This is a genomic window from Sphingomonas radiodurans (assembly GCF_020866845.1).
Classification (GTDB): Bacteria; Pseudomonadota; Alphaproteobacteria; order Sphingomonadales; family Sphingomonadaceae; genus Sphingomonas; species Sphingomonas radiodurans.
Window position 1 is genome coordinate 399,852 of the sequence record NZ_CP086594.1, and the last position, 113,104, is coordinate 512,955.

109 protein-coding genes and 1 tRNA gene (1 of these 110 running past the window's edge) are annotated in these 113,104 nt (G+C 66.1%); 45 read left to right on the plus strand and 65 right to left on the minus strand.

What is annotated here, in order from left to right; genetic code table 11:
• Positions 1-9: 9 nt before the first annotated feature.
• A complete protein-coding gene (locus LLW23_RS01865; protein WP_228947097.1) occupies positions 10-222 on the minus strand; it encodes a hypothetical protein in 213 nt (70 codons plus the stop codon).
• Between the two features lie 193 nt (positions 223-415).
• Here LLW23_RS01865 and LLW23_RS01870 point away from each other — a divergent pair, with 193 nt between their 5' ends.
• Together LLW23_RS01870 and LLW23_RS01875 are read left to right on the plus strand one after the other, a co-directional pair.
• Positions 416-628, plus strand: a complete 213-nt coding sequence (locus tag LLW23_RS01870) for a hypothetical protein (RefSeq protein ID WP_228947098.1) — start codon at positions 416-418, stop codon at positions 626-628.
• Positions 625-1,308 carry an ATP12 family chaperone protein gene (locus tag LLW23_RS01875; RefSeq protein ID WP_228947099.1) on the plus strand — a complete coding sequence of 228 codons (684 nt, stop codon included), beginning with the start codon at positions 625-627 and terminating at the stop codon, positions 1,306-1,308. The genes LLW23_RS01870 and LLW23_RS01875 overlap by 4 nt, the downstream gene beginning before the upstream one ends.
• Before the next feature lie 21 nt (positions 1,309-1,329).
• On the opposite strand, the gene gmk is transcribed toward LLW23_RS01875, so the two are convergent.
• The 4 genes from gmk to LLW23_RS01895 form a co-directional block, all read right to left on the minus strand.
• Positions 1,330-1,983 (minus strand): guanylate kinase, encoded by a 654-nt coding sequence (gmk, locus tag LLW23_RS01880; protein WP_228947100.1) that lies wholly within the window; start codon positions 1,981-1,983, stop codon positions 1,330-1,332.
• 54 nt (positions 1,984-2,037) lie between these two features.
• On the minus strand, positions 2,038-2,241 hold the full coding sequence (locus LLW23_RS01885) for a hypothetical protein (RefSeq protein ID WP_228947101.1): 204 nt from the start codon (positions 2,239-2,241) through the stop codon (positions 2,038-2,040).
• 44 nt (positions 2,242-2,285) lie between these two features.
• A complete protein-coding gene (gene fumC / locus LLW23_RS01890; protein WP_228947102.1) occupies positions 2,286-3,668 on the minus strand; it encodes a class II fumarate hydratase in 1,383 nt (460 codons plus the stop codon).
• 126 nt (positions 3,669-3,794) lie between these two features.
• Complete coding sequence (locus tag LLW23_RS01895; RefSeq protein ID WP_228947103.1) at positions 3,795-4,283, minus strand: SspB family protein; 489 nt, start codon at positions 4,281-4,283, stop codon at positions 3,795-3,797.
• Between the two features lie 97 nt (positions 4,284-4,380).
• Between LLW23_RS01895 and hisB the strand changes: the two genes are divergently transcribed.
• From hisB to LLW23_RS01955, 12 genes are all read left to right on the plus strand, one after another.
• Complete coding sequence (gene hisB, locus LLW23_RS01900; RefSeq protein ID WP_228947104.1) at positions 4,381-4,968, plus strand: imidazoleglycerol-phosphate dehydratase HisB; 588 nt, start codon at positions 4,381-4,383, stop codon at positions 4,966-4,968.
• Positions 4,965-5,570, plus strand: a complete 606-nt coding sequence (gene hisH / locus LLW23_RS01905) for an imidazole glycerol phosphate synthase subunit HisH (RefSeq protein WP_228947105.1) — start codon at positions 4,965-4,967, stop codon at positions 5,568-5,570. The genes hisB and hisH overlap by 4 nt, the downstream gene beginning before the upstream one ends.
• Positions 5,567-6,301 carry a 1-(5-phosphoribosyl)-5-[(5-phosphoribosylamino)methylideneamino]imidazole-4-carboxamide isomerase gene (gene hisA, locus LLW23_RS01910; protein WP_228947106.1) on the plus strand — a complete coding sequence of 245 codons (735 nt, stop codon included), beginning with the start codon at positions 5,567-5,569 and terminating at the stop codon, positions 6,299-6,301. Before hisH ends, hisA begins: the two co-directional genes overlap by 4 nt.
• On the plus strand, positions 6,298-7,059 hold the full coding sequence (gene hisF, locus LLW23_RS01915; protein WP_228947107.1) for an imidazole glycerol phosphate synthase subunit HisF: 762 nt from the start codon (positions 6,298-6,300) through the stop codon (positions 7,057-7,059). The genes hisA and hisF overlap by 4 nt, the downstream gene beginning before the upstream one ends.
• 44 nt (positions 7,060-7,103) lie before the next feature.
• Entirely contained in the window at positions 7,104-7,274 is a 171-nt protein-coding gene (locus tag LLW23_RS01920) for a hypothetical protein (RefSeq protein ID WP_228948644.1), read from the plus strand.
• Positions 7,275-7,317: 43 nt separating this feature from the next.
• A complete protein-coding gene (locus LLW23_RS01925) occupies positions 7,318-7,656 on the plus strand; it encodes a phosphoribosyl-ATP diphosphatase (protein ID WP_228947108.1) in 339 nt (112 codons plus the stop codon).
• Positions 7,657-7,663: 7 nt separating this feature from the next.
• Positions 7,664-8,056 (plus strand): histidine triad nucleotide-binding protein, encoded by a 393-nt coding sequence (locus LLW23_RS01930; RefSeq protein ID WP_228947109.1) that lies wholly within the window; start codon positions 7,664-7,666, stop codon positions 8,054-8,056.
• A gap of 218 nt (positions 8,057-8,274) precedes the next feature.
• A complete protein-coding gene (locus LLW23_RS01935) occupies positions 8,275-9,840 on the plus strand; it encodes an amino acid permease (RefSeq protein WP_228947110.1) in 1,566 nt (521 codons plus the stop codon).
• Between the two features lie 65 nt (positions 9,841-9,905).
• Positions 9,906-12,035: an NAD-dependent DNA ligase LigA gene (gene ligA / locus LLW23_RS01940; RefSeq protein ID WP_228947111.1), complete on the plus strand. Its 2,130-nt coding sequence runs from the start codon at positions 9,906-9,908 to the stop codon at positions 12,033-12,035.
• Between the two features lie 167 nt (positions 12,036-12,202).
• Positions 12,203-15,511, plus strand: coding sequence for a TonB-dependent receptor (locus LLW23_RS01945; RefSeq protein WP_228947112.1), 3,309 nt, complete (start codon positions 12,203-12,205; stop codon positions 15,509-15,511).
• Between the two features lie 100 nt (positions 15,512-15,611).
• Positions 15,612-16,736: a sensor histidine kinase gene (locus tag LLW23_RS01950; RefSeq protein ID WP_228947113.1), complete on the plus strand. Its 1,125-nt coding sequence runs from the start codon at positions 15,612-15,614 to the stop codon at positions 16,734-16,736.
• Between the two features lie 86 nt (positions 16,737-16,822).
• Complete coding sequence (locus LLW23_RS01955) at positions 16,823-17,626, plus strand: LytR/AlgR family response regulator transcription factor (RefSeq protein WP_228947114.1); 804 nt, start codon at positions 16,823-16,825, stop codon at positions 17,624-17,626.
• Between the two features lie 44 nt (positions 17,627-17,670).
• On the opposite strand, the gene LLW23_RS01960 is transcribed toward LLW23_RS01955, so the two are convergent.
• Complete coding sequence (locus tag LLW23_RS01960) at positions 17,671-19,971, minus strand: TonB-dependent receptor (RefSeq protein WP_228948435.1); 2,301 nt, start codon at positions 19,969-19,971, stop codon at positions 17,671-17,673.
• Between the two features lie 260 nt (positions 19,972-20,231).
• On the opposite strand from LLW23_RS01960, the gene LLW23_RS01965 reads away from it, so the two are divergent.
• On the plus strand, positions 20,232-22,094 hold the full coding sequence (locus LLW23_RS01965; RefSeq protein WP_228947115.1) for an ABC-F family ATP-binding cassette domain-containing protein: 1,863 nt from the start codon (positions 20,232-20,234) through the stop codon (positions 22,092-22,094).
• Between the two features lie 35 nt (positions 22,095-22,129).
• Here the strand turns inward: LLW23_RS01965 and LLW23_RS01970 are convergent, their stop codons facing one another.
• The 3 genes from LLW23_RS01970 to LLW23_RS01980 form a co-directional block, all read right to left on the minus strand.
• Positions 22,130-23,401, minus strand: coding sequence for an SAM-dependent methyltransferase (locus tag LLW23_RS01970; RefSeq protein ID WP_228947116.1), 1,272 nt, complete (start codon positions 23,399-23,401; stop codon positions 22,130-22,132).
• 31 nt (positions 23,402-23,432) lie between these two features.
• On the minus strand, positions 23,433-23,894 hold the full coding sequence (locus LLW23_RS01975) for a DUF1465 family protein (RefSeq protein WP_228947117.1): 462 nt from the start codon (positions 23,892-23,894) through the stop codon (positions 23,433-23,435).
• A gap of 81 nt (positions 23,895-23,975) precedes the next feature.
• Complete coding sequence (locus tag LLW23_RS01980; RefSeq protein WP_228948436.1) at positions 23,976-24,155, minus strand: YdcH family protein; 180 nt, start codon at positions 24,153-24,155, stop codon at positions 23,976-23,978.
• Between the two features lie 207 nt (positions 24,156-24,362).
• Here LLW23_RS01980 and LLW23_RS01985 point away from each other — a divergent pair, with 207 nt between their 5' ends.
• Entirely contained in the window at positions 24,363-24,521 is a 159-nt protein-coding gene (locus LLW23_RS01985; protein ID WP_228947118.1) for a YdcH family protein, read from the plus strand.
• Positions 24,522-24,567: 46 nt separating this feature from the next.
• On the opposite strand, the gene LLW23_RS01990 is transcribed toward LLW23_RS01985, so the two are convergent.
• Genes LLW23_RS01990 through LLW23_RS02005 form a run of 4 tightly spaced genes read right to left on the minus strand, consistent with a single transcriptional unit; the run spans position 24,568 to position 27,430 of the window.
• The gene (locus tag LLW23_RS01990) at positions 24,568-25,977 is read right to left on the minus strand and encodes a coniferyl aldehyde dehydrogenase (RefSeq protein ID WP_228947119.1); all 1,410 of its coding nucleotides are present in this window, start codon (positions 25,975-25,977) and stop codon (positions 24,568-24,570) included.
• Between the two features lie 25 nt (positions 25,978-26,002).
• Entirely contained in the window at positions 26,003-26,440 is a 438-nt protein-coding gene (locus tag LLW23_RS01995; RefSeq protein ID WP_228947120.1) for a hypothetical protein, read from the minus strand.
• Entirely contained in the window at positions 26,437-27,186 is a 750-nt protein-coding gene (locus LLW23_RS02000; RefSeq protein ID WP_228947121.1) for a prepilin peptidase, read from the minus strand. The genes LLW23_RS01995 and LLW23_RS02000 overlap by 4 nt, the downstream gene beginning before the upstream one ends.
• On the minus strand, positions 27,179-27,430 hold the full coding sequence (locus LLW23_RS02005; protein ID WP_228947122.1) for a hypothetical protein: 252 nt from the start codon (positions 27,428-27,430) through the stop codon (positions 27,179-27,181). The genes LLW23_RS02000 and LLW23_RS02005 overlap by 8 nt, the downstream gene beginning before the upstream one ends.
• Positions 27,431-27,518: 88 nt before the next feature.
• On the opposite strand from LLW23_RS02005, the gene LLW23_RS02010 reads away from it, so the two are divergent.
• The 4 genes from LLW23_RS02010 to LLW23_RS02025 all read left to right on the plus strand — a co-directional run bounded on the left by LLW23_RS02010 (position 27,519) and on the right by LLW23_RS02025 (position 32,671).
• Entirely contained in the window at positions 27,519-28,715 is a 1,197-nt protein-coding gene (locus LLW23_RS02010) for an acetyl-CoA C-acyltransferase (protein WP_228947123.1), read from the plus strand.
• 3 nt (positions 28,716-28,718) lie between these two features.
• Positions 28,719-29,474 (plus strand): polyphosphate kinase 2, encoded by a 756-nt coding sequence (ppk2, locus tag LLW23_RS02015; protein ID WP_228947124.1) that lies wholly within the window; start codon positions 28,719-28,721, stop codon positions 29,472-29,474.
• Between the two features lie 86 nt (positions 29,475-29,560).
• On the plus strand, positions 29,561-31,381 hold the full coding sequence (locus LLW23_RS02020) for a flavin-containing monooxygenase (RefSeq protein WP_228947125.1): 1,821 nt from the start codon (positions 29,561-29,563) through the stop codon (positions 31,379-31,381).
• A 162-nt stretch (positions 31,382-31,543) separates the two neighbouring features.
• On the plus strand, positions 31,544-32,671 hold the full coding sequence (locus LLW23_RS02025; RefSeq protein WP_228947126.1) for a zinc-binding dehydrogenase: 1,128 nt from the start codon (positions 31,544-31,546) through the stop codon (positions 32,669-32,671).
• On the opposite strand, the gene LLW23_RS02030 is transcribed toward LLW23_RS02025, so the two are convergent.
• The 15 genes from LLW23_RS02030 to LLW23_RS02100 form a co-directional block, all read right to left on the minus strand.
• On the minus strand, positions 32,634-34,388 hold the full coding sequence (locus LLW23_RS02030) for a glycogen debranching protein (RefSeq protein WP_228947127.1): 1,755 nt from the start codon (positions 34,386-34,388) through the stop codon (positions 32,634-32,636). The genes LLW23_RS02025 and LLW23_RS02030 overlap by 38 nt on opposite strands.
• Before the next feature lie 119 nt (positions 34,389-34,507).
• Complete coding sequence (locus tag LLW23_RS02035) at positions 34,508-36,127, minus strand: alpha-D-glucose phosphate-specific phosphoglucomutase (protein ID WP_228947128.1); 1,620 nt, start codon at positions 36,125-36,127, stop codon at positions 34,508-34,510.
• Positions 36,124-37,554 (minus strand): glycogen synthase GlgA, encoded by a 1,431-nt coding sequence (gene glgA / locus LLW23_RS02040; RefSeq protein WP_228947129.1) that lies wholly within the window; start codon positions 37,552-37,554, stop codon positions 36,124-36,126. The genes LLW23_RS02035 and glgA overlap by 4 nt, the downstream gene beginning before the upstream one ends.
• Before the next feature lie 182 nt (positions 37,555-37,736).
• On the minus strand, positions 37,737-38,996 hold the full coding sequence (glgC, locus tag LLW23_RS02045; protein ID WP_228947130.1) for a glucose-1-phosphate adenylyltransferase: 1,260 nt from the start codon (positions 38,994-38,996) through the stop codon (positions 37,737-37,739).
• Between the two features lie 53 nt (positions 38,997-39,049).
• On the minus strand, positions 39,050-41,203 hold the full coding sequence (glgB, locus tag LLW23_RS02050; protein ID WP_228947131.1) for a 1,4-alpha-glucan branching protein GlgB: 2,154 nt from the start codon (positions 41,201-41,203) through the stop codon (positions 39,050-39,052).
• Positions 41,200-43,641 carry a glycogen/starch/alpha-glucan phosphorylase gene (locus LLW23_RS02055; RefSeq protein WP_228947132.1) on the minus strand — a complete coding sequence of 814 codons (2,442 nt, stop codon included), beginning with the start codon at positions 43,639-43,641 and terminating at the stop codon, positions 41,200-41,202. Before LLW23_RS02055 ends, glgB begins: the two co-directional genes overlap by 4 nt.
• Before the next feature lie 76 nt (positions 43,642-43,717).
• Entirely contained in the window at positions 43,718-44,071 is a 354-nt protein-coding gene (locus tag LLW23_RS02060; RefSeq protein ID WP_228947133.1) for a HesB/IscA family protein, read from the minus strand.
• Complete coding sequence (locus LLW23_RS02065) at positions 44,071-44,553, minus strand: SUF system Fe-S cluster assembly protein (RefSeq protein ID WP_228947134.1); 483 nt, start codon at positions 44,551-44,553, stop codon at positions 44,071-44,073. The genes LLW23_RS02060 and LLW23_RS02065 overlap by 1 nt, the downstream gene beginning before the upstream one ends.
• A complete protein-coding gene (locus LLW23_RS02070) occupies positions 44,550-45,761 on the minus strand; it encodes an aminotransferase class V-fold PLP-dependent enzyme (protein ID WP_228947135.1) in 1,212 nt (403 codons plus the stop codon). The genes LLW23_RS02065 and LLW23_RS02070 overlap by 4 nt, the downstream gene beginning before the upstream one ends.
• 250 nt (positions 45,762-46,011) lie before the next feature.
• The gene (locus LLW23_RS02075; RefSeq protein ID WP_228947136.1) at positions 46,012-47,082 is read right to left on the minus strand and encodes a SufD family Fe-S cluster assembly protein; all 1,071 of its coding nucleotides are present in this window, start codon (positions 47,080-47,082) and stop codon (positions 46,012-46,014) included.
• 154 nt (positions 47,083-47,236) lie between these two features.
• Positions 47,237-47,980: a Fe-S cluster assembly ATPase SufC gene (sufC, locus tag LLW23_RS02080; protein ID WP_228948437.1), complete on the minus strand. Its 744-nt coding sequence runs from the start codon at positions 47,978-47,980 to the stop codon at positions 47,237-47,239.
• 2 nt (positions 47,981-47,982) lie between these two features.
• A complete protein-coding gene (locus tag LLW23_RS02085) occupies positions 47,983-48,465 on the minus strand; it encodes an endonuclease domain-containing protein (protein ID WP_228947137.1) in 483 nt (160 codons plus the stop codon).
• Positions 48,462-49,925 (minus strand): Fe-S cluster assembly protein SufB, encoded by a 1,464-nt coding sequence (gene sufB, locus LLW23_RS02090; RefSeq protein ID WP_228947138.1) that lies wholly within the window; start codon positions 49,923-49,925, stop codon positions 48,462-48,464. Before sufB ends, LLW23_RS02085 begins: the two co-directional genes overlap by 4 nt.
• A 1-nt stretch (position 49,926) precedes the next feature.
• Positions 49,927-50,394: an SUF system Fe-S cluster assembly regulator gene (locus LLW23_RS02095; RefSeq protein WP_228947139.1), complete on the minus strand. Its 468-nt coding sequence runs from the start codon at positions 50,392-50,394 to the stop codon at positions 49,927-49,929.
• 76 nt (positions 50,395-50,470) lie between these two features.
• The gene (locus tag LLW23_RS02100; RefSeq protein WP_228947140.1) at positions 50,471-51,322 is read right to left on the minus strand and encodes a helix-turn-helix domain-containing protein; all 852 of its coding nucleotides are present in this window, start codon (positions 51,320-51,322) and stop codon (positions 50,471-50,473) included.
• A gap of 243 nt (positions 51,323-51,565) precedes the next feature.
• On the opposite strand from LLW23_RS02100, the gene LLW23_RS02105 reads away from it, so the two are divergent.
• The 3 genes from LLW23_RS02105 (at position 51,566) to LLW23_RS02115 (ending at position 56,311) form a co-directional block, all read left to right on the plus strand.
• A complete protein-coding gene (locus LLW23_RS02105) occupies positions 51,566-52,594 on the plus strand; it encodes a quinone-dependent dihydroorotate dehydrogenase (protein ID WP_228947141.1) in 1,029 nt (342 codons plus the stop codon).
• A gap of 31 nt (positions 52,595-52,625) precedes the next feature.
• Entirely contained in the window at positions 52,626-54,350 is a 1,725-nt protein-coding gene (locus LLW23_RS02110) for a gamma-glutamyltransferase family protein (RefSeq protein WP_228947142.1), read from the plus strand.
• A 173-nt stretch (positions 54,351-54,523) separates the two neighbouring features.
• Positions 54,524-56,311 (plus strand): AMP-dependent synthetase/ligase, encoded by a 1,788-nt coding sequence (locus LLW23_RS02115; RefSeq protein ID WP_228947143.1) that lies wholly within the window; start codon positions 54,524-54,526, stop codon positions 56,309-56,311.
• A 39-nt stretch (positions 56,312-56,350) separates the two neighbouring features.
• On the opposite strand, the gene LLW23_RS02120 is transcribed toward LLW23_RS02115, so the two are convergent.
• Complete coding sequence (locus LLW23_RS02120) at positions 56,351-57,196, minus strand: enoyl-CoA hydratase-related protein (RefSeq protein WP_228947144.1); 846 nt, start codon at positions 57,194-57,196, stop codon at positions 56,351-56,353.
• Positions 57,197-57,328: 132 nt separating this feature from the next.
• Between LLW23_RS02120 and LLW23_RS02125 the strand changes: the two genes are divergently transcribed.
• Complete coding sequence (locus LLW23_RS02125; RefSeq protein ID WP_228947145.1) at positions 57,329-58,000, plus strand: glutathione S-transferase family protein; 672 nt, start codon at positions 57,329-57,331, stop codon at positions 57,998-58,000.
• A gap of 2 nt (positions 58,001-58,002) precedes the next feature.
• Positions 58,003-58,374, plus strand: a complete 372-nt coding sequence (locus tag LLW23_RS02130) for a tRNA-binding protein (RefSeq protein ID WP_228947146.1) — start codon at positions 58,003-58,005, stop codon at positions 58,372-58,374.
• A 127-nt stretch (positions 58,375-58,501) separates the two neighbouring features.
• Here LLW23_RS02130 and LLW23_RS02135 read toward each other — a convergent pair whose 3' ends face one another.
• Entirely contained in the window at positions 58,502-61,432 is a 2,931-nt protein-coding gene (locus LLW23_RS02135) for a M16 family metallopeptidase (protein ID WP_228947147.1), read from the minus strand.
• A 164-nt stretch (positions 61,433-61,596) separates the two neighbouring features.
• Between LLW23_RS02135 and LLW23_RS02140 the strand changes: the two genes are divergently transcribed.
• The gene (locus tag LLW23_RS02140; RefSeq protein WP_228947148.1) at positions 61,597-62,442 is read left to right on the plus strand and encodes an aspartyl/asparaginyl beta-hydroxylase domain-containing protein; all 846 of its coding nucleotides are present in this window, start codon (positions 61,597-61,599) and stop codon (positions 62,440-62,442) included.
• Positions 62,443-62,449: 7 nt separating this feature from the next.
• On the opposite strand, the gene LLW23_RS02145 is transcribed toward LLW23_RS02140, so the two are convergent.
• Positions 62,450-63,613, minus strand: a complete 1,164-nt coding sequence (locus LLW23_RS02145; protein WP_228947149.1) for a winged helix-turn-helix domain-containing protein — start codon at positions 63,611-63,613, stop codon at positions 62,450-62,452.
• Positions 63,614-63,713: 100 nt separating this feature from the next.
• On the opposite strand from LLW23_RS02145, the gene LLW23_RS02150 reads away from it, so the two are divergent.
• The 5 genes from LLW23_RS02150 to LLW23_RS02170 all read left to right on the plus strand — a co-directional run bounded on the left by LLW23_RS02150 (position 63,714) and on the right by LLW23_RS02170 (position 66,620).
• Positions 63,714-64,286: a NifU family protein gene (locus LLW23_RS02150; RefSeq protein WP_228948438.1), complete on the plus strand. Its 573-nt coding sequence runs from the start codon at positions 63,714-63,716 to the stop codon at positions 64,284-64,286.
• 129 nt (positions 64,287-64,415) lie between these two features.
• On the plus strand, positions 64,416-65,006 hold the full coding sequence (locus LLW23_RS02155; RefSeq protein WP_228947150.1) for a malonic semialdehyde reductase: 591 nt from the start codon (positions 64,416-64,418) through the stop codon (positions 65,004-65,006).
• A 41-nt stretch (positions 65,007-65,047) separates the two neighbouring features.
• The gene (gene tsaB, locus LLW23_RS02160) at positions 65,048-65,665 is read left to right on the plus strand and encodes a tRNA (adenosine(37)-N6)-threonylcarbamoyltransferase complex dimerization subunit type 1 TsaB (protein ID WP_228947151.1); all 618 of its coding nucleotides are present in this window, start codon (positions 65,048-65,050) and stop codon (positions 65,663-65,665) included.
• Positions 65,662-66,141 carry a ribosomal protein S18-alanine N-acetyltransferase gene (rimI, locus tag LLW23_RS02165; protein WP_228947152.1) on the plus strand — a complete coding sequence of 160 codons (480 nt, stop codon included), beginning with the start codon at positions 65,662-65,664 and terminating at the stop codon, positions 66,139-66,141. Before tsaB ends, rimI begins: the two co-directional genes overlap by 4 nt.
• A 56-nt stretch (positions 66,142-66,197) precedes the next feature.
• A complete protein-coding gene (locus LLW23_RS02170) occupies positions 66,198-66,620 on the plus strand; it encodes a Fur family transcriptional regulator (protein ID WP_228947153.1) in 423 nt (140 codons plus the stop codon).
• Between the two features lie 58 nt (positions 66,621-66,678).
• On the opposite strand, the gene LLW23_RS02175 is transcribed toward LLW23_RS02170, so the two are convergent.
• Genes LLW23_RS02175 through LLW23_RS02185 form a run of 3 tightly spaced genes read right to left on the minus strand, consistent with a single transcriptional unit; the run spans position 66,679 to position 68,589 of the window.
• Positions 66,679-67,218, minus strand: a complete 540-nt coding sequence (locus LLW23_RS02175) for a superoxide dismutase family protein (RefSeq protein ID WP_228947154.1) — start codon at positions 67,216-67,218, stop codon at positions 66,679-66,681.
• A 52-nt stretch (positions 67,219-67,270) separates the two neighbouring features.
• Positions 67,271-67,723: a MaoC family dehydratase gene (locus LLW23_RS02180; protein WP_228947155.1), complete on the minus strand. Its 453-nt coding sequence runs from the start codon at positions 67,721-67,723 to the stop codon at positions 67,271-67,273.
• Positions 67,723-68,589, minus strand: coding sequence for a CDP-alcohol phosphatidyltransferase family protein (locus LLW23_RS02185; RefSeq protein ID WP_228947156.1), 867 nt, complete (start codon positions 68,587-68,589; stop codon positions 67,723-67,725). The genes LLW23_RS02180 and LLW23_RS02185 overlap by 1 nt, the downstream gene beginning before the upstream one ends.
• Before the next feature lie 138 nt (positions 68,590-68,727).
• Here LLW23_RS02185 and LLW23_RS02190 point away from each other — a divergent pair, with 138 nt between their 5' ends.
• The 7 genes from LLW23_RS02190 to LLW23_RS02220 all read left to right on the plus strand — a co-directional run bounded on the left by LLW23_RS02190 (position 68,728) and on the right by LLW23_RS02220 (position 75,614).
• A complete protein-coding gene (locus LLW23_RS02190) occupies positions 68,728-69,831 on the plus strand; it encodes an inositol-3-phosphate synthase (RefSeq protein ID WP_228947157.1) in 1,104 nt (367 codons plus the stop codon).
• On the plus strand, positions 69,832-70,545 hold the full coding sequence (locus tag LLW23_RS02195) for a phosphocholine cytidylyltransferase family protein (RefSeq protein ID WP_228947158.1): 714 nt from the start codon (positions 69,832-69,834) through the stop codon (positions 70,543-70,545).
• A gap of 71 nt (positions 70,546-70,616) precedes the next feature.
• Positions 70,617-71,804 carry a parallel beta-helix domain-containing protein gene (locus LLW23_RS02200; protein WP_228947159.1) on the plus strand — a complete coding sequence of 396 codons (1,188 nt, stop codon included), beginning with the start codon at positions 70,617-70,619 and terminating at the stop codon, positions 71,802-71,804.
• Positions 71,801-72,856 (plus strand): SO2930 family diheme c-type cytochrome, encoded by a 1,056-nt coding sequence (locus tag LLW23_RS02205; protein WP_228947160.1) that lies wholly within the window; start codon positions 71,801-71,803, stop codon positions 72,854-72,856. The genes LLW23_RS02200 and LLW23_RS02205 overlap by 4 nt, the downstream gene beginning before the upstream one ends.
• Before the next feature lie 35 nt (positions 72,857-72,891).
• Positions 72,892-73,377, plus strand: a complete 486-nt coding sequence (locus LLW23_RS02210; protein ID WP_228947161.1) for a hemerythrin domain-containing protein — start codon at positions 72,892-72,894, stop codon at positions 73,375-73,377.
• Positions 73,378-73,394: 17 nt separating this feature from the next.
• A complete protein-coding gene (locus LLW23_RS02215) occupies positions 73,395-74,795 on the plus strand; it encodes a UdgX family uracil-DNA binding protein (RefSeq protein WP_228947162.1) in 1,401 nt (466 codons plus the stop codon).
• 186 nt (positions 74,796-74,981) lie between these two features.
• Positions 74,982-75,614, plus strand: a complete 633-nt coding sequence (locus LLW23_RS02220; RefSeq protein ID WP_228947163.1) for a DedA family protein — start codon at positions 74,982-74,984, stop codon at positions 75,612-75,614.
• Positions 75,615-75,623: 9 nt separating this feature from the next.
• Here LLW23_RS02220 and LLW23_RS02225 read toward each other — a convergent pair whose 3' ends face one another.
• On the minus strand, positions 75,624-76,703 hold the full coding sequence (locus LLW23_RS02225; RefSeq protein ID WP_228947164.1) for a fatty acid desaturase family protein: 1,080 nt from the start codon (positions 76,701-76,703) through the stop codon (positions 75,624-75,626).
• 119 nt (positions 76,704-76,822) lie between these two features.
• Between LLW23_RS02225 and LLW23_RS02230 the strand changes: the two genes are divergently transcribed.
• A complete protein-coding gene (locus tag LLW23_RS02230) occupies positions 76,823-77,974 on the plus strand; it encodes an N-acetyltransferase (protein ID WP_228947165.1) in 1,152 nt (383 codons plus the stop codon).
• Positions 77,975-78,026: 52 nt separating this feature from the next.
• On the opposite strand, the gene LLW23_RS02235 is transcribed toward LLW23_RS02230, so the two are convergent.
• The 6 genes from LLW23_RS02235 to LLW23_RS02260 all read right to left on the minus strand — a co-directional run bounded on the left by LLW23_RS02235 (position 78,027) and on the right by LLW23_RS02260 (position 83,801).
• Positions 78,027-78,269: a hypothetical protein gene (locus tag LLW23_RS02235; RefSeq protein ID WP_228947166.1), complete on the minus strand. Its 243-nt coding sequence runs from the start codon at positions 78,267-78,269 to the stop codon at positions 78,027-78,029.
• A 254-nt stretch (positions 78,270-78,523) separates the two neighbouring features.
• A complete protein-coding gene (xth, locus tag LLW23_RS02240; protein WP_228947167.1) occupies positions 78,524-79,294 on the minus strand; it encodes an exodeoxyribonuclease III in 771 nt (256 codons plus the stop codon).
• Between the two features lie 10 nt (positions 79,295-79,304).
• Entirely contained in the window at positions 79,305-79,643 is a 339-nt protein-coding gene (erpA, locus tag LLW23_RS02245; RefSeq protein WP_228947168.1) for an iron-sulfur cluster insertion protein ErpA, read from the minus strand.
• A gap of 40 nt (positions 79,644-79,683) precedes the next feature.
• The gene (locus LLW23_RS02250) at positions 79,684-80,472 is read right to left on the minus strand and encodes a M23 family metallopeptidase (protein WP_408642006.1); all 789 of its coding nucleotides are present in this window, start codon (positions 80,470-80,472) and stop codon (positions 79,684-79,686) included.
• 241 nt (positions 80,473-80,713) lie between these two features.
• Positions 80,714-81,160: a peroxiredoxin gene (locus LLW23_RS02255; RefSeq protein ID WP_228947169.1), complete on the minus strand. Its 447-nt coding sequence runs from the start codon at positions 81,158-81,160 to the stop codon at positions 80,714-80,716.
• The gene (locus LLW23_RS02260; protein ID WP_228947170.1) at positions 81,123-83,801 is read right to left on the minus strand and encodes a bifunctional [glutamine synthetase] adenylyltransferase/[glutamine synthetase]-adenylyl-L-tyrosine phosphorylase; all 2,679 of its coding nucleotides are present in this window, start codon (positions 83,799-83,801) and stop codon (positions 81,123-81,125) included. The genes LLW23_RS02255 and LLW23_RS02260 overlap by 38 nt, the downstream gene beginning before the upstream one ends.
• A gap of 57 nt (positions 83,802-83,858) precedes the next feature.
• Between LLW23_RS02260 and LLW23_RS02265 the strand changes: the two genes are divergently transcribed.
• Positions 83,859-84,038: a hypothetical protein gene (locus LLW23_RS02265; RefSeq protein ID WP_228947171.1), complete on the plus strand. Its 180-nt coding sequence runs from the start codon at positions 83,859-83,861 to the stop codon at positions 84,036-84,038.
• A gap of 3 nt (positions 84,039-84,041) precedes the next feature.
• Here the strand turns inward: LLW23_RS02265 and LLW23_RS02270 are convergent, their stop codons facing one another.
• The 3 genes from LLW23_RS02270 to LLW23_RS02280 form a co-directional block, all read right to left on the minus strand.
• Entirely contained in the window at positions 84,042-84,683 is a 642-nt protein-coding gene (locus LLW23_RS02270) for a sigma-70 family RNA polymerase sigma factor (RefSeq protein WP_228948439.1), read from the minus strand.
• A gap of 103 nt (positions 84,684-84,786) precedes the next feature.
• Positions 84,787-84,930, minus strand: coding sequence for a hypothetical protein (locus tag LLW23_RS02275; RefSeq protein WP_228947172.1), 144 nt, complete (start codon positions 84,928-84,930; stop codon positions 84,787-84,789).
• Between the two features lie 42 nt (positions 84,931-84,972).
• Positions 84,973-85,770, minus strand: a complete 798-nt coding sequence (locus LLW23_RS02280; RefSeq protein ID WP_228947173.1) for a response regulator — start codon at positions 85,768-85,770, stop codon at positions 84,973-84,975.
• A gap of 258 nt (positions 85,771-86,028) precedes the next feature.
• On the opposite strand from LLW23_RS02280, the gene LLW23_RS02285 reads away from it, so the two are divergent.
• The 3 genes from LLW23_RS02285 (at position 86,029) to LLW23_RS02295 (ending at position 88,194) form a co-directional block, all read left to right on the plus strand.
• Positions 86,029-86,193: a NepR family anti-sigma factor gene (locus tag LLW23_RS02285; RefSeq protein WP_228947174.1), complete on the plus strand. Its 165-nt coding sequence runs from the start codon at positions 86,029-86,031 to the stop codon at positions 86,191-86,193.
• Positions 86,194-86,203: 10 nt separating this feature from the next.
• The gene (locus LLW23_RS02290; RefSeq protein ID WP_228947175.1) at positions 86,204-87,790 is read left to right on the plus strand and encodes a sensor histidine kinase; all 1,587 of its coding nucleotides are present in this window, start codon (positions 86,204-86,206) and stop codon (positions 87,788-87,790) included.
• A 278-nt stretch (positions 87,791-88,068) separates the two neighbouring features.
• Positions 88,069-88,194, plus strand: coding sequence for an entericidin A/B family lipoprotein (locus tag LLW23_RS02295; RefSeq protein WP_228947176.1), 126 nt, complete (start codon positions 88,069-88,071; stop codon positions 88,192-88,194).
• A 69-nt stretch (positions 88,195-88,263) separates the two neighbouring features.
• Here LLW23_RS02295 and tatC read toward each other — a convergent pair whose 3' ends face one another.
• The 8 genes from tatC to argS form a co-directional block, all read right to left on the minus strand.
• Positions 88,264-89,034, minus strand: coding sequence for a twin-arginine translocase subunit TatC (tatC, locus tag LLW23_RS02300; protein ID WP_228947177.1), 771 nt, complete (start codon positions 89,032-89,034; stop codon positions 88,264-88,266).
• Positions 89,034-89,474 carry a Sec-independent protein translocase protein TatB gene (gene tatB / locus LLW23_RS02305; protein ID WP_228947178.1) on the minus strand — a complete coding sequence of 147 codons (441 nt, stop codon included), beginning with the start codon at positions 89,472-89,474 and terminating at the stop codon, positions 89,034-89,036. The genes tatC and tatB overlap by 1 nt, the downstream gene beginning before the upstream one ends.
• 29 nt (positions 89,475-89,503) lie before the next feature.
• Positions 89,504-89,743: a twin-arginine translocase TatA/TatE family subunit gene (locus LLW23_RS02310; protein ID WP_228947179.1), complete on the minus strand. Its 240-nt coding sequence runs from the start codon at positions 89,741-89,743 to the stop codon at positions 89,504-89,506.
• A 26-nt stretch (positions 89,744-89,769) separates the two neighbouring features.
• Positions 89,770-90,345 carry an SMC-Scp complex subunit ScpB gene (gene scpB / locus LLW23_RS02315; protein ID WP_228947180.1) on the minus strand — a complete coding sequence of 192 codons (576 nt, stop codon included), beginning with the start codon at positions 90,343-90,345 and terminating at the stop codon, positions 89,770-89,772.
• Positions 90,342-91,067 (minus strand): segregation and condensation protein A, encoded by a 726-nt coding sequence (locus tag LLW23_RS02320; protein WP_228947181.1) that lies wholly within the window; start codon positions 91,065-91,067, stop codon positions 90,342-90,344. The genes scpB and LLW23_RS02320 overlap by 4 nt, the downstream gene beginning before the upstream one ends.
• Positions 91,068-91,077: 10 nt before the next feature.
• Positions 91,078-92,079, minus strand: coding sequence for a glycoside hydrolase family 3 N-terminal domain-containing protein (locus tag LLW23_RS02325; RefSeq protein ID WP_228947182.1), 1,002 nt, complete (start codon positions 92,077-92,079; stop codon positions 91,078-91,080).
• A 211-nt stretch (positions 92,080-92,290) separates the two neighbouring features.
• Entirely contained in the window at positions 92,291-93,013 is a 723-nt protein-coding gene (locus LLW23_RS02330) for an SPOR domain-containing protein (protein ID WP_228947183.1), read from the minus strand.
• A 3-nt stretch (positions 93,014-93,016) separates the two neighbouring features.
• Entirely contained in the window at positions 93,017-94,753 is a 1,737-nt protein-coding gene (argS, locus tag LLW23_RS02335) for an arginine--tRNA ligase (RefSeq protein ID WP_228947184.1), read from the minus strand.
• 189 nt (positions 94,754-94,942) lie between these two features.
• Here argS and LLW23_RS02340 point away from each other — a divergent pair, with 189 nt between their 5' ends.
• A complete protein-coding gene (locus LLW23_RS02340) occupies positions 94,943-95,221 on the plus strand; it encodes a hypothetical protein (protein ID WP_228947185.1) in 279 nt (92 codons plus the stop codon).
• A 149-nt stretch (positions 95,222-95,370) separates the two neighbouring features.
• On the opposite strand, the gene LLW23_RS02345 is transcribed toward LLW23_RS02340, so the two are convergent.
• The 7 genes from LLW23_RS02345 to LLW23_RS02375 form a co-directional block, all read right to left on the minus strand.
• Positions 95,371-96,525, minus strand: a complete 1,155-nt coding sequence (locus tag LLW23_RS02345; RefSeq protein WP_228947186.1) for a DUF1501 domain-containing protein — start codon at positions 96,523-96,525, stop codon at positions 95,371-95,373.
• Positions 96,526-96,529: 4 nt separating this feature from the next.
• Complete coding sequence (locus LLW23_RS02350) at positions 96,530-97,990, minus strand: DUF1800 domain-containing protein (protein WP_228947187.1); 1,461 nt, start codon at positions 97,988-97,990, stop codon at positions 96,530-96,532.
• A gap of 76 nt (positions 97,991-98,066) precedes the next feature.
• Positions 98,067-98,846, minus strand: coding sequence for a metallophosphoesterase family protein (locus LLW23_RS02355; RefSeq protein WP_228947188.1), 780 nt, complete (start codon positions 98,844-98,846; stop codon positions 98,067-98,069).
• Between the two features lie 67 nt (positions 98,847-98,913).
• Complete coding sequence (locus LLW23_RS02360) at positions 98,914-99,168, minus strand: hypothetical protein (protein WP_228947189.1); 255 nt, start codon at positions 99,166-99,168, stop codon at positions 98,914-98,916.
• 59 nt (positions 99,169-99,227) lie between these two features.
• On the minus strand, positions 99,228-100,673 hold the full coding sequence (locus tag LLW23_RS02365) for an efflux transporter outer membrane subunit (RefSeq protein ID WP_408642007.1): 1,446 nt from the start codon (positions 100,671-100,673) through the stop codon (positions 99,228-99,230).
• A gap of 5 nt (positions 100,674-100,678) precedes the next feature.
• A complete protein-coding gene (locus LLW23_RS02370) occupies positions 100,679-103,858 on the minus strand; it encodes an efflux RND transporter permease subunit (protein WP_228947191.1) in 3,180 nt (1,059 codons plus the stop codon).
• Positions 103,859-103,864: 6 nt separating this feature from the next.
• Complete coding sequence (locus LLW23_RS02375; RefSeq protein WP_228947192.1) at positions 103,865-105,052, minus strand: efflux RND transporter periplasmic adaptor subunit; 1,188 nt, start codon at positions 105,050-105,052, stop codon at positions 103,865-103,867.
• A gap of 163 nt (positions 105,053-105,215) precedes the next feature.
• Between LLW23_RS02375 and LLW23_RS02380 the strand changes: the two genes are divergently transcribed.
• Positions 105,216-105,773, plus strand: coding sequence for a TetR/AcrR family transcriptional regulator (locus tag LLW23_RS02380; RefSeq protein WP_228947193.1), 558 nt, complete (start codon positions 105,216-105,218; stop codon positions 105,771-105,773).
• Positions 105,774-105,776: 3 nt separating this feature from the next.
• Here LLW23_RS02380 and LLW23_RS02385 read toward each other — a convergent pair whose 3' ends face one another.
• The 6 genes from LLW23_RS02385 to LLW23_RS02410 form a co-directional block, all read right to left on the minus strand.
• Positions 105,777-107,849: a TonB-dependent receptor gene (locus LLW23_RS02385; protein WP_408642008.1), complete on the minus strand. Its 2,073-nt coding sequence runs from the start codon at positions 107,847-107,849 to the stop codon at positions 105,777-105,779.
• Positions 107,846-109,234 carry an alpha,alpha-trehalose-phosphate synthase (UDP-forming) gene (locus LLW23_RS02390; RefSeq protein ID WP_228947194.1) on the minus strand — a complete coding sequence of 463 codons (1,389 nt, stop codon included), beginning with the start codon at positions 109,232-109,234 and terminating at the stop codon, positions 107,846-107,848. The genes LLW23_RS02385 and LLW23_RS02390 overlap by 4 nt, the downstream gene beginning before the upstream one ends.
• The gene (locus LLW23_RS02395; RefSeq protein ID WP_228947195.1) at positions 109,231-111,027 is read right to left on the minus strand and encodes a glycoside hydrolase family 15 protein; all 1,797 of its coding nucleotides are present in this window, start codon (positions 111,025-111,027) and stop codon (positions 109,231-109,233) included. The genes LLW23_RS02390 and LLW23_RS02395 overlap by 4 nt, the downstream gene beginning before the upstream one ends.
• Positions 111,024-111,770 carry a trehalose-phosphatase gene (gene otsB / locus LLW23_RS02400; RefSeq protein ID WP_228947196.1) on the minus strand — a complete coding sequence of 249 codons (747 nt, stop codon included), beginning with the start codon at positions 111,768-111,770 and terminating at the stop codon, positions 111,024-111,026. Before otsB ends, LLW23_RS02395 begins: the two co-directional genes overlap by 4 nt.
• 511 nt (positions 111,771-112,281) lie before the next feature.
• A tRNA-Gln gene (locus tag LLW23_RS02405) sits at positions 112,282-112,356 on the minus strand.
• 42 nt (positions 112,357-112,398) lie between these two features.
• Positions 112,399-113,104: the 3' portion of a branched-chain amino acid aminotransferase gene (locus LLW23_RS02410; RefSeq protein WP_228947197.1), read on the minus strand. The gene runs 374 nt beyond the window's last position; only the last 706 of its 1,080 coding nucleotides appear in the window; its start codon lies off the right edge, out of view; the stop codon is at positions 112,399-112,401.

Here is a 113,104-nt window from a genome sequence, read left to right on the forward strand (position 1 = left end):
GCGTTGCGGTCAAATCGTCAGTGGCAGCAGCGGCGTGCCGAGCGTGTCGCCGACGGCATGCGCGATCAGGATGACCGAGACGCCGGCGGTGAGGCCGCAGAGGACGTAGCCGAGATATTGCATCATCGGCGGGTTCGGGCGGTGAAGTTTCGCGTTGCGCGAGGCGCCCGAGAAGATGAAGCTCAACAACAACCCGTAAAAGAACATTGCCGTGCCGACCATCGTCGCCGCGCCTCTCTTTGCCGATCGGTTCCTGAAGCCTGCCCCCCCGGGCTGCTCTCTCTATGTGCTGAATAGATCATATCGAAGATTGGTTACCAAGGGGTTGGCGGCCGGTTGGTCCCGTTTCGGCTTCGATTGGTCGCGGGCCAGTGGTGGGTGGAAAGACGCGAGGTTAGCCGCCATATCGCTGGCGATGGCGACCGATCCTGCCCGTTCGCGCTGGCTCGTGCTGGTGCTCGTCCGCCTCGTGGCGGCATCCGTGGCGGTGCTGGGGGTGATGCTGCTCGCGAATGGCGAGGAGACGGGGCGCAAGGTGCTGGGCGCGGCGATCGTGCTCGTCGCGCTGTGGACGATGGCGACGGTGCCCCCTGCCCTCGCGCGGCGCTGGCGGAGCCCGATCGAATGAAGCGTTTCTGGACGGACGTGAGCGTCGATGCCGATCGCGTGGTGCGGCTGGACGCGCGGCCGGTGCGCACGCCGGGGCGGACGCCGCTCGCTCTGCCGACCGATGCCTTGGCGACGGCGGTAGCCGACGAATGGCGCGCGGTGGGCGAGACGATCGATCCGCGTGCGATGCCGCTGACGGGGCTCGCCAATGCGGCGATCGATCGCGTTGCGCCTGATCCTGGTCTGTTTGCCGCGGGCTTGGCGAGCTACGCCGAGAGCGACCTGCTCTGTTATCGGGCGGAGGCGCCGGCGGAGCTGGTGGCGCGCGAGGCGGCGGCGTGGGATCCGCTGCTCGACTGGGCGCGGGTACGGTACGACGTGCATTTCGCCTGCGTCGGCGGGATCATGCACCGGGCGCAGCCACCGGCCACCGTCGCGCGGCTGAGCGAAGCGGTGGCGAGCCGCCCGCCGTTCGCGCTGGTCGCGCTGCAGCCGATCGTGACGATCACGGGGACGCTGGTGGGGACGCTCGCGCTGGTCGAGGGCGCGATCGACGCCGAGGGCTTGTGGACTGCGGCGACGGTCGACGAGACCTGGCAGGTGGAGCGGTGGGGCGAGGATGCGCTGGCCGCGGCGGCGCGCGATGCCCGGCGCCGCGAATATGACGCCGCCGTCCGGTTTCTTCGGCTACTCGGCTGATACGCTTGCCGGCGCTGGCGGTCAGTTCTTCAACAGGCTGCGGATGAAGCCGATGATCCCGGTCTGCCGAGACCGCTTAAGGCGCTCGGCGGCCAGGATCTTGCGGACGTCCTCGAAACAGCGATCGAGATCGTCGTTGACCAGGACGTAATCGTAGCCGTCCCAATGGCTTACCTCGTTTGCGGCGCGCGCCATGCGCGCGTCGATCACTTCCTGGCTGTCGGTGGCGCGCTTTTCCAGCCGGTCGCGCAGGATCGCCATCGACGGCGGCAGGATGAACACGCGGACCACGTCACCGCCAGCGAGCTGGTGGAGCTGCTGCGCGCCCTGCCAGTCGATGTCGAACAGGATGTCATGGCCTTCGCTCAGCGTGTGAAAGACGTCCGCCTTTGGGGTGCCGTAGCGATTGTCGAAGACGTGCGCCCATTCGAGGAAGCCGTGGTCGGCAACCATCTCGCGGAAGCGATCGAGCGAGACGAAATGATAATCCTTGCCGTCCTCCTCGCCCGGGCGGATCGGGCGGGTGGTGTAGGATACCGACATCGACAGCCCGTCGTCGGCCGCGAGCAGCTTCTTGGCGATGGTCGATTTGCCCGCCCCTGACGGCGACGACAGGACGAACAACAACCCGCGCCGGTGGAAGCCGTGCGGGTCGGTGGGGGGGGATGCGGCCATGCGCGCTAGTGGCGCGCGCATGGCGTGAGCGTCAAGGTCGTGTTTGGCGTAGCGTCAGAGCGGACGGCGCTTGGTCATCTTGCGGCGATCGTACATCTTCTTCGCGAGGTAACCGCCGCCGAGCACCAGGCCGAGCGGACCCGTGCGCGTGACGGCGCGCGCGGCGAGCATGCCGATCGCTGCGCCCTTCAGGCCGCCACGGCCGCCGCGCTGATTGAGTTGCTTGCCAACAAGCCCGCCGATGATGCTCCGGAGCATGATATTCCTTTCGTTCGTTTGCTGTTCAACAAAGCTGTAACAGATCAGGTTCCGAGCATCGCCTCGGGCCGCACGACGCGATCGAATGTTTCGCCATCGACCAGCCCGAGCGCAAGCCCGGCCTCGCGCAAGGTGAGGCCCTGTTCATGCGCGTGCTTGGCGATCTTGGCGGCATTGTCGTAGCCGATTTCGGGCGCGAGCGCGGTGACGAGCATCAGTGAGCGATCGAGCAGTTCGGCGATGCGGCGCTCGTCGGCTTCGAGGCCATCGATGCAGCGCTCGGCGAAGCTCGTCATGCCGACCGCCAGCAGGTCGATCGAGCGCAGCACCGCGGCGCCGATCATCGGCTTGAAGACGTTGAGTTCGAGGTGGCCCTGCATCCCGCCGACGGTGATCGCGGCATGATTGCCGATCACTTGGGCGGCGACCATCGTCAGCATCTCGACTTGAGTCGGGTTGACCTTGCCGGGCATGATCGAGCTGCCGGGCTCGTTGGCGGGCAGGATCAGTTCGCCGATCCCGCAGCGCGGACCCGAGCCGAGCAGGCGGATGTCGTTCGCGATCTTGGTGAGCGCGACGGCGAGCGTGGCGAGCGTGCTGGAAAGGTGGACGAGCGCGTCGTTGCTCGCCAGCGCCTCGAACTTGTTGTCGGCGGGAACGAAGCGCAGGCCGGTCAGCGCGGAAAGCTCGACCGCCATGTCGCGATCGAACTTTGCGGGCGCGTTGAGGCCGGTGCCGACGGCGGTGCCGCCTTGCGCGAGCGCCAGCACTTCCATGTGCGCCTGCCCAATCCTGGAACCGGCGGTTTCGAGCTGACGTGCATAGCCCGAGAATTCCTGCCCGAGCGTCATGGGGGTCGCGTCCTGCAAGTGCGTGCGGCCGATCTTTACGATGTGCTTCCACGCGGTCGCCTTCGCGGCGACCGCGTCCAGCAGCCGCGCGAGTGCCGGCTGGAGGCGATCCGCCACGCCGCGCGCAGCGGCGACGTGAAGCGCGGTGGGGAAGCTATCGTTCGAGGACTGGCTGCGGTTGACGTCGTCGTTGGGGTGGACCGGCGCCTTGCCGCCGCGGGTGCCGGTGAGCAGTTCGTTGGCGCGGCCGGCGATCACTTCGTTGGCGTTCATGTTGCTTTGCGTGCCGCTGCCGGTTTGCCAGATGACCAGCGGGAACTGATCGTCGAGCGCGCCGGCGACGACTTCCGCGGCGGCTGCCTCGATCGCCTGCGCCTTTTCCGCATCGAGCCCGTGCTTGCGGTTCACGCGGGCGGCGGCCTGCTTAACCAGCGCGAGCGCGTGGACAATCGCGAGCGGCATCCGCTCGGTGGACGGGAACGGGAAGTTCTCGATCGAACGCTGCGTTTGGGCGCCCCAATAGGCGTTGGCGGGGACGTCGATCGGGCCGAGCGAGTCGGTTTCGGTGCGTGTCATGCGGCAGACATGGGGATGGCTGTCAGGGGATTAAATCCCATGAAGTCGTGCGCGGCGGAGCCGCGCCGGGCGGCGGTTCGCGCCGCCGACGAGGCCGCTGCGTAACGACGCTACGCCGCCCGCTCCCTATTTCTTGCGCTTGAAATCCACGCTGACCACGTTCGAGCCGTCGTCGGCTGGCGCCGTTACCGGTGAGCCGTCGTTTTCGGCCGGGTCGTGCGGGCCGGGGCCGTCGCCGGGGCCTTCCTGCGCCTGGAAGCGCAGCTCGAAATTCACCGACGGATCGTGGAAACCAGTGATTGCCGAATAGGGAATGACGAGCTTCGAGGGCACCTGATTGAAGCTGAGGCCGACCGAAAAACGCGTGTCGTCCACCGTCAGATCCCAGTAGCGGTTCTGCAGCACGATCGTCATTTCATCGGGGAAGCGCTCGATCAGCCGTTTGGGGATGTCGACGCCGGCGCCTTGCGTCTTGAAGGTGATGTAGAAATGATGCTCGCCGGGCAGCCCGCCGCCTTCGGCGACCGAGCCGAGCACGCGGCCGACGACGGCGCGCAGCGCCTCCTGCACGATCTCGTCGTACGGAATCAGGCTGTCTTGTGATTGATCGTCCATTGGGGCCATGCCTAACGGACCGCCGCGTGCGGTCAAGAACGGACCGCGGCGCTTGGTCAAGATTGCATGGCGTGCTCGCTCCGCTATGTGCGCGGCCATGCGCACTGCCACCATCCGCCGCGACACCAGCGAAACCACGATTGCCGTTACCGTCAACCTCGACGGCACCGGCATCTACCGCGTGTCGACCGGTGTCGGCTTCTTCGATCACATGCTCGAGCAACTGTCGCGGCACTCGCTGATCGACCTCGACGTGGAGACGAAGGGCGATCTGCACATCGACCAGCATCATACCGTCGAGGACACCGGCATCGCGATCGGCGAGGCGATCGCCACGGCGCTCGGCGACAAGCGCGGCATCCGCCGCTATGGCGACGCGCTGTCGCCGATGGACGAGACGCTGACGCGGGTTGCGCTCGACATCTCGGGCCGGCCGTGGCTGGTGTGGGACACCGAGTTCACGCAGAAGAAGCTGGGCGAGATGGACACCGAGCTATTCAAGCACTGGTTCCACAGCTTCGCGCAGGCGGCCGGGATCACGCTGCACGTCGAGACGCTGCACGGCGAGAACAACCATCACATCGCCGAAAGCGCCTTCAAGGGCCTGGCGCGCGCGCTGCGCACCGCGGTGGAGATCGATCCGCGCAAGGCGGACGCGATCCCGTCGACCAAGGGGGTGCTGTGACGCTGGCGCTGGTCGATATCCAGTCGGGCAACCTCCACTCGGTCGAGAATGCCTTGCGCGCGGCAGGCGCGAGCGACGTGGTGATCACCGCGGATCCGGACGTGATCGCGAAGGCCGATCGGATCGTCCTGCCCGGCGTCGGGGCGTTCGGGGCGTGCGCGGCGAATTTGCGTGCGGTGGATGGGCTGGAGGCGGCATTGCGGCGGCGTGTGCTCGACGAGGCGGCGCCGTTTCTCGGCATTTGCGTGGGAATGCAATTGCTTGCCGACCGCGGCGAGGAACTTGGGCAGTATGAGGGGCTTGGCTGGATTGCGGGAATTGTGCGGCGGATCGATCCGGCGGGCACGGATGCCAAGGTGCCGCACATGGGGTGGAACGACGTGACGCCGGTGGGCGAGCATCCGCTCGTCGTGCCGGGCGAGGCGTATTTCCTGCACAGCTATGCCTTCGAAGGTGAAGGCGTAATTGCGCGGACCGATCATGCCGGCCCCGTGACCGCGGCGATCGGGCGCGACACGATCGTCGGCGTGCAATTCCATCCCGAGAAGAGCCAGCGCTATGGCCTCGATCTTCTTGCACGCTTTCTGGAGTGGCGGCCGTGAGCCTCATCGTATTTCCCGCGATCGACCTGAAGGCCGGGCAAGTCGTTCGGCTTGCCGAGGGCGATATGGATCGCGCGACGGTCTATGGCGACGATCCAGCAGCGCAGGCGATGCTATTCGCCGAGGCGGGCGCCGGGCATCTGCATGTGGTCGACCTGGATGGCGCGTTCGCCGGCGAGAGCCGCAACGGCGATGCGGTGCGGGCGATCGTCGACCGCTTTCCGGGGCATGTTCAGCTTGGTGGCGGCATCCGGACGCCGGCGAGCGTGGATGGCTGGTTCGAAGCTGGCGTCTCGCGGGTCGTGATCGGCACCGCGGCGCTCGAGAACCCGCAGTTCGTGCGCGACATGGCGGCGGCGTTTCCGGGCGGGATCGTGGTTGCGGTCGATGCGCGTGACGGGATGGTGGCGACCAAGGGCTGGGCCGATGTGTCGACGACCAGCGCGGTCGATCTCGCGCGGCGGTTCGAGGATGCCGGGGTCGCGGCGCTGCTGTTCACCGACGTGGGGCGCGACGGGATGCTGAAGGGCTGCAACGTCGAGGCGACGGTGGATCTGGCGCGTGCCGTCTCAATCCCGGTGATCGCGAGCGGCGGGGTGAAGGGCATTGCCGAGATCCACGTGCTGGCGCTGCATGCGCGCGACGGGATCGAGGGGGTAATCACGGGCCGCGCGCTGTATGACGGGCGGCTCGATTTGGCAGCGGCGTTGAACGTGGCGGCCGCGGCGTGACGGTTCGGGCGCGTGTGATCCCCTGCCTCGACGTGGCGAACGGGCGCGTCGTGAAGGGGGTCAACTTCGTCGATCTGGTCGATGCGGGCGATCCGGTCGAGCAGGCGCGGGCCTATGATGCCGCGGGGGCGGATGAGCTTTGCTTTCTTGATATCGGCGCTAGCCATGAGGGCCGCGAGACGATCCTCGATGTCGTGCGGCGGACGGCGGCGGTGTGTTTCATGCCGCTGACGGTCGGTGGCGGGGTGCGATCGGCGGAGGATGCGCGCGCGTTGCTGCTGGCGGGGGCGGACAAGGTGGCGGTCAATTCGGCGGCGGTCGCGCGGCCCGAGGTCGTCGCGGATATCGCCGAGCGGTTCGGGAGACAATGCTGCGTCGCGAGCGTCGATGCGCGGCGCGTGGGCGATGGCTGGGAAGTGTTCACGCATGGCGGCCGGCGCGCGACCGGGCTCGACGCCGTCGAGCATGCGCTGCGGCTGGCGGAGCTTGGCGCGGGCGAGATCCTGCTGACGTCGATGGATCGCGACGGGACGCGCGACGGCTATGACCTGGCACTGGTGCGCGCGATCGCGGATCGCACCAGTGTGCCGGTGGTGGCGTCGGGGGGCGTGGGCACGCTCGATCATCTCGTCGCGGGGGTGACGCAGGGGCATGCCTCGGCGGTGCTGGCGGCATCGATCTTCCATTTCGGCGAGGCGACGATTGCGGAGGCGCATGCGGCGCTTGCGGCGGCGGGCGTGCCGGTGCGGGCTCACTGATCCTTTACCAGCCATGCGCTAGGGCTGGCCGCAGCATCATGTGGTTGTTCGCGCTCCTCTTCCTCGCCCTGCCCGCGCTGGCGGACAATGGCCATTCGGGCGTCGCGACGGCGCGCACAGGCCCGGAACTGTCGGACTTTGCGCTGTTCGTCGTCGCCGCGATCGCGGTCTGGCTGACGCGGCGTGCGTTGCGGCGGCGCGCGCGAAAAGGTTGACCGCGAGGTTGACCCCGGGGCCGGCGCGCGGCACCGCGCCACCATGGCCGAAACCGACACGCTGGACCGCCTCGAAGCCACGATCCGCGCGCGCAAGGACACGCCCGCGGTGCGATCGTACACCGCCAGCCTGTTCTTCCAGGGCCGTCACAAGATCGCGCAGAAGCTGGGCGAGGAAGCGGTCGAGACGGTGATCGCGGCGTGCTCGGGCGACGATACGAAGATCGTGCCCGAAGCCGCGGACCTGATGTTTCACTTGCTCGTGCTGCTCGCCGACGCCGGGCTGAGCCTGGACGACGTGCGCCGCGAACTCGATCGCCGCGAGGGGCAGTCCGGCCACGATGAAAAGGCCGGCCGTCCGCTCTCCTTCCGCCCCGAGTGAGATCATCATGCCCGTCGATGCCACCCTGCCCTATGACGATCAGAACATCTTCGCGCGCATCCTGCGCGGCGAGATCCCGTCGAAGACGGTGTACGAGGACGAGCACGCGCTGGCGTTCCACGACATCGCGCCATGGTCTCCGACGCATATCCTGGTGATCCCAAAGGGGCCGTATGTGAGCTGGGACGACTTTTCGGCGAAGGCGAGCGACGCGGAGATCGCGGGGTTCGTTCGTGCGGTGGGGCATGTCGCGCGTGCGGCGGGGCTGGTGACGCCGGGGTATCGGCTGCTCGCCAATGCCGGGCCGCACAGCCATCAGGAAGTGCCGCACCTGCACGTCCATATTCTCGCCGGGCGGCCGCTGGGGCCGATGCTGATCGTGAACGACAGCAGCCGGTAAGCTCGCGCCGATATAGAAAAACCCGTTCGTCCCGAGCGAAGTCGAGGGACATGACGAGGCGAGACGGTGCCTCGACTGCGCTCGGCACGAACGGGCTGAGTCACCGAAATGTCGCACTGCGGCACGCGGCGTCGCAGAGGGATTGCGCGTCGCCGTTCTCCCGCTAGGCTTTAGAGCATAAGCATTTGGGCCGCCGGGGACGCGGCCGAGGGAGATTTATGGCGACACGACCCGCTGGCGGGATTTTTTCGCGCATGATGGCGCGCAAGTCGATCGCGCAGGTTCAGCGCGAGACGGCGACGAGCGAACTCAAGCGCACGCTCGGCAAATGGAACCTGCTGCTGCTTGGTGTCGGGTGCATCATCGGCGCCGGCATCTTCGTGCGGACCGGCAGCGCGGCAGCGCTGCATGCCGGGCCGGCGGTGCTGCTGTCGTTCGTGGTGGCGGGGATCGTCTGCGCGTTTGCGGGGCTCTGCTATGCCGAGCTTTCGTCCACCCTGCCCGTTTCGGGGTCGGCCTATACCTATGGCTATACAACGCTCGGCGAGTTCGTGGCGTGGATCATGGGAGCGTTGCTGCTGCTGGAGTATGGGCTGGCGGCATCGGTGGTTGCGGTTGGCTGGGGCGGCTATGTCGTCAGCCTTCTCGCGGACGTTGGGCTGCAGATCCCGCCGCAGTTCACCGGGCCGGCGGGCTATCCGCTGATGCGCGACGGCGTGCAGGTGGTGGTCGATGGCCAGCCAGTGACGACGATCTTCAACATGCCGGCGTTCCTGATCTGCATCGCGCTTTCCGCACTGCTGGTGCGCGGCGTGGCGGAATCGGCAAAGGTCAACAATATCATCGTCGCGATCAAGGTGAGCGTGCTCGTCGCGTTCATCGCGGTCGGCGGGTTGATCGTGCTGTCGAACCTGGGCGATCTCGTCGCCAAGAATTGGACGCCGTTCATTCCTGAGAACCAGGGCGACGGCAAATACGGCGTCGACGGCATCATGCGCGCCGCCTCGATCGTGTTCTTCGCCTATATCGGCTTCGAGGCCGTTTCGACTGCAGGGCAGGAAGCCAAGGACCCGAAGAAGGACATGCCGTTCGGCATCATCGGGTCGCTGGTCGTCTGTACCGTCATCTACATGCTCGTCGCGGCGATCATGACGCTGCTGGTGCCTTATGGCTCGCTCAACGTTCCCGATCCGGTCGCGGTGGTGGTCGACAGCTTCGGGCCGCAATGGGGCTGGCTCGCCAAGCTCATCAAGGTCGGCGCGATCATCGGCCTCACCTCGGTGGTGCTGGTGCTGATGTACGGCCAGACGCGCATCTTCTATACGATGGCGCGTGACGGCCTGCTGCCGCGCGTGTTCGCGACCGTTCATCCGAAGTTCAAGACGCCGTGGATCAACACGCTGCTGGTCGGCGTGATTACCGCGGTCGCGGCCGGGTTCTTCGACATCAACGTGCTGGGCGACATGACATCGGTGGGCACGCTTGCGGCATTCGCGATCGTCTGCCTGTCCGTGATCTACCTGCGCCGCGCCGCGCCCGAGCTGCCACGTGGCTTCTCGGTGCCACTGTATCCGGTGCTGCCGATCCTCGGCATCCTCTCGTGCGCGTATCTCATCACGACCGTGCCGTGGAACGTGCTGAAGTTTTTCATCTGGTATATGCTCGGCGGCGTGGTGCTGTATTTCGCGTACGGCATCCGCCACTCGAACCTGCAGCTGGGTCGCGAGCAGGATGATCTGCCCGACATGACCGAGCTGCCGGCGCCGGTCGGCACGCAGCCGTAAGCCGACGCCATCGCTAGCCCGTTCGCCCTTCGACAAGATCGGGGCGGACGGGATAGGGATCGGCGATGAAGACCGCCCTGCCCGACACCGATTCTGCCGCTGCCGCCGAACTCGAAGCGCTTGCCGCCGAGATCGCGCACCACAATCGCCGCTATCACACCGACGATGCGCCCGAGATTTCGGACGCCGAGTATGACGCGCTGGTGCGGCGCAACACCGCGATCGAAGCCGCCTTTCCGCATCTGATCCGCACGGACTCGCCCTCGCGGCAGGTCGGCGCGGCGCCGGCGGGGCATCTTGCCAAGGTTGCGCATGCCAAGGCGATGACGAGCCTCGACAATGCATTTTCCGACGAGGAGGTCGAAGAGTTCGTCGCGCGGGTGCGGCGGTTCCTGAAGCTGCCGGACGATGTCGAGGTGGCGCTGACCGCCGAGCCGAAGATCGACGGGCTTTCCTGCTCGTTGCGTTACGAGCAGCGTCGTCTAGTGCAGGCTCTGACCCGCGGCGACGGGACGACAGGTGAGGACGTGACCGCCAACGTGCGGACGATCGGCGACATTCCCGATACCCTCCCCGCCGAGGCACCGGACGTGTTCGAGGTGCGCGGCGAGGTGTATATGGCGAAGGCCGATTTTACCGCGCTCAACGCGCGGCTTGCGACGGAGGCGGCGGGGAGCGGAAAGGAGGCGCGGCAGTTCGCCAATCCGCGCAACGCTGCGGCGGGATCGCTGCGGCAGAAGGATGCGGATGTTACCGCGAGCCGCCCCTTGCGGTTCCTGGCGCATGGGCTCGGCGAGACGAGCGCGGTGCCCGGCGATACGCAGGCGGCGGTGGTCGAGACGATCCGCGGATGGGGATTTCCGGTGGCGGACGGCTTCGCGCGGGTGGCGGACGCGGCCGCGGCGCTGGATTGCTATCGCGCGATCGAGGCGACGCGGGCGGACCTGCCGTTCGATATCGACGGGGTCGTCTACAAGGTCGATCGGCTCGACTGGCAGGAGCGGCTCGGCTTCGTCGCGCGCGCACCGCGTTGGGCGATCGCGCACAAGTTTCCGGCCGAGCGCGCGCAGACGACGCTCAATGCGATCGACATCCAGGTCGGGCGGACGGGCAAGCTCACGCCGGTGGCGAAGCTGGAGCCAGTGACGGTGGGTGGCGTCGTCGTGCGCAATGCGACGCTGCACAATGCCGACGAGATCGGCCGGCTGGGCGTGCGCCCAGGTGATCGCGTGGTGCTGCAGCGCGCGGGCGACGTGATTCCGCAGATCGTCGAGAATTTGACCCGCGAGACGCCGCGTGAGGCGTGGCATTTCCCGACGCATTGCCCCGAGTGCGGATCGGAGGCGGTGCGCGAGCCGGGCGAGGTCGACTGGCGCTGTTCGGGCGGGCTGGTGTGCCCGGCGCAGGCGGTCGAACGGCTGCGGCACTTCGCCTCGCGCCATGCGCTCGACATCGAAGGGCTGGGCATCACCAACATCGAGAACTTCTTCGCGGACAAATTGATCGCGCGGCCGGCGGACATCTTCCGGCTGACCGAGCAGGTGTTGCTGGCGCGCGAGCGCTGGGCGGAAGTTTCGGCGCGCAACCTGATCGCGGCGATCGACGCCAAGCGCGCGCCCCCGCTCGACCGCTTCCTGTTCGCGCTCGGCATCCGCCATGTCGGCGAAGTCACCGCGCGCGATCTGGCGCGGCGGTGGACGAGCTGGGCGGCGTTCCGCGCGATGGTCGCGGCTGGGGTCACGGCGCGCGACGCCATGCTGCAGGCGATCGGCGAGAGTGACGACAAGCTCCTCGCGCGCACCGCCAAGGAGCTGGCGGCGATCGTCGATACCAAGCAAGTCGGCCCCGAAGTCGCGCTCGCACTGATCGACTTCTTCGCCGAGGAGCGCAACGACGCGGCGGTCGAGGATCTGCTGCGCGAGATTGCGCCGGCGGATGTCGTCCACCTCACCCGCACGTCGGAAGTATCGGGGAAGACAGTGGTGTTCACCGGAACGTTAGAGACGATGAGCCGCGACGAGGCGAAGGCGCAGGCCGAGGCGCTCGGCGCGCGAGTCGCGGGATCCGTGTCGGCAAAGACCGACCTGGTCGTCGCGGGGCCGGGCGCGGGATCGAAGGCCAAGAAGGCGACCGATCTGGGCATTCGGGTTGTCGACGAAGCAGGGTGGCAAGCGATCGTAGCGGCGGCGGGCTGACCCAGCCGTCTGATCTGTCGCCTTTTTGCAACGCAACACGATCGAATCCGGTTCCACCCGGAATCCCGCGGCCGATGTCATGGAAGCGAAATATTACAAGCCCACGGGCGCGGTGTGGCGGCGTGAAAGCCGCTGATCAGGGCGACGCGCTCACAAGGGGAATTAGAATGCGGCATAACCTGTTTTTGGGTGCGGCTATGGTCGCGCTCATCGCGCCGGCTGCGGTTTCGGCACAGGAGACCACGACGTCGGTACGCGGCTCCGTGACGAACAATGGCGCTCCCGTCGCCGGGGCGACCGTGGTCGTACTCGACACCGGAACCAATAGCCGCGCGACCGTGACCACTAATGAAAGCGGCGCGTTCAACGTCGCCAACCTGCGTCCCGGTGGCCCCTACTCGGTCGAAGTGACAAGCCCGGTCGGCAACAAGACGGTTACCGACGTTTTCACCGTCGTCAGCCAGCCGTATGACCTGACCGTCGAACTGGCCGCAGCAGATGGCTCCGCAGAGGGCGGCGACATCGTCGTGACTGCCTCGACGCTGGCACGCGCCGGCACGACCTCGGATGGCCCGCAGACTGTCCTCACGCAGCGCGACATCGCGCGCGTCGCCTCGATCAACCGCGACATCCGCGATCTCGCCCGTCGCGATCCATTCGCGCGCTTCGAGGAAACCGCGGGCGGTGGCCGCGCGATTTCGTTCGCCGGCATCAACCCGCGCTTCAACCGCTTCTCGATCGACGGCGTCGTCGTTTCCGACAACTTCGGCCTCAACCCCGACGCCAGCCCGACCCGCCGCGGCCCAGTGCCGCTCGACTCGATCGGCCAGTTCAGCGTCTCGATCGCGCCGTATGACGTTCGCCAGGGCAACTTCCTGGGTGGCGCGATCGATGCCATCCTGCTCGCGGGCACCAACGAGTTCCACGGCAACGGCTTCTACAGCCAGAACACCGACGGGCTCACCGGCGAGCGGATCGGCCGCAACATCGACACGAACCTCGACTTCAAGAGCGAGACCTATGGCGCCACGCTGTCGGGCCCGATCATCAAGGACAAGCTGTTCTTCATGATCTCGGGCGAGCGCAACACCGAGGGCAATCCGGTTTCGCCGACGCCTGACCAGATCCCGGGCCTCACGCAGGGCCTGATCGACACGGTCGGCGGGATCGCCGACACGGTTTACGGTTTTGACGCCGGCGGCCCGCTGACGGTTTCGCAGGAGAAGGACGAGAAGGTGGTCGGCAAGATCACCTGGAACGTCAGCGACAACCATCGCCTGTCGCTGAGCTACATCAGCGCTTACGATGAGGCGAACTTCCTCCAGAACGGCAGCACGAGCCCGTCGCAGCCGTCTTACGGCCTGTCGTCGAACGCCTACAAGGCGACCGAACTGCTTCGTGCCGGCATCGCGCAGTTGAACTCGCAGTGGACCGAATCGTTCTCGACCGAGGGCCGCTTCCTCTACAAGAGCTACGAGCGTGGCGCGCTTTCGCTGAACGGCAACGAGTTCGCCCAGTTCGGTGTTTGCACCGACGCGACCTCGGCTGGCACCGCAAACCAGTGCACGCCCGGCGCCGCCCGCTTGTTCTTCGGGCCTGACAGCTCGCGCCAGTCGAACGAATTCTACACCGATACCTATTCGGGATCGGTGCTGGCACGGCTAAACATGAACGGTCACGACCTGAAGGTCTTCGGCCAGTATGACGAAGTCCGGATCTTCAACCTGTTCCTGCAGAACACCACCGGCAACTATTATTTCGACTCGCTGGCCGACTTCCAGGGCCGGCGCGCGAACTCGCTGACGTTCCAGCGCCCGGCATCGGGCAACGTCAACGATGCCGCGGCGGACTTCCAGTATCGCCAGTACACCTTCGGCATCCAAGACGATTGGCAGATCACCGATCGCCTGAACGTGTCGCTCGGCATGCGGTACGACCTTTATGACGGCGAGAACGACATCCCGTATAACTCGGGCTTCCAGGCGCGGTACGGCTTCCCGAACACGAAGAACTTCAAGGGCCTGGGCCTCTTCCAGCCGCGCATCGGCGTGAACTGGGAGCCGATCGACGACGTCAAGATCCGCGGTGGCTTCGGCGTGTTCGGCGGCGGTACGCCGGATGTGTACCTGTCGAACAGTTATTCGAACGCCGGTGCTGGCGTCGGTGGAGTCGGGATCAACTCGGTTACCATCCAGCGCGTCGGCGTAACGCCGCAGACGCCGACCGGTTACACGATCAACGGCCAGGCGCTTGCCACCGCCACGGGTGATGCGGTGCTCAACAACGTGTCGGGCAGCACGATCCCAGCACAGCTTCAAGCGCTGATCCCGGACACCGGCGCCAACCCGCTGGCCAACATCAACGCGCTCGACCGCGATTTCCAGATCCCGTCGGTGTACAAGGCAACGCTGTCGGCCGACTGGACCCCGCGCAATTTCCTGGGTGGCGGCTGGCGCTTTGGTGCGGATTACTACTTCAGCCGCACGCGTGACTCGATCCAGTTCGTCGATCTCCGCTCCATCCCGGTCGGGACGCTGCCGGATGGCCGCCCGCGCTACGGCCCGCTGGTCGGTACGAACACCAACACGGATATCGTGCTCGCCAATGGCGATCGTGGCCGCAGCCATGTCGGTGTCGTGCGCGTCGACAAGACGTTCGACTTCGGCCTGTTGCTCAACTTCGCCTATTCGCTGCAGGACGTGAAGGACGAGACGCCGGCGACGTCGTCGACCGCCGGTTCGAACTATGCCAACGGCGCCTTCCTCGCGGATCGTGCGGTATACGGCACCGCGAACGACCAGGTTGCTTGGTCGTTCAAGTACGGCATCGGCTTCGACCGTGCGATCTTCCAGGACGCTCGGACGATCGTTCAGCTGTTCGGCGAAACCCAGGCGGGTCGCCCGTATAGCTTCACGATGGAAGATTTGGGCAGCACGCCGCGCAGCGCGGTGTTCGGCCTGACCGGTCGTGACGATCGTCACCTCTTCTACGTGCCGCAGGCCGGCGGCGACGCGCTCGTCAGCTACGACAGCGCAGCGACGCAGGCTGCGGTCGAGGGGATTATCGACAGCACGGTGCTGAAGAACTTCCGCGGCAAGATCGCCCCGCGCAACGTCGCTCGTGCACGCGCTTACACGCGGATCGACCTTCACCTCGAGCAGGAAGTCCCGACGTTCATCGGCCGGTCGCGACTGTCGGTATTTGCCGACATCCAGAACGTGCCGAACCTGCTGAACAAGAACTGGGGCGGCTTCCGCCAGGCAGTGTTCCCGTACCTCGAGGACGTTGTGCGGGTGCAGTGCCTCTCCGCCGCAGTCCCGACGGGAACTGCACCGGGAGCTGGGCAGGTCAACACGGCACCGACCCAGACGTGCGCGCAGTATCGGTATTCGGATGCACGGCCGGCGAACGACGCAGTGCCGGAGATCCGGCCGTCGCTGTACTTCATCCGCCTGGGTGCTCGCTTCAAGTTCTGAAGCAGATCCAAAGCTGATCGCCTTCCAGGGCCGCCGCTTCCTTCGGGCAAGCGGCGGCCTTTCTTTTGCGCCGCGCGCATGCCGCGCTATAGGGCGGCGGATGGCGACGACGCTTCCTGCCCCTGCTGCCGCGACCACGGCCGCGACGATCCGGCCGAGCAATCTGGTCGCGCGGCCGTTCTTCGAGGACAAGTCGCGCGCGTTCTGGATGCTGCAGGCGGCGGGGTGGTCGGGCTATCTGGTGCTGCGCACCGTTTCGTCGATCTCGAACGGCTTCACGCTGCAGGGCGTAGTCAGCAACATCGTCGAGACGATCGTGGGCTATTGCCTGACGCTGCTGCTGTCGACGCTGTACGGCTATTATCGCGGGCTGCCGCGGATCACCGCGATCATCCTCACCGTGCTGACGCTGGGCGCGGCGACCTTCATCTACGCGCTGCTCGACACGTTCTCGTTCAGTTTCATCACGCGCGCTGCGCCCGGCATCGACGTGAAGCTGCTGATCGGCGCGCTCTTCCTCAATTTCACCGTGCTCGCGGGGTGGTCCGCTGCATATTTCGGGATTAATTTCTATCTGATCGTTGAGGAGCAGATCGATCAGCTGCGGGACCTCGAGACGCAGGCGTCGTCCGCGCAGCTCGCGATGCTGCGCTATCAGCTGAACCCGCACTTCCTGTTCAACACGCTCAACTCGATTTCGACGCTGGTACTGCTGAAGCAGACCGAGCGCGCGAATGCGATGCTGAGCCGACTGGCGAGCTTCCTGCGCTATACGCTAGCGAACGAGCCGACCGCGCATGTCACGCTGGCGCAGGAAGTCGAGACGCTGAAACTGTATCTCGAAATCGAAAAGATGCGCTTCGAGGACCGCTTGCGGCCGAAGTTCGATATCGATCCGGCGGCGGAAAAGGCGCAGCTGCCATCGCTGCTGCTGCAGCCGCTGGTCGAGAATGCGATCAAATATGCCGTCACGCCGAAGGAGGATGGCGCGGAAATCCGGGTCACCGCGCGGCTTAACGGCGATCGGGTTCGGATCGGCGTATCGGACACCGGGCCGGGCTTGCAGGCGAACAAGAATCGGCCGAGCCTTTCAACTGGCGTTGGGATCGCCAACATCAGGGAGCGGCTGGCACAATCTTTCGGAACGGATCACCGCTTCGAGATCCGCGCGATGCCTACAGGGGGCTTCGGCGTGGAAATCGAGATCCCGTTCCAGTTCGAGTAGAGGAATACAGGGGGGCAATTGAGTGGAGATGACCGCGCGGCCGACCGTCAGGCCGTGGCGACATTGCATCGGAGAACAGCGTTACCATGACTATCCGCACCATTCTCGTCGATGACGAGCCGCTCGCGATCCAGGGGCTCGAGCTCCGGTTGCAGCCGCACGACGACGTCGAGATCATCGCCAAGTGCCAGAACGGCCGCGAAGCGATCAGCGCGATCAAGACCCACAAGCCCGATCTCGTCTTTCTCGATATCCAGATGCCCGGATTCGACGGCTTTTCCGTCGTGCAGGGGCTGATGGAAGTCGAGCCGCCGCTGTTCGTGTTCGTCACCGCCTATTCGGATCACGCGCTTCGCGCGTTCGAGGCGCAGGCGGTGGATTATCTGATGAAGCCGGTCGAGGAATCGCGGCTCGCTGACACGCTGGAGCGCGTGCGGCAGCGGCTGTCCGAGAAGTCGAGCGTCGGCGAGGCCGAGAAGCTGAAGGAGGCATTGGCCGAACATGCGCCCGAGGCGGCGGCCGATCTGGCGGATGGCGGCGGCGACCATGCTAATGTCGGCCGGTTCGAGAAGCTGATCAACGTGAAGGATCGCGGCCAGATCTTCCGGGTCGATGTCGACACGATCGAGATCGTCGAGGCGGCGGGCGATTACATGTGCATCAAGACCGCAGACAATACGCTGATCCTGCGCGAGACGATGAAGGATCTGGAAAAGCGGCTCGATCCGCGGCGGTTCCAGCGCGTGCATCGCTCGACGATCGTGAACCTCGACCAGGTGCGACAGGTGAAGCCGCATACCAATGGCGAATGCTTCCTGGTGCTCGATTCAGGTGCGCAGGTGAAGGTGAGCCGGAGTTATCGCGACGTGGTGGCGCGGTTCGTTCATTGATCGGGTGACGGCGAGGGCCGGGGTTGCCCCCGGCCCCCTGCCCTTCACCGCGTGCGCGCGGAGAAGGACACGCCGAGGATCCGCGGTTCGTTGTAGACCGCGGCGTTGTAGTTCTCGATGACGCCCTTCAGGTTCTTCTCGCCGGTGATGTTCCGGGCAAAGGCGGCGATCTGGTAGCGATCGTCGGGATCGGTGTAGCCGATCTTCAGGCCGGCCTCGAAATTGCCGTCCGAGTAAAATTCGCGCGTCCGGTACAGCACGAAATTGGTGTAGCCCTGCGCGTTGAAGTCGCCCGCGACGAACAGATTGCCCTGGTTCCACAGCGGGATGTCGTAGCGAACGGCAGCGTTGATCTGCCACTTGGGAGCGTTGGGCAGTGGGTTGCCGTCGATCTGCGCGAGCACCGCGGGGGCGCCGAAGATGGTGCGCGTGATCGTCGGATCCTGCACGGTGCAGGTGACGCGGCCGTTGAGCGCGCAAACCTGCGCGAAGACGCGATCGTCCTGGATCTCGGTCTTCAACACGTTGCCGCCGAGCGAGAAGCTGATGTTGCGGATCGGCCGCCAGTCGATCTGGCCCTCGACGCCCCAGGCAGTCGCCTTGTCGGCGTTGAAGAGCACGCCATTGCCATCGGCATCATTGCCGTTGAGCTGGATGTCATCGACCTGCCAGTGGAAGGCCGTGGCGTTGACGCGCAGGTTCGAGAACGGCTCGCTCTTGAAGCCGACCTCGTACGACATGATCGTTTCGGAATCGGCGGTGGTGAAGGCAGAGGCGAATACCGCGGATCGGCCCTGGATCGTCGGGCCGCGGAAGCCGCGTGCGATGCGGCCGTAGACATTCACCTCGGGCGCGATCTCATAGAGCGCCGACACGTCCCAGCTCGGCTCCTTGCCGACCAGACGGATGTCGCGCGGCGCCGTGGCGGGGAAGTTCACCGTCGCGCCGGTCATCGCCGGCTTCACCAGCGCGGTGCGCTTGCGATCCTCGGTGTAGCGCGCGCCGCCGGTGAGCGTCAGGCGATCGCCGATCTGATAGCTGGCCTGGCCGAACACCGCCCATGACGTGTTGGTATCACGCAGGCGGACCCAATTGTCGGGATTGTTGGTGTTGCTGTTCGCGGCGACGAACGGCGCGGTCAGGAAGAAGCGGCGCTGGTAGAATTCGGTCGTATCGCGCTGATCGAAGTAGAAGCCGCCGAACTGCCACTTGAAAGCGCTATCGCCACTGCTGGCGAGGCGCACTTCCTGCGTCCATTGATCGAGATCGCGGATGTTGCCCTGGCTCTGGCCATAGCCGTTGGCCACGCCATTGACCGGGAAGGACACTGCAGCGCCACCGTCGGTATCGCCGCGGCTGAAGCCGGCCGTCGTCTCGTAGCCGGTGATCGAGGTGAGCGTGATGCCGCCGAAGTCGTAGGCGATGTTCGCCGAGCCGCCGTAGGTGGTGTAGCCCTGCGGACTATCGAACGCCTCGTCCTGCACGATCATGTCGCGCGGCTTGTTGGGATTGTTCGAGCCGCGCGGGAGCGCGTTGCGGTAGAAGATCGTCGAGGTGCCGTCATAATCGCGGGCATGGCCCGACAGGTTGATCGACAGATCCTCGAACGGCGTGATCAGAAGCTGGACGCGAACATCCTTCTCCTCGAAGCCGCCGAGCGCATCCTCGCCGCCGCGCGTGCCATCAAAGCCGGTGCCCGCGAAATTGTTGTCGATCCAGTCGTCGCGGCGCTGATAAAGACCGGACACACGAAACGCGACCTTGTCCTGGATGATCGGCCCGCCGACGCCGACGTCGGCGGTGACGGTGTTGTAGCTGCCGTAGGAGAAATTGCCGCGCGCCTGGAAATCCATCGACGGGCGGATCGTGTCGAACTTGATGATACCCGCAGTGGTGTTGCGACCGAACAGCGAGCCCTGCGGGCCGCGCAGCACTTCGACCTGCGCGACGTCGAACACCGGGTTCGATTTCAGCACGACGTGCTCGAGGACGATGTCGTCTTGGATGATCGACACGGGCTGCGAAGCGCCGAGGTAAAAGTCGATGTTGCCGAGGCCGCGGATGTAGAAGCGCGGGAAGATGCGGCCGGTGGTGCTTTCGGCGTAGAGGCCGGGCACGCGGCCGGCGAGCGCGAGAATGTCTTCGCCGCCTGCCTGGAACTGGCGCAGATCGTCGCCCGCGACGACGCTCACCGAGACGGGAACGCTCTGCTGGTTCGCCTCGCGCCGTTCGGCAGTGACGACGATCTCGTCGAGCCCACCGTCATCGGCCGGGCGATCGGCGCCCTGGTTGGCCTGCGCCGGAGTGGCATCCTGGGCATGGGCGATGACGGGCAGCGCCAGCATGGCGGTGGCAGACAGCAGCAGCGCGCGACGCGCGTTCTTGTAAAGCACGATATTCCCCCTTCGGAACGATCAGAAAGCGGGCGGCATGCCGCCATGTGCCGGCGAAGCGCGCCCGGCGAATCGTTGATGCCAAGCCAGTCACGGCTCTTCCCCACTCGCGCGCTAGGCTTTGATTGCGACCAGTTTGTGACAGAAGATGTCCGAAGCGATGGCGAAACGCACGCATTACGCGACTGCAGCAAATCTGCTACGGGCGCCGGATGCTTACGATCAACGGTATCACGGTGCGCCTGGGTGGGCGCGCGATCCTCGACGGTGCGGCGGCGTCGCTGCCGCCGGGCAGCCGCGTCGGGCTGATCGGGCGCAACGGCGCGGGCAAGTCGACGCTGGTGAAGGTGATCGCCGGACAGATCGATCCCGACGGTGGATCGATCGACATGCCGCGCGGCGCACGCATCGGCTATATCGCCCAGGAAGCGCCCGCGGGCGAGGCCACGCCGTTCGAAACAGTGCTCGCGGCCGACCTCGAGCGCGACCGGCTGATGGCGCAGAGCGAGAGCGAAGTCGATCCGGAGAAGCTCGGCGACATCTACGAGCGGCTGATTGCGATCGACGCTTATACCGCGCCAGCGCGTGCCTCGCAGATCCTGCTCGGGCTCGGGTTCGACGAGGATGCGCAGAACCGGCCGCTCGACAGTTTTTCGGGCGGCTGGAAGATGCGTGTTGCGCTGGCATCGCTGCTGTTCTCGCAGCCGGACCTGCTGCTGCTCGACGAGCCGTCGAACCATCTCGATCTCGAAGCAGTGATGTGGCTGGAGGACTTCCTGCGCTCGTACAAAGCGACGATCGTCGTTGTAAGCCACGAGCGTGACTTCCTCAACAATGTGGTCGATCAGATCCTGCATCTATCGGGCGGCAAGACGACGCTGTACGCCGGCGGTTACGATGCGTTCGAGCGGCAGCGCGCCGAGCGGATGGCGCAGATCGCCGCGGCGAAGGCGAACCAGGACGTGCAGCGCGCCAAGCTGCAGGATTATGTCGCGCGCAACTCCGCCCGCGCCTCGACCGCCAAGCAGGCGCAGAGCCGGGCCAAGATGCTGGCGAAGATGCAGCCGATCGCCGAGCTGGCCAACGACCCCACCCTGTCGTTCGGCTTCCCCGACCCCGAGCCGCTGCGGCCGCCGCTGGTGACGCTCGATCACGCGAGCGTCGGCTATGGTGGCGAGCCGATCCTGCGGAAGCTCAACCTGCGGATGGACCCGGACGATCGGATCGCGCTGCTCGGGCGCAACGGCAACGGCAAGACGACGTTCGCGCGACTGGTCGCGGCGCAGCTGGCGCCGATCGACGGCAGCATGGCGGTGAGCAACCGGATGCGCGTCGGCTATTTCACGCAGTATCAGGTCGAGGAACTCGAGGCGGACGATACGCCGCTCGCGCACATGACGCGGGTAATGAAGGGCGCGAGCCCGGCAGCGGTGCGCGCGCAGCTCGGGCGGTTCGGCTTCTCGGGCGATCGGGCGACGGCGAAGGTCGGCAAGATGTCGGGCGGCGAGAAGGCGCGGCTGGCGCTGGCGCTGATCACGCGCGATGCGCCGCACCTGCTGATCCTCGACGAGCCGACGAACCATCTGGACGTCGATGCGCGCGAGGCGCTGGTGCAGGCGCTCAACGATTATAAGGGCGCGGTGCTGATCGTCAGCCATGATCGGCACATGGTGGAGCTGACCGCCGATCGCCTGGTGCTGGTCGACGACGGCACGGCGCGCGAGTTCGACGGCAGCCTCGACGATTATGTGTCGCTGGTGCTGGCGAAGGAGCCCAAGTCCGAAGGCAAGGCGAACAAGAAGGAAGCCGCCAAGGAGCGCAAGGCGGCGTCGGAGAAGCGCGAGAGCGACAAGGTGTGGCGCAAGGTGGCGCGCGAGATGGAAGCGGAGATCGCTTCGCTGAACGCCGAGCGCGCGACGATCGAGCGGGCGATGTTCGACCCTTCGGGCGCGGATGCGAAGCTGGCCGGGCTGGCAATGAGTGATCTGATGAAGCGGCGGTCGTCGCTGACCGAGCGGATCGAGGCGGCGGAAGCGCGCTGGCTAGAGGCGACCGAGGCGCTGGAGGAGGCGTAACTCCCCTCCCCCCGCGTGCGAGACGTTCCGCGCGCTTACCGCAGCGGCAGGCCAGACAGGCCGGTAACCCTCTTTTGCGCCAGCGTCTGGAAATCGCACAATACGCCGCGCCAGAAGCCGGTGCAGGCGAGTGCGAGATACAGCAGCCATAACCGGGTGCGTGTTTCGCCCGCCTCGGCCGCGGCTTCGTCGCGGCGGGCGTAGAGGCGTTCGCTCCAGGCCTTGAGCGTCAGATGATAATATTCGCGCATAGTCTCGACGTCGCGCACCTCGAAGCCCCAGCGTTCGAGGTTGGTGATGGTGAGGCCGAGATAATCGAGCTCGCCGCCGGGGAAGATCCAGCGGTTGATCACGGCCATGTACGCGCTCTGGCGGCGGAAGCGGGCCAAGTCGCGGGTCGCGCGACGCGTGGTCGCTTGGTGTAGGTATAGCCCACCGGGCTTCAGCAGCCGTACCATCTGCGCGAAGAAGGTGTCGTGATTGTCGATCCCGACATGTTCGAACATGCCGATCTGCGCGATCGCATCATAGGCCTCGGCCTCGTCGAGCGTGCGATAATCGCGCAGTTCGAGCATCACTCGCTTTCCGAACCGTGCGGTGCGCTCGCGCGCGGCGGAAAGCTGCGCCGCGCTGAGCGTCACGCCATGGACGATTGCGCCGTATCGATCGGCGGCATGTTCGGCGAGCCCGCCCCAGCCGCAGCCGATGTCGAGCAGGCGGTCGCCCGGCTTCAGCGCGAGCTTGGTGCAGATCAGGTCGAGCTTCGCGAGTTGGGCGTCGTCGAGGCTAGTTTCGGGCGTGGCGAAGACGGCGCTGGAATATTGCATCCGCTCGTCAAGGAAGAGCCGGTAGAAGGCGTTCGACACGTCGTAGTGGAACTGGATCATGCCGAGATCGTCGCGGCCCCGGCCCGCGACGCGCCGCACGCGTGCGGTGAAACCGAGGCCAGCATCGTTTGGAGCGCGCGCGGTCAAGAACGGGAGCGCGTGGCGGGCGAGCAGGCGCCGGTCGACGTTACGTTTCAGGTAGACTGCGGCGAGATGATCCCAGCGGCCGAGCGCTTCGAGCGGGCTGCCGCCGGTGATCGCGAGATCGCCCGAGAGATAGACTTCGACCAGCGTCGTGAGGCGCGGCGAGCGGAGCAGGCGGCCGATCGCGGCGGGTGAGCCGATGCGGATGCGGATGTCGTCTCGCGCAGCGGGGCCAAGCGGGACGACCTCGCCGTTCCACAGCTCGACGCAGCAGTCGGCGCGGAGATGCTCCGCCAAGTGACGGATGATCGCGCGGGCGTGGGAGAGACGATCCATCGGACGGATCAGCGAGCGTGACGCGGCGGCGTCAGAACGCCATCGCCAGCCGTTCGAACATCTGCCGCGCGGGGCTGACATCGGGCAGGTCGGCGGCCTGCGCATCGTCCAGCCGGGCGACGCGGCGATGGAGATCCATGCTGGCGGCGACCATCGCGCGCGCCTGTTCGGGCAAGGCACGCACCGTCACTGGATCGGAGACCGGCGCATCGCCGAGCCGGCGCGAGGGATCGAGCGCGTCACGCGCGCGCAGCTCGCCAGCCAGCACCGCGCGCTGCGTCAACAGCCAAGCGATCACGTGCATCAGCCGCGTCGTCACCTTGAGCGATTCACAGCTGAAGGTGACCCGCGCCATCGGCTCGAGCGCCTCGCGTTCGGCGCGCCCGCCATCGTCGAAATAGCTGCGCGCGTCGTCGGCGAGCACCATCGCCTCGACGTACAATGCGTCTATCAAGCGCCGATGGATCGGTGAATCGTGCGTGCCCCTTCGCATGTCCACGTTGTTACACCGTTTCGCGGGGACGGCGAGCGGCGCGTGTGCGGACCATGCGTCGGCTGCGTCCCAAAGCGATACTCACGCAATGATATCCGGGATCAGCTGATCTTCCAGCGCGGCGATCTCGTCGCGCAGCCGGAGCTTGCGTTTCTTGAAGCGGGCGAGCTGAATCTGATCGCCTGGCCCGCCATTCACCAACGCCATGATCGCGGTATCGAGATCGCGATGCTCGACCCGCAAAATGCCGAGTCGCGCCATGACCTGGTTGTCGTCCACCCATCGCCCTCCCGTCGGCATATCTGCGTTAGCATAGTGACGCCGAGCGCGCTGCAAAAACTCGTTACATCCGCGTGACATCCCGCGATCCATTCCGCCGGGCGCGGACGAGCAAATTTCGTTGAGGACTTTTTCACAATCGCGTGTTTTACTCCTGAGTCCCGTCAACCAAGCAAGGAGGTTTATGCCATGCAGACCGCGCATCTTTCGGCTCTCGAAGCCAAGCATGCCGTGCTCGATCAGCGCATCAACAACGAAACCCATCGGCCAATGCCCGATGCCCTGCTGATTGCGGAACTCAAGAAGCAGAAGCTGCGCCTGAAGGAGGAAATCTCCTCGGCGCATTGAGCTATCAGGGTCGGGACGGGGGTATACCCCCCGCCCCGCGTCCCGATCAGTTGCCGATCTGGCGCGTCGCCGACTTGCGCGCAGCCGCGCCATAAGGCGGCTTTAGCCCTGCCAATTTCGCGACATCAAGGCGCGACTGACGATATATGCTCTTGGCGTGGCTGAAGGTGCGGAAGCCGTCATGGCCGTGATACGCGCCCATGCCGGATGGCCCCACCCCGCCGAACGGCAGATCCTCCATCGAGACGTGGAAGATCACGTCGTTCACCGTAACACCGCCCGAAATCGTGCGATCGAGCACGCGGCGTTGCTCGGCACTGTCCTTGCCGAAATAATAAAGGCCGAGTGGGCGATCGCGCCGATTGATCTCACTGATTGCGGTATCGATCCCGTCGTATCGACGCACCGGGAGGATCGGCCCGAAGATCTCTTCCTGCATCAGCGTCATATCGTCCGTGACATCAGTGACGATATGCAGCGGCATCTTGCGGCTGTTGGTGCTGCCGAAATCCTCGTTCGCCGGATTGACGACGTCGACCGTTGCGCCCTTCGACCGCGCGTCCTCGATCCAGTCGGTAAGGCGCTGGAAGTGGCGATCGTTGACGATGCTGGTGTAATCGGGGTTGGCGAGCACCGTCGGGTACATTGCGCTGGCGGCTGACTTCAGGCCCTCGACGACTGCGGCTTCCTGGTCCGACGGAACCAGCAGATAATCAGGCGCGAGGCAGATCTGGCCGGCGTTGAGCATCTTGCCGATCGCGACGCGTTCCGTCGCCTGCTTCAGATCGGCGCCCTTGCCGACGATCACGGGCGACTTGCCGCCGAGTTCGAGCGTCACCGGGGTCAGATTGTCCGCCGCGGCATGCAGGATGTGGCGGCCGATGCCGGTCGCGCCGGTGAACAGCAGATGATCGAACGGCAGCTCGGCGAAGGCCTTGCCGATCTCCGGGCCGCCCGAGACGAAGGCGAGTTCGGTCGGGTCGAAATATTTGCCGACGATCTCTTCAAAGAGTGCGGCGGTGACAGGAGTGTATTCGCTGGTCTTCACCATCGCACGGTTGCCCGCCGCGAGCGCGCCCGCGAGCGGCGACATGACGAGGTTCACCGGGAAATTCCACGGCGCGATGATGCCGACGACGCCCTTGGGCTGATACTGGATCGATGCACGCGCGCCGAGCAGGCCGAGCGGAAATTGTACGGAGCGCTTCTCGACCCGCGCCCATTTCGCGAGGTTCTTGATCGCGTGGTTGATCGGCGCGATCGAGCCGGCGATGTCGGTGATCATCGATTGTTCGCGGCTGCGGTGGCCGAAATCCTCGCTCAGCGCGTCGCAGAACCGATCGGCATGGTCGCGGATCATCGCCGCGGCGCGCTTCAGCCGGTCCTTCCGGAGCGACAGTGGCTCGGGCAGCGCGGCCATGAAGCTCGCGCGTTGCGCCGCCAGAATGTCTTTCATCGATCGTCTCCTAATATTCGTATCGTCAGGCAGCGCAGCCGATCAGCCCGGCGATTGGCAGGACCATCGTGTCCTTGCCGGGGCGATCGATGCGCAGCGTGCCGCTGTCGATCACCGCGCCTTGCGTGAGGTCGCGGCGCGTCTGGATCGTGACGTCCAGCGTCGCGGTGACGTCGCCGCCGACATATTGCGTCGTGGTGGCGAAGCCGAGGCCAGCGGTGCCCGTCTGCGTGCCGCGGGCGTAATCCGTGGCGGTGCCATCGAGCGCGAGCCGCAAGGTGGCAGCCTCGGCGCTTGCCACAGCGATCAGGGTGCGAGTCTTGCCGCCGCTGAAAAGATAGGCGGCGCAGCCTCTCGCGGGCAACGACTGGCGCGGCAAGCCGGCGATCGGCAAACCATCGATCGTGGAAGGCGGCGCGGCGGGCGGATCGACCGCAGCCAGCGCGAGGAGAAGCGCGATCATGGCGTGAACCATATCATGAGCAACAGCGCCGGGTAAGCCGCGATGGCGAGATAGGCACCGAAGGGAACGGCGTCGTCGGCCGAGACCGGTCGGCGAGTTGCGGCGCGCCAGGCAACGATGCCCAGCCCGACGAGCGCGGCGACCAGCAGCACCGGCGGCAGCATCCGCCACCCCAGCCACAGCCCAATCGCGCCGAAGAGCTTTGGATCCGCCCCCCCCAGCCCTTCGCGATCGCGCAATCGCTGGTAGGCGGCGCCGATCGACCACAAGGAACAGAAGCCGGCCGCGCCGCCGATCAGGCGATCGCTCAAGCTTGGCGGTAAGACGAGCGCGGCGAGCAGGCCGCCGATGGCGAGCGTTGCAACGAGCGGGTCCGGGATCCACAATTCGGTCGCGTCGAGCGCGGTGACGAGCACCAGGAGCCAGCCGAAGGCGGCGACGATCAGGCCGAGCGGTCCGGGCGCCACAAGGCCGGCGCTCACGCCAACCGCCGCAGCTGCTGCTTCCACTTGCCAGTGAAGTGGTGCGATCTCAGCACCGCAGCAACGCGCCCTGCCACGTAGCAGCATGGCGCTCGCGAGCGGGATCAGATCACGCGCGGCGACCTGTTGGCCGCAAGCGTCGCACATCGATCGCCCGACCAATGACGATCGGCCAGCCGGCCAGCGTACGGCGATCGTCGCGAGGAAACTGCCGATGATCGCACCCAGAAACCCGAGCGCCAGCGGCCAGAAAAGATCAGACACCCTTCTTGCGTATCAGATATCGATAGACACCCAACAGGTTGATCCCGAACAGCGCCACATTCTGCGTGCCTAGTGCCCAATCGCCCGTCAGCGCCGCACCACTGATCCAGCAGATCGACGAGGCCACGAACAGGACGAACCCCCATCCGGTGACGCGCCGCCCCAGATCGAGCGATACCATGAGCGCGGCGATGATGCCGCTGATCGAAGCACCCCATTTCAGTACGTCTGTCAGTGTGTCCATGCCCAGCGCGTAGGGTCGTTCACGACCTTTGTAATTGAGGCCGATCAAGCTTAGATCGCCGACAACGAATATTGCGGAGCAGCATTCCATGGCCACCAATCCCGCCGCCGACTCTGTCGTCATTCTTTCCTACGCGCGCACGCCGATGGGCGGGATGCAGGGCGCGCTCGCCGATGTTTCGGCGACCGATCTTGGCGCGACGGCAGTGCGGGCCGCGGTCGAGCGCGCCGGGGTCGAAGGCAGCGATATCGAGCGGATCTACATGGGCTGCGTGCTGCCGGCCGGGCTTGGCCAGGCGCCGGCGCGGCAGGCGGCGATCAAGGCCGGACTTCCAAAGTCCGTGCAGGCGACCACCGTCAACAAGGTGTGCGGATCGGGCATGCAGACTGTGATCATGGGCGCCGAGGCGATTGCTGCGGGCTCGGTCGACCTGATCGTTGCAGGCGGCATGGAGAGCATGACCAACGCGCCGTACATCCTGAAGAAGCATCGCGGCGGGGCGCGGATCGGCCATGACACGGCCTATGACCATATGTTCCTCGACGGGCTCGAGGATGCGTATGAGGCGGGCCGCGCGATGGGCACGTTCGCGCAGGACACTGCCAACGCCTATCAGCTCACCCGCCAGGCGCAGGACGATTATTCGATCGAATCGCTGCGCCGTGCGCAGGCCGCGATCAGCTCGGGCGCGTTTGCCGAGGAGATCGTTGCGGTCACCGTTTCGACCCGCAAGGGCGACGTGATCGTCGATACGGACGAGCAGCCCGGTCGCGGCATGCCCGACAAGATCCCGACGCTGAAGCCGGCGTTCGCGAAGGACGGCACGATCACCGCCGCGACCAGCTCGTCGATCTCCGACGGCGCGGCGGCGCTGGTGCTGACGCGAGCGAGCCTCGCCGCGGCGAAGGGGCAGAAGCCGGTCGCGCGGATCGTGGCGCATTCGGCCCATGCGCAGGAGCCCGCCGACTTCACCACCGCGCCGGTCGGGGCGATCGAGAAGCTGCTAAAGGCGGCCGGCTGGACGATCGAAGAGGTCGACCTGTTCGAGATCAACGAGGCGTTCGCCTGCGTCGCGATGTTCGCGATGCGCGACCTCGGCATCCCGCACGAGAAGATCAACGTGAACGGCGGGGCGACAGCGCTGGGCCATCCGATCGGCGCATCGGGCGCGCGGATCATCACCACATTGGTCGCGGCGCTGAAGCATCACGGCAAGAAGCGCGGCGTAGCGAGCCTGTGCATTGGTGGCGGCGAAGCGACCGCGATCGCTATCGAGCTGATCTGAGCGTTGGGCAAGGACCACGAACAGGAAGACCACGATCTTCAGGTAGCGCTGGTGCAGTACCAGCAATGGGCGGATGAGACCGGTGCGCGCGCGGTGGTCGTGCTGGAAGGGCGCGATACCGCGGGCAAGGATGGTGCGATCCGGACGCTCGTCCGCCACCTCGCGGTGCGCCACACGCGTGTCATCGCTCTGCCCAAGCCAACCGAGCGCGAACGCTCGCAATGGTTCTTCCAGCGCTATGCCGCGCATCTGCCGGCGGCAGGCGAACTCGTGATCTTCAATCGCAGCTGGTACAATCGCGCCGGCGTGGAGGTGGTCAACGGTTTCTCGACACCTGAGCAGCAGGCGCGGTTCATCGAGGACGTGCCGGGTTTCGAGGCGATGCTGATCGGAGATGGCATCAAGCTGGTGAAGCTGTGGCTCGACATCTCGCGCGAGGAACAGGCGGCACGGCTGGAATCGCGGCGCGAAGACCCGCTGAAATCGCTCAAGATCTCCCCGCTGGACGCGGTCGCGCAGGAGAAATGGGACGATTATTCGGTCGCACGCGACACGATGTTGACGCGTACGAGCACGCCCGTCGCTCCGTGGGCGTGCGTGCGCGCCGACCACAAGAAGCGTGCGCGGCGAGCGATCATCCAGCATCTGCTGCGTGAGCTAGCACCGGCTGAAATCGCGAAGGGCATTACGGTACCCGATCCGGAGACGTTGTTCACGTTCGAAGCGTCGGCAATCGGGGATGGTCGGTTGGAGCGATGACGCGCCGTACCTAAAGTTCGATTTCACTCTACAACTTTGCGCGCTGACGCGTCATACTGCCGTTAAACAGAATAGGAGAGGCAGGCATGACGTTCGAAACGCAGGCGGTCCACGACACGCCCGACGCTCAACTCGGGTTCGATCCGAACGCGCTGAAGGACAAATATCGCATCGAGCGCGACAAGCGGCTGCGCGCCGACGGCAACGAGCAGTATGTCGAGATGGCGGGCAAATTCTCGCGCTTCCTCGACGATCCGTATATCGAGGCGCCGATCGAGCGGGCCGCGCTGGCGGACGAGAAGGACGTCGTTGTGATCGGGGGTGGCTTTGGTGGGTTGCTCGCGGGCGCCAAGCTGCGCGAAGCTGGCGTTAAGGACATTCGCATCATCGAGAAGGGCGGCGAGTTCGGCGGCACCTGGTATTGGAACCGTTATCCGGGCGCAGCGTGCGACATCGAAAGCTACGTCTATCTGCCGCTGCTCGAGGAGACCGGCTTTGTTCCCGAGCGCAAGTATAGCCAAGGGCCCGAGATCCGCGCCTATTCCAAGCGCATTGCAGAGCGCTTCGAACTTGATCGTGACGTGCTGTTCCAGACCGAAGTGACCGATTTGAGCTGGGACGAAGCCGCGCGGCGCTGGACGGTTTCGACCAACCGCGGCGATGCAATCCGCGCCCGTTTCGTCGTGATGGCGAACGGCCCGCTGCATCGCCCCAAGCTGCCCGGCATCCCCGGCATCGAATCGTTCGAAGGACATACCTTCCACACCAGCCGCTGGGATTACGACTATACCGGCGGCGACCAGAATGGCGGGCTCGACAAGCTCGGCGACAAGGTGGTCGGGATCATCGGTACCGGGGCGACCTCGGTGCAATGCGTGCCGCACCTCGGCGAAACAGCCAAGCAGCTCTACGTTTTCCAGCGTACACCATCGTCGATCGACGTGCGCGGCGACCGGCCGACCGACCCAACCTGGGCCGAGACGCTGACGCCGGGCTGGCATCAGCATCGGATGGAGAATTTCAACACGCTCGTCTCTGGCGGCTGGGCGGATGAGGATCTGGTCAACGACGGCTGGACCGACATCATCCGGAATCTCGGCGTGATCGCGCGGATGAAGGCGGCGAAGAGCGGCGCGGAAAATCCCGACGACCTGGTCCAACTCGCCGATTTCCAGAAGATGGAATCGATCCGCGCACGGGTCGATAGCGTGGTTCAGGACCAGGCTACGGCCGACGCACTCAAGCCGTGGTACAACCAGTTCTGCAAGCGGCCGTGCTTCCACGACGATTATCTCGCGACGTTCAATCGCCCGAACGTCAGCCTGATCGATACGCAGGGTCGCGGCGTCGAGCGGATCACCCGCGATGGCGTGGTGGTGGCGGGTAAGGAGTACAAGCTCGACTGCCTGATCTTCGCCACCGGCTTCGAGGTCGGCACGAGCTATGCGCGGCGCGCAGGATACGAGATCCGCGGTACCGGCGGGCGGACGCTGGAGGAGAAATGGGCGAGCGGCGGCAAGTCGCTGCACGGGATGACGGTGAACGGCTTCCCGAACATGTTCATCTTTTCGGTGATCCAATCAGGCTTTACCGCCAATTATCCACACGCGCTGCTCGAGCAGGCGACGCACAGCGCGCACATCATCGGCCATGCGCTCGCGACTCAGAAGTCGCGTGTCGAGCCGACCGAGGATGCGGAAAACGCCTGGACGCAGGAAATCCTGACCGCGGTGCTCGACCGGCGCAAGTTCCTCGAGGAATGCACCCCGGGCTATTACAATGGCGAAGGGCAATTGAGTCGGCTTGCGGCGAGCTTTTCGAGCTATGGCAAGGGATCGGTGGCGTTCTTCGCGACGATCAAGGCCTGGCGCGAGGACGGCGGGATGCCGGGGCTGACGCTGGATTGAGCCAACGAGCGCACTCCGTTCGTCCCGAGCGACGTCGAGGGACATGCCCCACCCGAAGTCCGTGGTGTCTCGACTTTGCTCGACACGAACGGTTGGGGTGAGCCGCCTTATTCGTTCTCCGTACTTTCTCGACATATTCCAAGATCACACAAGGATCACCGAATGACCGATACCCTGCCCGATACGCACCGCCGCCTCGTCTCGACCGTCACCAAGGACGGCGAGATCCGCCTTTCGCTGCAGACCGTGCCGCTGCCGGTGCCGGGCGACGACGAGGTGCTCGTCCGCGTCGAGGCGACGCCGATCAACCCGTCGGACCTTGGCGTGTTGCTCGCGCTGACCGAGGGGTCTGCCTTCAGCGCGGTCGATGGTGGAGCGAGCGCGCCGCTGACCCCGGCAGTGCAGCGGGCGCTCGGCGCGCGGGCCGGGATCGATCTGCCGGTGGGGAATGAGGGCGCCGGGCGGGTCGTTGCGGCGGGCTCGTCCGAGGCGGCGCAGGCACTGGTGGGCAAAACGGTCGCGCTGGCCGGGGGCGGGTTCTATGCGCAATATCGCAAGGTGCCCGCGGCTGCCTGTATGATCGTGCCCGACGGGACGAGCGCGGAGGAAGCCGCATCGTCGTACGTCAATCCGCTCACCGCGCTCGGCATGGTGGGCACGCTGAAGCGCGAGGGCTACAAGGCGATCGTGCACACCGCGGCGGCATCGAACCTCGGGCAGATGCTGGTGAAACTGTGCGCGGCGGATGGGATTGCGCTGGTGAACGTGGTGCGCAGTCAAGCACAGGCCGAGCTGCTGCGCGGGCTGGGCGCCGAACATGTGGTCGATATGACGGCGGAGGATTTCGTCCCCAAGCTGATCGACGCGATCGCCGCGACCGATGCGTATCTCGCGTTCGACGCGGTCGGCGGGGGCAAGCTCGCGGGGCAGATCCTGGCGGCGATGGAGCAGGCGGCGCTGCGCACGCAGAAGGCGGATGGCCCGTATGGGTCGCGGCAGATGAAGCAGGTGTATGTTTATGGCGGGCTGTCGACCGCGCCGACCGAGTTCAACCGTGGCTTCGGAATGCGGTGGCGGATGGGTGGCTGGCTGCTGACGTATTTCCTCGAGGATGTCGGCGCCGATGAAGCGAAGGCGCTCCGCGATCGCGTGGCGCGTGAGCTGAAGACGACGTTCGCGAGCAAGTATACGCAGCGCATCTCGCTCGACGAAGCGCTCGATCCGGCGATCATCGCGGCGTACGGCAAGCGCGCTACGGGTGAGAAGTATCTGATCCTGCCGCAAAGCTGACGCCGTTCCGGACGGAGCCAGCGTTGCGGTCGATGCGGACGCTCGCTCCCTCCGGCAATTGCATGACGAAGCCGGATGCGTGGGCCCAGTCGTGCGGCTGCATCCGTGCGCCGTCTAGCCGAAGCCATGCCGTGTCATGGCGGATTGCCGGGTCGCTGATCGCGGGGTGCGTGCGCCGCCAGGCCGCGAGTCCAGCGACATAGTCCTCTAGTTCGCGATCGCGCGTCGACCAATCGAGCCATGAGATCGCATTGTCCTGCGCATAGGCGTTGTTGTTGCCGCGCTGCGTGCGGCCGAACTCGTCGCCGGCGGTGAGCATGATCGTGCCGCGTGCGGCGAACAGCGTGGCGAGCAAGGCACGGACGTCCTCGGACCGACCCTGCCCTTCCCTCCCGGCGTTCCAGCTTACCTCGTCGGCGTGGCCGTCGCGGTTGCCCTCGCCGTTCGCCTCGTTGTGGCGGGTGGCGTAGGCGATGGTGTCGGCGAGGGTGAAGCCGTCGTGCGCAGCGACGAAGTTGACGGTGCGAGTGTGGGCGGCGCCGAACACGTCGGTCGAGCCGGCGAGGCGCGTGGCGAGTGCGCCGGCGCTACCGTCGCCGCGCCAGAAGCGGCGCAAGTCGTCGCGAAAACGATCGTTCCATTCGAGCCATGTCGGCGGGAAGGCGCCGAGCTGGTAACCGCCGGGGCCGATATCCCAGGGTTCGGCGATCATGATCCGGTCGGCAAGCAGCGGATCGGCGGCGATGGCGGCGAAGATCGGGGCGGTGGGATCGAAGCCGGGGGAGCGGGCGAGGATCGGGGCGAGATCGAAGCGGAAGCCGTCGACGCCTGCCTGCGCGACGAAATGACGCAGCGTTTCCAGTGTCATGTTGCGCACGGCGGGATAACCGAAGTCGAGCGTGTTACCGGTGCCGGCGTCGTTGATCAGTGTGCCGTCCGGGGCCTTGGCGTAGACTGCGTCGTCGAGGCCGCGGAAGGACATGGTCGGGCCGGCGAGGTCGCTTTCGCCGGTGTGGTTGAAGACCAAGTCGAGGATCGTGCCGATGCCGGCGGTGCGGAGCGCGGCGACGGTGGCGCGGAGTTCGGCCATGCCGCCGGGGCACAGGCGTGGGTCAAGCGCCATCGGGACAACGGGGTTGTAGCCCCATGCGTTGCTCAGGCCGAGCGGTGGGAGGTGGCGTTCGTCTATCCAGGCAACGATCGGCATCAGCTCGACCGCGTTGACACCAAGCTTGTGGAGATGCGCGATGATGGCGGGGTGCGCGAGCGCGGCGACGGTGCCGCGTTGGTCTGCGGGCACCTCAGGATGCAGCATGGTGAAGCCGCGGACGTTGAGTTCGTAGATCAGGCCGCCGGGGCGGAATACGGGGGGGCGAAGGGAGTTTGGCGGGGGCAAATGGGTGACGATCGCCTTCGGAACGAGGGCAGCGGTGTCGATACCGGAGGTGCCGAGGCGGGGATCGTAGGCGAAGGGGCGGTCGAGGTGAGTTGCGGCGGGGTCGACGAGGAGTTTGGACACGTCGAACGGCGGCTCGCCAGCGGCGCGATAGCCGTAGCGGGTGCCGGGCGGGGTGGGATGATCGGTGCTCCAGTCGTCGCCCGCGCGGGTCATCGGGATGCGGGTTTCTTGGTCGGCTTCGTCGAAGAGGCAAAGCCAGACGGCGGTGGCGTTCGGGGAGCGCAGGCGAAAGCGATGCGCAAACGTTGCATCCGTCATGCCGGGCCTGTCCCGGCATCCACCGTGCCGCACATTTTACGCTGATTGGGTTTGGCGAGACGTGGATGCCGGGACGAGCCCGGCATGACGGGGTCGTCGAGACCCGCGTTTCAGTCCGCTCACGTCACGACATCCGGGGCGGTGCGGCCGGTGTAGTGGGTGATGCCGGCGATTTCTTCGGCGGCGGCCGTGATTTCGGCGAGCATCGTGGTGGTGTCGGCGTCGAGCGTGCCGGTCGGGGATTCGTAGCGTTCGAGGTAGACGCGCACGGTGGCGCCGCTCGTGCCGGTGCCCGACAGGCGGAACACGACTCGGCTGCCGCCCTCGAACAGGATGCGGACGCCCTGGTTGCGGCTGACCGAACCGTCGGTCGGGTCTTCATAGGCGAAGTCGTCGGCAGCTTCGATCGTCAGCGCGCCGAAGGTCTGCCTGGGCAGCGTGGCGAGCCTGTCGCGGAGCGCCCCCATCAACGCGTCTCCGGCGGCGCTTTCGACGCCTTCATAATCGTGGCGCGCGTAATAGTTGCGGCCGAAGCGTGCCCAATGTTCCTGCGCGATCTGCTGCGCGGACTTGCCCGTCACCGCGAGGATATTGAGCCAGAGCAGCACGGCCCAGAGCCCGTCCTTCTCGCGGACGTGATCCGAGCCGGTGCCGGCGCTCTCCTCGCCGCAGATCGTTGCCCTGCCGGCGTCGAGCAGGTTGCCGAAAAATTTCCACCCCGTGGGCGTCTCGTACGCGGGGATGCCGAGCGCTTCCGCGACGCGGTCAGCGGCGGCGCTGGTCGGCATCGAGCGGGCGATGCCCTTCAGGCCGCCGGCATAGCCCGGCGCAAGATGCGCGTTGGCGGCGAGCATCGCGAGGCTATCCGACGGGGTGATGAAGATGCCGTGGCCGATGATCAGGTTGCGATCGCCGTCGCCATCCGACGCGGCGCCGAAATCGGGCGCACCGGGTGCCATCATCAGATCGTAGAGATCGCGTGCGTGGACGAGGTTGGGATCGGGATGGTGGCCGCCGAAGTCCTCGAGCGGGATGCCGTTGAGGACCGTGCCGGGTTCGAAGCCGAGTCGCCGCTCGAGGATCTCGGTAGCGTACGGGCCGGTGACGGCGCTCATCGCGTCGAACGCCATCGTCAGGCCAGCCGCGCGGATCGCGGGGAAGTCGAACAGCGTCTCCATCAGCGCGGCATAATCAGTGACCGGATCGACGATCTCGAGCGCCATGCCGGCGAGATCGCTTTCGCCGAGCGTGTCGAGATCGATGTCGGCGGCGCCAGCGATCAGGTAGCGGTCGATCGTCGTCGTGCGCGCGAATATCGCCTCGGTCACCTTTTCGGGCGCGGGGCCGCCGTTGGCGACATTATACTTGATGCCGAAATCCTCGTCGGGGCCGCCCGGATTGTGGCTCGCGGACAGGATCAGCCCGCCGATCGCGCCGCGGATGCGGATCATGTGCGACGCGGCGGGAGTCGAGAGGATACCACCCTGCCCCACCACGACGCGGCCGAAGCCGTTCGCGGCGGCCATGCGGATCGCAATGGCGATCACCTCGCGGTTGAGGAAGCGGCCGTCGCCGCCGATCACGAGCGTCGCGCCCTGCTTGTCCTCCACCACGTCGAACACCGACTGGATGAAGTTCTCGGCGTAATGCGGCTGCTGGAAGACCTTCACCTTCTTGCGCAGCCCGGACGTGCCGGGCTTCTGCCCGGTGAAAGGCGTGGTCGCCACCGTTTCGATCATGCCTCGATCAATCCCCGACAGAGCGCGGCATAGGCTGCCCCGCTCGTGCCCCATGAAAAGTCCGCGCCCATGCCGCGGCGCTGCAGCGTCTGCCATCGCAGCGGATCGGCATAAAGCGCGATCAGGCGGCGCAAAGCATGGATCAGCGACTCTCGCGTGACGCCGTCGAACTGGATGCCGGTCGCGACGCCGGCAGCGAGCGCGGCGGCGTTGGCGTCGATAATCGTATCGGCCAGCCCGCCGGTGCGCGCGACGACGGGGACGCAGCCGTAAGCGAGACCGTAAAGCTGGGTCAGCCCGCATGGCTCGAAGCGCGACGGGATCAGGATCGCGTCCGCCCCGCCCTGCAGCAAGTGCGAGACCGGCTCGTCATAGCCGATGCGCACGCCGATGCGGCCGGGGTGACGCTCGGCCGCGGCAAGGAACGCCTGTTCGAGCGCGGCATCGCCCGAGCCGAGCAGCGCCAGCCGGCCACCCATTGCGACAAGATCGTCGAGGCAATCGGCAAGCACGTCCATGCCCTTCTGCCATGTCAGCCGGCTGATGACGGTGGCGATTGGGCCGTTGCCGGCGTCGAGCCCGAACGTGCGTTCGACGGCGCGCTTGTTGGCGGCGCGGCGGGCGAGCGTGCGGGCGGTGTAGCGCGCGGGGAGCGCGGGATCGTGTTCGGGGCTCCAGACCGCCGGGTCGATGCCGTTGACGATGCCGTGGACCTCCGCGGCGCGGGTGGCGATCAGGCCTTCGAGGCCCATGCCGAATTCGGGCTGGAGGATCTCGCGCGCGTAGGTCGGGCTGACGGTGGTGATCGCGTCAGCGGCCTCGAGACCAGCCTTCAGGAAGCCGACGCCGCCATAATATTCGACTCCGTCGATCGACCACGCTTCGGGGGGCAAGCCGAGCTCGTCGAAGATGGCGGCATCGAAACGGCCCTGAAAGGCGATGTTGTGGACCGTCACGACCGATTTCACCGGGGCGGCGGCGTAGCGAAGGTAGGCCGGGGCGAGCGCGGCTTGCCAATCGTGCGCGTGAAGGATGTCGAAGGTCAGGTTCTTGACGGCGCTGCTAGCGATGTCCGCCGCGGCGTAAGCGAGGGCGGCGAAGCGGCGCCAATTGTCGGGCCAGTCCTGGCCGGTGGCGTCGGCGTAAGGGCCACCGTCGCGGGCGTAGAGCGTGGGGGCGTCGAGGACGAGCAGCGGGTGGCCGGCGATGTCTCCGCGGAGAAGACGGGCTTCGGTGCCGAGCAGATCCCGCCATTTGTGGATGGGGCGGCCGGTGGTGGCTTTCAGCACGGCGGGGTAGCCGGGGAGCAGTGTCGTGGTGGTGATGGCGTGGGGGGTCAGCGCGGCAGGGAGTGCGCCGACGACGTCCGCGAGTCCGCCGGTCTTGATGAGGGGGTAGGCTTCGGAGGCGACGGAGAGGACGCGCACTTAGTTTGATCCGGGAGGCGAGCAGGCGATACCCACATCCTCCCCGGCACGGGGAGGGGGACCGCGGCGCGCAGCGGCGTGGTGGAGGGGCTGGTTTGGGGCAGCGGTTCGCCAAGCCAGCCCCTCCACCACGCTGCGCGTGGTCCCCCTCCCCGTTCCGGGGAGGATTGGTTTGGGGAGGATCACGCGAGCCGGTCGATCATCGGTTTGGTGATCAGGCAGACGCCACTGTCGGTGCGGCGGAAGCGTTTGGCGTCGAGTACCGGATCGTCGCCGACGACGAGGCCGTCGGGGATTTCGACGCCGCGGTCGATCACGACCTTCCGCAGCCGGGCGCCGCGGCCGATGTGGACATAGGGCAGCACGACTGCTTCATCGAGCATCGCGAAGCTGTGCGTGCGGACGCCGGTGAACAGCAGCGACTTGTGGATCGACGACCCCGAGACGATGCAGTCGCCCGAGACAAGGCTGGCGACCGCGGAGCCGCGTCGGCCCTCGATGTCGTGGACGAACTTCGCCGGCGGGGTCAGCTCCGAATAGGTCGAGATCGGCCAGGAGCGATCGTACAGGTCGAGCGCGGGGACAACATCGGTAAGATCGATGTTGGCCTCCCAATAGGCGTCCACCGTGCCGACATCGCGCCAATAGGAGGATGATTCGTTCGATGAGCGGACGCACGAGGTGCTGAACTGGTGTGCGATCGCGCGGCCGTTCTTGACCAGCCAGGGGATGATATCCTTGCCGAAATCGCGGTTCGAGCCCGGCGTCTCGGCATCGCGGCGGAGCTGATCGAAGAGGAACTTGGTGTTGAAGACATAGACGCCCATCGAGGCGAGCGCGATGTCCGGCTTGCCGGGCATCGCCGGCGGATCGGCGGGCTTTTCGAAGAAGTCGATGATCCGGTCGGTCTCGTCGATGTGCATCACGCCGAACGCAACCGCCTCCATCCGCGGCACTTCCATGCACGCGACCGTCACGTCGGCGCCTTGGTCGACGTGCTGCTGGAGCATCAGCTCGTAATCCATCTTGTAGATGTGGTCGCCCGCGAGGATGACCATGTATTCCGGGCCGTAGCTTTCGACGATGTCGATATTCTGGAAGACGGCGTCGGCGGTGCCTTCATACCATTGAAATTCACTGACGCGCTGCGAGGCGGGCAGGATGTCGAAGCTTTCGTTGCGCTCGGGGCGCAGGAAGTTCCAGCCATGCTGGAGGTGGCGGATCAGCGAGTGCGCCTTGTATTGCGTTGCGACGCCGATGCGGCGGATGCCCGAATTGAGCGCGTTCGACAGCGCAAAATCGATGATCCGGCTCTTGCCGCCGAAATAGACTGCGGGTTTGGCGCGGGCGTCGGTCAACTCGGCGAGCCGGCTGCCGCGCCCGCCGGCGAGCACATACGCCATCGCGTCACGCGCGAGCGGCTGTCCTTTGCGGTGATCCATCCTCTCGCCTTTCTTTGTTCTCGTCGCCCCTTCCCGCTTGCGGACGGGGACATTCAGCCGTCGTATTCCAACATGATCGTAGCAAGCGGGGGCAGCGTTACCATGGCGGCGCCGTCCTTTGCGGTGACGCCGCCAAGGTTGCCGAGCCCCGAGCCCCAGTAATCGTGCGCGTCAGAATTCAGGATCTCGCGCCAGCGGCCGTTGTGCGGCAGCGGGATGCGATAAGGTGCGCGCGCGATCGGGGTCATGTTGCAGATAACGACGATCGGGGGTGCGTCGGGTGCCTTGCGCAGCCAGACGAAGACCGAATTGGCCGCATCGTCCGCCACGACCCACTCGAAACCCTCGGGCTCGCAATCGCGCGCGTGGAGCGCAGGCTTTTCGCGGTACAGCCGGTTGAGATCGCGGACGAGCTTGCGCACGCCTTCGTGCGCGGGCGCGTGGCACAGGTTCCAGTCGAGCGCGCGATCCTCGCTCCACTCGCGGCGCTGGGCGAATTCCTGCCCCATGAACAACAGCTTCTTGCCGGGATAGCCCCACATCATCGTGTAATAGGCGCGAAGATTGGCGAATTGCTGCCAGTCGTCACCGCTCATCTTCGCAAGCAGCGAGCCCTTGCCGTGGACGACTTCGTCGTGGCTGAGCGGCAGGACGTAATTTTCGCTGAAGGCGTACATCAGCCCGAAGGTGATGTCCTGATGATGGTGGCGGCGGTGGACCGGCTCGCGCGCCATATACTTCAGCGTATCGTGCATGAAGCCCATGTTCCACTTAAAGCCGAACCCCAGCCCGCCGTCGTACGCCGGGTGGGTGACGCCAGGCCAAGCGGTCGATTCCTCGGCGATGGTGAAGATGCCGGGGTGCGCGCCGTAGACCGCCGTGTTCATCGACTGAAGGAACGAGGCGGCTTCCCAATTCTCGCGGCCACCCTCGGCATTGGGGATCCATTCGCCGGCCTTGCGGCTATAATCGCGGTACAGCATCGAGGCGACCGCATCGACGCGCAGGCCGTCGATATGATAGCGCTCGGCCCAGAACAGCGCGTTGTTGACTAGGAAAGCCGCCACCTCGCGCCGGCCGAAATTGTAGATCGCGGTGTTCCAGTCGGGGTGATAGCCGAGCCGCGGATCATCATGCTCGTACAGCGCGGTGCCGTCGAAGCGCGCGAGGCCGTACGCGTCGATCGGGAAGTGCGCGGGCACCCAATCGAGCAGCACGCCGATGCCGGCGCGATGCGCGCCATCGACGAAGCGCGCGAACCCCTCGATGTCGCCGAACCGCGCCGAGGGGGCGTAGAGCCCGGTCGTCTGATAGCCCCAGGACGGATCATAGGGATGCTCGGCAATCGGCATGAATTCGATATGGGTGAAGCCCATCTCGACGACGTACGGGATCAACCGGTCGGCGAGCGCATCCCAGGTGAGGAACCAGCCGTCGGCGTCGCGCTGCCACGATCCGGCGTGGACCTCATAGATGCTGACGGGCACGCGGCGCGGATCGATCGTCTGCCAATGCGCCTGGTGATCGGCGTCGCCCCAGATATGTGTGGGGGGTCCGGTGGTGATCGAGGCGGTGCCGGGGCGAAGCTCGGTGGCGAAGGCGTAGGGATCGGCCTTCAGCGGCTGAAGCTGGCCGTCGCCACCGATGATCTCGTATTTGTAATGCCGGCCGGGGCCGATGTCGGGCAGGAAGATCTCCCACACGCCGACATCGCCGCGGCGACGCATGAGGTGGCGTGTGCCGTCCCAGTCGTTGAAGTCGCCGACCACCGACACGCGCCGGGCGTGCGGCGCCCAGACGGCGAAGTGCATGCCGCTGGCGCCTTGGTGCTCGATCAGGTGCGCGCCGAGCTTGTCGTGCAGGCGGAAGTGCGTGCCCTCGGCCATCAACAGATCGTCGACGGGTCCAAGCACGGGGCCGAAGCTGTAGGGATCGGTGACCCACCATTCCGCGCCGCCACCTTGCGCGTGGTAGCGCAGCGGCTGCGGATCGCCGGCGACGATGCCTTCGAACAGGCCGCGGTCATCGACCCGCTCCAGCGCGCCCAGCAACGTGCCGGACAGATCGTGCGCCTCGGCGGCTTCCGCGCCGGGGATCAATGCGCGGGCGAAGGTGCCGTCGGGCCCCGCATGCGCGCCGAGCAGCGCGAAGGGATCGTCGTGTTGGCCAGCCAATAGCGCGGAGATTGCGCCCTGTGGCGGCTTCACATCACGCCCCAGATGTCGCGGGCGTATTCGCTGATCGTGCGATCAGACGAGAACCAGCCGACGTTGGCGACGTTGCGGACCGCCGACGCGCGCCACGCGGGCTGATCGGCCCAGCGCGCATCGACGCGGCGCTGCGCGGCGGCGTACGCATCGAAATCCGCCGCGACCATGAACCAGTCGCCACCGTAAAGCCCATCCACGAGGCCCTTGTAGCGTTGCGGATCATCAGGGGAGAACACGCCGGAAGCGATTGCGTTCACCGCCTGCGACAATTCCCGGCTGCCCTCGATCACTTCGCGCGGCGCATAGCCGTTGGCGCGCTTTGCCGCGACCTCGTCGGCGTCGAGGCCGAAGATGAAGATGTTGTCGTCGCCGACGCGATCCTTGATCTCGATATTGGCGCCGTCGAGCGTGCCTATCGTCAGCGCGCCGTTGAGCGCGAACTTCATGTTGCCGGTGCCCGATGCCTCCATCCCGGCTGTGGAAATCTGTTCGGACAGATCGGCCGCGGGGATGATCCGCTCCGCCAGGCTGACGTTGTAATTGGGGATGAACACGACCTTCAACAGGCCGCCGACGAGCGGATCGCCGTTTATCCGCCGCGCGACATCGTTCGCCAGTTTGATGATCAGCTTGGCGTTGTGATAGCTCGACGCGGCCTTCCCGGCGAACAGCTTCACCCGCGGCGTCCAGTCGCGTTCGGGGTGGCTGCGGATCTGATCATAGAGCGCGACCGTCTCGATGATGTTGAGCAGCTGGCGCTTGTATTCGTGGATGCGCTTGATCTGCACGTCGAACAGCGCGTCGGGATCAAGCCGCAGCCCCATGCTGTCCTTGATGTACTTCGCCAGCGCCACCTTGTTAGACCGCTTCACCTCGGCGAGCCGCTCTTGGAACGAGGAGTCGTCGGCGAACGATTCCAAGCCCTTGATCAGCGCGGTATTGTCGCAGAACTCGGGCCCGATGGCGTCGCGGATCAGCGCGGTGAGGCGCGGGTTGCACTCCATCAGCCAGCGCCGCGGGGTGATGCCGTTAGTCTTGTTGTTGATCCGATCGGGATACAGCCGGTGGAGATCGGCGAACACCGTCTGCTTCATCAGATCGGTGTGGAGCGCCGCAACGCCATTGACGCTGTGGCTGCCGACGAAGGCGAGGTTCGCCATCCGCACGCGCCGCTCGCCGCCCTCGTCGATCAGGCTGATCGCGCTGATCGCGGCATCATCGACGCCGGGCGCCTTGCGCGCCTGACGCAACACCTTCGCGTTGATTGCATAGACGAGCTGCATGTGCCGCGGCAGCAGCCGTTCGAACAACGGCAGCGGCCAGCTTTCTAGCGCTTCGGGCAGCAAGGTGTGGTTGGTGTAGCCGAACGTCTTGCGCGTCACCTCCCACGCTTCGTCGAAGCCGAGATCGTGCTGGTCGATCAGCAGCCGCATCAGCTCGGCGACCGATACGGCGGGGTGCGTATCGTTGAGCTGGATCGCAGCCTTGTCGGCGAGCGTGCGCACGTCACCGAAATATTGGACGTGACGACGGACGATGTCCTGGATCGAAGCTGAGGAGAAGAAATACTCCTGCCGCAGCCGAAGCTCCTGCCCCGATGCGTTCGAATCATTGGGGTAAAGCACGCGCACCAGGCTTTCGGCGCGCGCTTGCCCGGCGAGCGCGCCGATGTGGTCGCCAGCGTTGAAGGCATCGAGGTGAATCGGATCGAACGCGCGCGCGCTCCACAGCCGCAGCGTGTTGACGCGCTTGCCGCGCCAGCCGACGACGGGCGTGTCATAAGCGATGGCCTCGATCGCCTCGGCGGGTTTCCAGTGGACAATCCCCGTGTCGTTGCCGGTCACCTCGCCGCCGAAACCGATGAAATAAGCGCTTTCGCGGCGCTCGAATTCCCATGGATTGCCGTGCGACAGCCAGTTCTCGGGCAGTTCGACCTGCCAGCCATCGTCGAGCCGCTGGCGGAACATGCCGTTCACGTAGCGGATGCCATAGCCGTAGGCGGGCAGATCGAGCGTCGCGAGGCTTTCCATGAAGCACGCCGCCAGCCGGCCGAGGCCGCCATTGCCCAGCGCCGCATCGGGCTCGATCTCCTCGATCTCGACTAGGTCGATTCCGAGCGAAGCGAGCGCGCGGCCGACCTCGTTGTTGCGGCCGAGGTTCGACAACGCGTCGCGCAACAAGCGGCCGATGAGAAATTCGAGGCTGAGATAATAGACGCGCTTGGCCTGCGCGGCGTGCGCAGCGCGGGTGGAGGCCATCCACTTGTCGATGATCTCGTCACGCAGCGTGAGTATCGTCGCCTCGAGCCAATCGTGCTTGCGGGCGGCGCGCTCGTCCTTGCCGATGCGGTGGATGAGCGTGTCGACGATCCGCTCGGCCAGTGGCGAGCGATCGTTGGCGGGAGCTGGGCTTGGAGCGAGCGCGGGCGTGGTCATGTCCGCCAAAGATTAGCGACGCGGGCCGCGGAGTCACGCCTGATGCCGCGCCGAACCCACGGATTTTTACGGGACGCTAGACGGTGAAGCTTTCGCCGCAGCCGCAGGCGCCCTTGGCGTTGGGATTGGCGAAGGTGAAGCCGGCGGTGAAATCGTCCTCGACCCAGTCCATCGTCGAGCCGATCAGGTACAGGATCGAGCCGCCGTCGACGTAGAGCGTACCGCCGTCGGTTTCGATCTTCTCGTCGAACGGCTTCGCCTCGCTGATGTAGTCGACTGAGTACGCCAGGCCCGAGCAGCCGCGGCGCGGGGTCGAGAGCTTGACCCCGACCGTGTCCGCCGGCGCCTTGTCCATCAGATCGGCGATGCGCGCCTTGGCACCATCGGTGAGGATGAGCGCGGCGGGGCGGGTGCGGGTCGTGGTGGTCATCACAACATACCCAGTTCGAGCCGCGCTTCGTCGGTCATCTTGCCGGGATCCCAGGCCGGATCCCAGACGAGGTTCACGTCGGCCATTGCAATGCCGGGGACCGCGCTGACGCGCATCTCGACCTCGGCGGGCATCGATTCGGCGACCGGGCAATGTGGCGTCGTCAGCGTCATCGTCACCACGGCATGACCGCCGTCAGTGACCTCGACACCGTAGATCAGGCCGAGATCGTAGATGTTCACCGGGATCTCGGGATCGAAGATATCCTTCAGCGCATCGACGACCGCCTCGTAGAGCGCGCCGCCGGGCTCGTGCGCCTTTTCGCCCTGCGGCTGTTGCGCGAGGAAACCGTCGAGATAATCGCGCTTTCGGGCGAAGGTTTCGGCGGGGGTTTCGGCTGCCATATCCACCGCGTCTTCGACACGCGCGCGGGGCGGTTTCGTTTCGGCAGCCACTTCTTCGACGCGGAATTCACTGCTCATCCGAAGATCCTCGTTACTCTTTCTATGCCTGCGACCAACGCATCGACATCCTGCGGGCCGTTGTAGACGCCGAAGCTGGCGCGAGCGGTGGCCTCGACGCCGAGCGTCTCCATCAGCGGTTGGGCGCAGTGATGGCCGGCGCGGATCGCGACCTTCGCTTCGTCCAAGATGGTGCCGATGTCGTGCGGATGCACCCCCTCGATCACGAAGCTGACGATGCCGGCGCTGTCCTCGGGGCCGAACAGGCGGACCGAGTTGATCGACGACAGCGCTTCGCGGGTGCGGGCGACGAGCGCGGTTTCGTGGGCGTGGATCACTTCGAGGCCGATCGCCTCGACATAATCGATCGCGGCATGAAGCCCGAGCGCGCCGACGATGTGCGGCGTGCCGGCTTCGAAGCGCGTTGGCGGCGGCGCGTAGGTGGTCTTGGCGAAGGTAACACGGTCGATCATCGAGCCGCCGCCCTGATAGGGGGGCATGGCGTCGAGGAGGTCCGCCCTGCCCCAGAGCACGCCGATCCCGGTCGGGCCGTAAAGCTTGTGCGCGGAGAAGACGTAAAAGTCGCAGCCGAGATCGGCGACGTTCACCGGCAGGCGAGGCACGGCCTGGCAGCCGTCGATCAGGATCTTGGCGCCAACGTCGTGCGCGAGTTTGGTGGCGCGCTTTATGTCGAGGACAGAGCCGAGAACGTTCGAGACGTGGGAGAGCGCGACGAGCTTGTGCGCGGGCGTGATCATCGCCGCCATCGCGTCGAGATCGATGCGGTGGTCGGCGGTGAGCGGGATGACATCGATTGCGGCGCCGACGCGCTGCGCGATCATCTGCCACGGCACGATGTTGCTGTGGTGTTCGAGCGCGGACAGGAGGATGCGGTCACCGGCCCTGAGCTGCGTGCCGGCCCAGCATTGCGCGACGAGATTGATCGCCTCGGTTGCGCCGCGGACGAAGACGATCTCGCTTTCATGGCCGCCGATGAAGCGCGCAACGCTGCAGCGCGCGGCTTCGTAGGCGAGCGTCATGTCGGCCGAGCGCTGGTACACGCCGCGGTGGACGGTGGCGTAGGTGGTGTCGTAGCCGCGAGTGATGGCGTCGATCACGGCCTGCGGCTTTTGCGACGTCGCGGCGGTGTCGAGATAGGCCCAACCTTCGGGGATCGCGGGGAAATCGGCGACCAAGTCGAGCGGGCGGGTGGCGGTGAGGATGGTCATGCTGCCTCGCGAATGTTGAGGAAGTTGAGGCGCTGGCGGGGTTGTTTCAACATTCGGGTTTGGGCGGGCATGGGGGGACGCTGACGCGATTGGAGCATGTAGGACAGATCCTCCCCGGCACGGGGAGGGGAACCGCCGCGCACAGCGCGGGGGTGGAGGGGGATCGCCACATGCGGAATCGCTTGTGGAAGGCCCCCTCCACCAGCTTCGCTGGTCCCCCTCCCCGTTCCGGGGAGGATCACATCACTTATCACAGCGCGGTTTCCAGCCATGCATCGGCGTCCGCCTCGAAGGCGTCGCGGATGGATTCGTTACCGATCCGCTCCAGCGCGTCAGCGACGAAGGCGCGGGTGAGCATGGCCTTGGCGCGCTCGGGCGGGATGCCGCGGCTTTGCATGTAGAACATTGCGCCGCGATCGAGTTCGCCCACCGTTGCGCCATGGGCGCATTTGACGTCGTCGGCGAAGATTTCGAGCTCGGGCTTGAGGTTCACCGTCGCGGTGCGATCGAGGAGAAGGCCGCGGAGCGATTGCTCGCCGTCGGTCTTCTGCGCATGGCGCGCGACTTCGACCGCAGCGGCGAGGCTGACCTGGCTGCGATCGGCCGCGACCGCGCGCCAGACCTGGCGCGAGGCGCCGTTGGGCTGGGCGTGGTTCACGCGGACGGCGCATTCCTGTTTTTGTTCGGCGGATGTGAGCAGCGCGCCGCCATATTCGACGAAGGCGCCCTGCCCGGCCATCGTCAGCTGCGCGTCGATCCGGCTGCCCTGCCCGCCTGCACCGAGGAAGGTGGTGACGAGGCTGGCGGCTTCGCCAACCTCGGCCGCTTCGCGCAGTGACACGAAGCCCGCGGGCTGGAGCAGGCGGACGGCGCGCATCAGCCGAGCGCCCTTGGCGAGGCGCGTGCGCATGAAGCGGTTCTGCCAGCCGGCGCCGACAAAGCTTTCGACGACGGTGGCAGCGGCGTCTTCGGCAAGGACGATCTCGGACGGAAGATGATTCTCGCGGCCAGTGGCGACGTGGACGATCTGGACCGGGTCCGCGACTCCTTGCGTGGCGAGGTGAAGAGACCAGCCGAGCCCACGCGCGTGGCGGCCGAGCGCGTGATCGTCCGCCGTGAGATCGGTGATCGTCACGCGGTGTAGATCGCTGCGGGCTTCATCGAGCTTGCCGTCGATGAAGAGCAGCTTGGCGCCGGGGAGATCGAGGAACTCGGCTTCCGGCGCGGCGATGGAAGCGAGCGCGGCGGCGGCTGAGAGGCTGCCGAGATCGGCCCAGCGCCATGCTTCGGCGCGGGTGGAGGGGAGATCGAGGAGAGTCACTTCGTCCTCCCCAGCGTGCCGGGGAGGGGGACCGCGACGCGCAGCGGCGTGGTAGAGGGGCGGCGCGAAGCGCCGGCTGCGCCGACCCTTCCACCATTTGCTGCGCAAATGGTCCCCCTCCCCCCGCTTCGCGCGGGGAGGACTGACGTCGCGCTCACGCGGCGATCTCCGTGTAGCCTTCGCGTTCGAGCTGGTGCGCGAGTTCGGCGCCGCCCGAGCGGGTGATGCGGCCGTCGGCGAGGACGTGGACGAAATCGGGCCGCACGTAATCGAGCAGGCGCTGATAGTGGGTGATCAGCATCACCGCCTTGTCGGGGCGGCGCATGATGCGGTTGATGCCGTCGCCGACGATGCGCAGCGCGTCGATATCAAGCCCGCTGTCCGTCTCGTCGAGGATCGCGAAACTAGGATCGATGATGCCCATCTGGACCATCTCGTTGCGCTTCTTCTCGCCGCCCGAGAAGCCGACGTTGACGGGGCGCTTGAGCATCTCGACATCCATCTCAAGCTTGCGCGCTTCCTCGCGGGCGAGCTTGAGGAATTCGGCGCCCGACAGCGGCTTTTCGCTGCGGTTGGTGCGCTGCGCGTTGAGCGCCTCGCGGAGGAACTGGACGTTCGACACGCCGGGAATTTCAACCGGGTACTGGAAGCCGAGGAATACGCCGGCGGCGGCGCGCTCGTTGGGGGCGAGTTCGAGCAGATCCTGGCCGTTGAAGGTGATGCTGCCTTCGGTGACTTCGTAGCCCGGGCGGCCGCCGATGACATAGCCGAGCGTCGACTTGCCCGCGCCGTTCGGCCCCATGATCGCGTGGATCTCGCCCGCGTTCACGGTGAGGGTGAGGCCCTTGAGGATGGGCGTGCCGGCGATTTCGGCGTGGAGGTTGGTGATCTGGAGCATGGTCATCTTTCAAGCCCCTCCCCTTCAGGGGAGGGGTTGGGGTGGGGGCTGTCCGCGACAACCGCCCGCGCGTGGAGCGCGGTACGGATGAGCGCGGCAACGCCTTCGAGGTTGGTCATTACATCGGTGTTGCTGATGTGCAGTACGCGCAAGCCGTGTGCAGCCAGCGCGGCGTCGCGGCGACGATCAGCGTCGAGCTCATGCGTGTCGCCGTCGACTTCGATCACCAGCTTCGCAGCGGGGCAGAGGAAGTCGGCGGTGTGCTGGCCGATCACCGCTTGGCGGCGAAACTTGAAACCGTCGAGCTGCGAGTTCGACAGGATGAGCCACAGGCGCTTTTCCGGCGCGGTCGGTTGGGGGCGCATGTTGTGGGCGCGGTCGTTCAGGCTGGCGATGGTATTCGCGGAGAGGCCCCACCCCCGGCCCCTCCCCTGAAGGGGAGGGGAGTTGGTGCGCCTTGCCTCGTCGGTCGGCGTCAGGGTCATCCCACCGAACCCTCCAACGAAATCCCCAGCAACTTCTGCGCCTCGACCGCGAACTCCATCGGGAGCTGCTGCAGCACTTCGCGCGCGAAGCCGTTGACGATCAGCGCCACCGCCGCTTCGCTGTCGAGGCCGCGCGACATGGCGTAGAACAACTGGTCTTCGCTGATCTTCGAGGTGGTCGCCTCGTGCTCGATCTGCGCGCTCGGGTTGCGAACTTCGATGTACGGGATGGTGTGCGCGCCGCACTGGTCGCCGAGCAGCAGCGAATCGCACTGGGTGAAGTTGCGCACGCCCTCGGCAGTGGGGGCGACGCGCACCAGGCCGCGGTACGTGTTGTCCGAGCGGCCGGCGCTGATGCCCTTCGACACGATCGTCGATCGGGTGTTTTTGCCCAAGTGGATCATCTTGGTGCCGGTATCGGCCTGCTGGCGGTTGTTCGTCACGGCGACCGAGTAGAATTCACCGACGCTGCCGTCGCCGAGCAGCACGCACGACGGGTATTTCCACGTTACGGCGCTGCCGGTTTCGACCTGCGTCCAGCTCACCTTGCTGTTCTTGCCCTGGCAAAGCGCGCGCTTCGTGACGAAATTGTAGATGCCGCCGACGCCATTCTCGTCGCCGGGATACCAATTCTGCACGGTCGAATATTTGATCTCGGCATCGTCGAGCGTGATCAGCTCGACGACCGCAGCATGGAGCTGGTTCTCGTCGCGCATCGGGGCGGTGCAGCCTTCGAGGTACGAGACGTACGACCCCTTGTCGGCGATGATCAGCGTGCGTTCGAACTGGCCGGTATTCTCGGCGTTGATGCGGAAATAGGTGCTCAGCTCCATCGGGCAGCGCACGCCTTCGGGGATGTACACGAAGGTGCCGTCGGAGAAGACCGCGCTGTTGAGCGTCGCGAAGTAATTGTCGTGCTGCGGCACAACCTTGCCGAGCCACTTCTTCACCATCTCGGGATATTCGCGGATCGCTTCCGAGATCGACAGGAAGATGACGCCAGCGGCCTTCAGCTCGGCGCGGAAGGTGGTGGCGACCGAGACGCTGTCGAACACCGCGTCGACCGCGATGCGACGCGCGCCCTCGACGCCGGCGAGCACTTCCTGCTCGGCGATCGGGATGCCGAGCTTTTCATAGGTGCGACGAATTTCGGGATCGAGTTCGTCGAGCGAGGCGATCGTCTTCTTCTGCGTCGGCTCCGCGTAATAATACGCGTCCTGATAGTCGATCGGCGGGATGTTGAGCTTCGACCAATTGGGCGATTCCATCGTCAGCCACTTGCGGTAGGCCTTCAGGCGCCAGTCGAGCATCCATTCGGGCTCGTTCTTCTTGGCGGAGATGTACCGCACCGTGTCTTCGGTCAGGCCCTTAGGCGCGAAGTCGGTCTCGACGTCGGTCGCGAAACCCCATTCGTACTTCTTGGACACGGCGGCGAGCGCCTCGGCATTCTTCACGGCCATTTCAGGCGTCCACCTTCATGTCAGTCGATGCGCGTTCCACGGCCTTGGCCGGGACGAGCGGGAGGGGAGTGGCGAGTTGCGTCAGCGAAACACCGGCGAGCGCGTCGCGCACCGCCCGGTTGACGACCGACCAGTGCGGGCGGACGAGGCAGGTGCCGTCAAGCGCGCAATCGTGACGATCATTGTCGACGCAAGTGGTGAGGCCGATCGGCCCTTCGACCGCCTCGATCACGTCGGCGAGGCTGATAGCCGACGGCGGGCGCGAGAGGCGGAAGCCGCCGCCGGTGCCGCGCGTGCTTTCGATCAGCCCGGCGGCCGAGAGGCGACTGACCAGCTTCTGCGCGGTAGGGAGCGGCACGCCGGTTTCCTGCGCGAGGCTCGTCGCGTTGACGCGCGCCATGCCGCCGCAGTGGCGCGCCGCGGCGGTCATCATAACGACCGCATAATCGGCCAGGCTGGAGAGGCGCATTTGCGAATAATTCTCAAATCGGAGTAAATCGTTCCGATTGTGAGATGGGCCTTTACGTGGGCAAAATCAACCGCGTTCAGGTGTCCGAAATGATCGGATGGACCTGGCCGGCGAGCGCGTGACGCTGGCTGATCGTTAGCTGCGCGAGCAAGGTCGGCTGTTCGCGCATCTGCCGCGGCGTGAGGCCGGTGAAGCGCTTGAGCTCGCGGATCAGATGCGACTGATCGTAGAAGCCGTCCTCGATCAGCGTATCGAGCGATGCGCTGCCGCTGGCGAGTGCGGAGGCGGCGCGCAGCGCGCGATATTTGCGGGCAAGCACTTTGGGCGGGGCGCCGTACAGCGCGTTGCAGCGCCGCTCGACCTGGCGGCGCGAGAGGCCGGTGGTGGTGACCAGCTCGTCGAGATCGGGCGAGGCGCTGCCGGCGAGCCACGCATCGATGCGGCGCGCGAAATCGAGCGAGCGCGAGGCATCGTCGTGAAGCGAGCGGCGGACGAAATCGGCGGCGATGTCGATCCGGGCGTCGATATCGTCGGTCGCGCGCATCGCGTCGGCCGCAATGCTGATGCCCTCGCCGAACGCGACGACGCCGTCGATTGCACGATTGATCATCGCCGACGCCTCGATCCCGAGCAGCGCGATCCAGCCAGCCGGCTGCAGCCCCATGCCGACGACGACGAGCGGACCATCGGCGCGCGTGTTGATCGCGCCAGTCGTCGCGCCGACGACGTGGAGCATCGGCGCTTCCTGCCGCGTGCCGTCTGGAAAGCCGTAAGAGGCGCGGCCGGGCGACAGGCGAAACCGCAGCTGCGCGTGATCGGCGCGCTCAACATCCTCGAACAATGGGATATTTGCGGTGAAGTGATAGAATAGAGTGACGTAGGGCTGCAAATCCTCGGGCGGAACCCGATAGTCCAGCTTCACATCCATCACAGTGCCCGCCCCGTTTCCCCGAGCGGGCAATACGCTTTTCAAAACAACATGAAAAGTGGCTCGGCCGCCTAAACGGCCGAGCCAGAGGAAAGAGCCCCCGGAATGGGAGCCCTTCGGGTCGCAACGCCGTTAAAGACTCGTTTTGACGCCGCGTATTGGACAGATCCGACATTTACGTCGGGGGAAACCGACATTGCGCATCCGCTTGATTCTGCACGCGGCTTATGAGCAGCGGGGGCGATGAGCTTTCTCCTGCGACCTGCCCTGTTCGCGCTCGACGCCGAACGTGCACACCGGCTGACGATTCGTGCGCTTGGCGCCTGGGGCCTGGCCGGGGCGCCGGGCGGGCAGCAGATGAACGATCCGATTTTGCGCAGCCGCGTCGCCGGAATAGACTTCGCCAACCCGATGGGAGTCGCCGCCGGGATCGACAAGGATGGCGAAGCGGTGACCGGGCTCCACGCGCTGGGGTTCGGCGCGGTCGAAGTGGGCACGCTGACGCCACTGCCGCAGCCGGGCAATCCCAAGCCGCGGCTGTTCCGGCTCGTCGCGGACAAGGGCGTGATCAATCGCATGGGCTTCAACAATGGCGGGCTGGCGGCGGCGCTGGCACGGCTGCCGGCGAAGCGCCGCGGCGTGCTGGGGCTGAACGTCGGCGCCAACAAGGACGCCGCGGATCGAGTCGCGGATTACGTCGCGGGCGTCACGGCGGCGGCGCGCGTTGCCAACTACGTAACGATCAATGTCAGTTCACCCAACACACCCGGATTGCGTGACTTGCAGCACGGGACCGCATTGCGCGATCTGCTGGCGGCGACGAGACTTGCGGCGGGCGAGCGGCCATTGTTCCTGAAGATCGCGCCCGATCTCGAGCCGAGCGCGATCGACGATATCGCACGCGCGGTGATCGATCACCGGCTCGATGCGCTGATCGTCGGCAACACGACCGTATCGCGCCCGCCGCTCGCGTCGCCGCACGCGGGCGAAAAGGGTGGGCTGTCGGGCGCGCCGCTTGCCGCGCTCGCGCGCCAGCGGCTGAGCGACTTCCGCCGCGCGACTGGCGGCGCGATCCCGCTGATCACGGCGGGGGGGATCGACGGTGGAGCGGAGGCCTATGCGCGGATCCGCGCGGGGGCGAGCCTGGTGCAGCTGTACAGCGCGATGGCCTATGGCGGGCCAGCCTTGCCGATGCGGCTGCTGCACGAGCTGGCGGCGCTGCTGCGGCGCGATGGGTTCGCGAGCGTCGGCGAGGCGGTCGGCACAGGTTGACCTTGCGGAAGCCGCCGATAGGGTCCGCGACATGAAAAGATTGCTGGCGCTCGTAGCGCTGATCGCCCCGATCCCCGCCCTCGCGCAGGGCATGGTCACGTCCGCCGATCCGCGGGCGACCGAAGCGGGGCAGGAGATCCTGCGCGCCGGGGGATCGGCGGCGGACGCGGCGATGGCGATGATGCTGGCGCTGACGGTGGTCGAGCCGCAATCGAGCGGGATCGGCGGCGGCGGGTTCCTGTTGCATCAATCGGCCAAGGGGCCGCTCGAGACGATCGACGGGCGCGAGAAAGCCCCGATGGCAGCGACGCCGCAGCGCTTTGTCGGGACCGACGGCAAGCCCCTGCCCCACATCCAGGCATTTCCCGGCGGCAAGTCGGTCGGCGTGCCGGGCAATATCCGGCTGGCGGCGCTGGCGAACAAGAAATGGGGCAAGCTGCCGTGGAAAGCGCTGTTCGCGCCGGCGATCCGGCTGGCGGAGGGTGGCTACAAAATAACGCGCCCGATGGCGGCCGCGAGCGCAAACCTGTCGCCGCTGTGGGCCGGCAGTAGCACGGCGGTGGCGGGGCCAGAGGGCGGAACCTCGACCGGCACCGGCGCAGCGTCGGGTCGCTTCCCGCAAATCGCGGCGCTCTACACACAGGGCGGCAAGCCGCTCGCAGAAGGCGCGACGGTGAAGAACCCGGCGCTCGCTAAGCTGCTGCGACGGATCGCGAAGGAAGGCCCGAACGCCTTCTACACCGGCGAGAATGCGAAAGCGCTGATCGGCGCGGTGACCACAACCGGCGTCGCGCCGAGCGACATGACCATAAAGGATCTGACCGCCTATCAAGCCAAGGAGCGCGCGCCGGTGTGCGGCATGTATCGCACCTATCGCGTCTGCGGCATGGGGCCGCCATCGTCGGGCGCGACCACGGTGTTGCAAATCCTGGGGATGGTCGAGCGCTTCGACATGGCGAAGCTCGGCAAGGATTCGCCGGTGGCGTGGCACGTGATCGGCGAGGCGATGCAGCTCGCCTATGCCGATCGGGAAAAGTACGTCGCCGACACCGACTTCGTCGAGGTGCCGGTCGCCGGGCTGATTGATCGCGGCTATATTGCGCAACGATCGGGGCTGATCGCGCTGGACAAGGCGCGCAACAGCTATGAGGCTGGGACGCCGCCCGGTGCGAAGCCCCGTACCGCGGCGGAGCAGCGCGAGGTGCCGGGGACGACGCACTTCATCGCAGTGGATCGTGCCGGCGATATCGCGACGATGACCTCGACTGTCGAAGGCCCGTTTGGCAGCCAGCTGATCGCCAACGGCTTTGTCCTCAACAACGAGCTGACCGATTTCACCTCTGCGCCCGAGAGGGACGGCGCGCCGGTGGCCAATCGCGTCCAGCCGGGCAAGCGGCCGCTATCGTCGATGGCGCCGACGATCGTCTATGACGCGAGCGGCGCGCCGGTGTTTACGGTCGGTGCGGCGGGCGGCAAGACGATCATCATGCAGGTGGCCAAGGCGATCATCGCGCATCTCGACTGGAAACTGCCTGCGCGCGAGGCGATCGGGCTTGGGCTGATGTATTTCAACCGCGACGGGCTGGTGCTGGAACAGGGCACTAGCCTGCCGGCGATGCAGCCAGCGCTGAAGGCGATGGGGCACAAGGTGTCGGTGGGCAGGCTGGGGCTGAAGGCCAATGCGGCGGAGAAGACGGCGGCGGGCTGGGTCGGCGCAGCCGATCCGCGTGGTGTCGGCACGGCGCTGCGCGAGTGATATAAGACTATAATAATCCTCCCTGAACTTGTTCGGGGAGGGGGACCGCCCGCGAAGCGGGTGGTGGAGGGGCTGGCGGGTTGCGACCGTTTCGCCAAGACAGCCCCTCCACCATCGCTACGCGACGGTCCCCCTCCCCGAGCGAAGCTCAGGGAGGAATTAGAGGGGCCTGAATGCGCACGCTCGAACATTTTCCGAATCTCGTCACGATGTTCTTCACGCGGGCGCGAGAACGGGGCGATGCGCCGTTCCTGTGGGCGAAGCGCGATGGCGCGTGGCAGCCGATCAGCTGGGCCGAGGCGGCGCGGCAAGTGGCGAGCCTTGCCTCAGCGCTGAAGGCGCAAGGGCTGCAGCCGGGCGACCGCGTGATGCTGGTGAGCGAGAACCGGCCCGAATGGTGCCTTAGCGATCTGGCGATCATGGCTGCTGGCTGCGTGACGGTGCCGACCTATATCACCAACACCGAGCGCGATCATGCGCATGTGATCGAGAATTCAGGCGCGCGCGCGGTAATCGTCTCGACGCAAAAGCTGGCCGACGTGCTGCTGCGCGCAGTGCTGCGCACGACGCACATCGAGACGGTGGTGGCGATCGAGTCGCTACGACCGCGGCCATCGGGGGTGCGTAGCTGCAGCTGGCACGCGCTGATCGAGGAGCATCCGACCGATGCAGCGACGGTCGCGGCGCAGGCGACCTTCACCCGCGCCGATACCGCCTGCATCATCTACACATCTGGCACGGGCGGCGCGCCGCGCGGCGTGATGCAGCATCATGGCGCGATCCTGCACAATGTCGCCGGATGCGCGAACAGCATTTCCGAGGACATCGGCTGGGACGACGAAGTGTTCCTGTCGTTCCTGCCGCTCAGCCACGCCTACGAGCATACCGGCGGGCAGTTCGTGCCGGTCGGCATGGGCGGTCAGATCTATTATGCGGAGAGTCTCGAGAAGCTCGCCGCGAACATGGAGGAGACGCGACCGACGATCATGTTCGTCGTGCCACGGCTGTTCGAGGTGCTGCGCACGCGGATCAGCAAGGCGATCGCCAAGCAGGGCGGGATCACCGAACGGCTGTTGCACGCCGCGCTCGATATCGGGGCGAAGCGCGAGGCTGGCACGCTGCGGCTGATCGACCGGCCTAAGGCGCTTATCGTCGACAAGGTATTCAAGCAACGGATCGCGCAGAAGTTCGGCGGTCGGATGAAGGCGATGATCTCGGGCGGCGCGCCGTTGACGCCCGAGGTGGGGGTGTTCTTCCAGTCGCTCGGGGTCACCTTCCTGCAAGGCTATGGGCAGACCGAATCAGGACCGGTTATCTCGTGCAACCGCCCCAAGGCGGGGGTGACGATGGACGGCGTCGGGCCGCCGCTGGCCGATACTGAGGTGCGGATCGCGGCGGACGGCGAGATCCTGGTGCGCGGCGAACTCGTGATGCACGGCTATTGGCGCAACCCGGCCGAAACCGCGCGGGTGCTGCAGGACGGCTGGCTGCACACCGGCGACATCGGCGTGTTCGACGCGGCCGGGCGGCTGAAGATCACTGATCGCAAGAAAGATCTGATCATCAACGACAAGGGCGACAATGTCGCGCCGCAGAAGGTGGAGGGCATGCTCACGCTGCAGCCCGAGATCATGCAGGCGATGATCGCGGGGGATCGCAAGCCGCATATGGTTGCGGTGATCGTGCCCGATCCGGAGTGGACGCAGGAGTTCTGCGCCGCGACCGGAACCAAGTGCGATTTCGCCGGGCTATCGGAGAATGCCGACTATCGTGCTGCGATCGGGCGCGCGGTGGAGCGGACCAACAAGGATCTGTCGGTCATCGAGCGGGTGCGGCGGTTTATCCTCGCCGATGGCCCGTTCACGATCGAGAACGAGCAACTGACACCAAGCTTGAAGATCCGCCGGCATGTGCTGCGGCAGGTTTATGGCGAGCGGCTGGACGCGTTGTACAAGGGGTGAGCAATCCTCCCCGAGCATATCTCGGGGAGGATTAACCACTCACCCCTCCCACCACGGATAGCCTGGCGGCATGTCGGTCGCGATGCGGCCGGGGAAGCTCGGGGCGCGTTTGTCGAGGAAAGCGGCGACGCCTTCGCGCACGTCTGGGCCGGCACCGAGCGTCATCGCGAAGCGGCCGTCGACAGCGAGCGCGGTTGCGGGGGACGGCTCGCCGGCGAAGCGCCACAGCATCTGGCGGGTGAGCGCGATCGAGACGGGGGCGGTGTTGTCGGCGATCTCGCGCGCGATTTCCTGCGCGCGGGCGAGCAGCGCGTCTGAAGGGACGACTTCGCTGACGAGGCCGCCGGCGAGCGCCTCGGCGGCGTCGAAGATCCGGCCCGAGAGGCACCAGCGCAATGCCTGCGGCAGGCCGACGACCTGCGGCAGGAACCATGCGCTGCCGGCCTCGGGCACCAAGCCGCGGCGCGCGAAGACGAAGCCGAAGCGCGCGGCGTCGCTCGCGATGCGGATGTCGCACGGCAGGGTGAGCGTCGCGCCGACGCCGACCGCGGCGCCGTTGATCGCGGCGATCGTCGGCTTGGTGCTCTCGAACAAGGCGCCGACGAAGCCGCCGCCTTCCTCGCGCGGGCGATCCGCCGAGGTAAAGTTCGGCCCGGCCCCGTTGAAGCTGTCGGCACCGCCCGAGATATCCGCACCCGCGCAAAAGCCGCGACCCTCGCCAGTGACGATGATCGCGCGCACGGCATCGTCGGCGCCGGCTTCGCGGATCGCGGCGGCGAGCTCGATCCCCATGATCGCGGTGTAGGCGTTTAGCTTATCGGGACGAGCTAACGTGATCGTCGCGACAGGGCCGTCGACGGCATAATGGATTTGTTCGTAAGGCATCGGCTCTCCTCCCGCGGATCGCATCGTCCGCTTTTGCCGATGCATAACCCGCTGCCGGGCGAAGCGCCATGCGGTGGCTGGCACCCGCCAAAGCGGCTTCCGCCGGTCGCCCGCTGCGACTAACTGGGCGTCATGTGGCAGCTTTATCATTTCACCCTGTGTCCGTTCACCCGCAAGGTGCGCATCCTGCTGGGCGAGAAGGACGTCGGCTATGAGTTGATCCGCGAGACGCCGTGGGCGCGGCGCGACGAGTTCGTCGACCTCAATCCCGCGGGACAGACGCCGGTGATGGTGGATGCCGAGCGCGGCACGACGCTGATCGATTCGATGGCGATCTGTGAATATTTCGAAGAGACCATCGATCGCGCGGCGATGATCAACGGATCGGCGGCGAACCGCGCCGAGATCCGGCGGTTGGTTACGTGGTTTGATACGCAATTCTATCGTGACGTCAGCGGGCCATTGCTAGAGGAGCGGATGGTGAAGCGGCTGATCCATCGCCAGGCGCCCAACGCGGCGCGGCTGCGCGAGGCGATGAAATCGGCGATCGGGCACCTCGATTATATCGATTTCCTGCTCGACCATCGCAAATGGATGGGCGGCGCGACGATCAGCCTCGCCGATCTCGCGGCGGCGGCGCATATTTCGGTCGCGGATTATCTCGGCGGGATCGACTGGTCGAGCCACACGCACGCCAAGGAATGGTATTCGGCCTTCAAGAGCCGGCGGAGCTTCCGCCCCTTGCTCGCCGAGCGGATGAGTGGGATCGAGCCGCCGGACTATTACGAGAACCCGGATTTCTGACGATGCATGCTGACCATGATGCTTCGGCTCCTGCCGCCGAGACGATTGGCTTCGACGATTTTCTGAAGGTCGACATTCGTGTTGGCACTGTAGTGGCGGCCGAGCCGTTTCCCGAGGCGCGCAAGCCGGCGTTGAAGCTGACGATCGACTTCGGGCCAGTGATCGGGCGCAGGCGATCGTCGGCGCAGGTCACCGAGAACCATACATCGGAAGATCTGGTCGGGCGACAGGTGATGGCGGTGGTGAACTTTCCGCCGCGCCAGATTGGTCCGATGATGAGCGAAGTGCTGACGCTCGGGTTTCCGGATGCCGAGGGGAAGGTCGTGCTGATCGGGCCGGTGATGCCGGTCCCGGATGGTGGGCGGCTGTTTTAGACGCCCGATAGACGATTACCCACTACCCGTTCGTGTCGAGCGCAGTCGAGACACCGTTCGCCTAGAACAGTCCCTCGACGTTGCTCGGGACGAACGGATGGTGGGGGTGATCTGCCCCCCTTCCCGCTTACTTCGCCGGCGTCTTCGGCAGCACAACCAGCGTCCAGTCCTTGTTCGGCTGAAGATACTTCGCAGCGGTCGCCTGCAGCGTCGCCGGCGTGATCGACATGTAATCGCTCACTAGCGTGCGCGCGCCGGCGAGGCGATTGGCATCATAGGCACCGCCGCTCGTCTGGATCAGCCAGAACTGGTTGCCCGACGAAGCGCGCGCCAGATATTGCATCATCGGGCCGATTGCGCGGCGCAGCTCGTCGGAGTCGACGGGCTTGGCAACCAGTTCGGCGGCGATCTCGCGGCTGAGGCGATAGAAGAGGTCGACGTTGCTCGGCGCGATCTGGCCGATCGCGATGAACCGGCCGCCGCTCTGGAGGCCGAGCGGCCACTGGCTGACCGCGCTTGGGCTGTAGCTGGCACCGGCGACCGAGCGTAGCCGATCGAACAGCCGATCGCCGTAGATCGCAGCGAGGATGTCCAGCCGGCGGCTTTCGGCGATGTCAGCGGTGCCGCCGGCGGTCGGCCAGGCGATCACTGCTGCCGCCTGCGTGTCGGCGCCGTCGTGGGTCAGCACGATTGGGCGATCGGTGTGCGCCGGGAAAGCGACGGTTGGGGCAACGAGGGGCGCTTCGGTCCGTGGCTTGAGCGCGCCAAACGTGCGGCCGACCGCGGCGATCGCCTCGTCGGCCTTTACGTCACCGAACACGTCGACCTCGATCGGGCCGGTGGCGAGCAGCGGTTCCCACAGCGCACGGAAGGCGGCAGGCGTCAGCGCGTCGATCTCCGCGCGTGTCGGTGGACCCCAACGCGGATCGCCAGCGCGCAGCTTGCGTTCGAGATCGCGCGAAAGGACGCCATCGGGCGACGAATCGAACCCGGCATAACCTGCCAGAGCACCCGCTTTGGCGCGCAACACCGGCGCCGAGTCCCAGCGCGGCGCGGCGAGCTTGGCGGCCATCAGGCCTAGATTGTCGGCATAATCGCCCGGCGTGGTCTGCGCATTCATCACGAACGCGTCGTCAGTAATGTCGAAATTCAGCCCCATGCGGCGCCCAGTGGTGAGCACATCGAGATCGCCCTGGTTCCACTTGCCGATGCCGCTTTGCACCAGCGCACTGTCGGCGGCCCAGGCGGCAGTCGAGCGGTCTGCCGGCAGCGCGGAATAACCGCGGCCGAAACGGACGCGCAGGTACACGCGGCCGGTTTCCGACGCGTTCGGGTAGAGCAGCATCCGCACGCCGTTCGCGAACACGACCTTCTCGATGCCCGGATCGGCGATCGCCTCGCGTGAGGCGACGGTCCCCGGCTTTCCGAGCTTCGGCAGATCCTTGAAGTTCACGTTGTTCTGGCGCGTGCGAGGGCCGGCGAGCTTCGACACGTCGGCGCTAAGCGCGGCGGCGAGCTTCGCGGCGGCGCCGGTGTCGGCGACACGGGTGTTGAGCAGGGCATGCTCGGCATCGCCCTTGAACACGCGCTGCGTCGATTCGAGGACGCCGGCGGCGGAGAACATCCCCTTCTGTCGCGCAGTGAGGAAGATGTTGTACGATTCCTGCGGGCCGGCGACCGTCTCGCGGATGTCGAGTGCCTGGACCATGTCCTCGGCCTGCTTCGATCCGGCCTCGACTCGCGCGGTTTCGACATCGTTGCGCATCGCGCCGTCGAACTCGGCGACTTCGCGGTCGACCTCGCCCTGAGTCGGCGCGCGCGCCATCGCATCGGCGATCACCGCGCGCACTTCCTTCACAGCGGATTCCCAATCGTCGCCGATCGGCAGGATGTTGGTGAACGTGCCATTGGCGGAGCGCGCGACATCGTCGAGGCTGACGCTGGCCTGGAGGAAGCTGCCGCCGGCGCGAGCGCGGGTTTCGAGGCGACGATTGATGACGCGCATCGCGATCAGATCGACGAGCCGCTTCTGATTGAAGATGATTGTGTCGTCTTGATAGGTCCATGGCCGCAGCACCGCGGTGATCACGAGCGGCGGCAGCGAGGGCTCGACGATCGTCGCGGTCGGCGTGGCCTTCGGATCGGGCTTGCCGAAATCGGGATCGGCCGGATCGGCGCCGACGCCCTTCCAGCCGCCGAAATTCTTGACGACGAGCCGCGCGGCGATCGCCGGATCGATATCGCCGGAAATGATCACCACCGCGCGCGCCGGGCGATACCAGCGCTGGTGGAACGCCTTGACCGTCGCCGGGGTCGCCGCCTCGAGCGTCTTCACATTGCCGATCGGCGAGCGATCGGCGAGCGGCTGGCCGGCAAAGAACAATTGGTTGCGCGCATCCGACAGCCGCACCTGCGGGCCGGGCGCTTCGCGCTGTTCGGCGAGAACGGCGGGGCGCTCGGCAGCAAGGCCCTGATCGTTGATGCCGGGTTCGGACATCATGCCGGCGAAGATCTTGAGGCTTTCGTCGAGGTTCGCCTCGGTCGCGGCGGGCAGATCGAGCTTGTACACGGTCTGCGTCGGCGTTGTCTGTGCGTTCGAGTCCGAGCCGAAGGTGGCGCCGAAGCGCTGCCAGACGCGCTTCGCCTCGCCATCGGGGACGTATTTCGAGCCGCGGAACGAGAGATGCTCGATCAGATGCGCGAAACCGCGCTCGTCATCCGTCTCGTTGAGCGAGCCGGCGTCGATCCGCACGCGCACTGCGACCTGGCCGGGCGGCACGCCATTCTTGCGGATTGCATAGCGCAAGCCGTTGGGCAGCGCGCCGAAGTTCCACGCGGTGTCCGGCGGGATGTCCGATCCCTTGAACAGCCATGGCGCGGTATCGACCTTGATCGTTGCCGGATCGACGATCGTCGACTGGGTGGCAGGCGCCGCAACCGGCGCAGCGGCGACCGCGGGTCGGCGCACAGCCTGTTGCGACAAGGCGGGCGCAGCGACCGAAGTCAGGAGCGAAAGGAGAGCGAGCGGCGCGGCGAACCGGCGCGATGTGACGATCATATTGCGCTTCTATCGTGCCGCGCGGCGCGCCGCCACACCCGCCGCGCGATCTTTCGACGACCGCGCTATCGCCACTTTTTGGTCGGGAATCGCCTCTAACCAGCGGCTTGTCGCTGTCTCGGGGGGCCGATGCTGCAGCTGACAGTCACAGGATGGATCAAGACGTGAGCTCGATCAGCCAGGCGCGCCGCGAATTGCGGCAGGAATTCGGCGAGGGCGGCGACGCGCCAGTGCCCACGCCGTTTTCCGAGGCGCTGGTGCAGGATGCTGCGCTGCGGCCGGAGCCCAACCGTCCGCTGATCATCCGCCTAGGCAAGCATATGCGCGGGTTTTTCGACCGGCTGATCGCGTCGTCGTCGCTGGTGCCGAACGATCCGGTGCTCGACGTGCGCACCTTTGGCTGGACACAGATGCTGCGCGATCATTGGCAAGAGATCCGCGACGAAGCGCTCGCCGTCGCGCTGCAAGGCGAGGCGAGCCCGAGCCTGTCGACGATCTCGCCCGATCATCGCGCGATCGCCAGGCCGAACATGTGGCGATCGTTCTTCCTGTGGGGCTACAGCTTTCGCATCGACGACAATGCCGCGCGCTGCCCGCGGACGACCGCGCTGGTCGAGCAAATCCCCGGGCTCAACAGCGCGTTCTTCTCGATCCTGGCGCCCGGTGCGCACGTTCCGGCGCATCGCGGCGTCACCAAGGGGCTGATCACGTGCCACTTGGGGCTGATCGTGCCGCGCGACGGCGACGTGCGGATGCGGATCAACAATCGCGTCGTGCGCTGGGCCGAGGGCGAGACGCTGGTGTTCGACGACACTTATGATCACGAGGTGTGGAACGACACGAGCGGGACGCGCGTGGTGCTGCTCGTGCAATTCGCGCGGCCACTGCGCAATCCGGGGAAGTGGGTGGCGGACTTCTTCTTGGGCGCCGTGCGGCGATCGGCGTTCGTGCAGGAAGCGCGGGCAAATATTTCGGCGTGGAATGCGGCGGTGCGGCAACGGGGCGGTTAAGGGTCTGTCATCCAACGCGTGGTCGGTGGGTTACCGCTTGTAGCCCCAGCCAATCGGCCATCATCTCAAGTTCTTCGCCTAGCCTGACCGATGTTTCGGGCGGTGCGCCGGGTTCGAGGTGGCACGATTGTACCAGCAGGCGCCCGCGGTCACGATCGGCCTTGAGGTCGACGCGCGCGACCAAGCGGCCGTCGAGCAGGAACGGCAGGACGTAATAGCCGTAGCGGCGCTTGGCGGCGGGCACGTAGATTTCGATGCGATAGTGGAAGCCGAACAGCCGCTCGGTCCGCGCGCGTTCCCAGATCATCGGGTCGAACGGGGCGAGCAGTGCCTGGCCCTCGATACGCCGCGGGCGGCGGGCGGCATGGTGCAGGTAGGCCGCGGGCCAGCCTTCGACCGTGACGGGCCGCAGCACGCCTTCCGCCACGAGCCGGTCGATCGCCGCCGCGGCGTCCGCGGGGGTGAGGCGGAAGTAATCGCGCAGCTCAGGCGCGGTGGCGATGCCGAGCGCGCGAGCGGCGCGCTCGATCAGCGCGGCGTGCGCGGTCGGCTCGTCGGGCGTGGGCAGATCGAGAATCGCGCGCGGCAGGATACGTTCGGGCACGTCGTAGACACGCTCGAACCCGCGACGGCGTGTCGCGGTGGTGACGTGGCCGGCGTAGAACAGCCACTCGAGCGCGCGCTTCGCGTCGCTCCAGGCCCACCAGCCGGTACGGCTCGCCTCGACATCGGAGGCGGCGAGCGGGCCGTCTGCACGGATCCGATCGAGCAGTGCCATCGCTTCGGGGCGGCGGGTGGTGGCGAACTCGCGCATCGTGGCGGAGCGGAAGATGCCGCGATCGGCTCGGTTCATGCGCCAGCGCAGCAGCGGGTGAAGGTCGAGCGGCAGCAGCGATGCCTCGTGCGCCCAATATTCGAACATCCTCCGCTCGCTGCGCTTGCCCCAGGCAGCGCGATCGAACAGCGCACGGTCGTAGCGGCCGAGCCGCGCGGCGGCCGGCAGGTAATGTGCGCGGGCAAGCACATTGACGCTGTCGATCTGATGCAACGCGAGCCGATCGAGCGTGCGGCGCAGATGGCTACTCGTCACGATCGGCGGGCGCGCGACGCCAAAACCCTGCGCCGCCAGCGCGATGCGACGCGCCAGCGCGGGCGTGATACGTTCGGTCATTCGAGCCATGCTAGTGCCCTCACCGCGGCTGCGCGACCGGAAACCATTCCTTTCCGGGCGGATGCTTGATCGAGTCGCTTGCGCGGGCCACATGACGTGCATGCTGATCGAAACCGAATCCACGCCGAACCCGGCCACGCTGAAGTTCCTGCCGGGCCGCATCGTGATGGATGCCGGCACGCGCGATTTCGCAACCCCCGAGGAAGCGGAAGTATCGCCGCTCGCCGACGCGTTGTTCGGCCTCGGCGATGTGACCGGCGTATTCTTCGGGCGCGACTTCGTGTCGGTCACCGCCGGGCCGGGCGCTGAGTGGCGCGACCTGAAGCCTGATGTGCTGGCGATCCTGTCGGAGCATTTCTCCGCGCAGATGCCGCTGTTCCGCGGCGGCGGCGCTGGCTTCTCGGTGCCGTCAGCGGACGAGACCTTCGCCGACGATCCGGCCGATGCGGAGATCGTCGCGCAGATCAAGGATCTGATCGAGACGCGCGTGCGCCCCGCGGTGGCGAACGACGGCGGCGACATCGTCTATCGCGGGTTCGACAAGGGTAAGGTGTTCCTGCGGATGCAGGGCGCGTGCGCCGGTTGCCCATCGTCAAGCGCGACGCTGAAGAACGGGATCGAGCAATTGCTGCGCTATTACGTGCCTGAAGTGACCGAGGTTCGCGCGGTCTGATTACGCCCCACGCTCGTCATTCCCGCGCAGGCGGGGATCCATAGGCGCTGAGATCGAAACTAGATCCGAGACGCCTACGTGTATTGATTCCCGCCTCCGCGGGGATGACGACGACAGAAAGATAGAACGATGCCTCCTCTCGACGATGCCGCGCTTGATCAGCTGTTCCGCAAGGGGCGGACGTATAACGGCTTCACCGACGAGCCTGTGTCCGAGGCCGAGCTTCATGCGATCTGGGATCTGATGAAGATGGGGCCGACCAGCGCCAACCAGTTGCCTGCGCGGCTGGTGTGGTGCGTCAGCGACGCGGCGAAGGAAAAGCTCGCCGCGTGTGCCAGCGCCAACAACGCCGACAAGATCCGCAAGGCTCCGGTGTCGGTAGTGATCGGCATGGATACCAACTTCCACGAATATTTGCCCGAGCTGTTCCCGCACACCGATGCGAAGAGCTGGTTTGATGGCAATGCCGAGCTGCGCGAGGCATCGGCGTTCCGCAATTCGTCGCTGCAGGGCGGTTATTTCATCCTCGCCGCGCGCGCGCTGGGGCTCGACACCGGGCCGATGAGCGGGTTCGATGCGGGCGCGGTCGACAAGGCCTTCTTCGCCGACCAGCAGAGCGTGCGGACCAACTTCATCTCGACGCTCGGCCATGGCGATCCGACAACGATCTTCGATCGCAGCCCGCGCCCGGCCTTCGAGAAGTTCAATCGCATCGCCTGATCGCACTTGAGCGACGGCGTGAGAGGGGCGATGGGGCGTTGATGCCGCGCACGCTCGTCATCGATACCGCCACTGCCGCTTGCTCGGTCGCACTGCTCGAAGGCGGTGCGGTGATCGCGGCGCGACACGAGGTGGTCGGTCGCGGCCATGCCGAGCGGCTGGTGCCGATGATCGCCGAACTGCCGGACGGCGGCCGGTGCGATGCGATCCTCGTCGATGTCGGGCCGGGCAGCTTCACGGGTATTCGTGTCGGCATTGCGGCCGCGCGCGGGCTGGCGCTCGGCTGGGGCGTCGTGGCGCAGGGGTATTCCTCCACCACCCTCCTTGCAGCGGCGGCGTTCGCTCGCGGCGTGCGCGCGCCGCTTGCGGTCGTGCTGGAGGGCGGGCACGGTGAGGTGTTCATGCAAGCGTTCACCGCCTCGCCGCTCGCCCCCATCGGCGCGCTCGCCTCGTTCCGACCCGACGCGGCATTGGTTGCGCTCGATGGCGCCGCGATCGTCGGTAACGGCGTGCGCTGGCTGACCGCGCTCGATTCGGCGCTGGAGGCGCATGAGTCGCTGCCGAGCGCTGCGGATGCCGTGTTGCTGCCGCCCGAGCTTGCCGACCTGCCGCCGCGCCCGATCTACGGTCGCGCGCCTGATGCGAAGCTGCCGGCATGAACGCGACCAGCTTGCGCATGGTCGAATTGCTGACCGGCAGCGCGGCGGATGTCGCGGCGCTCGATCAGGTGATGAACGAGGCATTCGATCCGCGATTCGGCGAGGCATGGACGCGCAGCCAGTGCCTCGGAATCCTCGCCATGCCAGGCGTTTGGCTGACACTAGCGCGGGCGGAGGGGCGGATCGCAGGATTTGCGCTTGCCCGTGGCATCCTGGACGAAGCGGAGCTGCTGTTGCTGGCGACCGCGCCGCAGTTTCGCCGACGCGGGATCGGCGCGGCGCTGTTGCGCAGCGTGATATCCGAAGCACGCGGGCGCGGCGTGACTTGCATTCACCTCGAGGTGCGCGCGGGCAATGGCGCGATCGCGCTGTATCAGACGCATGGCTTTACCAAGACGGGTGAACGGCGCGACTATTATCGCGGCCGGACTGGACAGAGTTTCGACGCGCACAGCTACGCCGCCGCGCTCGACTGAGCTTGTTGCGAGTCGGTAGCGCTTTTCGCAACAAGCTGCGCGCACTACATAGAGCCATGCCACGCAAAATCGATCTCGAAGCCCTTTGTCAGGAAAAGGGCCTGCGCATCACCGAGCAGCGCCGCGTGATCGCCCGCGTGCTCTCTGAAGCGGACGACCACCCCGATGTCGAAAAGGTCTATGAGCGCGCCTCGTCGATTGACCGCGGCATCTCGATCGCCACCGTCTATCGGACCGTTCGACTGTTCGAGGAGGCCGGCATTCTCGACCGGCACGACTTCGGCGATGGGCGTGCGCGCTACGAGCCCGCGCCCGAGGCGCACCATGATCACTTGATCGATGTCGAGACCGGGCGTGTGATCGAATTCGTCGATCCTGAGCTTGAGCTGTTGCAGAAGCAGATTGCGGAGCGGCTGGGGTTCCGGTTGGTTGATCACCGGATGGAATTGTACGGGGTTAATCTTAGCCGGAAGGAGTGAGCGGCGCCAATCGTCCGCTCACCCCCACCCCCTTGCCAGTAGATACTGCGCAGGCTGGTTAGGACGCCTGGAATACGCCGCAAGCGATGCGCCCGCCGCTGTTACCCGACGGATCGGTCTTCAGATCGTCCGGACCGGCGTGGATGACGAAGGCCGCACCATCGGGGTCCAAAAGGCCGGCCATCGTTGCGCCGGGAATCGTTGTCGCGACCGTGCCGCGGCCGGCGGAGTCGACGATGAGGTTGGGCACGTCACCCTGATGCGGCCCTTGCGGGTTCATCGTGCCGTGCTTCATGCTGGTCGGGTTCCAGTGGCCGCCAGCCGTTTCGAAGCCGGGCGCGTCGCAGCGGCCCGTGGTGTGAGCATGCGCGCCGTGCGTGCCGGCGGGCATGTCCTTGGCGTCGACGGTGAAGCGCAGGCCGCCCGAAACCTCCGTCGCGGTGGCGCGGCCAACGTCTGCACCGGCGGCCGTACGCAGCATTGCGACGGCGCTGGCGCCGCCTGCGACCGGCATTCCCGTCTCGAGCTTGCCTTCATTGCAGCCGGCAAGCGCGAGCGCGCACATTCCAAGACCCGTAGCGACTGATAGACGCAGCATCACATTCTCCCGTTTCGACAAGGCAACGAGCGCGTCCCGTTGGGGTTCCGGCTTATTGCGGGCGCGCAAGCATCAGTGCGGCGCGCGTCGTGCGGCACACGATCTCATCGCGCTGATTCAGCCCGATATGTTCGAAGGTGACGATCCCCTGCCCCGGCCGCGATGTCGACGGGCGAAGCGCCTTCACTTCGGTCTCGACGCGGATCGTATCGCCGGCGAATACCGGCTTGGGGAATACAGTCTCGCTCATCCCCAGATTCGCCACCGTGGTGCCGAAGGTCGTATCCTGCACGCTGAGCCCGATCACAAGGCCGAGCGTGAAGAGCGAATTGACGAGCGGCTTTCCGAACTCGGTCGTCGCGGCATAGGCATGATCGATGTGCAGCGCCGCCGGATTGAAGGTTAGCGCGGAGAATAGCATGTTGTCGGCCTCGATCACCGTCCGCCGGATCTCGTGAACAAAGCGCTGGCCGACGGTGAATTGCTCGTACCACAGGCCAGCCATCAGCGGCGCCCCGCGGCGGCGAGCGCGACCAGCTGGCGACACTGAGCGTGCTGGCGAACGACGCCGGCGACGAGCAGGACGTTGAGCACCGTCGCCTCGACGAGGAAGAACCAGAGCGGACTGCCGGCGATCATGCTGACCCCAAGGAGGATCGTGCGCGGATTGGCGCCGAGCGCGGCGGGAATGCCGAGGAATGACGGGCCGACATCGCGCGCGATCCGGGCGAGCCGCTGCCGTTCGGCAGGATCGGCTTCGGCGTATGTTACCAGCGCGTTGACCCGGGCGGTTGCGCCGGTGAGCAAATTCGATGCCGAGAGATAAAGCCGGGTGAGCACCCCGCCGACGCCGGTCGCCGCACTGGTATTGTGCTGGATCCACGGCACGCCATAGGCCCACCATTGATAACTGCGGCGCGAGCTTTCGGCGAAGACCGACTGCACCGCACGGGAGAGGCCGGCGGCGATTGCCAGCACCCACGCAGTCGCGCCGATGCTGTCGTCGAGCGCGCTCGCGAGCAGAAGATAAAGCGCGCCGTGGCCGAGATAGTCGCACATCCCGTCGACGACTTCGCCGCTGGGGCTGGCGCGGCCGCTCATCCGCGCGAGATCGCCATCGGCGCCGTCAACGACATGCCATAGCAGATGCAGCATGAAGCCCATGCCGATCGCCGCAGGCGTGCCGACCCGGGCATAGAGCACGCCGGCCGCGATCACTAACCCTGCCCCGAAGATCGAGACCATGTTGGGCGTAACCGGTGTCGGCACGAGCGCCGTCGCCAGCCGCCGCGCCGCCGGATGATATACGGTACGGTTCAGAAAGCCCTGCAATTCTCGCGGCTTTCCGGTAACGGCCGGTCGCAATTCCATCGTCGCCACTTTTCGCGTTCCCCTGCGTTACGCCTTAGCACCAGCACGCTTCGCTTGACAGGCGTCGCGCATCTGTCACCACGCTGCCATCTTACTGTCATCGCTGGGCACGGCACCGGCGTTTAGGGGTTCTTTCGAATGACGATCAAGGTTGCGGTTATCGGGATCGGCAATTGCGCCTCCAGCCTGGTGCAGGGGAAATATCATTATGCCTCCAGCAACACCTCACATGGTTTGATCCACGAGGACATCGGCGGCTATCGCGTTTCGGACCTCGACTTCGTCGCGGCGTTCGACGTGGATTCGCGCAAGGTCGGGCTCGATCTGGGCAAGGCGATCTTCGCCAAGCCGAACTGCACGAAGGTGTTCCACGCCGACGTGCCGGAGACCGGCACGGTCGTGATGATGGGCGCGAAGCTCGACGGCGTCGCCTCGCACATGCTGCAGGCTGCCAACGACCGCGGCTTTGAGATCGACGACACGCGCGATGCCTCCAAGGCGGAGATCATTGCCGAGCTGAAGCGCACCGGCGCGGAGATCCTGGTGAACTTCCTGCCGGTCGGCAGTCAGGAAGCGACCGAATTCTATATGGAATGCGCGCTCGAGGCGGGCGTCGGCGTCGTCAATTGCATGCCAGTGTTCATCGCGAGCCGCCCCGAGTGGGAAAAGCGCTTCGCCGATGCGGGGCTCCCGATCATCGGTGACGACGTGAAGGCGCAGGTTGGCGCGACGATCGTCCACCGCGTGCTGTCGAACCTCTTTCGCCAGCGCGGTGTGACGATTGATCACACCTACCAGCTGAACACCGGCGGCAACACCGACTTCATGAACATGCTCGATCGCAACCGGCTGTCGAGCAAGAAGGAATCAAAGACCGAGGCGGTTCAGGCCGTACTCGCCGAGCGGCTGGCGGATGAGAACATCCACGTCGGCCCGTCGGATTACATCCCCTGGCTCCACGACAACAAGCTGTGCTTCCTGCGGCTCGAGGGCAATCTGTTCGGCGACGTGCCGATGAACCTCGAACTTCGCCTGTCGGTCGAGGATTCGCCGAATTCCGCCGCAGTGGTCGTCGATGCGATCCGTTGCGTGAAGGTTGCGCTCGATCGCGGCACCGGCGGCGCGCTGACCGGCCCGTCGGCGTTCTTCTGCAAGCACCCGCCCGAGCAGTTCAACGATGACATCGCGGCGCAAATGACCGATGATTTCATCCACGCCGACGCGCGGCTCGCCGCCGAGTAAGTGCGGGCGCTGATCGTTGCAGCCGGTTTCGGGAGCCGGCTGCGCAGCATTTCGCCATCCAAGCCGCTTACCGCCGTCGCAGGCACGCCGATGATCGCGCGTGTCATCGCGGCGGCCCGCGACGGCGGGGCGACTAGCTTCGCCGTAGTGACCGGGCATGAAGGCGAGCGGCTGACGTCATTCCTAAGTTCGCTCGATCCGGCGATTACCTGCGTTGCGACACCCGACTGGAGCCTTGCCAACGGCCATTCGGTGCTGACTGGCGCAGCGGCCATCGGACCCGAACCGCATCTGCTGATGATGGCGGATCACCTGTTCGATCCCGCAATCGTCGCGAAGACGATCGCTGCACCCGCGGCGGCGCTAACGCTGGCGGTGGATCGGCGGCTCGACAATCCGCTGGTCGACCTGGACGATGTGACGCGGGTGCGTACCGAGGGCAGCCGAATCGTATCGATCGGCAAGCATCTCGCGGATTACGACGCGTTCGATTGCGGCGTGTTCAAGGTCGACAAGCGCTTCCATGACGCGTTGCGGCGGTCGATCGCGCATGGCGGGGCCGGGTCGATCTCGTCCGGGGTCGAGGCGCTGGCGGTGACGGGCGGTGCGCGCGTGGTAGATGTCGGCGATACATGGTGGCTCGATGTCGACGATCCGCGCGCCTTGGCGCAGGCGGAGGCGGCGCTGGCACCGGTGCAGGCAGCGGTCGCCTAGCCAGCCAGCCGCCAATTTACACGCGTGTCAGCGGCGTTATGCTCCCTCGAAAATAATCAGGGAGAGACTCGATGCGACAGCTTGCCGCGACCGCCGTTCTGCTCGCGCTCGCCGCGCCGGCTGCCGCTCGAACGATTGACGTCGCGCCGGGCGGGGATGCGCAGGAGGCGATCCAGCAGGCATTGCTCGATGCAAAGCCCGGCGACGTGGTGGCGATTGCCGCGGGCCGTTATGCGTTGACCGACGGGTTGAGCCTCGACGTGCCGGGCGTGACGGTGCGCGGCGCCGGCATGGACAAGACGATCCTGAGCTTCAAGGGTCAGCAAGGCGCCGGCGAGGGCTTGCTCGTCACGTCCGACGACGTGGTGCTGCGCGGCTTCGCGGTGGAGGACAGCCGCGGGGACGGAATCAAATCCAAGGGCGCTGACCGCATCGTCTACAAGGACATTCGCGTCGAGTGGACCGGCGGGCCGAAGGAGACGAACGGCGCCTATGGCGTCTACCCGGTTGAGAGCCGCGGCGTGTTGGTCGATGGCGCGATCGTGCGCGGGGCGTCGGATGCCGGCATCTATGTCGGGCAGAGCGAGAACATCATCGTCCGCAACTCGATCGTCGAATTTAACGTCGCCGGGATCGAGATCGAGAACAGCCGCCACGCCGACGTCGTCAACAACGTCGCCGAGCACAATACCGGCGGCGTGCTGGTGTTCGACCTGCCCAATCTGCCGCGCGGCAATGGCGGCGACGTGCGCGTTTACCAGAATGCGATCTCGGAAAACGACACCGCCAATTTCGCGCCCAAGGGCAATATCGTCGCGCAAGTGCCCAAGGGCACGGGCGTGCTGGTGATGGCCAATGACGGCGTGTTCGTCACTGGCAATGCGCTGGCGCAGCATGCCACCGCCAATGTGATGATCATCAGCTATCGCAACGCGTTCCAGGACGCGAAGTACAACCCGCTGCCGCGCAATGTGGTGGTGGCTCAGAACGCGCATGGCGCTGCGGGCTTTGCGCCGGGTGTGCCGGGCGGCGCGCAGTTGGCGACGGCGATGGGTGGGTCGATCCCGCCGGTGCTGTGGGACGGGACCGGCGACGCGGCACTGCTGACGGTGACCGACGCGAAGGTGTTGAGCCTCGGCCTGAAAGCTGGCGAGACCCCGGCGAACGCACGCCCCGCCCCGGCCGACCTCAATCGCGCGGTCGCGGCGATCCGCGGCCCGGTCGTGCTGCCGGCGGCGATGGAGGCGGCGGCGAAGTGAAGGGGATCGCCGCCCTGGTCGCGGCGGCGGCGCTGTTCGCGACCGCGGCGCTCGCGCGAGCACCGAATACGGCGGTGGTAAACGACTCGGCGATCCTGGCGGAGGATTACCCCCCTGCCCTGTCGGCGTTCGGCTTCTTCAGCGACCTCAAGGCGCGCGTTCCGGCCGCGCGTGTCGTGGGCTATCAGCTGAACACGCCGCTCTTTTCCGATTACGCCGAGAAGCAGCGCTACCTTTACGTCCCTGCCGGGCAGGTTGCGCGATACGAGGCTGAGAACGTCCTCGCGCTGCCGGTTGGCGCGGCGCTGATCAAGACGTTTGGCTATGGCGCGGACGCGGCGTTCCGACCGATTGAGACGCGCGTGCTGCTGCATCGCGCGGCGGGGTGGGTCGCGCTGCCCTATGTGTGGAACGCCGACCTGAGCGATGCGACGCTGAAGCGGACGGGGACACGCCTGCCGGTGACGTTCACCGAACCAACGGGCGCAACGCGGACGATCAGCTATGCCGTGCCGAACCAGAACCAGTGCAAGGAATGCCATGCCCTTTCGGGCGCGATCACGCCGATCGGGCCGACCGCGCGCAATCTGAACGATGATCGGCAACTGGAAGCTCTGGCCGCCGGCGGGATGCTCGATCGGGCGCCGCGCGATGCGCCGAGGCTGGCGCGGTGGGACGATGCCGCCGCACCGCTCGACGATCGGGCGCGGGCGTATCTCGAGACGAATTGCGCGCATTGCCATCGGCGCGAGGGGGCAGCGTCGAACTCTGGCCTGTACCTCGGCTGGCGCGAGCCCGACCGGGTGGCACGCGGCATCCTGAAGCGACCGGTCGCGGCCGGGCGCGGCGCGGGCGACCGCGACTTCGCGATCGATCCGGGGCACCCAGATCGCTCGATCCTGCTGTATCGCCTCGCTTCGATCGAGCCCGGGATTGCGATGCCCGAGGTCGGCCGCGCGACCACCCACGCCGAGGGTGTTGCGCTGCTGAGGAAATGGATCGCGGCGATGCCCGCTGAAAACGGATCGCAAGAGAAACAAGCGGCGCGCTGACCTGTTCTGCTCGCGTTGATCGAGGAGACCAGACGATGACGCAGGCGCAGATCTATCGCGACCTCAAGGCGGATCACGACAAGCAGCGCGGGATGCTGAAGGAACTTGGCGAACTGCGTGGTGACACGACGGTGCGCAAGCGCCTGTTCGAGACGTTCCGGCTCGAGCTGCAGAGCCACGCTGCAGCGGAGGAGGAATCCCTCTACGCAGTGATGCTGGGCAATCCCGAGCTGCGCGACGATGCGCGGCATTCGGTCGCCGAGCACAAGGAAGTCGACGACCTGCTCGGCGAGCTGATGGATCTCGATTTCGGCTCGGACGAGTGGGAGTCGAAGTTCTTCCACATGCGCCACCGCTACGAGCATCACATCGAAGAAGAGGAGGAGGAAATGTTCCCCGCCGCCGACGAAGCGCTCGGCGACGACGTTGAGGCGCAGATGGCCGCGACCTACGAGGAACGGAAGCCCGCGGAGCTCGAACTGGCGCGTGACAACCCACCCGGCGGCGACGAGCGCGAATGATCGCGTCACGCTGACCGATGCGGCTGGTTACTCTTTCCGCGCCGGACGATTTCGACGCTTGGCGCGATGCCGCGCGTGGCCTGCTCGCGGATAGCGTGCCGGCGGAGGACGTCGTGTGGCAAGTCGGCGCAGAGGCGGGCGATCTGTTTGCGGCGGTGGCCACCCCGCGCGCCGATCCCGTGGGACCGGCATTTAAGGTGCCGCGTGCTTTCCTCGATCTGGCGCGCAACGCCATCCTGCATCGCGATCCCGAGCGCTTCGCGTTGCTCTACACGCTGCTGGCGCGGCTGCGACGCGAGACCGGGCTGATCGAGGATCACGCCGATCCGTTGGTGCGGCGGCTGGAGGGGCTCGCGAAGCATGTCCGGCGCGATATCCACAAGATGCGCGCGTTCCTGCGTTTCCGCGAAGTGATCGACGACGGCACCAGCCGCTATGTCGCGTGGTTTGAGCCCGATCATCATATCGTGCGCGCCAATGCAGCCTTCTTCGTCAACCGCTTCGCCAGCATGCATTGGTCGATCCTGACGCCCGAAGTGTCGTTGCACTGGGACGGCGCGGCGCTGAGCGAAGGCCCCGGTGCGCAGAAGAGCGATGCGCCCGAAGGCGATCCGATCGAGGAGGTGTGGAAGACCTATTATGCGTCGATCTTCAATCCAGCGCGCGTGAAGGTGAGCGCTATGCTGAAGGAGATGCCGCGGAAATACTGGAAAAACATGCCCGAAACCGCGCTAGTGCCGCAGTTGCTGGCGTCGGCGCAGGCGCGCGAGAGCGGGATGATCGCCAAGGCCCGTGACGAAGCGCGCACCGATCTGGGAGGCAATAGCCAGATCGCCTGGGAGGCGCTGCGCGAAGAGGCGATGGGTTGCACGCGCTGCCACCTCTACAAGCCGGCAACGCAGACCGTGTTCGGGCAAGGCCCGGTTTCCGCGAGCATCATGTTCGTCGGCGAGCAGCCGGGCGATCAGGAGGATCTGGCCGGGCAACCGTTCGTCGGGCCGGCGGGGCAGGTATTCGATCGCGCTTTAGGCGAGGCAGGGATCGATCGTGGGGAGACCTACGTCACCAATGCGGTGAAGCATTTCAAGTTCGAGCCGCGCGGGCGGCGGCGCATTCACGCCAAGCCCGACGCTGGCGAGATCGAGGCGTGCCGCTGGTGGATCGACCAGGAGCAGATGCTCGTACGCCCGAAAGTGACGGTCGCGCTGGGGGCAACCGCGGCGCGATCATTGTTCGGCAAGGTGATGACGATCGGGCGTGAGCGCGGGAGGGCGTTGAAGCTGCCCGATGACGGTGGTGAAGCCTGGATCACGGTGCATCCGAGCTATCTGCTGCGGCTGCCGGACGAGGCGGCGCGCGTGAGCGAATTTGCACGGTTCGTTGAAGATCTGAAGCTGGCGAAGGCGGCGGCGGCATGACCTTCTCCCCTCCCGCTCACGGGAGGGGTCGGGGGAGGGTGTGTCCGGAAGCGCGGTCGCCAGTGGACAGCCCCTCCCCTAACCCCTCCCGCAGGCGGGAGGGGAACAGATGCGGGCCCTCCCACAAGCGGGACGGGAATTTGAGACGATTGACCACCTCGCCGCCTTCCCGCAGAGGCGCTGCCCATGTTCGAGAAGATCATCGCCGCCCTGTTCATCTTCGTGATCAGCGTCATCCGCGCCGGCGGCTATTGGGGGATCGTACTCCTGATGGCGATCGAGAGTGCGTGCATCCCGCTGCCGTCCGAGATCATCATGCCGTTCGCGGGCTATCTCGTCTCGACCGGCGAAATGAACATCTATCTCGCTGCGACGGCTGGCGCGCTAGGTTGCAATCTCGGCTCGATCGTCGCCTATGAGGTCGGGCGCCGGGGCGGGCGGCCGATGGCGGAACGCTGGGGCAAGTACGTGCTCGTGGGTCCAGCCGAGCTCGATCTGGCCGACCGATTCTTCAATCGCTGGGGCGCGGCCGCGATCCTGATCGGCCGCATGCTGCCCGTGATCCGCACGTTCATCGCATTTCCGGCCGGGGTCGCCCGGATGAAGCTGATCCCGTTCCACGTTTACACGTTCGTGGGATCCTGGCCCTTTTGCTTTTTACTCGCTTGGGTCGGCGCCAAGCTCGGCGGTGCGTGGCACACCGACCCGCGACTCAAAGCGGCTTTTCATCAGGCCCACATCGTGATCGGTGTCGCGATGATCGCAGCGGGCGGCTTCTACCTGTGGCACAAGTTTCACGGCCTCAAGAAGAAGCACTAATCGCCGCGCTTAGCGCGCGAGCATCGTGCTTCGCGCGATCTTTGCGACCAAGCCCGGCATCCCCGGATAGCTCGCCTTATGATATGGCGAGGCGCCGTCGAGCGCAGCGCTAATCCGTCGATGTGCCTCGCCGAGCGAATGATACGGCAGACCCGGCAGCAGGTGATGCAGCGCGTGGTAGCGCAAGCCGACGGGCGCCCACAGCGCCGGTAACGCGGCTGGCGGGGGCACATTCACCGTGTCGAGGTACTGCGCGGTCACCGTCATCGCCTCGCCGTCATTCTCCCACAGATGCGCGACGAGCGTGCGAAGCTGGTTCACCACTGCCACGGCCGACGCGACAGCAAGGATGATTGCGAAAGTCCGCAACGACATCGTGCCAGTAGCAACAAGCGCGATCAGCGACATTGCCCAGACAGCACACGCGGCTTCGATGCGTTTCCATTGCTTCGCCGCATCGCCCTCGGGCATGCGCCGGCGGAAATCTGGGTTAATCGCGAGCGCGGATAAACGCTCTACGACCACGCGGCGCAGCGGCGGCACAATCAGCGACAATGGCGACAGCACGCCGTAACGAAAGATCAACGCCACCGGCGCCAGCGCTGCGACGACGACGAATAGCGGCAGCGACCACGGCTTCATCAGCGCGAGCGGCAGATACTCAGGATCTTCCGACGTGCCGTAACGCGTGCGGGCGTGGTGCAGGTTATGCACGCCTTCGTACATGAACGACGGGACCAGCATCGGCACGCCGATCAGCGCGTTATATCCGGTGCGGAAGCCCGGCAGCGACGCATGCTTCACGTGCGTCAATTCGTGGATGAAGCTCATTCCGCGGTACAGCGCGAGCATCGCAATGGCGCTCGCAAGGATCGTCGCCCAAAGCGAGGTGGCCATGACGGCGACGGCAAGCGCGGCGTACCCGATCACGGCGGACGCAACCAAATCACTCCAGTAGATCGCCGGCCGCGGGGCAGTTAGATCGCGCGTCAGATCGGCGGCAGCCTTTAGCATCGCGCGATCGTCGGCGATCGGCGTGCGCGCCGTCTTCGCGGCGGCGGTCGTACGATCAAGGGTCATCGTGTTCATAGCTGTAGCCATTACCTGAACATAGTGGCGAGACGATGGCTCTAACAGGGGCCGCGGTGGTGCCGCGCGCCGCGGAAAGGCCGCTCGCCATGATCGTTTATGACGATTAGACGACCCGAATGGCTGCTCTGACTATTCGCCCGATCTCGTCGAAACGCGACCGCAAGGCATTCATCGATCTTCCGTTTCGCCTCTATCGCGACGATCCCAATTGGGTACCGCCGCTGAAGGGCGAGGCGCTGGGCCTGATCACACCGGAAAAGAACGGCTGGTACAGCCACGCCAAGGCGCAGCTGTTTCTCGCCGAGCGAAGCGGCAGCGTGGTCGGCCGGATCTCGGCGCATTTCGACACGCTCGCACTCGAAATGCCGGCGACGCGCGGCTTCGGGCCGGGGGCTGGGCAATGGGGGCTGATGGAAGCGGAGGACGAGGGGATCTTCCGTGAGCTGCTGGCGCGCGCCGAACAATGGCTGCGCGAAAATGGTTCGACACGCGCGCTCGGGCCAATTTCGCAATCGGTGTGGGAAGAGCCGGGGTTGCTGACCGAAGGCTATGATCACCCCCCAACGGTGATGATGGGCCATGCGAAACGTGAATATCGCGGCTGGATCGAAGCCGCCGGCTATCGCCCGGTCAAGGAGCTGCTGACCTACGATCTCGACATAACGAAGGACTTCCCACCCATCGTCCAGCGCATCATCCAGTCGGGCGAGAAGAACGCGCGGATCGTCATACGGCAAGTGGACAAATCCCGCTTCGACGAGGAAGCGGCGATCATCCTTGGTATCCTCAACGATGCATGGCGCGACAATTGGGGCTTCGTGCCGCTTACCGAGCCCGAGATCCGCGACGTCGGCGTCAAGCTGAAGCCGATCGTGTTCAATGACCTGATCCGGATCGCCGAGCTCGACGGGCGGCCGGTGGCGTTCATGATCACCCTGCCCGACCTGAACGAGCCGCTGGCGGGCCTTAATGGCTCGCTGCTACCGTTCGGCTGGGCGAAGCTGTTGTTGTGGCTGCGGCGGCCGAAGGTGCGCACGGTCCGCGTGCCGCTGATGGGGGTGGTGAAGGAGCTGCAGGCGTCGCGCCTCGCCAGCCAGCTCGCCTTCATGCTGATCGAATATATCCGCCGCGCGTCGGTGGCGAACTACGGCGCGTCACGCGCGGAGATCGGGTGGATCCTGGACGACAACCAGGGGATGCGCTCGATCGCCGATACGATCGGATGCTCGATCAACAAACGCTATCAGATCTACGAACGCGAACTGTAGGTCGGGCGGTAGCCGGCGCCCTCGCACGCCGGCTATGCCCCGGGCGACGGCCTCAGCGCGCGGCCAGCGGATCCGTGCCCTGAGCGACCCACTGCGCACGGGTCTGGCAGGCCTTGGTTGGCATGAGCGAGCCGGTGTACTTGTCGATGACGCAGACGCGGCGCTGATCGGTGTTCGGATCGATCGAGCTGGACGCAAGGCGCTCGGCAACGGGCGCGATCGGCGCGGGAGCGGCAGCAGGTTCAGGCGAGGCAGCGCCGAAGGCCAGGGCAGCGGCGAGAGCGAACATGGTCATGGTGGCTTCCTTTCAGATCCGGCGGCGCCGTTGCGCTGCCTGCCAAATGCATTGCATCACGCGTGCCAATTGCTCGCGCGACGGGAAATCAATGACTTACAAAACCGGGCCTTGCGGGTGCCGCTGATTGTCGGTGGGGATCGCCACTTCGCGGTGGAAAGCGCCGAACGGCGTTGTGCGCTTCCGGACGACATGGATCAGTAACGTGTCCGGTGGCGGACGAAGGCGGTCGTTACTGGGGGCTCGCGTTCGCTTTAGCGCAAGCGAACCCAGGTCGGCGCATGGTCGCTGGCCTTTTCGCGCCCGCGATATTCCTTGTCGACGCCGGCCTCGACGAGACGGTCGGCGACCGCGGGCGAAAGCAACAAGTGATCGATGCGGAAGCCCGCGTCGCGCTGCCATGCGCCGGCCTGGTAATCCCAGAAAGTCCATACGCGACCGTTCGGATGGCGTACTCGCAACGCGTCGGTCCAGCCCTGCGCGAGCATCGCGCGATAGCCACCTCGGCTTTCGGGCTGCATCAGCGCGTCGCTCGCCATGGCGCGGACCGAGAAGGTGTCGTCGTCGTTGGCGATGACGTTGTAATCGCCGGCCAGCACCGCGGGCACCTCCGCCGCGAGCAGTTCGCGCGCGCGTGCCGACAGCCGCTCGATCCAGCGTATCTTGTAATCAAACTTGGGGCCGGGTTGCGGATTGCCGTTGGGCAAGTAGATCGACGCGATGGTCAGGCCGTCAACGGCGCATTCGAGATAGCGGCTGTGCTCGTCCTCGGGCTCGCCCTGCAGCCCGCGCTGGCGCTCAACCGGATCGGTGCCCTTTGCCAGCACCGCAACGCCGTTGAACCCCTTCTGCCCGTGCCACACCGCGCCATAGCCGGCGTCGCGGATGTCCGCCTCGGGGAAGGTTTCGTCGCTGGATTTCAGTTCCTGCAGGCAGACGATGTCGGGCTGCTGCTCGGCGAAATATTCCAGCAGGCGCGGCAGGCGCGCCTTGATGCCGTTGACGTTGTAAGTGACGATCTTCACGCCCCCGGCCTTACACCGAGAAGCTGGTCCCGCAACCGCAACCCGATGCGGCGACCGGATTGTCGACCTTGAACGCCGCACCGCCCAGCAATTCGACGTAATCGACCGATGCGCCGCGCACGAGATCTAGGCTCACGTCATCAACGACGAGCCGCACGCCATCGGTTTCGACGATCACGTCGCCCGCCTCAGGCGCATCCGCAAAACCGAAGCGATATTGGAAGCCCGAACAGCCACCACCCTCGACTGAAAGGCGCAGGATCGCCGGCTTGTTCTGCTTCGCCGCAATCGCCGCGACGCGCGCCGCAGCCGCGGAGGTAAGGGCGATGTCTGTCGCGAGCGTTTCCATTACGACGAGGTAGGCCTTGCCAAGCCCACCCGCAAGCAGATCAAAGGCCGTCCTGCGCCGCCGGGCCGCTGGTCGAGACCGGGATCTGGCTGACCGAGCGATCCTGCGCCGCCAGCAGGTAATCCGCAGTCGTCAGGAACGGCACCGGGTTCACCGCGTGGTTGTCGATGCGCACTTCATAGTGGAGATGCGGGCCGGTCGAGCGGCCGGTCGAGCCCATCAGGCCGATGATCTGGCCGCGACGGACGCGACCGTTCTCGGTGACGACGATCTTCGACAAATGGCCGTAGCGCGTCGTGATGCCTTTCCCGTGATTGATCTCGACCATGTTGCCGTAGCCGCCCTGGCGATCGGCATGGCTGATGATGCCATCGGCGGTGGCGTAAATCGGCGTGCCGGTAGGGCCGGGGATGTCAACGCCGGCATGCATCGCTGCCGAGCCGCGGAATGGATCGCTGCGGATGCCGAAATTGCTGGTGAAGGTGAGATGCTGAACCGGCTGGACCGACGGGATGGCAATCACGCCTTGCTCGAGCGTGTCGAGCTTCTTCCAGGTCATAAACAGCGAGCGGAACTGTGCGTCGGCGCTTAGATCGGCCGTAGCTTCGGCACTGGCGGCGGGGATCAGCGGACCACCCGTTGCCGCGGCGTTGCGCCCGTCAGACTGTGCGGAGGCGGCCTGCATCGTCTGGCTCGACGCGCTGGCTGCACCACAAGCGGCAAAGCCGACCATCGCAACCGCGGCATTCAGCATTATGCCGCGCGGCGAAATGAAAGCGCAGGCGGCAGCTGCGAGACGGTTGGCCGGTGCGGTAAAGGTGTTGGTCATCGAACCCCGAGCGAATCGTTGATACGAGTGACGCCGAGGCGACCCGACGCGCGTTAATCCGTCTACTGGTCTGGAAGCGGCCCCCCGCACCCTGACAAGGATCACTGACCCGCTCCGCGCGCGTTAAGCAAGTCCGCCGACTTATTCCCGCGTCAGGCCGGGAGAGTCGCGCGGCGAGTCGTTGAAGCGGCATGGATCGCGCTGGAGAATAGCTCGCCGATCAGCGGGTTGGCCACATCCGTCAAAGCGCTTTTGCCGCCTCCAGCACCGCGGCGGCATGGCCCGGCACCTTCACCTTGCGCCATTCGCGCACCAATCCGCCGTCGGCGCCGAACAGGAAGGTCGACCGCTCGATCCCCATGTAGCTTTTGCCATACATCGATTTCTCGACCCAGGTGCCGAACGCCTCGCAAACGCTGCCATCCTCGTCGCTGGCGAGCGGCACGGCGAGATCGTATTTGGCGATGAACTTACCGTGGCTCTTGGGCGAATCCTTCGACACGCCGAGCAGTGCGACGCCAGCGGCGGCGAAATCTCCAGCCAGTGCGGAAAAGTCCTGCGCTTCGCGCGTGCAGCCGGTCGTATCGTCCTTGGGGTAGAAATAGATCACCAGCGGCAGCGGCTGATCGGCGAGGCGCAGCGGTGCGCCATCAGGCGCGGTCAGCGTTACGGGCGGCAACTTGTCCATGCGTCACTCCAGTCCATACGGCGATCACTTCCTGCCGCGCCGCATCGAGCGCCGCAACTACTGCGGCCCAATCCTCGCATCGCAGCGCACGGGCGACCAGCGCGCGTGTCGCCGACGCCTCCGGCTCGGCCGCATCGGGCGCGACGAGCCGCATGGTGACGATCAACCGGGTCAACAGGTTAAGTGCGGCTTGCAGCGGTAGATCGAGCAGTTCGATCGCGCGCGACAGGTCGGGATCAAAGCCGGTCAGCCGCGACAGTTGCGCGACATGGACAGCAAATTCGAGGTCGACGAGCCCGCCCGGGAGCAGCTTCGCATCGAGCGGACCTTGTGGCGGCTTGTGCGCGGCCATCTCCGCTCGCATCGCAACGGCATCGGCGACCACATCGCGTTCCAGTCGGTCACCAGCGAGCACTGCCTGAATAATCGCGGCGAGATCGGCGCGCGCGGCGGCCGAGCCGAACACCGGTCGCGCGCGCGTGAGGGCCATGTGCTCCCACGTCCACGCGCTCTCGCGCTGATACCGCGCGAACGAGTCGATGTTGACGACGAGTGGACCTTGCGTGCCCGACGGGCGCAGCCGCGTGTCGATCGGGTAGAGCGGGCCAGCGGCGGTTGCTACCGAGAGCGCAGCAGTCACGCGCTGCGCAAGGCGATTATAGTAGAGCGTCGCGCCGAGCGGCTTGGGGCCATCGGACTCCGCCGCGAAATCGCCGGTGAAAAGATAGATTAGGTCGAGATCCGATGCGTGGGTCAGCGCGCCGCCGCCGAGCCGGCCAAGCGCGAGGATCACGAACTCGCTGCCCGGCACTTGCCCGTGGGCGCGGGCAAACTCCTCAATCGTCGCGCTGGTGAGCACCTCGATCGCCGCCTCGGCGACGCGCGAATAGCCTGCAGCGACATCGAGCGGATCGGCCACGCCGGCGATGATCTGCGTGCCGAGCGCAAACCGCCGATCCCCCACGACGCGGCGAACATGATCCAGCCGCGCCTGGAAATCGGCGCCGCGTTCTCTCGCGCGCATGTCGGCGGCGAGCGCGGCGACATCGGGCATGGGATCAAAGGCGGTGGCGTCGATCAGCCCGTCGAGCAGGTCGGGGCGGCGCGCGAGTTCCTCCGCCAGCGTCGGCGCGTGGCTGAGCAGTTGCGCAAGCAGCGCGGCGAGCGCCGGCCGCGCTTCGAGCAGGCGGAAGATGTTCACCGCACTCGGCAGCCGTTCGAGCAAGCGATCGAGCCGGACGAGCGCGGCCTGCGGGACCGGCGCGTCGGCCAGCGCGGTGACGAGCCCCGGCAGCACAGCTTCCAGCGCACCCTGCGCGGCGGCGCTGCGCAGCGCCGGATAGCGTCCGGCGCGCCACGCGGCGATCCGCGCCGCTGCGGCCGCCGGATCGTCGAAGCGGGCAGCCGACAGCCGATCCACCAACGTCGCCCCATCGCGGGTCAGCGCGTCGGAGGGTGGCGGCGCAAGGCGATCGAATATCGCTGCCACGCGCGTGACGTGCGGCCGCAGGTGATCGAGCAGCGCGGCGCCGTCGGTGCGGCCATCGAGCAATGCAACGCGGTCGAGCGCCTCCCCCGCCGGCAATTCGTGCGTCTGACGATCGTCGATCATCTGCACGCGATGCTCAGCGGTACGCAGGACGACGTAGGCGTCGGTGAGCGCCGCCGCGTCCGCTGCATCGATCCGTCCTGCCTCAGCCAGCGAGGCAAGCGCGGCGCGCGTGTCGGGAACGCGCAGCGCGGGATCGCGCCCGCCGTGAATCAGCTGATGGATCTGCGCGAAGAACTCGATCTCGCGAATGCCGCCACGGCCGCGCTTCAGATCATAGCCGGGGCCGAATGCCTGGCCTTGCGAATAATGGTCACGGATGCGGCGGGTGATGTCGACGATCTCGCCGATCGCACCGAAATCGAGGCTGCGTCGCCAGATGAACGGGCGGATCGCATCGAGGAAGCGGCGTCCGAGCGCAACGTCGCCGGCAGCCGCACGGGCGCGGATGAAGGCAGCGCGCTCCCATGGCAGCGCTTGCGATTCGTAATAGGTGATCGCGGCCTCGACCGGCAGCGCGATCGGCGTTGCCTCGGGGGTCGGGCGCAGCCGCAGGTCGACGCGCAGGACATAGCCCTCGCCGTCACGCGCCTGAAGCAGTTCGACCACGCGCTTGCCGATCCGTACCGCGGCCTCGATCGGTTCCTCGTTTCGGCGCCTCGGAAGCGTGGCGGGATCGAACAGGAAAATCGGGTCGATATCCGACGAGTAATTGAGTTCGCGGCTGCCCTGTTTTCCAAGCGCAATCGCGACGAACCCGCTCGGCTCGACCCCGGGGGTGCGCTCGGTGATTGCGGTGCGGATTGCAAGGTCGAGCGCCTGGTCGGCGAAGTCACTCAGCCGGTGCGTGACGGCCGAAAGGTCGAACACGCCGGCGAGATCGCCGATCGCTACCCGTAATGCGAGACGCCGGCGTGCGCGGCGCAACGCGGTGCCCACCGGCAAATCGACGTCGATCGAAACAGGCTCGTCAGGCGACCCGCTAGCGAAGTCTGGCTCGCGCTGCAGCAATGTCGCGAGGAACGGCGAGTACCTAGTCGCGCGTGCGATCGCGTCGTGCGTCGACGACAAAGTTGCGATTTCACTTGACAATGAATTCATATCATCGGGTGGCGAAACCTTCCGCCGGGTCGGAGAGTTCTAACCGGCATGATGGCTACCGAACACCGCAAAAATCTCCGTCCGGCGGACGGTTACTTCGTTCGCCGTCCTCGTGCTACCGACGCTGTCGGCCACGCCTTGCGTAACGCCTTCGGCGACGCAGACGATTTGCCGGAGGATTTTGCGCAGTCGCTGGCAGCGCTCGATCAAGCCACCCGCTGCCATTGATCGTCAACGGTCTCGACTGAGTTCGTCGACTTCGTCCATGATCTCGTCGAGCGTTGGCTTTTCGCGGACCAAGCCCTGCGCGGTTCGCGTCGTCATGTCGGTGCCGCTCATCAACGTTTCGAGCGCAACCCGACCGCGCGCAACGCGACTCTTGATCGTGCCGACTGCAACGCCGCAAATTTCGGCTGCTTCTTCGTAGGCGAAGCCGCCAGCTCCCACCAGAATAAGCGCCTCACGCTGGGGCTGCGGTAGGTGAAGCAAGGCGCGTTGCATGTCCGCCAGCTCGACGTGCTTATCCTGGCTTGCAGGAGCGGCCAGGAGCCGATCAGCCACGAGATCGTCCCACTCTCCCTTGAAGCGCGCCCGGCGCATCTGTGACAAATAAAGATTGCGCAGGATGATGAAGGTCCACGCACGCATGTTCGTACCGGCTTGGAAGCGCTTGCGCGCCGCCCAAGCCTTCAACAGCGTCTCCTGTACCAGATCGTCTGCGAGGTCGCGGTTGCCCGAAAGCGAGCGCCCGAACGCGCGCAAATGCGGAATAACCTGCCCAAGTTGCTGCTTGAACTCCGGGTCGGAGAGCGAGACGTGCTCGACCGCGGTCTCCACGGCCGCAGCGTCATCGCGCGGTTCAGCGTCGGTCATACTCGGTTGATCGTTCCCCATACCGGTAGGCTCCGGCCCTGCACTGGCAAGATAGGCAGGGCCGGCCACATTTGCCAGCCGCTCGGTCACCATATGCTCCAGCCTACTGCCGCGCGAACAGCAATGCAGCGAAAATGATCACTACAAGGATCAATGAGATGGGGAGAATGTACCGCGTCATATGAGGCGTGGCGCCCGCACGCGCCTCGGTCCCGGTCAGTTCGATCTTTTCATTGTCATCAGCCATGACCGATCAACCCTTCAACATCGTTTTGGCTCCGTATCGACATCACGCAACCGGTGCGGTTGATTGATCGAAGAACAATGCCTGGCTGATCGCAGCCTTCACGGTCGAACGCTGGAACGGCTTGGTGATGAGGAACGTCGGTTCGGGCCGCTCTCCGGTCAGCAGCCGCTCCGGGAAGGCGGTGATGAAGATAACCGGAACCTGGAATTGGGCGAGGATGTCCTTGACCGCGTCGATCCCCGACGAATCGTCGGCGAGCTGAATGTCGGCGAGAACCAGGCCGGGGCGATCCTCCATCGCAAGTGCTACGGCCTCGTCGCGCGTGACGGCAACGCCAGTCACTTCGTGGCCTAGATCACGCACGATCGTTTCCACGTCCATCGCAATGATCGGCTCGTCCTCGATGATCAGCACGCGGGCGCGGGTCTGGTTCTCGATCTCTGAGAGTGCCTCCGCGACGAGCGCCTCGATCTCGGATGCTTCGACATCGATCAGGTAAGCGGCGTCCTCGATCGAGAAACCTTCCATCGCAGTCAGCAGCAGCGCCTGACGCGACAGCGGCGTCATCCGTGCGAGGCGCGCGCGGGCTACCGCCTCCTGATCGTCAACGTCACCGGGATCGACATCCTCGTCGCCGTTGGTCGAATTCCAGATCGCCTGGAAGGTGCGATACAGACCAAGGCGCGGATCGACGTCGCGCGGGAACTCCTCCGGGGCAGCGACGATCGCCTCGAGCGTTGCGCGCACATATTTGTCGCCATGCGACTGGCTGCCGGTGAGCGCCCGGCCATAACGACGCAGAAAAGGCAGATGCGGGGCGAGCTGTTGTCCAAGCGACATGAGGCGAGACGACTCCCAGGAATTAATGAGGTGGCTTTGCGCGCCATTCCTCGAATGATCAACGTCGCGGTTCGATCCCAAACGACGGTTGGACGCACGACACGACATGCGACGACGGTTTTCGTCGTCGCGGCATGGAACCATCGAACCGCTTTTTGGTTTCACGAACGCTGGCACGCAATCAGAGGCTGGTAGACGGGCCTGATTCCGGCCAAGGCATAACTTCATTTCACGGAACAGGTGTTTCGGGGGGCAGCGTTGGTTTCGGACAAGGAAGCGTCAGTTAAGCCGGGGAAGAAGGGCAGCGCCGCTGCCCAGGCGAAAGACCGGGATATGGGCGCCGCGCTGCGTTCGGTATACCAGAAGACGGTCGACGAGACTGTTCCCGACGAGATGATTTCGCTTCTCGGAAAGCTAGATTAAACCAAACTCCATGGCAGACGCGGCGGACGATTCGCGCGTTGGCGCGATGTCGCCGACGTTCATGATGCGCTGGCCGACCGGCGCAAAGCTGCTCGTCATCCTTTCGATCGCATTGCTGCCACTGGCGGTAATCGCCGTTTTCGCGACGTTACGCATTACGCAGATCGCCGACACCGAAGCGCGCGCGGGTTTGCGCGTCGCCTCCGCTGAGAGCAGCCGATCGATCGCGATCGAATTGATCGGAGACATGACCGCCTTGCGGGTTGCGGTCGATGCGCTCGAGATCGATCAGCGCGACGCGCCGAGCTGCGCGCGCGTGCAGGGCGTGTTTGCGCAACAAGCTGCCAATGGCGCGCGGTTCGCCATCTTCGATCGGCGCGGGCAGTTACTGTGCGGCACCGGCTTTGATGGCGCGCATGCGACAGCACGGACGGCGCGTGACGCGGCCGTGGCGGCGCAGATTATTCCGGATCGTGGCCTGTTGCTCGGTGTGCTTGGGCAAACGCGGCGCGTGACGGCTGCGGCCTTCTTCCCGACCGAATTTCTTGCTGATTTGAGCGAGCCAAGTGGGTTTTCCTCGGCTTACGCCGCCACGTTGATGAACGACAGCGATACGCTTCAGCTCCAGACGATGCCGCGCGAGAATGCTTTCGAACGTCGTGAGAGCAGCCGGACCGATCTGGGGATCGGCGGTTTGCGATTGACGATGGAGGTGCGCACCGCGCCGATCACATCGCCGCTGGTGTTGGCGTTGTTGTTGCCGCTGGTGATGTGGGTGGCGGCGGCGGGCATCTCCTGGTTCGTCGTTGACCATCTGCTCATCCGTCCGCTGCGACAATTGCGCGCGCACGTTGCCGCCTTCACGCCCGGCGAAGAGCCGGACATCGCGATGGTCCGCGCATTGCCGGCGCAGGAACTGCGCGAATTGGGCGAGACGTTCCGCGCGCTCACCCGCACCGTGGCGATCCACGAGGCCGGCCTTGCCGAGGGGCTGGTGCGGCAAACCAAGCTGACACGCGAAGTCCATCATCGCGTGAAGAATAATCTGCAGGTCATATCGAGCCTCATCAACTTTCATTCGCGCGGCGCAAAGACGCCGGAGGCGACGCAGGCCTATTCGTCGATTCAGCGCCGCGTCGATGCGCTGGCAGTGGTGCACCGCAACCATTTTGCAGAGATGGAGGAAAATCGGGGCTTGGGATTGCGGCCGATGCTCGGCGAGCTCGCATCGAACATCCGGGCGACCGCCCCCGAGGGCACGCAGCTGCGGATCCAGCTCGATATCGATCCGTATCTCGTGACGCAGGATGTCGCAGTGGCCGTGGCGTTCATCGTGACCGAGATGATCGAACTCGCGCTGACGTGCGATCCCGCCGCGCAGCTGCGCTTGTCGATGAAGGAGTCCGCTGAACCGGGCCGCGCCACGCTGCGCGTGTCGTCTCGCGCTTTGATCGAAAGCCCTGAGCTGCGCGAGGGCCTCGCCACCCGGTTCGGTCGCGTGATCGAAGGACTGTCACGGCAGTTGCGCGCGCCGTTGCATCATGATCCGCTAGCAGGCGCCTATGAGATAACGATCGCGGTACTCGGGCGGGACTGAACCTCGCAAGGGGTGAAAAAATTCTTCGGGCGACAGGAAATTATCGGAACCGTCCATTTCGAGCGACGTTGTCTACTTCGGATAGCGACCTTATGCCCCCCCGCTCTCGCTATCCACGACATAGGCCCGGAAGCGTCAACCCTCCCCCCCCCCGGTGACGCCTCCGGGCCTTATTCTTTCAGGGGCATACATCCACTCACATCAAGCCGGCCGTCGGAACGAAGCGCGCCATTGCGCATTGCCTATTCGGCAGGTCGCCGCGTCAGGAGGAAACATCGATGAAGAAGTTGATCGGAACGTTCGTGGTGGCCGGTGCGCTGCTGATCTCGGCATGCAACACGGTTCGCGGCGCTGGCCAGGATGTCTCGTCCGCCGGTGACGCAGTCTCGAACGCCGTCCAATAACCGCTTCCAGACTTTTACGACTGGTGCAAACAGCGGCGGGCGCGACATCAAGTCGCACCCGCCGTCCGCTTATTCGCTTGCCGTAATCTTCTCGGCAGCACGTGCTCGGCTCCGCTCGGAGAACCAGATCCCGACGAGCGCGAGTTCGTAGAGGAAGCATAGCGGGATCGCGAGTAGCAGCTGCGATCCGACATCTGGCGGCGTCAGCACCGCGGCGATCGCGAACGCGCCCACGATTGCATAGCGCCGCGCCGCAACCAATTGCAGGCGGGTGACGATCCCGGCCCGTTCCAGCAGCATCAGCAGTACCGGCAGCAGGAAGGCGATCCCGAAGCCGAACAGGAACTGCATGATAAACGAGAGGTAATTGCCGATCGCTGGCAGCGCTTCCTGACTCACCCCACCGACATCGCCCTGGAAGCTCAGCAGGAAGTGCAGCGCCATTGGCACGGCGATGTAATAGGCCATCGAAGCGCCACCGATGAACAGCACCGGGGTAGCGAGCAGAAACGGCAGCAGCGCACGCCGCTCGCTGCGATAGAGGCCCGGGGCGACGAACTGCCACAATTGGTTGGCGATGACGGGGAAAGACACCATCATCGCGGCAAAAAATGCGACCTTCACCTGAACGAAAAACGCCTCGAAGATCTCGGTATAAATCAGCTTCGTCTGACCGGCGAGCAGCAGCGGCTGGACCAAAAACGAGAAAATATCGACAGCGAAATAATAGCTGATGCTGAATGCCAGAACGATTGCGGCGATACAGTAAAGCAGGCGGCGGCGAAGCTCGATCAGATGATCAAGCAACGGCGCACGGGAGGCATCGATTTCCTCGTTCATCAGGAAGCCGCCCGGTTCTGTGCGTCGGGGCCCGCAGCGTCCGCGCTCGCCGTATCAGGCGCAGCCGGCTCATCGGCATGTTCCACGACCGGCTTCTCAACCATCACCGGCGCCGGAGTCGATTCGTCGATCGCGATAGCTGGATCAGCATCAACGCCGCTTGGCGGCGTCGGGTCAGGCAGCGCTGGCACACTCGCGGCGGTGGACGAGTGCTCGCGCATAATTCGCTCGTTCTCGGCCTGCCACTTCTTTTCCATGTCGGCGAGTTCGGCCTCGCGGATCATCTCGTCGAAACCGGAGCGGAATTGGCGCGCCACACCGCGCGCCTTGCCGACCCACAGGCCAGCGACGCGCAGCGCCTTTGGCAAATCTTTCGGGCCGATCACCACCAGCGCGACGACGCCCACAACGGCCATTTCGGTAAAATTGAAGTCGAGCATCGGAGTTCCCGGCGCGTGCGACGTTCAGATCAGCGCGCTACCTTGTCCTCGTGGACCACCGTGTCGGCGGCCGGGCGCGCAGCCTGCTGCGCTTCGATGCGCTGCGACGGCTTGGCGGCGACGTCATCGTCGTCCTCCGACATGCCCTTCTTGAAGCTTTTCACGCCCTTGGCGACGTCGCCCATCATGCTCGAGAAACGCCCGCCACCAAGCAGCAGGATAGCGACGATCGCGAGGATCAGAATATGCGGGAGGCTGAAGCTGCCCATGGGTAATCTCCTGAAGTCGTGCTCATCTAGTCGTCATCGTCGGGCTTTTCCACTGCCAGTTGCTCAAACGCGAGATCGACCGGATCGAGCAGGCCCGCGGCACGCAAATCCTCGATCCCCGGGAGGTCACGCCGCGTTTCCAGGCCGAAATGCGCCAAAAAGCCCGGTGTTGTAGCAAAAGTGAGCGGCCTGCCGGGCACTTCGCGGCGTCCCGCGGGGCGCACCCAGCCCGCCTCCATCAGCACGTCGAGCGTACCTTTCGAAATCTGCACGCCGCGAATCGCCTCGACCTCGGCCCGCGTGACCGGCTCATGATACGCGATGATCGCGAGCGTCTCGATTGCGGCGCGGCTGAGCTTGCGCGCCTCCTCGCGATCGCGGCGAAGCAGATGCGCCAGATCTCCGGCGGTTTGGAAGTGCCATCGGTCGCCGCGCCGGACCAGATTCACGCCACGCCCGGCATAATCGTTCGTCAGCTGTTCCAGCGCTTGCCGCACGTCGCCGACGCCGACGTAGCCGCGGATTGCCTCGATCGTCAGCGGTTCCCCGGCGGCGAAGAGCACCGCCTCGACTGCACGAACCATGTCGTCCGGAGGCGTCATTCGGGGGTGCGCAGGTACAGCGGCGCAAACGGGAATGCCTGCCGCAACTCCACCCGCCCCTGCCGCGCCAGTTCGAGCACGGCGAGGAAGCTGGAGGCCAGAGCCGAGCGGCGGAGCGCGCCGTCCGCGCCGGGCGGCAGGAAGCGTTCGATCTCCGACCAGTCGATGTGCGATCCGACCATCTCGGATATTCGCGCGATCGCCGCCTCCAACGTCATCACCTGTCGATCACGAACGACATGCATGACCGGGCGGGTGCGCGCGCTGATCCGGCCATAAGCGGCGATGAGATCGTAGATCTCGGCGGTCCAGCGCGCGGTGCGGATCGTGCGCAGCCCCTCCGGCGAGCGGCGATCGAATACATCGCGGCCGAGCCGATCACGCGCCATTAGCCGCGCGCCCGCCTCACGCATCGCCGCGAGCCGCTCGAGGCGGAGTTGCAACCGCAGCGCCAGTTCCTCCGGGTCCGGCTCGATTTCGGGGTCGCGCGGCAGGAGCAGCGCCGATTTCAAATACGCGAGCCAGGCCGCCATGACGAGATAATCCGCGGCAAGCTCCAGCTTCAGCGTGCGCGCGCGCTCGACATAGGCGAGATACTGCTCGACCAGCGCGAGGATCGAGATCTGCTTGAGATCGACCTTCTGCGCGCGCGCGAGGTTGAGCAGCAGATCGAGCGGGCCCTCCCAGCCGTCGAGATCGAGCGTCAGCTGGTCGTCGTTCACACTCCCGACACTATGCAAGCGCCAGGAGCGCGTCGCGCTTGGCGATCTGCGCAGCGAAGTCCCCCGCACCGGGGCTGGCGCTCGCCATCGCCGCATCCAGCCGAGCGCGCGAGCGCGGCGCGATATCGCCCAGCCGTCCGGCGATCTCGACCATCTCAGGCATCCGCGCCCAGCAATCGAGTACCACGTCGCACCCGGCGGCGATTGCCCCGGCGGCCTTTTCGCCCGGTGTGCCGGACAGCGCCTTCATATCGATGTCGTCGGTCATCAACAGCCCGTCGAAGCCGATGCGGCCGCGGATCACGTCCTCGATCACGATCGGCGAGAGCGTCGCCGGGCGATCCTTGTCCCACGCCTCGAACACGATGTGGCTCGTCATCCCCATCGGCGCACCGGCGAGCGCACGGAACGGCGCCAAATCTTCTTCGAGGTCCGCGTCGGAGGCAGTGACGGTCGGCAAATGATGGTGCGTATCGACGATCGCGCGACCGTGACCGGGCATGTGCTTGACCACACCGACCACGCCCGCCGCGGCAAGCCCCTCCAGCGTCGCGCGCCCCATTGCGGCGACGCGCATCGGCTCGCTGCCGTAAGCGCGGGTCGTGATGGCATCGGTCGTGTCGGCGCGCGCCACGTCGAGCAGCGGCAGGCAATCGACGGTGATGCCGACCTCGGCGAGCATCAGCCCGAGCGCCGTCGCATTCGCCCGCGCCGCCTCGATCGCAGACATCGGCGCGATCTCGTAGAGCGAATCGAAGGCCGGACCGGCGGGAAAGGCCGGCCACTCCGGCGGCCCCATCCGCGCGACCCGCCCGCCTTCCTGGTCGATCAGGATCGCGACGTCACTGCGGCCTTCGAGATCACGCAGCGAATCGGTGAGCGCGCGAAGCTGCGCGCGGTCGACGACGTTGCGCTTGAAGAAGATATAGCCGGCGGGTCGCGCCTCGGCGAAGAAGGCGCGCTCGTCCGCAGTGAGGACCGGGCCGGAGAGGCCGAAGATCACGGGTTTCATAACCAGTGGTTAGCCGTTCCGATTCGTACCGTCACCCCGCGAGGCGGAATACACCCGCCTCATCCCCACCCCGTTCGTGTCGAGTAGGGTTCGAGCGAAGTCGAGACCCGTATCGAGACGGTCAACCAGCCAGATCCCTCGATACGTCATCTCGACAAGCTCGATGACTTTTCGGGACGAACGGTATGGATGTGCGTGTCGGTGTGGGCGCTCAGCTCGTCACGAAGCACTTCTCGCCGGCGACCGTCAGCCGCCCACAAATGTCCGACGCCGCCCCCGCGCTGCCGGCATTCACCTTCAGGCGATACACGTTGCGCCCGTTCACCTCGGCCTGCTGCACCGATTTGCCCAGCGTCGCGACATAGCCGAAGCGCTTGGCGATCGCGCTCCACGCCGCATTGGCCGCCGCTTCGCTCGGGAACGCACCGAGCTGAACGAGCGAGCCGCCCGACGAGGCGCCGGGCACCGGACCCTTGGGCGCAGTCATCGGCGCGGTTGCCGTGAGGCGGCCACCCGAGCCGGGCACGTCGGCCGTCGTACGCGTCGCACCGCCAGTCACCGGCGCAGCGCTGCCCGCGCGGCGCCCGGTGATCGGCGCTTCGGGCACCGCCTTCAGATCGATCGCCGCCGACGAATTTGCACCGGCACTTGCCGCGATGGCGGAGTCCCCCTCGCCCTCAATCTTGAGGCCGCCGGGGTCATCGGGCTTGATCTTGTAATCGCCTTCCTGCGCCGCGATCAGCTCGCCCTGCCCGTCCGGCTGGCGCTGCTGCAGCTTGAAAATGCCGAACACGACGGCCGCCAGCAACGCCAGCCCGAGCAGCACCAGCAGGACGACACGCATGACGCCCGAACCTTCAGGTTCGTCGGGCTCGACCGTCTCGAGCCAGGGCAGCCGGTCCTCGTCCCTGAGATCGATTTCGTCGCTCGCCATGCCTTACATCTCCGAGACCGCCACCACGCCCATGATAGCAAGGCCATTGCGGATAATTTGCCCAACGCCATCCGCCAAGAACAGACGCGCTGCGGTTACCGCATGGTCCTCGGCCACCAGGAAGCGGCGGTCGGGCCGGTCGTTACCGACATTCCACAAAGCGTGAAAGGCGGCTGCCAAGTCATAGAGATAAAAGGCGATCCGGTGCGGTTCGCGTGCCGTTGCGGCAGTCTCCACCATCCGCGGGAACTGGCTCGCGAGCTTCACGAGCGCCAGTTCCTCCGTATCAAGCCGGGACAGGTCGGGCGCCGACACGTCGATATTTGCCTCGGCCGCGCGGCGGCGCAGCGACGCAATGCGCGCATGGGCATATTGGACGTAGAAGACCGGATTGTCCTTGGACGCCTCGACCACCTTCGCGAAGTCGAAATCCATCTGCGCATCCGACCGCCGCGTCAGCATCGTGAAGCGCACGACATCCTTGCCGACTTCGCGCACCACATCGGCCAGCGTGACGAAATTGCCCGAGCGCTTGGACATCTTCACTGGCTCGCCGGCGCGTAGCAGTCGGACCATCTGGACAAGCTTCACGTCGAACCGCGTCTTGCCGCCGGGGCTTTCGGCGGTGAGCGCCGCGACCGCGGCTTGGATGCGCTTCACCGTACCGGCGTGATCGGCACCCCAAATGTCGATTAATTCGTCGGCTGCTTGCGCCTTCTGGAAATGATACGCGAGATCGGCGCCGAAATACGTCCACTGGCCGTTCGACTTCCTGATCGGGCGATCCTGATCGTCGCCGAACTTCGTCGCGCGGAACAACGGCAACTGCACCGGCTCCCAATCGTCGGGCGTCTCACCCTTTGGTGCCTCGAGCACGCCATCATAGACGAGGTCGCGTTCGCGCAGCCACGCCTCGGCGGCCTCGGGCTTGCCGGCTGCCTGCAGCTCGGCTTCGGACGCGAAGAGGTCGTGGTGGATGCCGAGCAGCGCGAGATCGGCCTTGATCAGCACCAGCATCGCAGCGACCGCCCGGGTGCGGAAGGTTACCAGCCATTCGGCTTCGGGCGCATCGACGTAGCGGTCACCGAACTCGGCCGCGAGCTGCTCGCCGACCGGTACGAGATAATCGCCCGGATACAGCCCCTCAGGAATCGCGCCGACATGCTCGCCAAGCGCCTCGCGATACCGCAGGTGCGCCGAGCGCGCGAGCGTATCGACCTGCCCACCCGCGTCGTTGACGTAATATTCGCGGATCACGGTGTTCCCGGCGAATTCGAGCAGCGCGGCCAAAGCATCGCCGACCACCGCGCCGCGGCAATGGCCCATGTGCATCGGCCCTGTCGGGTTGGCCGAGACATATTCGATGTTCACCGTCGTCCCCTGCCCGCGCGTCGAACGGCCGTAGTCGGCACCGGCCGCGGCAATCGCTGCCAGCTCGGCGCGCCAGCTCTCGTCGACCAGCCGCAGGTTGATAAAGCCGGGGCCGGCGACCTCGACCGCAGCGACCTCGTCCAACTGGCCCAATTCGGCCGCGATCTTCTCGGCGAGCGCGCGGGGGCTGGTCTTTGCTGCCTTGGCGAGGACCATCGCGGCATTGGTCGCGAGATCGCCATGCGATGCGTCGCGCGGCGGCTCGACCGTCACGTTGCGGCGATCGATCGCGGCGTCGAGATCGCCGGCGGCAACAAGGGCGTCGAGCGCCGCGTCGACGTGCGCGGCGAAGCGTGGGTAAAGCGTCATGGCAGCCATTCGGTTGATGAGAGGCGCGGGCGATAGACGATGCCGCCGCTTGCGACAAACGCCCGGGCGCGATTGCAGTTACTGCAATCGTAAACGCGCATTTTGCGATCGTCATGCCGCAGTGCAGCATTCATTGTGCACTCGCGAAATACAGGAGGGGGTGCCGGGGTTCCATATAGGGGAAATCCGATGCGCAAGCTGATCACCACTGCCGCTTTTCTGACCGTTCTCGTGCCCGTCGCCGCCCAGGCTGAAGAAGCCAAGACCTTCCAGCACGAGCGCGACACCTATGTCTATAAGACGGCCGCTGGCCGCAACGGCACCACTGTCATCACCGGCCGCCGCATGGGCGGCGAGCGCTTCCGTCTCGTCCTGAATGGCGCGCGCGTCTCGGGCACCGTCGGCGCCACGCCGGTCGCGTTCCGCGTTGCACAGGGCAGCGCGCTGTCGACGCTCGCCGCTAACTGATCGGACTTGGGGGTGCGGGTTGGAGCGATCCGACCCCTCCGTTCGTGTCGAGCGCAGTCGAGACACTTGCTCCAAGCGCCGTCGCTTGTGGCTGTCCCTCGACTTCGCTCGGGACGAACGGTGGCATAGTACGGCCAGGTGCTCGCCGATCAGGCCATCAGCCCCATGATCGGCGCACGCTGATCGATTACCGGGAACAGCGCCGCTCCTGCACGCTCCGGATCCAGCGCATAATGCCCCGCCACGGCGCCGGCGATCATGTCGTCCAGCCGCATCGTCGGCTTGAGATCGCGCCCCTCGTACAGTGCCGCGGGCGCAAGGCCCGGCCAGTCGGCAAGCACGCGCCCGCCCTTCACTCCACCGCCGAACAGCATCGCCGCCGCGCCCGTGCCGTGATCCGTCCCGCCAGTGCCGTTCACCGCCACCGTCCGGCCGAACTCGGTCGCGACGAGCACCAAAGTGTCGTTCCACACGGGGCCTAGCCCCGCCTGTAGCGCCGCGACCATCGCATCCAGCCCTTTGAGCTGAGCACCGAGCCGGCCCTTCTGGCCGCTATGCGTATCCCACCCGCCCGTCTCGATCATCGCAACGCGCGCGCCATCCGCCGGCAGCAGCAGCTTGGCCGCGAGCGAGCCGGTCGCCGCAGCGTTGCGGCCATTGTCCTGTGCAAGATCGCCTGCGAGCTGGCGCGTGTCCATTGCGTCGCTCCACAGTTCGTGGAGCTGCGCATCGCCCTGGTACAGCATCGTCACACGCTGCAGCAGATCGTCCGAAGCATCCGGCAGCACCGAAGGCGCGTAGCTCGCCACTTCGTGCGGGCCGCGCAACGCGGTTGGCACGGTGGCGGAGACGGCGATCGCGCGCGCGCCATCCTGCGGCAGCAGGCCGAGCAGACGGTTCATCCACCCGTCCTTCGCCTGATAGGCCGATGCGCCGCCCGTCTCGAGCACGTTCTGCCCGTCGAAATGCGAGCGATCGCGGTACGGCGAGGCGATCGCGTGAACGAACAGCGCCTGCCGCTTACGGTACAGCGCGGCGGCGTTCGTCATGTTGGGGTGCAACGCGAACATCGCATCGAGCTTCGTGGCGCCCGCGATGTCGTCCGCGAATGCATTGCCCCGCAAGCTCGCGAACGCCGGATCGCCTACAGGCATTAGCGTGCCAAGCCCGTCGGCCGCGCCGCGCTGGATGATGAAGACGAAACGGCGCTCTGTCGCGGCTCGGGCGAAGGCCATGCGCGGCGCCATGCCGGCGGCGAGCGTGCTCAGCGCACCACCGATCAGGAAGGAACGACGATCGAACATCCGATTATCTCCGCATCATCTCTGGCGCGACTAGCAACAGCGCAAGCGCCTGGCCGGGACTCTCGGCGCGGCGCAGCGCCTCCGCGGTCGCCGGCGTCAGCGCATCGGGGAACAGCCGTGTGGCGAGCGCGCGCGCGTCGACCTCGGGACTGCGCTGCGCGATCCGCTCCGCCGCCTCGACGCGGCGCATGAGCGCGTCCGACCCGGCCCAGGTCGATGCGGTATCGTCGAACCCGTTGGGCTGCCCGGGCTTCCAAACCTGCTGCCCAAGCTGCGCCTGCAGCCCGATGCCCGATACCGGCACACCTCCCTGCACGCCGGTCGCGCGGAGCGCGGCGATTGACCATTCCCACGGGCTGCGAAACTTGAGCGGCTGCGGCGCCCATGCTTCGGGCGAGGCAATGATCGCGCGATAGATCGTCGGCAGATCGCCGTCGGACTTGACGAACGCCGCCTCCAGCCGTGCCACCATCGCCGGCGGCGGCGCGTCACCGGCGAAATGCCTGGCGAGCTTGGTCGCGATGTGAGTCGCCGTCGCCGGTCGGCGGGCGAGGTCGTTGAGCACCGCCTGCGCCTGATCCCCTCCGGTCTGTGGATAACGTGTGCCCAGGATCGTTCGCGTGCCCGGCTCATGGATTTCGGCCACGAATCCGAAGTCGCCCGTCGTCTGCCGACGGCCGGCGCGGCGGCCAAGGCCGGGAACCGTCGACCCCGTCATCGCGCGCGCGAGTTCGGTAACGTCCGTTTGGGTATAGCCGGTCCGCACCCCCAGCGTGTGCAGCTCGAGGATCTCGCGCGCCAGATTCTCATTCAGCCCGCGCTTGCGCTCTGCGACGCGCGGGCGCTGGCCGAAGCTGCTGTTCGGGCCAATCGAACCGGATTGGTTGAGATACAGCAGCATCGCCGGATGCCGTTCGGCCGCAAGGAGCAGATCGGCGAACCGCCCCATGACGTTCGGGCGGATCGCATCGAATTCGAACGCACCCGCAAGCGAGGCGACCGGAGGGTTCTCGGCAGACACCGCGAAGTGATTGGCCCAGAAATGCACCAGCCGCTCCACGAACGGCGCCGTCGAGGTCAGCGCGATTGCGATGCGGGCATCCACCGCATCATTATAGTGCAGCCGCAAATCGCGCCGTGCATCGCGCCGCATCGCCATCGCGGCGGGTATGCTTTCGTCGCCCGCATCGGCCATTCCCTCCGCTGGCAAACGCGCGTTTATCGGCGCGGCCATGTCCTCCGCCGGTTGCAATCGGCCCGCGCGCCTCACGTCACGCCCACGTGCCTGATACTCGCCGATGTCAGCAACGATCGTCGCGGTCGCTGAGATCGACCGCAGCGCCGCCGGCCGCGACTCGTAGCGTGTCAGCTGTGCCGCCAGCCAGCCGCGCGCATCGCCCGGCACGGTATCGTCAGGCCGCGCGCCAAGACCAAAGCGGTTTAGCGCGATCGATCGCTCACTCACTCACAATCTCCTTCGCCACTCGTCTGTACGCGAAGATTGTCGCACGGATGTGCCGAGCGCAGGAGAATCGATCCGATCAGCCGGGCAACCCGGAGTCGCTCGTCGCGCTGATCGCATGCTTTGGCTGGGACGACATCGTGCGTGCAAGCGTCTCGAACCGATCGCCATCGATGCGGATTTCGTTGAACGCCGGCGGAGACTCGCGCACCCGCTTGGAAAGTGTGCCCGCGCCAATCAGCCGCACCGTCCAGTCGCCGCGGCGATAAGGCACGTCGAACGGATCGTGTACATGCCCCGAAAGCACGGCATGCGCACCGGCATCCGCCAACGCATCGAGCGCCTGCTGGCCCTTGCGCGTGCGCGCGGTGCCGCGCGTGCCTGTCTCGATCAATGGATGGTGCCCGGCGATGAAGATCAGATTGCCCTTCGGCGCCTTCGCCACCAATTCCAGCGCACGGCTCAGCGCGCCATCGCTGACATAGCCCTTGGACCAATTCAGGCGCCATTGCGCGCGCGCAGTCGTCTTGAACGGGATGATCGAGATACCCGGCAAGTCGAGCGGTTGTTCGATCATTCGCTCGGCCGCGCCATAGCGCTTGTATGGGGCAAAGATCCGACGCAGCGGATCCCAATAATAGGGCAGATCGTGATTGCCGACCTCGATTGTCACCGGCACGCCGAGCGAGCGGAGCCAGTTGCCGCCGTCGTCGAACTCGCTCCGCTTGGCGCGCATCGTCAAATCGCCGGTCATGATCACGGCATCGGGCCGTTCATCGGCGACACACGCCTCGAACCAGGCGAGCGCATCAGGATCCTCGGCACCGAAGTGCACGTCACTAACGTGAAAAAGCTTCATCGGCATCGCCAACGCGCTGCCCGCAAAATGGTTCGAGGGTCAACCGTGTCGGAGGCGAACGCGACGATCAGCCGCGGCGATGCTTCCCGCCATATTGCTTGCCAATATAGCCGCCAATCCGCGCCATTTCCTCCGCCGCAGCGCGGCTCGCCTCAGCGGCGCAGGGCAGTGGATCACGGTCCGCGAGGGTCGCGCGCATCGCCACGCGATCGCACAACGTTTCGATATCCGCACGGGTGAGGATGTTCTTCTCGCGAAGCAGGCAGAGCAGGCTCTGCAAGATCACGGTTGCTTCATCGCCCGCGCGCGTTTCCGGCAACATGGCTACTCTCCTATTTTCTCGACGGGAGAGTAACCGATTGGTGCCCGCGCGCAAGCGCCTCAGTTAAGTCCGCCGCCTAACGCGCGATACAATTCGACCAGATTGCTCGCCCGCGCCTGCCGCGTGGTTACCAACTGCTGCTGCGCGGCATACGACGTGCGCTGGGCATCGAGCGCAACGAGGAACGAATCGACGCCAGCGCGGTAGCGCGCGTCCGACAATCGCGCGGCCACTTGCGCCGCCTCGGCCCGCGCGGTCTGCGCTGCGAGTTGCTCGCCGATCATGCCGCGCTGCGCCAGCGCGTCCGACACTTCCCGGAACGCGGTCTGAACCGCCCGCTCGTAGGTGGCGACCGCCACTTGCTGCGACGCGCGGGCATATTCGAGATTGCCGGCATTGCGTCCGCCATCAAACAGCGGCAGCCCGAGCGATGGCGCGCCCGAATAGGTGAAGCTGCCACCACCGAAGAGCCCCGCTAGCGCGGTCGAGAGCGTGCCGATCGAGGCGGTCAGCGAGATGGTCGGGAAGAAGGCCGCACGCGCGGCGCCGATATTGGCGTTCTCCGCAATCAGCTGATGCTCGGCCTGCAGCACGTCCGGACGGCGCAGAAGCACTTGCGAGGAAAGGTCGCCTGGCAACGCGTCGCGCGTCGGCACGTCGGCGCCGATTCCGCTCGGCAATTGCTCCGCCGGGATGGTCGTGCCGACGAGCAGATTGAGCGCATTCTGATCCTGTGCAAGCCGCGTCTGGATCGTCGCAATGTCGTTGCGCGCCGCCTGATAGTTCGTCTCGGACTGTCGCGCCTCCAGTTCGGAGGCGACGCCGATGCGGAATTGCGCGCGCGTCAGTTCCAGCGACTGCTCGAAAGCCTTCAGCGTCTCACGGCTGATTCTCAGCTGTTCCTGATCCGCCGCCATCGTCAGCCACGCAGTCGCGATTTCCGCGATCAGGCTGATCCGCGCCGAGCGCTGCGCTTCCTCCGAGGCGAAATAGCGCTCCTGCGCCGCTTCGCTGAGATTGCGGACCCGGCCGAACAGATCGAGCTCGAACGCTGAGAAGCCTGCGCTTAGTGAATAGATCTCGAGGTTCGACGAGGTCGAGCCTGCCCCAGCGCCGCCGGCAGCGCCCCCGGCCGCACCACCCCCGGCGCCAAAGATATTGTTCGTGAACGTCGACGATCCCGACAGCGACGTGGAGGGCACCCGATCCGCGCGCTGGACGCGATATTGCGCGCGCGCCTGCAGCACGTTGCCGGCCGCGATGCGCAAATCGCGATTGTTGGCGAGCCCGGTCTCGATCACTTGCCGCAGCCGCGGATCGAGGAAGAAATCGCGCCAGCCGATCGCGGTGACATCCGGCGCATCGGTCGCGGCGCGCGGGTACACCCCACCTTCGGGGAGCGCGACCGGCACCGCGCCGCCCGGGCGCACATATTTCGGCGCAAGGTTGCAGCCCGACAGCGCGGTGGCGAGCGCCAGCGCGGCGAGAATGGAACGGCGGTTCATGCTATTCATGCTCCCTGCGGCGCGCGGTCGCCATCGCGGTCGCGCCCGTCGTCACGGACATCATCGGCTTCGTCGTCACGCTTGCCGCGGTTGAACAGCCGCGTGATCACCACGAAGAACATCGGGACGAGGAAGATCGCGAGCACGGTGGCCGACAACATCCCGCCGACGACCGCGCGGCCGATCGCATTCTGCCCGCCGGCACCCGCCCCGGTCGAAACCGCCAGCGGCAGCACGCCGAAGATGAACGCGAGGCTCGTCATCAGGATCGGGCGCAGCCGCAGCTTCGCCGCTTCGACAGCGGCCTGGAACGGCCTCATCCCCTCCGCAATCCGCTCCTGCGCGAACTCGACGATCAGAATCGCGTTCTTCGCGGATACGCCGATCGTGGTGATCAGACCCACCTGCAGATAAATGTCGTTGTTCAGCCCGGTCAGCGTCGCCGCCAGCAGCGCGCCGACCACGCCCAGCGGCACTACCAGCAGCACCGAGATCGGCACCGACCAGCTTTCGTACAGCGCGGCAAGGCACAGGAACACGATCAGCAGCGACAGCGCGTACAACGCCGGCGCCTGCCCACCCGACAGCCGTTCCTCGAACGACAGCCCAGTCCATTCCAGCTGCGTGCCCGGCGGCAACTTGGCATGCATTTCCTCGATCGCGGTCATCGCGCCGCCGGTGCTGAGCCCCTGCCCCGCCGCGCCCTGCAGCTGCATCGCGGGTTGGCCGTTGTACCGGGTCAGCTGCACCGGCGCATTGGCCCATTCGATCGTCGAGAAAGACGTGAACGGCACCATCTGCCCGTCGGCGCCGCGCACATAGAAGGACGCGAGATCCTCGGGCTTCAGGCGAAACGCCTGATCGGCCTGAATATACACGCGCTTCACGCGACCCCGATCGATGAAGTCGTTGACGTATGATCCACCCCAGGCGGTGGAGATCGTCGCATTGACCTGCCCCAGATCGAGCCCGAGTGCGCGTGCCTTGTCCTGATCGACGACGATCTTCAGCTGCGGCGCGTCCTCAAGGCTCAGCGGACGGACTTGCGCCACCCGCGGATCCTGCGCGGCCGCCCCGAGCAGCATGTTGCGCGTCTGCGTCAGCCGCGCATGGCCGATCCCGCCGGTATCCACCAGCTGCACGTCGAACCCGGTCGCATTGCCGAGCTCCTGCACCGCTGGCGGCACCAGCGCGAAGATCATGCCGTCCTTGAACTGCGAGAAGGCTCCCATCGCACGGCCGGCGACTGCCTGCGCGCGGTTGTCCGCACCCGGGCGATCCTCCCATGGCTTCAGGCTGATGAAGGCGAGGCCCGCATTCTGGCCCTGCCCCGCGAAGCTGAAGCCATTGATGGTGAACACGGACTTCACTGCCGATTCGCCCAGGAACTGGCTTCGCACGAGCGCGAGGCCCTTCTCAGTGCGCGCGGTGGTCGACCCTGCCGGGCCTTGGACCAGCGCGATAACAGTTCCCTGATCTTCCTCCGGCAAGAAAGCGCCGGGCAGCCGCATGAACATGAAGACCATGCCGGCAACGATCAGCGCATAGACGAGCAGCGAGCGCTTCCAACTGCGCGCCGTCCGCTTCACGCCGCGCTCGTACTTCGCCGTACCGCGCTCGAAGGTGCGATTGAACCAGCGGAAGAAGCGCGCGAAAATGCCGTTGCCCTGATGCTTGTTCGGATCGTGCGGCTTCAGGATCGTCGCGCACAGCGCCGGCGTCAGGATCAGCGCGACCAGCACCGACAGCACCATCGCGGAGACGATCGTGATCGAGAACTGACGATAGATCACGCCGGTCGATCCGCCGAAGAACGCCATCGGCAGGAAAACAGCCGACAGCACCAGCCCAATGCCGATCAGCGCGCCCGAGATCTCGTCCATCGATTTGCGCGCGGCGGCTTTCGGGGAAAGCCCCTCGTCGACGATCAGCCGCTCGACATTCTCGACGACCACAATCGCATCGTCCACCAACAGGCCGATCGCGAGCACCATGCCGAACAGCGTTAGCGTGTTGATCGAATAGCCAGCGAGCGCCATCACCGCGAATGTACCGAGCAGCACCACCGGCACCGCGATCGTGGGGATGATCGTCGCGCGCCAGTTCTGCAGGAACAGGAACATCACAAGGAAGACGAGCACGACCGCCTCGATCAGCGTCTCGACGACCTGCTCGACCGACAGGCGAACGAACGGCGTGGTATCGTACGGGTAGACGACCTTCACGTCGGCCGGGAAGCCCCGCGCCAGCTCCTGCGTGCGCGCCTTCACCGCCTCGACCGTGTCGAGCGCGTTCGCGCCGGCAGCGAGCCGCACACCGAAGCCGGCAGCGGGCTTGCCGTTGAACTTCGCATCGAAGCCGTAATTCTCGGCGCCGAGTTCGACCCGCGCGACGTCCGATAAGCGGACGACCGCGCCTTCCTGCGAAGTCTTGAGGCGGATCGCGCCGAACTGCTCGGCGGTTTGCAAGCGCGACTGCACCGACACGGTGGCGTTGAGCATCTGCTCCGCCGGCGCTGGTTGCGCGCCGATCTGGCCCGCGGAAACCTGCGCGTTCTGCGCCTGCACCGCTGCCGTCACGTCGGCGATCGTCAGCTGGTAGCTGTTGAGCTTCAGCGGATCGACCCACAGCCGCATCGCATATTGTGAGCCGAACACCTGAAGCTCGCCGACGCCGGTCACCCGGCTGATCGGATCCTGCAAGCGCGAGACCACCATGTCCGCCAGATCGGTGCCGCTGTGCGACCCGTCCTGCGAATACAGCCCGACGACCACCAGGAAGCTGGCCGCCGACTTCTGCACCTGAAGCCCCTGCTGCTGCACTTCCTGCGGCAGCAGCGGGGTCGCTGCCTGCAGCTTGTTCTGCACCTGGACCTGCGCGATGTCCGGATCGGTGCCCTGCTCGAACGTCAGCGTGATCGTGAGATTGCCTGACGAAGACGAGTTGGCCGAAAAATAGCGCAGATTGTCGATGCCGCGTAGCTGCTGCTCGATGATCTGAGTCGTCGTGCGCTCGAGCGTTTCCGCATCGGCGCCGGGATAGATCGCGCTGATCGACACCGCGGGCGGCGCAATCTCGGGGAACTGGGCGACCGGGAGCGAGCGGATCGCGATCGCGCCACCCAGCATCAGGACGATCGCGATGACCCATGCGAAGATGGGCCGATCGATGAAATAGCGTGACATCTGCGGTTACTTCGCCTGCCCGCCCTGCGCCGGCCCGCCGGGGGGGCCGCCAGCCGCGGGCTTAGCGTTGGGATTGTACGGCACTGCCTTCACCGGCATGCCGGGACGCAGCATCATCGCGCCTTCGACGATCACCCGGTCGCCCGAGCGTAGCCCGGCAGTGACCAGCCAATTGTCGCCGATCGTGCGTGGCGCGGTGAGAATGCGTGGCTCGATCTTGTCGCCCTTGCCGACGACCAGCACCGTAGGCCGCCCCTGCTCGTCGCGCGAGACGGCGCGCTGCGGCACCATCAAGCCATCGGACTGCGTTCCCTCGACCAGCTCGGCACGCACATACATGCCCGGCAGCAGCAGCCCGCGCGGATTGTCGAAGATCGCGCGAATCGATTGCGTGCCGGTTGCCGGATCGACGCTGACGTCGGTGAATTGCAGCCGGCCCTCGACCGGATAGAGCGAGCCGTCTTCCAGCCGCAGCCGCACGCGCGCCGCACCGCCGCCGCGCGACAGCTCGCCGGACGAGATCTGCTGGCGCAGGCGGAGCAAGTCGGCGCTCGATTGCGGCACGTCGACATAGATCGGGTCGAGCCGCTGGATCGTCGTCAGCGGCGTCGTCTGCCCGGCCGTCACCAGCGCGCCGGTTGTCGCGACCGCGCGCCCGATCCTGCCCGAGATCGGCGCGGTGATCGTGGTGCGCGCAAGATCGATCTGCGCCGATCGCAGCGCGGCCTGCTGCGCGGCGACGTCGGCCTGCGCCTGCTGCGCGCTGGTAATCGCATTGTCATATTCCTGGCGGGCGATCGCGTTGATCTTCACCAGCTCGCCGTAGCGCCGCTGGAGCGCCGCGCTCGACGCGATTGAGGCGCGTGCCCGCGCCAGTGCCGCCCGCGCGCTCGCCACCGCAGTGACGTACGGCTGCTGATCGATCCGGAAGAGCGCCTGGCCACGCCGCACCGGCTCGCCCTCGCGGAACAGCCGCTCGGTGATGAGACCATTCACCTGCGGGCGGACTTCCGACGTCTCGTACGCAGTCGTGCGGCCAGGCAGCGTCGTCGTTAGCGTCACCGCCTGCGACGACACGGTTATCACGCTCACCTGTGGCGGCCCGGCGGGCTGTTGCGCGGCCTGCTGGCCCTGCCCGCAAGCTCCCAACGACGCCAGCATCAGCGCGGTGAGCGCGACCCTCTTGTATGACATGCGATTCTCTGTGATTAGCGTGAGTGATCGTTCACTCACGTTTTGCTGCTACTGCGAACAAATCGATGCGTCAAGCATCGCAACCGGAGAGACCACCATCGACGAATGCTCCACTGCCGCACCGGAATGTCGGCCGAGCCGCGCCGATGCGCGACGCGAGAAGGTGATCCAGGCTGCGCGTACCGCCTTTGCCGACAATGGCTTTCACTCGACCGGTATTTCGCAGATCGCACGAAGCTCAGGGGTGCTGGTCGGCCAGATCTACCGTGACTTCGCGAACAAGGAGGCGATCGTCGCGGTGATCGTCGAGCGCGATCTCGAGGACTTTCTGTCCGAGCGCGGCCTCTCGGCAGCCGGCGCCGCGGGTGATCCGGATGCGGTGCGTGCATGGATCGCGCGCTTCGTCGCTTGCGACAAGCCCGAAGGCGGGCGGCTGGTTGCCGAGATCATGGCCGAGGCTTCGCGCAATCCCCGTATCGTCGAAATCGTACGCGGCGTCCACGATCGGATGCGGCGCGAGCTTCAGGCAGCCTTGCGGCTGCTGGTGCCAAGCACCGTCTCACCCGAGCATTTCGCGCGAGTCGCCGGGGTGATCGAGACAATTGCCGGCGGCGTCTTCCAACGGCGCCTCACGGAGGAGGATCAGCCCGGCCCCGAAGTGATCGACGCGCTGATGGAATGCATCAACGCCTCGATCGACAAGCTGCAGGCGGAGGGATGAGGCTTACCCCCTGAGCCGAAGCCCGATCCACACCGTCCGCGGAGTCGCGCGCTCGACGACGTCGGCGCCGCTGATCCCCGCCTCGACTCGCTCGTCGAAGACATTTTCCCCGCGTAGCTCGATCGCTAGCGCCGGCGTGATCGGCACTGCGAGATAACCGTCCAGCGTGGTGGCGGGCGCAAGCCTGCGGCTGTTCTGATCGTCCTCGAATTGGCGGGCAACATGCCGCAGCGTGGCCGACGCCGTGAGCGAGTCGCGGTGCCACCCGAGCGTCGCGGAGAGCTGATCGAGCGGCGTCTGCGCCGGGCGCAAGCCATCGAGCGGCGCCGCGGCGCCCGACGCTTCGACGCGTGGATCGACATGGCTCCACGACGCGATCGCGAACACCGGCCCGCCCTGCCACCGCGCGTCGAACTCGAACCCGGTCGAGCGGATCGCATCGAGATTCTGCCGCACGCGATAAACGCCGCCCGCCCCGACGAAGCCGACGCCGGGGAACGTGCCCGGCCCCCGCCCCGCCGTGACGTTCGCGATCGCGCCACGCAGCCGGTTCCAGAACACCGTCGCCGCGAGCGACACGTTGGCCGCAGGCACGATCGTCACGCCGCCGTCCACACCCGTCAGCCGCTCAGGGTCCAGCGCCGCATTTGCCGCCACCGCATCGGCGCCGACTCGGAACGGTCGGTACAACTCGTTCAGCGTTGGCAAGCGCCAGCCACGATACCCGCTCAGGCGCAGCGTCACCGGCTCGATCGGCGCGAAAGCGATGCCCGCACGCCCGGTCCATTCGGTGCCGCTGCGATCCGCAAACGAAGCAGCGGTCAGCGGCGCGCCGGTCGCCAGTGTGTATTCGTCGAGCCGCCCATTGCTGATCCGCCAGCGATCGACTCGCCCGCCGAGCGTCAGCGTCAGCGCGCCGGTCTCCATGCTGCCATCGGCGAACAGCCCGGCCGTGCGGCTGCTGCCACCCGCGATCCGGCGCCGCGTCGGGGCACCCGCCACGTAGGTAAAATTCTCCTGCGTACGCCCTTCCACGTCGCGCACGTCCGCGCCGATCCGCAGATCGCGCCCGGCGCCGACGGGCGGCACCAGCTCGAACCGCGCACCGAGCCCGGTCGCCGGCGTATTGTACTGATCGAGCGTCTGGCTGGCCGACACCCGCCCCGCGGCAACGCTGGCAAATTGCGACGCGAACGCCCGCGTCTGCAGATAGGCGAGCGCCGAGAAACCCCACGCGCCACGGCCGACGAGGCGCAGACTAGCATCCGCCCCCTCGCTGCGGTTCTGCGTGAAAGCGGTGCCGCGCTCGCGCGTGTCGGTGAACGCGCTGACGTTCGCCTGCAGCTCGGTATCGGGCGCAACGCGGATCACGCCGCGCACCGCGCCCGACGCCTGCTCGTACCGCGCCGGCCGATCGGCGGCGCCGCGGTTCTCGACCACAGTCGGGATGAAGCCATCACCGCGCGCATAAGCCGCAGACACCGTCGCGAAGCCCGGCCCGGACATCATCGTGCCCGAAAGCTGCGCATCGACCGAGTCGCGACTGCCATAGGCGACGCTACCCAGCACCGCTCCGCGTTCACGCGGATCGACGCTGTCGAGTTCGATCGTCCCGGCCAGCGCACCCGGCCCGAAATAGCCGCTGCCCCCGCCGCGCGTCACGCGGATGCTGCCGATACGATCGGTGGCATAGGCCGGGAATGGCACCCAGCCGCCGAACGGATCGGCCTGCGGCACGCCATCGAGCACGAGCAACGCGCGGCTAGAAGCATTGCCGCCGATTCCGCGCAGCGACAGCCCTTGGCTGGTCGGATTGGCCGAACGCGAATCGGATCGGCGGAATTGCTGCAACCCGGCGACATCGGCCAGCACGCTCTCCAGCCGGTCGCTGGCATTGGCACCGATCCTTTCGGCATCGATCGTCACCACGTCGGCAGTGCGATCGCCCGGCCGCTCGTCGAGACCGCGGCCGGTAACGACGATGTCAGGCGCGGATTGCGCAACGACCGGCGCGGAATGATAGCCTACGGGTAGCAGAAGGAAGCCGATTGCCGCGCGGCGTGCCGCCGCCGTCACGCGAGCGCCTCCTGCGGCGCAACGGCGGCAAGCCGATCGGTGAACCGTTGGCGCCACCAGATCACATCTTCATCCCGGACGTTCTCGAACATCGGGCGCCAGCGCGCGATCCGCTCGTCGAGCGGCATGGTCAGCGCGCGCTCGATCGCATCGGCCATCTCGTCGGGACTGTACGGATTGATGAGCAGCGCCTGATCGAGCTGCGCCGCAGCGCCGGCAAAGCGCGACAGGATCAACACGCCGGGATCCTCGGGATCCTGCGCAGCGACAAACTCCTTGGCGACGAGGTTCATGCCGTCACGCAACGGCGTGACAAGGCCGATCTTCGCCGCGCGGTACACCCCGGCGAGCACACTGCGCGGCAGGCCGCGGTTAACATACCGCAGCGGCACCCAATCGATCTCGGCATGCGCGCCGTTGATGCGGCCCGAGAGCGCATCGAGCGAGGCGCGAATGTCCATGTAGCTCTGCACCGTTGCGCGCGAGGGCGGCGCAACCTGCAGCATCGACACGTTGGCGTGCGCGTCGGGCCGGGTCTCGAGAAAGCGCTGGTAACCGTTAAAGCGCTCCTCGATCCCCTTCGAGTAATCGAGCCGATCGACACCGACGATCAGCCGCCGGCCGCCGACGCTGTCCATCATGCGGTCGTGCGTGCGGGTCGCGTCGTCACTCGTCGCACTCGCGATGAATTCCTTTGCGTCGATCCCGATCGGGCACGCGATGGCGTGGATCGTACGCCCACCTACAGTAATGAGATCGTCGGGTCCGATCGAGCCGCCCATCTCCCGCACGACATAATCGTGAAAAGTCTCGAGCCACTCGGTCGTCTGGAACCCGACTACGTCATAGGCGAACAATGCCTCCACCAGCCGGCGATGTTCGGGCAGCGCGGTAAGCAGCCGGGTCGGCGGCCAGGGAATGTGGAGGAAGAAGCCGAGCCGGTTGCGAAGCCCCTGCTGGCGCAGCAGCCAGCCGAGCGGGATCATGTGATAATCATGCACCCAGACGAGATCGTCGGGCTCGACGTGCGGGCTGATCACCTCGGCGAATAGCCGATTGACGCGCTCATACCCGCCCTGAAAATCGCGCTCGAATTCGGTCAATCCCAGCCGATAGTGGAACAGCGGCCACAAGGTGCGATTGGCATAGCCGTCGTAATACTCCTCGACGTCCTGTTCGGGTAGGTCGATCGTAGCCGAGGTAACGCCGGCGAAGGTCTCGAACTTCAGCTCGCCCGTCTCGCCAGTCGCACCCGACCAGCCGAACCAGATCCCCTCCGCCTCGCGCAGTGCGGCGGTGAGCGCCACCGCGAGCCCGCCCTGCGCAGTCGGCTGGTCGGCCGTCGGCGCGGAAACGCGGTTCGAGATGACGATCAGCCGGCTCAACGGATCGCACTCCACGGTTTACTCAGCAGGACGGCGCAGTTGATCATCCCCACCAGCGAATAGGTCTGCGGATAGTTGCCCCACAATTCGCCGCTTACCGGATCGATATCCTCGGACAGCAGCCCGGCCGGCGTGCAGCGCGACAGCATTTCCTCGAACAGCACCCGCGCATCGCCGTCGCGCCCGGTGAAATGCAGCGCCTCGATCAGCCAGAAAGTGCAGACGTTGAACGCCGTGTGCGGCAGTCCGAAATCGTCTTCCGTCGCATAGCGCAGCATATGCGACCCACGTCGCAGCCCGCCCTCGACCGCGTCGAGCGTGCGGCGGAAGCGCGGATCATCGGGCGCCAGAAAGCGCAGGTCGAGCAACTGCAGCAGGCTCGCGTCGAGATCGTCGCCACCGAACGTCGCCGACACGCGCTGGCTGTCGGGCCGCCACGACGCGGTTTCGATCCGCTCGCGCATCGTATCCGCCCGCGCGCGCCAGAAGTCGCGCCGATCCGACAGCCCGAGTGCCTCAGCCGCATTCGCCAGCCGATCGCACGCCGCCCAGCACATCGCCGCCGAATAGGTGTGGACATGGCTCTTGGTGCGCAGCTCCCACAATCCCGCGTCGGGCTGGTCGTACTTTTCCCAGGCGCGCTCGCCGACCGGCTCGAGCGCCTTGAAGTCGTCAACCCCGGCAACCCGCAACAGCCGGTGATCGAAGAACGCCTGCGCATTCGACAACACGATCTGGCCGTAGGCGTCGTGCTGGATCTGCTCATACGCCTGGTTGCCGACCCGCACCGGCCCCATCCCGCGATAGCCGCTCAGCGCCGGCGCCTCGCGCTCGATCAGCGTCGCCTCGCCGCCGACGCCGTACAGCGGCTGGATATGGCCGCCGGTGGCATTGTCGACGATGTTGCGAAGATATTCGAGATATCCCTCCAGCACGTCGAGCGCGCCCAACCGGTTAAGCGCCTGCACGGTATAATAAGCGTCGCGCACCCAGCAGTAACGATAGTCCCAGTTGCGCTGCGACCCGGCATGTTCGGGGATCGATGTGGTGAGCGCGGCGACGATCGCGCCGGTCTCCTCGTGCTGGCACAGCTTCAGCGTGATCGCCGATCGGATCACCGCTTCCTGCCACTCGTACGGCGTGGCGAGCCCACGCACCCAATGCCGCCACTCATCGACAGTCCGATCGAGCATCGTCTCGAGCGAGACCGCCAGATCATCGGAAAAGCTTTCGTCCGGCCCGAGGAAGAAGTGCAGCGGGCGCTCGACGCGGAACAGCCGCTCGTCCTCGATCCAGCCGACCGGTGCGGTCGTCGAGAGCCGCAGCACGCTATCGTCGAGCAGGTAGCGGATGTGGTTCGACCCGCGCGTCGTCCTGGCGCCGCGCTCGCCCCACCGCACCGCGGGCCGCAGGCGCACGCGGATCCGCGGGCTGCCCGCTACCGGCCGCACGATCCGCACGAACGCGACCGGGCGATACATCCGCGCGTTGCGCTTGAAGCGCGGGCAGAAGTCGATCACCTCGATCGCGTTGCCGTGAACGTCCTCGTGCCGCGTGACGAGGATCGGCGTATTGCGCAGATAATATTGCGTCGTTGCTGCGGGTGAATCGATATCGATCTCCCAGAAGCCGAACGCATCCGTGCCCGCCGCCGGCTTGTCGTCGAGCAGCGAACAGAACGCCGGGTCGCCATCGACGCGCGGGGTGCAGCCCCACACGAAGCGTCCCGCCCGATCGACGAGCGCCGAAACCTGGCAATTGCCGATCGGCCAGAGGTCCAGTGTCGCGGTCATGCCGCTGCCCCCAACCAGCCGCGCACCGCAGCCACATCTGGCAGCCGAAACCGTGCCGCCGAGGTGCGCTCAGCCCCGACCAGCACCCCAAAACCACCCCGCTCGGCAACCGCCACGAACCCGGCCTCGTCGGTCACGTCGTCGCCCAGGAAGACGGGCAAATGCCCGGCAAACGGTGCTTTTTCTAGCAGCGCAGCGATCCCGCTCCCCTTGTCACGCCCGCCAACGCGAAGCTCGACCATCATCTTGCCCTCCTGGATCACCAAATTGCCAACGCCGACGAACTGCTCGGCCAATCGCCGCGCCTCTGCCTCATGCCGCGGCGCCAGGCGATAATGAACCGCAACGCCGAGCGACTTGACCTCGATCACCACGCCTTCGACGCCCGCAAACGCCGCGTCGAGCGCCCGCTCCGCCTCGACCAGCGCGGTAGGTCGCTCTGCATCGACACGATGGCCGCCGAGCCGCAACTCCGCACCATGGCTGCCGACCACCGCAATTCCCGCCGCCGTGGCCCCGAGGAACCCCTCGATCTGCGCCACCGACCGGCCGCTGACCAAGGCCACCCGCCCCGCAAATGTTCCAACCAGCCGCTCGAGCAGCCGCGCGAGCGCCTCGTCCACCACCACCGCATCCGGCCGATCGACGATCTCGACCAGCGTCCCGTCGAAATCGAGCAGCAGGCAGTGGCGATCGGCCTGAAGCGACGGCGGGGTCGCGCGCGATGGTGGGGATGAAGCCATGGCGGCGCTCTAGGGCGTTAAACGCGAAAGCGGAATGGCGCGCTGAGGCTTGTCCGGACCCGCTGTCTACTCCCTGCGAACCGTCAAAAATTGCAGCTTCGGTTAGAAAAGGGTATTGCTTTATCCCGCGAGGCGGAGGCCACTTCGCTGGAAGCGAGCGAGCCAAGGAGCGGACGCAATGACTTCAACGACGTATGTTTTGCTAAGCGGCGTACTCACTTACGGTATTCCTCTGGCGCTCGCTATTCGCGAACTGCTTTCCCTGCCCAAATCAGAGCGCCGCGGAGATGATTGGCCGCCCGAGGAGCCTTTCGTTCGCGGACCAAAGCCGCTGCCCGATTGCTTGCTGCCCCCTCGGTCCCCTGCCTCGGGACCAGCCCGCGTCCGTCTCCGAGTTCTTGAAGACGCCTGATTCAATTCTGATGAAGGTTTGCACCCGTGGCTTCACCAAGGGCGCCTGGGTTTGCGGCTCTCGGAGAAAGCCGCTGTGCGAACGCTCGCTGAGAGAAGATGGCTGGGGCGGCAGGATTCGAACCTGCGAATGGCGGCATCAAAAGCCGCTGCCTTACCGCTTGGCGACGCCCCAACGAACGCGCGCCCCTAAAGCCTGGCCGCGCGAAGTGCAATCTCACACGATCGGATGAAGCCAGCCATACGGATCGGGCGCGCGGCCGCGCTGGATCGCGCCGAGCTGATCGAGGAAGCGCTGCGTCGTCTGCCCCGTGCCGCCGCTGCCGATCGTGAAGCCATAGTCCGGCCCCGCGACCGAGGCGATCGGCGTCACCACCGCCGCCGTGCCGCATGCGAAGCTCTCGGTCAGCCGGCCGCTCGCGGCATCCTCGCGCCATTGGTCGATCGAATAGAGTTCCTCGCGCACGCTGAGCCCAGCATCGCGCGCGAGCTGCAGGATCGAAGCGCGGGTGATGCCGGGCAGGATCGTGCCCGTCAGCGGCGGCGTCTGGATCGATCCGTCATCGAACACAAAGAAGATGTTCATGCCGCCGAGTTCCTCGATCCAGCGGCGCTCAGTCGCATCGAGGAACACCACCTGGTCGCAGCCGCGACGCATCGCTTCGGACTGCGCCACGAGACTGGTCGCGTAATTGCCGCCGCATTTCGCAGCGCCCGTGCCGCCGGGCGCCGCGCGCGTGTAATCGTGGCTCACCCATAAGGAAATCGGCCGCACGCCGCCCTTCCAGTACGAACCCGCCGACGAGGCGAGCACCATGTAGAGATATTCCGCCGCAGGCTTCACGCCCAGGAACACTTCGCTAGCGATCATGAACGGACGCAGATAAAGCGATCCGCCGTCGATCGATGGGATCCAGTCGGCA

Excerpts from the sequence above, each read along its gene's own strand:
- LLW23_RS01865 (WP_228947097.1), bottom strand. The coding sequence starts at position 222 with ATGGTCGGCACGGCAATGTTCTTTTACGGGTTGTTGTTGAGCTTCATC.
- LLW23_RS01870 (WP_228947098.1), top strand. The coding sequence starts at position 416 with ATGGCGACCGATCCTGCCCGTTCGCGCTGGCTCGTGCTGGTGCTCGTC.
- LLW23_RS01875 (WP_228947099.1), top strand. The coding sequence starts at position 625 with ATGAAGCGTTTCTGGACGGACGTGAGCGTCGATGCCGATCGCGTGGTG.
- gmk (WP_228947100.1), bottom strand. The coding sequence starts at position 1,983 with ATGGCCGCATCCCCCCCCACCGACCCGCACGGCTTCCACCGGCGCGGG.
- LLW23_RS01885 (WP_228947101.1), bottom strand. The coding sequence starts at position 2,241 with ATGCTCCGGAGCATCATCGGCGGGCTTGTTGGCAAGCAACTCAATCAG.
- fumC (WP_228947102.1), bottom strand. The coding sequence starts at position 3,668 with ATGACACGCACCGAAACCGACTCGCTCGGCCCGATCGACGTCCCCGCC.
- LLW23_RS01895 (WP_228947103.1), bottom strand. The coding sequence starts at position 4,283 with ATGGACGATCAATCACAAGACAGCCTGATTCCGTACGACGAGATCGTG.
- hisB (WP_228947104.1), top strand. The coding sequence starts at position 4,381 with ATGCGCACTGCCACCATCCGCCGCGACACCAGCGAAACCACGATTGCC.
- LLW23_RS01925 (WP_228947108.1), top strand. The coding sequence starts at position 7,318 with ATGGCCGAAACCGACACGCTGGACCGCCTCGAAGCCACGATCCGCGCG.
- LLW23_RS01930 (WP_228947109.1), top strand. The coding sequence starts at position 7,664 with ATGCCCGTCGATGCCACCCTGCCCTATGACGATCAGAACATCTTCGCG.
- LLW23_RS01935 (WP_228947110.1), top strand. The coding sequence starts at position 8,275 with ATGGCGACACGACCCGCTGGCGGGATTTTTTCGCGCATGATGGCGCGC.
- ligA (WP_228947111.1), top strand. The coding sequence starts at position 9,906 with ATGAAGACCGCCCTGCCCGACACCGATTCTGCCGCTGCCGCCGAACTC.
- LLW23_RS01945 (WP_228947112.1), top strand. The coding sequence starts at position 12,203 with ATGCGGCATAACCTGTTTTTGGGTGCGGCTATGGTCGCGCTCATCGCG.
- LLW23_RS01950 (WP_228947113.1), top strand. The coding sequence starts at position 15,612 with ATGGCGACGACGCTTCCTGCCCCTGCTGCCGCGACCACGGCCGCGACG.
- LLW23_RS01955 (WP_228947114.1), top strand. The coding sequence starts at position 16,823 with ATGACTATCCGCACCATTCTCGTCGATGACGAGCCGCTCGCGATCCAG.
- LLW23_RS01960 (WP_228948435.1), bottom strand. The coding sequence starts at position 19,971 with ATGCTGGCGCTGCCCGTCATCGCCCATGCCCAGGATGCCACTCCGGCG.
- LLW23_RS01965 (WP_228947115.1), top strand. The coding sequence starts at position 20,232 with ATGCTTACGATCAACGGTATCACGGTGCGCCTGGGTGGGCGCGCGATC.
- LLW23_RS01970 (WP_228947116.1), bottom strand. The coding sequence starts at position 23,401 with ATGGATCGTCTCTCCCACGCCCGCGCGATCATCCGTCACTTGGCGGAG.
- LLW23_RS01975 (WP_228947117.1), bottom strand. The coding sequence starts at position 23,894 with ATGCGAAGGGGCACGCACGATTCACCGATCCATCGGCGCTTGATAGAC.
- LLW23_RS01980 (WP_228948436.1), bottom strand. The coding sequence starts at position 24,155 with ATGGCGCGACTCGGCATTTTGCGGGTCGAGCATCGCGATCTCGATACC.
- LLW23_RS01985 (WP_228947118.1), top strand. The coding sequence starts at position 24,363 with ATGCAGACCGCGCATCTTTCGGCTCTCGAAGCCAAGCATGCCGTGCTC.
- LLW23_RS01990 (WP_228947119.1), bottom strand. The coding sequence starts at position 25,977 with ATGAAAGACATTCTGGCGGCGCAACGCGCGAGCTTCATGGCCGCGCTG.
- LLW23_RS01995 (WP_228947120.1), bottom strand. The coding sequence starts at position 26,440 with ATGATCGCGCTTCTCCTCGCGCTGGCTGCGGTCGATCCGCCCGCCGCG.
- LLW23_RS02005 (WP_228947122.1), bottom strand. The coding sequence starts at position 27,430 with ATGGACACACTGACAGACGTACTGAAATGGGGTGCTTCGATCAGCGGC.
- LLW23_RS02010 (WP_228947123.1), top strand. The coding sequence starts at position 27,519 with ATGGCCACCAATCCCGCCGCCGACTCTGTCGTCATTCTTTCCTACGCG.
- LLW23_RS02020 (WP_228947125.1), top strand. The coding sequence starts at position 29,561 with ATGACGTTCGAAACGCAGGCGGTCCACGACACGCCCGACGCTCAACTC.
- LLW23_RS02025 (WP_228947126.1), top strand. The coding sequence starts at position 31,544 with ATGACCGATACCCTGCCCGATACGCACCGCCGCCTCGTCTCGACCGTC.
- LLW23_RS02030 (WP_228947127.1), bottom strand. The coding sequence starts at position 34,388 with ATGACGGATGCAACGTTTGCGCATCGCTTTCGCCTGCGCTCCCCGAAC.
- LLW23_RS02035 (WP_228947128.1), bottom strand. The coding sequence starts at position 36,127 with ATGATCGAAACGGTGGCGACCACGCCTTTCACCGGGCAGAAGCCCGGC.
- glgC (WP_228947130.1), bottom strand. The coding sequence starts at position 38,996 with ATGGATCACCGCAAAGGACAGCCGCTCGCGCGTGACGCGATGGCGTAT.
- LLW23_RS02055 (WP_228947132.1), bottom strand. The coding sequence starts at position 43,641 with ATGACCACGCCCGCGCTCGCTCCAAGCCCAGCTCCCGCCAACGATCGC.
- LLW23_RS02060 (WP_228947133.1), bottom strand. The coding sequence starts at position 44,071 with ATGACCACCACGACCCGCACCCGCCCCGCCGCGCTCATCCTCACCGAT.
- LLW23_RS02065 (WP_228947134.1), bottom strand. The coding sequence starts at position 44,553 with ATGAGCAGTGAATTCCGCGTCGAAGAAGTGGCTGCCGAAACGAAACCG.
- LLW23_RS02070 (WP_228947135.1), bottom strand. The coding sequence starts at position 45,761 with ATGACCATCCTCACCGCCACCCGCCCGCTCGACTTGGTCGCCGATTTC.
- sufC (WP_228948437.1), bottom strand. The coding sequence starts at position 47,980 with ATGCTCCAGATCACCAACCTCCACGCCGAAATCGCCGGCACGCCCATC.
- LLW23_RS02085 (WP_228947137.1), bottom strand. The coding sequence starts at position 48,465 with ATGACCCTGACGCCGACCGACGAGGCAAGGCGCACCAACTCCCCTCCC.
- sufB (WP_228947138.1), bottom strand. The coding sequence starts at position 49,925 with ATGGCCGTGAAGAATGCCGAGGCGCTCGCCGCCGTGTCCAAGAAGTAC.
- LLW23_RS02095 (WP_228947139.1), bottom strand. The coding sequence starts at position 50,394 with ATGCGCCTCTCCAGCCTGGCCGATTATGCGGTCGTTATGATGACCGCC.
- LLW23_RS02100 (WP_228947140.1), bottom strand. The coding sequence starts at position 51,322 with ATGGATGTGAAGCTGGACTATCGGGTTCCGCCCGAGGATTTGCAGCCC.
- LLW23_RS02105 (WP_228947141.1), top strand. The coding sequence starts at position 51,566 with ATGAGCTTTCTCCTGCGACCTGCCCTGTTCGCGCTCGACGCCGAACGT.
- LLW23_RS02110 (WP_228947142.1), top strand. The coding sequence starts at position 52,626 with ATGAAAAGATTGCTGGCGCTCGTAGCGCTGATCGCCCCGATCCCCGCC.
- LLW23_RS02115 (WP_228947143.1), top strand. The coding sequence starts at position 54,524 with ATGCGCACGCTCGAACATTTTCCGAATCTCGTCACGATGTTCTTCACG.
- LLW23_RS02120 (WP_228947144.1), bottom strand. The coding sequence starts at position 57,196 with ATGCCTTACGAACAAATCCATTATGCCGTCGACGGCCCTGTCGCGACG.
- LLW23_RS02125 (WP_228947145.1), top strand. The coding sequence starts at position 57,329 with ATGTGGCAGCTTTATCATTTCACCCTGTGTCCGTTCACCCGCAAGGTG.
- LLW23_RS02130 (WP_228947146.1), top strand. The coding sequence starts at position 58,003 with ATGCATGCTGACCATGATGCTTCGGCTCCTGCCGCCGAGACGATTGGC.
- LLW23_RS02135 (WP_228947147.1), bottom strand. The coding sequence starts at position 61,432 with ATGATCGTCACATCGCGCCGGTTCGCCGCGCCGCTCGCTCTCCTTTCG.
- LLW23_RS02145 (WP_228947149.1), bottom strand. The coding sequence starts at position 63,613 with ATGACCGAACGTATCACGCCCGCGCTGGCGCGTCGCATCGCGCTGGCG.
- LLW23_RS02150 (WP_228948438.1), top strand. The coding sequence starts at position 63,714 with ATGCTGATCGAAACCGAATCCACGCCGAACCCGGCCACGCTGAAGTTC.
- LLW23_RS02155 (WP_228947150.1), top strand. The coding sequence starts at position 64,416 with ATGCCTCCTCTCGACGATGCCGCGCTTGATCAGCTGTTCCGCAAGGGG.
- tsaB (WP_228947151.1), top strand. The coding sequence starts at position 65,048 with ATGCCGCGCACGCTCGTCATCGATACCGCCACTGCCGCTTGCTCGGTC.
- rimI (WP_228947152.1), top strand. The coding sequence starts at position 65,662 with ATGAACGCGACCAGCTTGCGCATGGTCGAATTGCTGACCGGCAGCGCG.
- LLW23_RS02170 (WP_228947153.1), top strand. The coding sequence starts at position 66,198 with ATGCCACGCAAAATCGATCTCGAAGCCCTTTGTCAGGAAAAGGGCCTG.
- LLW23_RS02175 (WP_228947154.1), bottom strand. The coding sequence starts at position 67,218 with ATGCTGCGTCTATCAGTCGCTACGGGTCTTGGAATGTGCGCGCTCGCG.
- LLW23_RS02180 (WP_228947155.1), bottom strand. The coding sequence starts at position 67,723 with ATGGCTGGCCTGTGGTACGAGCAATTCACCGTCGGCCAGCGCTTTGTT.
- LLW23_RS02185 (WP_228947156.1), bottom strand. The coding sequence starts at position 68,589 with ATGGAATTGCGACCGGCCGTTACCGGAAAGCCGCGAGAATTGCAGGGC.
- LLW23_RS02190 (WP_228947157.1), top strand. The coding sequence starts at position 68,728 with ATGACGATCAAGGTTGCGGTTATCGGGATCGGCAATTGCGCCTCCAGC.
- LLW23_RS02200 (WP_228947159.1), top strand. The coding sequence starts at position 70,617 with ATGCGACAGCTTGCCGCGACCGCCGTTCTGCTCGCGCTCGCCGCGCCG.
- LLW23_RS02210 (WP_228947161.1), top strand. The coding sequence starts at position 72,892 with ATGACGCAGGCGCAGATCTATCGCGACCTCAAGGCGGATCACGACAAG.
- LLW23_RS02215 (WP_228947162.1), top strand. The coding sequence starts at position 73,395 with ATGCGGCTGGTTACTCTTTCCGCGCCGGACGATTTCGACGCTTGGCGC.
- LLW23_RS02220 (WP_228947163.1), top strand. The coding sequence starts at position 74,982 with ATGTTCGAGAAGATCATCGCCGCCCTGTTCATCTTCGTGATCAGCGTC.
- LLW23_RS02225 (WP_228947164.1), bottom strand. The coding sequence starts at position 76,703 with ATGAACACGATGACCCTTGATCGTACGACCGCCGCCGCGAAGACGGCG.
- LLW23_RS02230 (WP_228947165.1), top strand. The coding sequence starts at position 76,823 with ATGGCTGCTCTGACTATTCGCCCGATCTCGTCGAAACGCGACCGCAAG.
- LLW23_RS02235 (WP_228947166.1), bottom strand. The coding sequence starts at position 78,269 with ATGACCATGTTCGCTCTCGCCGCTGCCCTGGCCTTCGGCGCTGCCTCG.
- erpA (WP_228947168.1), bottom strand. The coding sequence starts at position 79,643 with ATGGAAACGCTCGCGACAGACATCGCCCTTACCTCCGCGGCTGCGGCG.
- LLW23_RS02250 (WP_408642006.1), bottom strand. The coding sequence starts at position 80,472 with ATGACCAACACCTTTACCGCACCGGCCAACCGTCTCGCAGCTGCCGCC.
- LLW23_RS02255 (WP_228947169.1), bottom strand. The coding sequence starts at position 81,160 with ATGGACAAGTTGCCGCCCGTAACGCTGACCGCGCCTGATGGCGCACCG.
- LLW23_RS02265 (WP_228947171.1), top strand. The coding sequence starts at position 83,859 with ATGATGGCTACCGAACACCGCAAAAATCTCCGTCCGGCGGACGGTTAC.
- LLW23_RS02270 (WP_228948439.1), bottom strand. The coding sequence starts at position 84,683 with ATGACCGACGCTGAACCGCGCGATGACGCTGCGGCCGTGGAGACCGCG.
- LLW23_RS02275 (WP_228947172.1), bottom strand. The coding sequence starts at position 84,930 with ATGGCTGATGACAATGAAAAGATCGAACTGACCGGGACCGAGGCGCGT.
- LLW23_RS02280 (WP_228947173.1), bottom strand. The coding sequence starts at position 85,770 with ATGTCGCTTGGACAACAGCTCGCCCCGCATCTGCCTTTTCTGCGTCGT.
- LLW23_RS02290 (WP_228947175.1), top strand. The coding sequence starts at position 86,204 with ATGGCAGACGCGGCGGACGATTCGCGCGTTGGCGCGATGTCGCCGACG.
- LLW23_RS02295 (WP_228947176.1), top strand. The coding sequence starts at position 88,069 with ATGAAGAAGTTGATCGGAACGTTCGTGGTGGCCGGTGCGCTGCTGATC.
- tatC (WP_228947177.1), bottom strand. The coding sequence starts at position 89,034 with ATGAACGAGGAAATCGATGCCTCCCGTGCGCCGTTGCTTGATCATCTG.
- tatB (WP_228947178.1), bottom strand. The coding sequence starts at position 89,474 with ATGCTCGACTTCAATTTTACCGAAATGGCCGTTGTGGGCGTCGTCGCG.
- LLW23_RS02310 (WP_228947179.1), bottom strand. The coding sequence starts at position 89,743 with ATGGGCAGCTTCAGCCTCCCGCATATTCTGATCCTCGCGATCGTCGCT.
- scpB (WP_228947180.1), bottom strand. The coding sequence starts at position 90,345 with ATGACGCCTCCGGACGACATGGTTCGTGCAGTCGAGGCGGTGCTCTTC.
- LLW23_RS02325 (WP_228947182.1), bottom strand. The coding sequence starts at position 92,079 with ATGAAACCCGTGATCTTCGGCCTCTCCGGCCCGGTCCTCACTGCGGAC.
- LLW23_RS02330 (WP_228947183.1), bottom strand. The coding sequence starts at position 93,013 with ATGGCGAGCGACGAAATCGATCTCAGGGACGAGGACCGGCTGCCCTGG.
- argS (WP_228947184.1), bottom strand. The coding sequence starts at position 94,753 with ATGACGCTTTACCCACGCTTCGCCGCGCACGTCGACGCGGCGCTCGAC.
- LLW23_RS02340 (WP_228947185.1), top strand. The coding sequence starts at position 94,943 with ATGCGCAAGCTGATCACCACTGCCGCTTTTCTGACCGTTCTCGTGCCC.
- LLW23_RS02345 (WP_228947186.1), bottom strand. The coding sequence starts at position 96,525 with ATGTTCGATCGTCGTTCCTTCCTGATCGGTGGTGCGCTGAGCACGCTC.
- LLW23_RS02355 (WP_228947188.1), bottom strand. The coding sequence starts at position 98,846 with ATGAAGCTTTTTCACGTTAGTGACGTGCACTTCGGTGCCGAGGATCCT.
- LLW23_RS02360 (WP_228947189.1), bottom strand. The coding sequence starts at position 99,168 with ATGTTGCCGGAAACGCGCGCGGGCGATGAAGCAACCGTGATCTTGCAG.
- LLW23_RS02365 (WP_408642007.1), bottom strand. The coding sequence starts at position 100,673 with ATGAACCGCCGTTCCATTCTCGCCGCGCTGGCGCTCGCCACCGCGCTG.
- LLW23_RS02370 (WP_228947191.1), bottom strand. The coding sequence starts at position 103,858 with ATGTCACGCTATTTCATCGATCGGCCCATCTTCGCATGGGTCATCGCG.
- LLW23_RS02375 (WP_228947192.1), bottom strand. The coding sequence starts at position 105,052 with ATGTCATACAAGAGGGTCGCGCTCACCGCGCTGATGCTGGCGTCGTTG.
- LLW23_RS02395 (WP_228947195.1), bottom strand. The coding sequence starts at position 111,027 with ATGACCGCGACACTGGACCTCTGGCCGATCGGCAATTGCCAGGTTTCG.
- otsB (WP_228947196.1), bottom strand. The coding sequence starts at position 111,770 with ATGGCTTCATCCCCACCATCGCGCGCGACCCCGCCGTCGCTTCAGGCC.